This is a genomic window from Pedobacter sp. AW31-3R (assembly GCF_052180285.1).
In the GTDB taxonomy this organism is placed as follows: Bacteria; Bacteroidota; Bacteroidia; order Sphingobacteriales; family Sphingobacteriaceae; genus Pedobacter.
Map to the genome: position 1 here is coordinate 4729061 of NZ_CP197475.1, position 115343 is coordinate 4844403.

Annotated in this window: 99 protein-coding genes and 7 tRNA genes (2 of these 106 running past the window's edge); 42 read left to right on the top strand and 64 right to left on the bottom strand. The window is 40.9% G+C overall.

The window, feature by feature from the left end:
- The 3 genes from ACSBL2_RS19425 to ACSBL2_RS19435 form a co-directional block, all read right to left on the bottom strand.
- Window positions 1-374, bottom strand: the start of a protein-coding gene (locus ACSBL2_RS19425; RefSeq protein WP_442588218.1) for a TolC family protein. 1009 nt of this gene lie to the left of the window's left edge; the window shows 374 of its 1383 coding nt (coding positions 1-374); its start codon is at window positions 372-374; its stop codon lies off the left edge, out of view.
- A gap of 1 nt (window position 375) precedes the next feature.
- Complete coding sequence (locus tag ACSBL2_RS19430) at window positions 376-960, bottom strand: TetR/AcrR family transcriptional regulator (RefSeq protein ID WP_442588219.1); 585 nt, start codon at window positions 958-960, stop codon at window positions 376-378.
- A 230-nt stretch (window positions 961-1190) separates the two neighbouring features.
- Window positions 1191-4511 (bottom strand): carboxypeptidase regulatory-like domain-containing protein, encoded by a 3321-nt coding sequence (locus tag ACSBL2_RS19435; RefSeq protein WP_442588220.1) that lies wholly within the window; start codon window positions 4509-4511, stop codon window positions 1191-1193.
- Between the two features lie 335 nt (window positions 4512-4846).
- On the opposite strand from ACSBL2_RS19435, the gene lpdA reads away from it, so the two are divergent.
- The 6 genes from lpdA (at window position 4847) to ACSBL2_RS19465 (ending at window position 11423) form a co-directional block, all read left to right on the top strand.
- Complete coding sequence (gene lpdA, locus ACSBL2_RS19440; protein ID WP_442588221.1) at window positions 4847-6235, top strand: dihydrolipoyl dehydrogenase; 1389 nt, start codon at window positions 4847-4849, stop codon at window positions 6233-6235.
- 105 nt (window positions 6236-6340) lie between these two features.
- Window positions 6341-7180 carry an MBL fold metallo-hydrolase gene (locus tag ACSBL2_RS19445; protein ID WP_442588222.1) on the top strand — a complete coding sequence of 280 codons (840 nt, stop codon included), beginning with the start codon at window positions 6341-6343 and terminating at the stop codon, window positions 7178-7180.
- A gap of 136 nt (window positions 7181-7316) precedes the next feature.
- Window positions 7317-8120 (top strand): metallophosphoesterase family protein, encoded by an 804-nt coding sequence (locus ACSBL2_RS19450; RefSeq protein ID WP_442588223.1) that lies wholly within the window; start codon window positions 7317-7319, stop codon window positions 8118-8120.
- Window positions 8098-8691 carry a hypothetical protein gene (locus ACSBL2_RS19455; protein ID WP_442588224.1) on the top strand — a complete coding sequence of 198 codons (594 nt, stop codon included), beginning with the start codon at window positions 8098-8100 and terminating at the stop codon, window positions 8689-8691. The genes ACSBL2_RS19450 and ACSBL2_RS19455 overlap by 23 nt, the downstream gene beginning before the upstream one ends.
- A 392-nt stretch (window positions 8692-9083) precedes the next feature.
- The gene (locus tag ACSBL2_RS19460) at window positions 9084-9944 is read left to right on the top strand and encodes a sigma-70 family RNA polymerase sigma factor (RefSeq protein WP_008242129.1); all 861 of its coding nucleotides are present in this window, start codon (window positions 9084-9086) and stop codon (window positions 9942-9944) included.
- A gap of 537 nt (window positions 9945-10481) precedes the next feature.
- On the top strand, window positions 10482-11423 hold the full coding sequence (locus tag ACSBL2_RS19465) for a M20/M25/M40 family metallo-hydrolase (RefSeq protein ID WP_442588225.1): 942 nt from the start codon (window positions 10482-10484) through the stop codon (window positions 11421-11423).
- Window positions 11424-11554: 131 nt separating this feature from the next.
- Here ACSBL2_RS19465 and ACSBL2_RS19470 read toward each other — a convergent pair whose 3' ends face one another.
- Genes ACSBL2_RS19470 through ACSBL2_RS19485 form a run of 4 tightly spaced genes read right to left on the bottom strand, consistent with a single transcriptional unit; the run spans window position 11555 to window position 15046 of the window.
- Complete coding sequence (locus ACSBL2_RS19470) at window positions 11555-13201, bottom strand: S41 family peptidase (RefSeq protein ID WP_442588226.1); 1647 nt, start codon at window positions 13199-13201, stop codon at window positions 11555-11557.
- A gap of 32 nt (window positions 13202-13233) precedes the next feature.
- A complete protein-coding gene (locus ACSBL2_RS19475) occupies window positions 13234-13848 on the bottom strand; it encodes a haloacid dehalogenase (RefSeq protein WP_442588227.1) in 615 nt (204 codons plus the stop codon).
- Window positions 13849-14334: a hypothetical protein gene (locus ACSBL2_RS19480; RefSeq protein ID WP_442588228.1), complete on the bottom strand. Its 486-nt coding sequence runs from the start codon at window positions 14332-14334 to the stop codon at window positions 13849-13851.
- Window positions 14335-14392: 58 nt separating this feature from the next.
- A complete protein-coding gene (locus ACSBL2_RS19485) occupies window positions 14393-15046 on the bottom strand; it encodes an ABC transporter ATP-binding protein (RefSeq protein WP_442588229.1) in 654 nt (217 codons plus the stop codon).
- 94 nt (window positions 15047-15140) lie between these two features.
- Here ACSBL2_RS19485 and sucC point away from each other — a divergent pair, with 94 nt between their 5' ends.
- From sucC to ACSBL2_RS19500, 3 genes are all read left to right on the top strand, one after another.
- Window positions 15141-16331 carry an ADP-forming succinate--CoA ligase subunit beta gene (sucC, locus tag ACSBL2_RS19490; RefSeq protein WP_442588230.1) on the top strand — a complete coding sequence of 397 codons (1191 nt, stop codon included), beginning with the start codon at window positions 15141-15143 and terminating at the stop codon, window positions 16329-16331.
- Window positions 16332-17142: 811 nt separating this feature from the next.
- Complete coding sequence (gene asnS / locus ACSBL2_RS19495) at window positions 17143-18591, top strand: asparagine--tRNA ligase (RefSeq protein ID WP_442588231.1); 1449 nt, start codon at window positions 17143-17145, stop codon at window positions 18589-18591.
- Window positions 18592-18691: 100 nt separating this feature from the next.
- Window positions 18692-19312 carry an L-threonylcarbamoyladenylate synthase gene (locus ACSBL2_RS19500; RefSeq protein WP_442588232.1) on the top strand — a complete coding sequence of 207 codons (621 nt, stop codon included), beginning with the start codon at window positions 18692-18694 and terminating at the stop codon, window positions 19310-19312.
- 102 nt (window positions 19313-19414) lie between these two features.
- Here ACSBL2_RS19500 and trpA read toward each other — a convergent pair whose 3' ends face one another.
- The 6 genes from trpA to recR all read right to left on the bottom strand — a co-directional run bounded on the left by trpA (window position 19415) and on the right by recR (window position 24708).
- Entirely contained in the window at window positions 19415-20185 is a 771-nt protein-coding gene (gene trpA / locus ACSBL2_RS19505; protein ID WP_442588233.1) for a tryptophan synthase subunit alpha, read from the bottom strand.
- A 39-nt stretch (window positions 20186-20224) separates the two neighbouring features.
- Window positions 20225-21406, bottom strand: coding sequence for a tryptophan synthase subunit beta (trpB, locus tag ACSBL2_RS19510; RefSeq protein WP_442588234.1), 1182 nt, complete (start codon window positions 21404-21406; stop codon window positions 20225-20227).
- A 75-nt stretch (window positions 21407-21481) separates the two neighbouring features.
- Entirely contained in the window at window positions 21482-22102 is a 621-nt protein-coding gene (locus ACSBL2_RS19515; protein ID WP_442588235.1) for a phosphoribosylanthranilate isomerase, read from the bottom strand.
- Window positions 22099-23085 (bottom strand): anthranilate phosphoribosyltransferase, encoded by a 987-nt coding sequence (trpD, locus tag ACSBL2_RS19520; protein ID WP_442588236.1) that lies wholly within the window; start codon window positions 23083-23085, stop codon window positions 22099-22101. The genes ACSBL2_RS19515 and trpD overlap by 4 nt, the downstream gene beginning before the upstream one ends.
- Before the next feature lie 184 nt (window positions 23086-23269).
- On the bottom strand, window positions 23270-24085 hold the full coding sequence (locus ACSBL2_RS19525; RefSeq protein WP_442588237.1) for an SDR family oxidoreductase: 816 nt from the start codon (window positions 24083-24085) through the stop codon (window positions 23270-23272).
- Window positions 24086-24090: 5 nt separating this feature from the next.
- A complete protein-coding gene (recR, locus tag ACSBL2_RS19530; RefSeq protein WP_442588238.1) occupies window positions 24091-24708 on the bottom strand; it encodes a recombination mediator RecR in 618 nt (205 codons plus the stop codon).
- Between the two features lie 83 nt (window positions 24709-24791).
- Here recR and ACSBL2_RS19535 point away from each other — a divergent pair, with 83 nt between their 5' ends.
- Window positions 24792-26270 (top strand): sodium:solute symporter, encoded by a 1479-nt coding sequence (locus tag ACSBL2_RS19535; protein WP_442588239.1) that lies wholly within the window; start codon window positions 24792-24794, stop codon window positions 26268-26270.
- Between the two features lie 18 nt (window positions 26271-26288).
- Entirely contained in the window at window positions 26289-26996 is a 708-nt protein-coding gene (locus ACSBL2_RS19540) for a TIGR00730 family Rossman fold protein (protein WP_442588240.1), read from the top strand.
- A gap of 252 nt (window positions 26997-27248) precedes the next feature.
- Here ACSBL2_RS19540 and ACSBL2_RS19545 read toward each other — a convergent pair whose 3' ends face one another.
- Together ACSBL2_RS19545 and ACSBL2_RS19550 are read right to left on the bottom strand one after the other, a co-directional pair.
- A complete protein-coding gene (locus ACSBL2_RS19545) occupies window positions 27249-27842 on the bottom strand; it encodes a DUF502 domain-containing protein (protein ID WP_442588241.1) in 594 nt (197 codons plus the stop codon).
- 30 nt (window positions 27843-27872) lie between these two features.
- Complete coding sequence (locus tag ACSBL2_RS19550; protein ID WP_442588242.1) at window positions 27873-30380, bottom strand: bifunctional UDP-N-acetylmuramoyl-tripeptide:D-alanyl-D-alanine ligase/alanine racemase; 2508 nt, start codon at window positions 30378-30380, stop codon at window positions 27873-27875.
- A gap of 133 nt (window positions 30381-30513) precedes the next feature.
- On the opposite strand from ACSBL2_RS19550, the gene ACSBL2_RS19555 reads away from it, so the two are divergent.
- The 7 genes from ACSBL2_RS19555 (at window position 30514) to ACSBL2_RS19585 (ending at window position 32618) form a co-directional block, all read left to right on the top strand.
- A complete protein-coding gene (locus tag ACSBL2_RS19555) occupies window positions 30514-31002 on the top strand; it encodes a regulatory protein RecX (RefSeq protein WP_442588243.1) in 489 nt (162 codons plus the stop codon).
- 134 nt (window positions 31003-31136) lie between these two features.
- Window positions 31137-31209, top strand: a tRNA-Gly gene (locus tag ACSBL2_RS19560).
- Window positions 31210-31254: 45 nt separating this feature from the next.
- A tRNA-Leu gene (locus tag ACSBL2_RS19565) sits at window positions 31255-31339 on the top strand.
- Window positions 31340-31386: 47 nt separating this feature from the next.
- Window positions 31387-31459 (top strand) — tRNA-Gly (locus ACSBL2_RS19570).
- A gap of 48 nt (window positions 31460-31507) precedes the next feature.
- Window positions 31508-31592, top strand: a tRNA-Leu gene (locus ACSBL2_RS19575).
- 389 nt (window positions 31593-31981) lie between these two features.
- Window positions 31982-32293 carry a nucleotidyltransferase family protein gene (locus ACSBL2_RS19580; RefSeq protein ID WP_442588244.1) on the top strand — a complete coding sequence of 104 codons (312 nt, stop codon included), beginning with the start codon at window positions 31982-31984 and terminating at the stop codon, window positions 32291-32293.
- Complete coding sequence (locus ACSBL2_RS19585) at window positions 32280-32618, top strand: HepT-like ribonuclease domain-containing protein (protein WP_442588245.1); 339 nt, start codon at window positions 32280-32282, stop codon at window positions 32616-32618. Before ACSBL2_RS19580 ends, ACSBL2_RS19585 begins: the two co-directional genes overlap by 14 nt.
- Before the next feature lie 173 nt (window positions 32619-32791).
- Here the strand turns inward: ACSBL2_RS19585 and ACSBL2_RS19590 are convergent, their stop codons facing one another.
- Window positions 32792-33361 (bottom strand): hypothetical protein, encoded by a 570-nt coding sequence (locus tag ACSBL2_RS19590; RefSeq protein WP_442588246.1) that lies wholly within the window; start codon window positions 33359-33361, stop codon window positions 32792-32794.
- A gap of 789 nt (window positions 33362-34150) precedes the next feature.
- Between ACSBL2_RS19590 and ACSBL2_RS19595 the strand changes: the two genes are divergently transcribed.
- Both ACSBL2_RS19595 and ACSBL2_RS19600 read left to right on the top strand, forming a co-directional pair.
- Window positions 34151-35023 (top strand): hypothetical protein, encoded by an 873-nt coding sequence (locus ACSBL2_RS19595; protein ID WP_442588247.1) that lies wholly within the window; start codon window positions 34151-34153, stop codon window positions 35021-35023.
- Between the two features lie 19 nt (window positions 35024-35042).
- Window positions 35043-35498 carry a JAB domain-containing protein gene (locus ACSBL2_RS19600; protein WP_442588248.1) on the top strand — a complete coding sequence of 152 codons (456 nt, stop codon included), beginning with the start codon at window positions 35043-35045 and terminating at the stop codon, window positions 35496-35498.
- 1094 nt (window positions 35499-36592) lie between these two features.
- On the opposite strand, the gene ACSBL2_RS19605 is transcribed toward ACSBL2_RS19600, so the two are convergent.
- The 6 genes from ACSBL2_RS19605 to ACSBL2_RS19630 form a co-directional block, all read right to left on the bottom strand.
- Window positions 36593-37381, bottom strand: a complete 789-nt coding sequence (locus ACSBL2_RS19605) for a glucosamine-6-phosphate deaminase (RefSeq protein WP_442588249.1) — start codon at window positions 37379-37381, stop codon at window positions 36593-36595.
- Between the two features lie 79 nt (window positions 37382-37460).
- Window positions 37461-38645, bottom strand: coding sequence for an N-acetylglucosamine-6-phosphate deacetylase (gene nagA / locus ACSBL2_RS19610; protein ID WP_442588250.1), 1185 nt, complete (start codon window positions 38643-38645; stop codon window positions 37461-37463).
- A 146-nt stretch (window positions 38646-38791) separates the two neighbouring features.
- The gene (locus ACSBL2_RS19615) at window positions 38792-40336 is read right to left on the bottom strand and encodes a family 20 glycosylhydrolase (protein WP_442588251.1); all 1545 of its coding nucleotides are present in this window, start codon (window positions 40334-40336) and stop codon (window positions 38792-38794) included.
- Window positions 40337-40457: 121 nt separating this feature from the next.
- Window positions 40458-41123 carry a carbohydrate-binding family 9-like protein gene (locus ACSBL2_RS19620; RefSeq protein ID WP_442588252.1) on the bottom strand — a complete coding sequence of 222 codons (666 nt, stop codon included), beginning with the start codon at window positions 41121-41123 and terminating at the stop codon, window positions 40458-40460.
- An 8-nt stretch (window positions 41124-41131) separates the two neighbouring features.
- Complete coding sequence (locus tag ACSBL2_RS19625) at window positions 41132-42427, bottom strand: sugar MFS transporter (protein WP_442588253.1); 1296 nt, start codon at window positions 42425-42427, stop codon at window positions 41132-41134.
- 136 nt (window positions 42428-42563) lie between these two features.
- Entirely contained in the window at window positions 42564-43625 is a 1062-nt protein-coding gene (locus ACSBL2_RS19630; protein WP_442588254.1) for a LacI family DNA-binding transcriptional regulator, read from the bottom strand.
- 286 nt (window positions 43626-43911) lie between these two features.
- Between ACSBL2_RS19630 and ACSBL2_RS19635 the strand changes: the two genes are divergently transcribed.
- Complete coding sequence (locus tag ACSBL2_RS19635) at window positions 43912-44415, top strand: hypothetical protein (RefSeq protein WP_442588255.1); 504 nt, start codon at window positions 43912-43914, stop codon at window positions 44413-44415.
- A 125-nt stretch (window positions 44416-44540) separates the two neighbouring features.
- Window positions 44541-45137 (top strand): hypothetical protein, encoded by a 597-nt coding sequence (locus ACSBL2_RS19640; protein ID WP_442588256.1) that lies wholly within the window; start codon window positions 44541-44543, stop codon window positions 45135-45137.
- 144 nt (window positions 45138-45281) lie between these two features.
- Here the strand turns inward: ACSBL2_RS19640 and ACSBL2_RS19645 are convergent, their stop codons facing one another.
- Both ACSBL2_RS19645 and ACSBL2_RS19650 read right to left on the bottom strand, forming a co-directional pair.
- On the bottom strand, window positions 45282-47795 hold the full coding sequence (locus ACSBL2_RS19645) for a response regulator (RefSeq protein WP_442588257.1): 2514 nt from the start codon (window positions 47793-47795) through the stop codon (window positions 45282-45284).
- A gap of 16 nt (window positions 47796-47811) precedes the next feature.
- Window positions 47812-48618 (bottom strand): alpha/beta fold hydrolase, encoded by an 807-nt coding sequence (locus ACSBL2_RS19650; RefSeq protein ID WP_442588258.1) that lies wholly within the window; start codon window positions 48616-48618, stop codon window positions 47812-47814.
- A gap of 343 nt (window positions 48619-48961) precedes the next feature.
- Between ACSBL2_RS19650 and pncB the strand changes: the two genes are divergently transcribed.
- A complete protein-coding gene (pncB, locus tag ACSBL2_RS19655) occupies window positions 48962-50146 on the top strand; it encodes a nicotinate phosphoribosyltransferase (protein WP_442588259.1) in 1185 nt (394 codons plus the stop codon).
- A gap of 61 nt (window positions 50147-50207) precedes the next feature.
- Here the strand turns inward: pncB and ACSBL2_RS19660 are convergent, their stop codons facing one another.
- The 3 genes from ACSBL2_RS19660 to ACSBL2_RS19670 form a co-directional block, all read right to left on the bottom strand.
- Entirely contained in the window at window positions 50208-51224 is a 1017-nt protein-coding gene (locus ACSBL2_RS19660) for a WD40/YVTN/BNR-like repeat-containing protein (protein ID WP_442588260.1), read from the bottom strand.
- Window positions 51224-51655: a DUF2147 domain-containing protein gene (locus ACSBL2_RS19665; RefSeq protein ID WP_442588261.1), complete on the bottom strand. Its 432-nt coding sequence runs from the start codon at window positions 51653-51655 to the stop codon at window positions 51224-51226. Before ACSBL2_RS19665 ends, ACSBL2_RS19660 begins: the two co-directional genes overlap by 1 nt.
- 227 nt (window positions 51656-51882) lie before the next feature.
- Window positions 51883-52905: an LLM class flavin-dependent oxidoreductase gene (locus ACSBL2_RS19670; protein ID WP_442588262.1), complete on the bottom strand. Its 1023-nt coding sequence runs from the start codon at window positions 52903-52905 to the stop codon at window positions 51883-51885.
- A 227-nt stretch (window positions 52906-53132) separates the two neighbouring features.
- Here ACSBL2_RS19670 and ACSBL2_RS19675 point away from each other — a divergent pair, with 227 nt between their 5' ends.
- Complete coding sequence (locus tag ACSBL2_RS19675) at window positions 53133-53690, top strand: hypothetical protein (RefSeq protein ID WP_442588263.1); 558 nt, start codon at window positions 53133-53135, stop codon at window positions 53688-53690.
- A 229-nt stretch (window positions 53691-53919) separates the two neighbouring features.
- Here ACSBL2_RS19675 and ACSBL2_RS19680 read toward each other — a convergent pair.
- The 5 genes from ACSBL2_RS19680 to ACSBL2_RS19700 all read right to left on the bottom strand — a co-directional run bounded on the left by ACSBL2_RS19680 (window position 53920) and on the right by ACSBL2_RS19700 (window position 57471).
- Window positions 53920-54003: transfer RNA gene (locus ACSBL2_RS19680), tRNA-Leu, on the bottom strand.
- A gap of 170 nt (window positions 54004-54173) precedes the next feature.
- On the bottom strand, window positions 54174-55277 hold the full coding sequence (locus tag ACSBL2_RS19685) for a dipeptidase (RefSeq protein ID WP_442588264.1): 1104 nt from the start codon (window positions 55275-55277) through the stop codon (window positions 54174-54176).
- Between the two features lie 9 nt (window positions 55278-55286).
- Complete coding sequence (locus ACSBL2_RS19690; protein ID WP_442588265.1) at window positions 55287-56414, bottom strand: D-TA family PLP-dependent enzyme; 1128 nt, start codon at window positions 56412-56414, stop codon at window positions 55287-55289.
- A complete protein-coding gene (locus ACSBL2_RS19695; protein WP_442588266.1) occupies window positions 56407-56880 on the bottom strand; it encodes a RidA family protein in 474 nt (157 codons plus the stop codon). Before ACSBL2_RS19695 ends, ACSBL2_RS19690 begins: the two co-directional genes overlap by 8 nt.
- A 123-nt stretch (window positions 56881-57003) precedes the next feature.
- A complete protein-coding gene (locus ACSBL2_RS19700; RefSeq protein ID WP_442588267.1) occupies window positions 57004-57471 on the bottom strand; it encodes an Lrp/AsnC family transcriptional regulator in 468 nt (155 codons plus the stop codon).
- Between the two features lie 306 nt (window positions 57472-57777).
- On the opposite strand from ACSBL2_RS19700, the gene serC reads away from it, so the two are divergent.
- Window positions 57778-58893 carry a 3-phosphoserine/phosphohydroxythreonine transaminase gene (gene serC / locus ACSBL2_RS19705; protein ID WP_442588268.1) on the top strand — a complete coding sequence of 372 codons (1116 nt, stop codon included), beginning with the start codon at window positions 57778-57780 and terminating at the stop codon, window positions 58891-58893.
- 1 nt (window position 58894) lies between these two features.
- Window positions 58895-60007, top strand: a complete 1113-nt coding sequence (locus tag ACSBL2_RS19710; RefSeq protein WP_442588269.1) for a DUF1015 family protein — start codon at window positions 58895-58897, stop codon at window positions 60005-60007.
- 118 nt (window positions 60008-60125) lie between these two features.
- Here ACSBL2_RS19710 and ACSBL2_RS19715 read toward each other — a convergent pair whose 3' ends face one another.
- Together ACSBL2_RS19715 and ACSBL2_RS19720 are read right to left on the bottom strand one after the other, a co-directional pair.
- Window positions 60126-61613: a UxaA family hydrolase gene (locus ACSBL2_RS19715; protein ID WP_442588270.1), complete on the bottom strand. Its 1488-nt coding sequence runs from the start codon at window positions 61611-61613 to the stop codon at window positions 60126-60128.
- 17 nt (window positions 61614-61630) lie between these two features.
- Complete coding sequence (locus tag ACSBL2_RS19720; protein ID WP_442588271.1) at window positions 61631-63076, bottom strand: tagaturonate reductase; 1446 nt, start codon at window positions 63074-63076, stop codon at window positions 61631-61633.
- Window positions 63077-63415: 339 nt separating this feature from the next.
- Here ACSBL2_RS19720 and ACSBL2_RS19725 point away from each other — a divergent pair, with 339 nt between their 5' ends.
- Complete coding sequence (locus ACSBL2_RS19725; RefSeq protein WP_442588272.1) at window positions 63416-64453, top strand: AI-2E family transporter; 1038 nt, start codon at window positions 63416-63418, stop codon at window positions 64451-64453.
- 27 nt (window positions 64454-64480) lie between these two features.
- Here the strand turns inward: ACSBL2_RS19725 and ACSBL2_RS19730 are convergent, their stop codons facing one another.
- The 7 genes from ACSBL2_RS19730 to ACSBL2_RS19760 all read right to left on the bottom strand — a co-directional run bounded on the left by ACSBL2_RS19730 (window position 64481) and on the right by ACSBL2_RS19760 (window position 75661).
- Window positions 64481-66292: a cytochrome c peroxidase gene (locus ACSBL2_RS19730; protein ID WP_442588273.1), complete on the bottom strand. Its 1812-nt coding sequence runs from the start codon at window positions 66290-66292 to the stop codon at window positions 64481-64483.
- Window position 66293: 1 nt separating this feature from the next.
- Window positions 66294-67691 carry a purple acid phosphatase family protein gene (locus tag ACSBL2_RS19735; RefSeq protein ID WP_442588274.1) on the bottom strand — a complete coding sequence of 466 codons (1398 nt, stop codon included), beginning with the start codon at window positions 67689-67691 and terminating at the stop codon, window positions 66294-66296.
- 1 nt (window position 67692) lies between these two features.
- Window positions 67693-68790, bottom strand: a complete 1098-nt coding sequence (locus tag ACSBL2_RS19740; protein WP_442588275.1) for a phytase — start codon at window positions 68788-68790, stop codon at window positions 67693-67695.
- A 61-nt stretch (window positions 68791-68851) separates the two neighbouring features.
- Window positions 68852-70114: a right-handed parallel beta-helix repeat-containing protein gene (locus ACSBL2_RS19745; protein WP_442588276.1), complete on the bottom strand. Its 1263-nt coding sequence runs from the start codon at window positions 70112-70114 to the stop codon at window positions 68852-68854.
- A 51-nt stretch (window positions 70115-70165) separates the two neighbouring features.
- A complete protein-coding gene (locus ACSBL2_RS19750; RefSeq protein ID WP_442588277.1) occupies window positions 70166-72934 on the bottom strand; it encodes a TonB-dependent receptor domain-containing protein in 2769 nt (922 codons plus the stop codon).
- A 259-nt stretch (window positions 72935-73193) separates the two neighbouring features.
- Window positions 73194-74789, bottom strand: coding sequence for a tetratricopeptide repeat protein (locus tag ACSBL2_RS19755; protein ID WP_442588278.1), 1596 nt, complete (start codon window positions 74787-74789; stop codon window positions 73194-73196).
- 125 nt (window positions 74790-74914) lie between these two features.
- Window positions 74915-75661 (bottom strand): DUF1349 domain-containing protein, encoded by a 747-nt coding sequence (locus ACSBL2_RS19760; RefSeq protein ID WP_442588279.1) that lies wholly within the window; start codon window positions 75659-75661, stop codon window positions 74915-74917.
- A gap of 110 nt (window positions 75662-75771) precedes the next feature.
- Here ACSBL2_RS19760 and ACSBL2_RS19765 point away from each other — a divergent pair, with 110 nt between their 5' ends.
- The 6 genes from ACSBL2_RS19765 (at window position 75772) to ACSBL2_RS19790 (ending at window position 81627) form a co-directional block, all read left to right on the top strand.
- Window positions 75772-76548: a response regulator transcription factor gene (locus tag ACSBL2_RS19765; protein ID WP_442588280.1), complete on the top strand. Its 777-nt coding sequence runs from the start codon at window positions 75772-75774 to the stop codon at window positions 76546-76548.
- A 236-nt stretch (window positions 76549-76784) separates the two neighbouring features.
- Window positions 76785-77996, top strand: coding sequence for a TolC family protein (locus tag ACSBL2_RS19770; protein ID WP_442588281.1), 1212 nt, complete (start codon window positions 76785-76787; stop codon window positions 77994-77996).
- A gap of 3 nt (window positions 77997-77999) precedes the next feature.
- On the top strand, window positions 78000-79091 hold the full coding sequence (locus ACSBL2_RS19775; RefSeq protein ID WP_442588282.1) for an efflux RND transporter periplasmic adaptor subunit: 1092 nt from the start codon (window positions 78000-78002) through the stop codon (window positions 79089-79091).
- Between the two features lie 4 nt (window positions 79092-79095).
- Complete coding sequence (locus ACSBL2_RS19780) at window positions 79096-80319, top strand: ABC transporter permease (protein WP_442588283.1); 1224 nt, start codon at window positions 79096-79098, stop codon at window positions 80317-80319.
- 28 nt (window positions 80320-80347) lie between these two features.
- Window positions 80348-81076: an ABC transporter ATP-binding protein gene (locus ACSBL2_RS19785; RefSeq protein WP_442588284.1), complete on the top strand. Its 729-nt coding sequence runs from the start codon at window positions 80348-80350 to the stop codon at window positions 81074-81076.
- A gap of 47 nt (window positions 81077-81123) precedes the next feature.
- The gene (locus ACSBL2_RS19790; protein ID WP_442588285.1) at window positions 81124-81627 is read left to right on the top strand and encodes a DinB family protein; all 504 of its coding nucleotides are present in this window, start codon (window positions 81124-81126) and stop codon (window positions 81625-81627) included.
- Here the strand turns inward: ACSBL2_RS19790 and ACSBL2_RS19795 are convergent.
- From ACSBL2_RS19795 to pyrF, 11 genes are all read right to left on the bottom strand, one after another.
- Complete coding sequence (locus tag ACSBL2_RS19795) at window positions 81624-84020, bottom strand: TonB-dependent receptor domain-containing protein (protein ID WP_442588286.1); 2397 nt, start codon at window positions 84018-84020, stop codon at window positions 81624-81626. The genes ACSBL2_RS19790 and ACSBL2_RS19795 overlap by 4 nt on opposite strands.
- Window positions 84021-84121: 101 nt before the next feature.
- A complete protein-coding gene (locus ACSBL2_RS19800) occupies window positions 84122-85141 on the bottom strand; it encodes a helix-turn-helix domain-containing protein (RefSeq protein ID WP_442588287.1) in 1020 nt (339 codons plus the stop codon).
- Between the two features lie 594 nt (window positions 85142-85735).
- Entirely contained in the window at window positions 85736-87271 is a 1536-nt protein-coding gene (locus ACSBL2_RS19805) for an IS1182 family transposase (protein ID WP_442587651.1), read from the bottom strand.
- A gap of 153 nt (window positions 87272-87424) precedes the next feature.
- Complete coding sequence (locus tag ACSBL2_RS19810; RefSeq protein ID WP_442588288.1) at window positions 87425-87979, bottom strand: hypothetical protein; 555 nt, start codon at window positions 87977-87979, stop codon at window positions 87425-87427.
- A 241-nt stretch (window positions 87980-88220) separates the two neighbouring features.
- Window positions 88221-88307 (bottom strand) — tRNA-Leu (locus ACSBL2_RS19815).
- 56 nt (window positions 88308-88363) lie between these two features.
- Entirely contained in the window at window positions 88364-89128 is a 765-nt protein-coding gene (locus ACSBL2_RS19820; RefSeq protein ID WP_442588289.1) for an MBL fold metallo-hydrolase, read from the bottom strand.
- A gap of 36 nt (window positions 89129-89164) precedes the next feature.
- A complete protein-coding gene (locus ACSBL2_RS19825; protein WP_442588290.1) occupies window positions 89165-89815 on the bottom strand; it encodes a LolA family protein in 651 nt (216 codons plus the stop codon).
- A gap of 114 nt (window positions 89816-89929) precedes the next feature.
- Window positions 89930-92554 (bottom strand): DNA translocase FtsK, encoded by a 2625-nt coding sequence (locus ACSBL2_RS19830; RefSeq protein ID WP_442588291.1) that lies wholly within the window; start codon window positions 92552-92554, stop codon window positions 89930-89932.
- A gap of 84 nt (window positions 92555-92638) precedes the next feature.
- Complete coding sequence (locus ACSBL2_RS19835) at window positions 92639-92860, bottom strand: PspC domain-containing protein (protein WP_442588292.1); 222 nt, start codon at window positions 92858-92860, stop codon at window positions 92639-92641.
- 1 nt (window position 92861) lies between these two features.
- The gene (locus tag ACSBL2_RS19840; RefSeq protein WP_442588293.1) at window positions 92862-94172 is read right to left on the bottom strand and encodes a DUF2851 family protein; all 1311 of its coding nucleotides are present in this window, start codon (window positions 94170-94172) and stop codon (window positions 92862-92864) included.
- Window positions 94173-94302: 130 nt separating this feature from the next.
- Window positions 94303-95133 (bottom strand): orotidine-5'-phosphate decarboxylase, encoded by an 831-nt coding sequence (pyrF, locus tag ACSBL2_RS19845; protein ID WP_442588294.1) that lies wholly within the window; start codon window positions 95131-95133, stop codon window positions 94303-94305.
- 270 nt (window positions 95134-95403) lie between these two features.
- Between pyrF and rho the strand changes: the two genes are divergently transcribed.
- Together rho and pssA are read left to right on the top strand one after the other, a co-directional pair.
- The gene (gene rho, locus ACSBL2_RS19850) at window positions 95404-97119 is read left to right on the top strand and encodes a transcription termination factor Rho (protein WP_442588295.1); all 1716 of its coding nucleotides are present in this window, start codon (window positions 95404-95406) and stop codon (window positions 97117-97119) included.
- A 6-nt stretch (window positions 97120-97125) separates the two neighbouring features.
- Window positions 97126-97812 carry a CDP-diacylglycerol--serine O-phosphatidyltransferase gene (gene pssA / locus ACSBL2_RS19855; protein ID WP_442588296.1) on the top strand — a complete coding sequence of 229 codons (687 nt, stop codon included), beginning with the start codon at window positions 97126-97128 and terminating at the stop codon, window positions 97810-97812.
- Window positions 97813-97868: 56 nt separating this feature from the next.
- Here pssA and ACSBL2_RS19860 read toward each other — a convergent pair whose 3' ends face one another.
- The gene (locus ACSBL2_RS19860; RefSeq protein ID WP_442588297.1) at window positions 97869-98246 is read right to left on the bottom strand and encodes an Hpt domain-containing protein; all 378 of its coding nucleotides are present in this window, start codon (window positions 98244-98246) and stop codon (window positions 97869-97871) included.
- Window positions 98247-98267: 21 nt separating this feature from the next.
- A complete protein-coding gene (folK, locus tag ACSBL2_RS19865) occupies window positions 98268-98762 on the bottom strand; it encodes a 2-amino-4-hydroxy-6-hydroxymethyldihydropteridine diphosphokinase (RefSeq protein WP_442588298.1) in 495 nt (164 codons plus the stop codon).
- 53 nt (window positions 98763-98815) lie between these two features.
- On the opposite strand from folK, the gene sppA reads away from it, so the two are divergent.
- Window positions 98816-100585, top strand: coding sequence for a signal peptide peptidase SppA (sppA, locus tag ACSBL2_RS19870; protein WP_442588299.1), 1770 nt, complete (start codon window positions 98816-98818; stop codon window positions 100583-100585).
- Between the two features lie 75 nt (window positions 100586-100660).
- Here the strand turns inward: sppA and ACSBL2_RS19875 are convergent, their stop codons facing one another.
- Window positions 100661-101272 carry a hypothetical protein gene (locus ACSBL2_RS19875; RefSeq protein WP_442588300.1) on the bottom strand — a complete coding sequence of 204 codons (612 nt, stop codon included), beginning with the start codon at window positions 101270-101272 and terminating at the stop codon, window positions 100661-100663.
- A 177-nt stretch (window positions 101273-101449) separates the two neighbouring features.
- On the opposite strand from ACSBL2_RS19875, the gene ACSBL2_RS19880 reads away from it, so the two are divergent.
- Genes ACSBL2_RS19880 through ACSBL2_RS19905 form a run of 6 tightly spaced genes read left to right on the top strand, consistent with a single transcriptional unit; the run spans window position 101450 to window position 106752 of the window.
- A complete protein-coding gene (locus ACSBL2_RS19880; RefSeq protein ID WP_442588301.1) occupies window positions 101450-103135 on the top strand; it encodes a helix-hairpin-helix domain-containing protein in 1686 nt (561 codons plus the stop codon).
- Between the two features lie 47 nt (window positions 103136-103182).
- Window positions 103183-104166, top strand: a complete 984-nt coding sequence (gene rfaE1 / locus ACSBL2_RS19885) for a D-glycero-beta-D-manno-heptose-7-phosphate kinase (protein WP_442588302.1) — start codon at window positions 103183-103185, stop codon at window positions 104164-104166.
- A 4-nt stretch (window positions 104167-104170) separates the two neighbouring features.
- Window positions 104171-104725 (top strand): D-sedoheptulose 7-phosphate isomerase, encoded by a 555-nt coding sequence (locus tag ACSBL2_RS19890; RefSeq protein ID WP_442588303.1) that lies wholly within the window; start codon window positions 104171-104173, stop codon window positions 104723-104725.
- Window positions 104726-104736: 11 nt separating this feature from the next.
- Entirely contained in the window at window positions 104737-105240 is a 504-nt protein-coding gene (gene rfaE2, locus ACSBL2_RS19895) for a D-glycero-beta-D-manno-heptose 1-phosphate adenylyltransferase (RefSeq protein WP_442588304.1), read from the top strand.
- A 54-nt stretch (window positions 105241-105294) separates the two neighbouring features.
- Window positions 105295-106233: a glycosyltransferase family 9 protein gene (locus tag ACSBL2_RS19900; protein ID WP_442588305.1), complete on the top strand. Its 939-nt coding sequence runs from the start codon at window positions 105295-105297 to the stop codon at window positions 106231-106233.
- 15 nt (window positions 106234-106248) lie between these two features.
- Complete coding sequence (locus tag ACSBL2_RS19905) at window positions 106249-106752, top strand: SixA phosphatase family protein (protein ID WP_442588306.1); 504 nt, start codon at window positions 106249-106251, stop codon at window positions 106750-106752.
- 1 nt (window position 106753) lies between these two features.
- Here ACSBL2_RS19905 and ACSBL2_RS19910 read toward each other — a convergent pair whose 3' ends face one another.
- From ACSBL2_RS19910 to ACSBL2_RS19950, 9 genes are all read right to left on the bottom strand, one after another.
- On the bottom strand, window positions 106754-107617 hold the full coding sequence (locus ACSBL2_RS19910) for an AMP nucleosidase (protein ID WP_442588307.1): 864 nt from the start codon (window positions 107615-107617) through the stop codon (window positions 106754-106756).
- A 255-nt stretch (window positions 107618-107872) separates the two neighbouring features.
- Window positions 107873-109114 carry an ATP-dependent Clp protease ATP-binding subunit ClpX gene (gene clpX / locus ACSBL2_RS19915; RefSeq protein WP_442588308.1) on the bottom strand — a complete coding sequence of 414 codons (1242 nt, stop codon included), beginning with the start codon at window positions 109112-109114 and terminating at the stop codon, window positions 107873-107875.
- A 3-nt stretch (window positions 109115-109117) separates the two neighbouring features.
- A complete protein-coding gene (gene clpP / locus ACSBL2_RS19920; protein WP_442588309.1) occupies window positions 109118-109807 on the bottom strand; it encodes an ATP-dependent Clp endopeptidase proteolytic subunit ClpP in 690 nt (229 codons plus the stop codon).
- Window positions 109808-109981: 174 nt separating this feature from the next.
- A complete protein-coding gene (gene tig / locus ACSBL2_RS19925) occupies window positions 109982-111328 on the bottom strand; it encodes a trigger factor (protein WP_442588310.1) in 1347 nt (448 codons plus the stop codon).
- Between the two features lie 231 nt (window positions 111329-111559).
- Window positions 111560-112504 carry a bifunctional helix-turn-helix transcriptional regulator/GNAT family N-acetyltransferase gene (locus tag ACSBL2_RS19930; protein ID WP_442588311.1) on the bottom strand — a complete coding sequence of 315 codons (945 nt, stop codon included), beginning with the start codon at window positions 112502-112504 and terminating at the stop codon, window positions 111560-111562.
- Window positions 112505-113031: 527 nt separating this feature from the next.
- Window positions 113032-113113: transfer RNA gene (locus ACSBL2_RS19935), tRNA-Leu, on the bottom strand.
- A 109-nt stretch (window positions 113114-113222) separates the two neighbouring features.
- Window positions 113223-114020 (bottom strand): ABC transporter substrate-binding protein, encoded by a 798-nt coding sequence (locus ACSBL2_RS19940; RefSeq protein ID WP_442588312.1) that lies wholly within the window; start codon window positions 114018-114020, stop codon window positions 113223-113225.
- Window positions 114021-114125: 105 nt separating this feature from the next.
- Window positions 114126-114809, bottom strand: coding sequence for an ABC transporter ATP-binding protein (locus ACSBL2_RS19945; RefSeq protein ID WP_442588313.1), 684 nt, complete (start codon window positions 114807-114809; stop codon window positions 114126-114128).
- A gap of 55 nt (window positions 114810-114864) precedes the next feature.
- Window positions 114865-115343, bottom strand: partial view of an ABC transporter permease gene (locus tag ACSBL2_RS19950; RefSeq protein WP_442588314.1) — the 3' end only. Its footprint extends 1915 nt past the window's final position; the window shows 479 of its 2394 coding nt (coding positions 1916-2394); the start codon falls outside the window, past its right edge; it ends in the stop codon at window positions 114865-114867.

Here is a 115343-nt window from a genome sequence, read left to right on the forward strand (position 1 = left end):
ACAAAAGATGAGGTATTCTTCGCACCAAAAGTCAGCAATGAACTTACCCCATTCGTAGTCAGTATCTGCGACTGTTGCTTAAGGTTGTGGTTGAATGTTCCGTTACCATTAATCTGTGGTAACCAACCGGATAGTGCTGATTTAATATCGCGTTCCCCGATTTCTTCATCAATCACTGACTGCTGAACACCTGGTTTGTTGGTCAGAGCATAATCAATACACTCCTGAAGTGTCGCATTGCTTAGCGTCTGCTGCTCTCTGACCGTAGTCTGCGCATCAACCTTCCCTGGCAGGAGAATCGGGATGCAGGCGAGCAGCATTAAAATTAAATTGTGTGGTTTCATATATATATTAAGGGTATTGAGTTTATTCATTTTACTGCTTTTTAATTCCGTCCCAAATGATTTTTACTACTTCAATAATATCCTCCTTGGAGAACACAATTCGCTGAGATAGCTGAAAACTTGCAGCAGCAACAAGCGTACCTCTAATTGTCGGTGCAAGCAATCTTGGATCAATATTTTTGAAGTAAGAATTGTCTATTCCGTATTTAAAAAAAGGAATAACCTTTTCAGTGTAGAGCTGACTGTCCTTTTCAGGGAAATCATGGGCGTAGGGCGAGTTAATATACTGTTCAAGAAAAAACATAGCATCCTCATTATCAACGTAAAAGTTGTAATGATTGATCATAAAATTAAAGAAACGTTCATTGTAACTTTTGCGCTCATCGTCTCCCATTAGGACAGCGGCACCAAGTTTGTTCTTCACGTGTATATATAACTCTACAATCAATGCTTCTTTGGACTCGAAATAATGGTAGATTGTTCCGGCAGCCACCCCGGCATGTTTGGCAATCTGGCTCATAGGTGTTCCATGGAAACCATGTTTCCGAACTAATGCGAGGGTACTGTTTAAAACAGCTTCTCTTTTGCCACAAGGATCTTCTAATTGAACGTTCATTCGGTTACAAAGAAACATAAAATTTCTTTTGCAAAATATTGTTTAACCCAATATGACAATTGGGTGATGCAGGTAACAAAATGGAGATAGAGAAAGAAATTCTTTAGGCATAAAAAAGCCCTGTTCCGGAATCAGGAACAGGGCTTAAATCAAATTTAACTAATGTTAAGGTTGTAAGGAAAATGAATAAAAACTATTTTCAGCAGTCCCCATTCAGCATACAGTTGATATTAAAATATATATCTTAATCCTAATTGGATACTATACGTACTTGTAACCGAAACGTTATCCTGGAATGGAGTTTCAACTAATTTACCACCAACTTGAGCTAAATTATAAATTGGTCTGCTGGTGGCAGCATCTACACTTCTAAACTGGAGTGGGTTATTTACTATAGTACTTTGGTATGTACCCCAGTTTTTATTAAGAAGGTTCGCAAAGTTTGTGATATCTGCACTGAACTGCAAAGTTTGTCTACCAGCTTTACCAGTATTAACAAAAAGATCTTGCAAGAACCTAACATCAATCTTATTGAACCATGGTAATAAGGCAGCATTTCTACCAGCAAATTCACCTCTGTGTTTTTTCAAATAAGGAGTATTGTTAATATATTTCTCCAAGGCCTCTTCTTGTTGGGCAACAGTGAATGTAACTGCATTAGCACCTGTACCAGTTGTATATGCAGCAAATTTAGTTTCACCTGGTCTCGGGATATACATTAAATCAGCACTGCTGTTTCCGTCGCCATTTAGATCACCATTCACTACATAACTGTAAAGACCTTGGTTAGCTCCCTCATAGAATACAGAGATCGTTGTAGCCAAATGTTTAAGATATTCTTTACGGTAAGAGATGTTAGCCACCACACGATGAGGGGTTGCATAAGCTGAATTCCCCATTTCTTCGAAATTACTTGTTCCAACGTTAGGATTTGAATTCCATACAGAACTAGCCTGACTTCCTGGATTAGCAGTTACTTCTTTGGCTGCAGAGAAAGTATAGGCTAATGAAGCTGAGAATCCGCTTGCATAAGCTTTAGTCAATTGAGCTGTTAATGAAGTTGCATAACCTCTATCAGAATTTTCTAATACAATTGCAGAAGTGATTGCACTATTCAACCTGTTACTTCCTGTAATACGTGGTCTAGTCAAATTACCTTCGTTGATTGTACTATTTGGTGTCACAAGGTTTGCGTTACGCATCTTAACCGCATTCATGTCTTTAGTAAACAATCCATCGAATGTTGCTGTAAAACCATTTCCTAAGTTTTTGTCAAAACCTAAATTAACACGGAAAACCTTAGGGAATTTGAAATTTTCATCCATAAATACAACGTTCGCTGGAGTAGAGGTACCAGCTGTTGTAGGAAACAAACCTGCGTAAGCATTAGGATCACTGCTCAATTTGATATTAGCCAATTGTGCCTGACCTGCTAAAGTAGAATTATTTATCGCTCCACCGAACTGATACATACCAGTGTTCGTAGGAATGTTAGTTAAGAATACAAAAGGAATTTTACCAGTAAATACGCCTAAACCACCGCGAAGTACTGTCGATTTATCATCAGATGTAAACCTAAATCCGAATCTTGGTGATAACATCACTGCACTTTTCGACCATTTATCAGTACTATATTGTCTTAAAGTCTGGCTATCTTCACCATAGAAATTCAATTTGGAAGTAGCTGGATTATTTAAAGGATTTTCATGATAGATTGGCATATCAGCACGAAGACCAAATGTCATTTTAACATTATCACTAATATTAACTTCATCCTGAATATAAGCTCCGGCTTGTCCTAATTTTAATTCAGCTGAATAAACAGCACTTTTACCAGGAACAAGAGAATAAGTATAAGCATAGTATACTGGTGCTCTATCTTGTAAGAAATCGTCTAATGAATTATAGGCATAGTAACTGTTTGAACCAGCCATAAACATATTTCCTGTTTTCTGATATTCATAAGTTACACCTGCAGTCAATGTATGTTTACCTGCATAATAAGTTAAGTTGTCAGTGAATGCATACACATCATTGATAACATCATTATTATAGGTATATGGATCCATACCCGCAAAAATAAAGTTACCACCTTCACCATTGAAAATGTCTATACTTGGGAAGATAGATCCAGGATAATCACGCGTAGCCTGATTTTTAGTAACAGCCAATAACACCTGGTTAGATAATTTATTACTAAATCTGCTGTTCAATTCAACTGTTCCACTTCTGGTAGTATTTTTAAATCCATAATTTGAATTTTCGAAAGCAAAGGAGTTAGCTGAAAAACGATTGTTTGGAGCGCGGGATAGGGTTGTTTTTCCACCACTAGCATTGGTTACCTGAAAACCACCACCATTTGGAATACTTGAACCATTTAATCCCACATCATCTGTTCCTACGAAATCACTATATTTCACAGTTAACTTATGATTGTTATTGATATTCCAATCTAATTTCGCTAAGATTTTATGATTTTCTGTAGCAAAACTAGGGAAGTTATCATAAGCACCAGTATTGTAGCCGAATCTGTCATTAAGGCTTTTAGAAACAGCTGCTAAATCCTCTACTTTTGTAGAGGAAAGAGTACCAGCTCCTGAACCACCCGTAGGTGCAAACGTTATACCTGGCTTAGTACTTTCCTCTTTCTCTGCATTCACAAAGAAGAATAATTTGTTTTTAATGATCGGCCCACCAAGACTGAAACCATAAGTTTTAGACTCAGATTTAGCAATACCTCCACTAATATCGATATCGCCTACTTTAGATCCTACAAAACTTTGATCCCTATAAAAACCATATGCAGTACCTTTAAAGGTATTTGTACCACTTTTAGTTACAGCACTAATGTTTGCGCCAGTGAAACCTGCCTGTCTAACATCATAAGGAGCAATGCTGATTGCAATCTGATCATAAGAATCTAACGAAATAGGTTGAGCACCACCACCTGGAAGTGGATCGCTATTTAGACCGAAGTTATTGTTTAAGTTAGCTCCATCCACCTGAATGTTATTGTAACGTCCATCGCGACCACCAAAAGTATTGTTGGCACCTGCCTGAGGAGTTAACCTGGTAAAGTCACTGATACTTCTTGAAATAGAAGGTAAAGTGGCTAAGTCAACACTTGAAACGTTTGTACTGGCACCAGTTTTCTGCGTTGTAATTTTATTCTTAACACCTGTTACAGTAACTTCTGACAACGTATTTCCTGATTCGTCAAGTTTGTAATCAACAATATAAGACTCTCCCAATTTCAAAAACGCATTCGAAATTTTTCCAGCTGCATAACCTATATATGAGATTTCTACATTGTATGGTCCACCTACTCTCATATTACCAATGGAGAAGCGACCATCTGAGTTTGTAGTTACAACATAACTAGTTCCGGAAGGAGTGTGTGTAGCTTTAACTGTAGCACCGGGTAGTGCTCCTTTGGCATCCTTTATGATACCGTTCATTGAAGACGTAGTAACCTGAGCATTGGAATAGGATGCAAATCCTACCAGTGCAAAGACAAATACTACAATTCGAAATAGTAGAGATTTCTTCATACTTTCTGATTGATTGTTGTTTTGAATGTTGTAAGTATTAATATAATAGTTAACGGCACAAAAATAGGCATTAATGTTATAACGTTTTAGCATTCAATGTTAAGAAATCATTAAGTAAGTCAGTTATTTTTCCACATTTAACAATTAAAACACAGCCTTAACCTACAGTTTGACAGATATTTATTATCAATAATTTAAAAACATCAATTATTTGATATAAAAGAGGACAAAATTCATTTAGATAAAAGAATGTCAGAAAAATCGAATTACACCTTATAACTAACATTTTTTTTTAATTTTGGGCTTTACTAAGTTAAAATTTCCTGTAACAAGATATGAACTACGATGTAATTATAATCGGTAGCGGTCCCGGTGGATACGTTGCTGCAATCAGAGCTTCACAATTGGGTTTAAAAACTGCAATTGTAGAACGTGAATCTTTAGGTGGAATATGCCTTAACTGGGGTTGTATTCCAACAAAAGCTTTATTAAAAAGTGCACAGGTATTTGAATATATCAATCATGCGGCAGAATACGGTATTAAAACCGCGCCAGCTGAAGCTGATTTTGCTGCTGTTATCAAACGCAGCCGTGGTGTAGCTGAAGGAATGAGCAAAGGTGTTCAGTTCCTGATGAAGAAAAACAAGATTGATGTTATTATGGGCACCGGAAAAGCTAAACCGGGCAACAAAGTTGAAGTTAAATCTGCTGATGGTTCTCAAAAAGAGTTAACGGCTAAAAATATTATCCTGGCAACAGGTGGACGTTCCAAAGAATTGCCAAGCTTAAAACAAGACGGTAAAAAAGTAATCGGCTACAGACAGGCTATGGTCCTTCCTGAACAACCTAAATCAATGGTCATTGTTGGTTCTGGTGCTATAGGTGTAGAATTTGCTTATTTCTATGCTACGATGGGAACAAAAGTTACTGTGGTTGAATTCATGGAAAACATTGTACCGGTTGAAGATGAGGATATCTCTAAACAATTATTGCGCAGTTTCAAGAAAGCTGGGATTGAAGTGATGACTTCTTCAAGCGTAGAATCTGTAGATACCACTGGTACCGGATGTAAAGTACAGGTAAAAACAGCTGCTGGTATGCAAACTATTGAATGCGATATCGTTCTTTCTGCTGCTGGGGTGGTTGCGAACATCGAAAACATCGGACTGGAAGAAACAGGTATCAAAACTGAAAAAGGTAAAGTGGTAGTTGACGGATTTTACAATACCAATGTAAAAGGATACTATGCTATCGGAGATATCGTTGGCGGTCAGGCATTGGCACACGTTGCTTCCGCAGAAGGAATCATCTGTGTAGAGAAAATTGCCGGCCATAACCCAGAACCACTAGACTACAACAACATTCCCGGCTGTACCTACTGTACTCCTGAAATTGCTTCTGTAGGTTATACTGAGAAAGCTGCTAAAGCTGCAGGTTATGAACTGAAAATCGGTAAATTCCCATTCTCAGCATCTGGTAAAGCAAGTGCTGCAGGTGCTAAAGATGGTTTCATCAAAATGATCTATGATGCAAAATATGGTGAACTGTTAGGCGCACACATGATTGGTGCTAACGTAACAGAAATGATTGCTGAAATTGTTGTTGCCCGTAAGTTAGAAACTACTGGCCATGAAATGCTTAAAGCAGTACATCCACACCCTACCATGAGTGAAGCAATTATGGAAGCCACTGCAGATGCATATGGCGAAGTAATCCACTTATAGGCCGGTAAACCTACTGATACATATAAGTATTACATATTTATTAAAAAACCTGCTGTGAACACAGCAGGTTTTTTAATTTTACACCCGATACTAAACCCATTCCTAATGAAGCTACATACGATTGAAACAGGATTTTTTAAACTTGATGGCGGTGCAATGTTCGGCGTAGTCCCAAAATCGATCTGGCAGAAAAGTAATCCGGCCGATGCAAATAATATGTGTACCTGGGCAATGCGTTCTTTACTGATAGAGGACGGTGATCGCCTGATATTGATCGATACAGGAATGGGTGAAAAACAGGATGATAAATTTTTCAGCCATTATTACCTCCATGGTGAGGATACCTTACAAAAGTCACTGGCAGCAAAAGGTTTCAGTGAAGACGATATCACAGATGTATTCCTTACGCACCTGCATTTCGACCACTGCGGTGGAGCCATTGTTCGTAAAAATGGCCAGCTCCAGACAGCGTTTAAAAATGCTGTTTACTGGAGCAATGAACAACATTGGGACTGGGCCGTCAATCCGAATGCAAGGGAAAAAGCATCTTTCCTGAAAGAGAACATCCTCCCAATCCAGGAAAGCGGACAACTGAAATTTATTGAAAGTAAAGAAGGTATTACATTCGCAGACAATTTTAACGTACGTTTCGCTTTCGGGCATACCGATGCCATGATGCTGCCACAGCTTAGGTACAAGGATCAAACCATTATATATGCAGCTGATTTGCTGCCCTCTACAGGTCATATTCCATTGCCCTATGTCATGTCATACGACATGTTCCCATTACAGACATTAAAAGAAAAAGCTGCATTTCTTGAAGAAGCCGCATTAAAAAACTATATCCTTTACCTCGAGCACGATCCTGTAAATGAGTGTTGTACGGTACAACAAACGGAAAAGGGAATCCGGCTGAAAGAAACATTACAACTGACTGACTTATAAAAAAAGTCAGTTATTATAAACTTTTTTATCTTTGTGCTGTTTACCGTGTACGATGTATCCGTTAGAAAAATTGCTTTATGAAGAAGCAATGGGACTATTGAACATTCAATTCCCACATCTCAATAAACAGTAAAATATGATAAAAAAAATTACTTTGTTAGGTTGGTTTGCCATCATCCTTTCCGGTTGTAATGGCATAGAGTACAGCCCGAATCAGAAATTTGATGGAAACACGCCACAAAATGTAAATAATGCTGAAATATTAGCCCTTCCACAAAAACCTGCAGGCTCAGCTATTAAAATTGCGGTGTCTGGCGATACCCAAAGAATGTATAAGGAGTCCCAACTCTTTGTTGACCATATCAATGCAAGGAATGATGTCGATTTCGTGATCCTGAATGGTGACATTTCAGATTTTGGTCTGCTTGCAGAATTTGAAGGCATCTATAAAATATACTCCGGTTTAAAAGTTCCTTTTATTTCAGTTATCGGTAACCACGATCAGGTGGCAAATGGATATGATGTGTACACACGGATGTTTGGTGCCACCAATTATACCTTTACCTATGCAGGCATAAAATTCATATGTCACGATTCCAACAGCAGGGAACATAATTTTGACGGGACCATACCAGATATGGGCTGGCTGAAAAATAACCTGGCTATGGAAGCAGGGATTGACCATATCATTGCATTTTCACATGTCCCCCCTACCGACAGTGATTTTGATCAGAAGTTAAGAACCGATTACGAAGAACTTTTCAACAGCACACCTGGAATGATGGCATCAATTCATTCGCACCAGCATTCTCCTGATGTAATTTACAGACGTGAAGGAACAGGAATACCTTTTATTATTACAAATGCCGTGGTAAACAGAGCATATACACTTATAGACATTACAAATGGGGAACTTCATGCACAAGCTGTTAATTTTTAGCATCATTCTGATGGTGCCAGGTTTTCAGAAAGCCATGGCGCAAAAATCTTTTGCTAAGTTCCTAACTCCTGACTATGCCGAATTACAGCATGCTGGAAGTATAGGCTATATGAGTGCCGGCATAGGGTATAACCTTTCAAAAAAAGAGAGGACTGCTCTTAGTTTTCATTATGGTTACGTTCCGGAAGTAAAAGGTGGAGAATTACACATTGCTGCGGTCAAATTCCAGTATAAGCCTTTTGCGATACGGATCAAAGACAAACTGACTTTTTATCCGGTTAATCCAGGTGTATTTCTCTCCTATACTTTTGGCAAACAATTCGGCTTCTCTTTCGATGATGATCAATACCCAAAAGGATATTATTTCTGGTCGCCCGCACTAAGGGAACACATCAGTCTAAGTTCAGAGCTTAAGATTATGGGTGATAAAACCAGCAGGATAAAATCCATCAGTCTGTATACAGAAGCAAACACTAATGATCTGTATATGATTTCCTGGTTTGAAAACAGGACAACAACTCCAATCCAGGAGATATTTCACCTGGGATTTGGGGTAAGAATGTATTTTTAAAACCAATTCGTACATATACATCTGGTTAGAATCTGAACATGACAGCGAATTACAGCACTTATTGCAGGAAAGTTCCAGGCTGTCAGTAAATAATTCCTGCTTTGTCTATATCAATATCAAAAATGTAATCGTTAAACAATTATTATAAAGCGAACATAACTGGTTTTTTATTATTAATCAACGATTTATCGCTGTTAGTCAACAAAGAATATACCGGATTTAGTAGAGAGGTATCACCCTGTCAAAAGTACTTTGGAATAATTTTTGCTGCTAATACCTTGTATAAATAACTAGTGTAAAGTGTAACGTTTTCAGGAATTTATGTTTATAAATTGCCATAAAATCCTTACTTTTGCACGTTCTAACACATAAACGAGTACCAAAGCACATAAATGAGACAACTCAAAATCACCCAATCCATAACCAATCGCGAGAGTCAATCTCTAGACAAATATCTTCATGAGATTGGTAAAGTAGATCTAATCACCGCAGAAGAAGAAGTCATACTAGCAAGAAAGATACGTGAAGGTGATCAGGCAGCTCTGGAGCGTTTAACGAAAACCAACTTGCGTTTCGTGGTCTCTGTGGCTAAACAATACCAGAATCAGGGATTAACTTTAGGTGATTTGATTAATGAAGGTAATCTTGGTCTGATCAAAGCTGCAAAGCGTTTTGATGAGACAAAAGGTTTTAAATTCATCTCTTATGCTGTATGGTGGATCCGTCAGTCAATTCTGCAGGCAATTGCAGAACAAAGCCGTATTGTACGTCTTCCATTAAACCAGGTAGGTTCATTAAGTAAAATCAGCAAGGCCTTTTCTAAGTTAGAGCAGGAATATGAGCGTGAGCCTTCTCCTGAAGAGCTTGCCGATATTCTGGAAACTACTGTAGATAAGATTTCTGATACCCTCAGCAACTCCGGAAGACACGTTTCTATGGATGCACCTTTTGTACAGGGGGAAGAAAACACTTTGCTGGATGTACTCGAAAACCACGAGCCAAATACTGATAGCAGCTTGATTAACGAATCTCTTTCCGAAGAGATCAAACGTTCATTATCGACTTTAACTGAACGTGAACGTGAAATCATTGTTCTTTTCTTTGGATTAAGCACAAATCATCCGTTATCACTGGAAGAAATAGGTGAAAAATTCAACCTTACACGTGAGAGGGTACGCCAAATCAAAGACAAGGCATTACAACGCCTGCGTCACACTTCACGCAGTAAAATACTAAAATCATATTTAGGGTAGTTCAATAACACTCACCTATTCAAATACAGAAAGATCGGGCCTTACCCGGTCTTTTTTATTTTAGCCACATTTCAACTCCATGGAATGCCGCATATTTTAGAAACCCGGTATAGATTTCAATGCCTCATCAAAACAGGGATAGATTGCATAAAAATGCGATGCTTGACATCCTATTCTTTAGGAAATCATCTTGTAGAGGCTCCTTAGAAAAAATAAAATGCAATCATCGGAAAAACTTTGCATCGGACAGCCCCGGCACAATTTGGCAGGAAGCCTTCAGAGCAAGTATCATTAAGCCCGGTACAACAGGCCAAAGACCGAAAGCTTTACCTTCCATTCTACCTCCTCCTTAATTTGATCAGAAAAACCAGTGATTTGTGCCTGAAGCAATTGCGGCCACCAGATATATTGCGCTTTCGCGCAAACAAAAAATCATTCTTTATGTTTTTTCATATACACTAGGCGTTGTCATTTATTTGTAATATATTAGGACTTACTGAACCCACTAACTCACCTGTTATACCAAAAAAGATGAATATGAAAATATATTTTTTCTTACCCTTACTATTTTCATTAGGCTGTAATGCTGTGAAGACAGCCACCAAACCTTCACAATCCGAACAATTATTAAAAGATATAAAAACCTTGTCATCTGATGCCTATGAAGGTAGAAAAACTGGCACCAAAGGAGCAGAGATGGCAAGAAATTACATTGCCAAAAGATTCAAGGAAATAGGGATTACCTCATTCCCATTGCTCAACAGTTACCAGCAACCTTTCATATTTGAAGGAATTGATGATCCGAAAGTGAATGGAAAAAATATGATCGGTTATATCCCGGGGATCAGTGAAAAAATCATAGTCATTTCAGCACACTATGACCACCTGGGGATCATTAATGGAAAGATTTTCAATGGTGCAGATGATAATGCTTCTGGTGTGGCAGGTCTGTTAAAAATTGCTGCTCACTTCGCCAAAAACAAACCAAATTACACATTAATTTTTGCTGCCTTTGATGCAGAAGAATTTGGAAGAAAAGGCTCTGATTACTTTGTAAAGCACCTTCCTGTAGATATCAAAAGAATAAAACTGAATATCAACCTGGATATGATCAGTCACAATGAAAAAGGAGAACTGTATGCTTCCGGTACTTATAAAAATCCGCAGCTAAAATCCTTCATTGCGACTACAAATCCGGATCTTAAAATATTGTTCGGTCACGATAATCCTAAATTAGGAATAGATGACTGGACAGACCAAAGTGACCAGTCGGCTTTTAATGCTAAACAAATCCCATTTATATATTTTGGTGTGGAAGACCATAAAGACTACCACAAAGAGACTGATAAGTTTGAAAATATCAATCAGGAATTCTTCATCAATGCAGCAAATGCGATACTTGAAATTACAGATAACATTGATAAGGACAGGACTGTAGAAAGGACATTCAGGGAAAAACTCCAGATGAAAAGGAAATAAATACACGACCATTAAGACATTGGCATATTTATACAGGAAAGGCCCAAACTTCATCGTTTGGGCCTTTCCTGTATAAATATCATTGCTTAACAATAAAATATCCCCGATAAAAGAAGAGTCTATTTCCAGGATTATTTGGGAGCGTGTTTAGTGCCAACCATTCCTATAAATTCACTGTTCGGATTAACAGGTTTGATATTTTCTGACCTGACTGATGAAATGGCTACATCCCGGTTCCCAATACTCATCACCCCGCTCCTGCTTGCAGATGTAGTCGTGGTAGCTGAGGAAGGGACTAGAATATCCAAAGCAGCCTTAAGATAGGAATCACGTTCATCACCAAACTCATATCTCGGATCAAGATAAGCAACAGCCGTTGTAGGGGAAATACCCGTGTAATACCTACCCTCATTATTGGAATTAAGCGTTTCGAACATAGACATGTATACCTCATACCGATTCTGCAGGGTAATAGGAAAAAAACCTACAGGCTTTCCGTAAGTAGTTTCTCCAACGACCTTTACATTCAAGTAAGGTTTCAGGTTATTGATCAGCAATTCACTCGCAGAGGCTGTACTTTCTGAAACCAGGAAAACCACAGTGGTAACCGTATTTAAACTCCCCTTCTTGGAAAAAAATGCATTATTATCATCGGCTGTAGTAGAATAATCAAGATCAGCATAGGTGATCATCTTTCCCCCCTGGTATTGTACTTTTCCTGCGGAATTCAAAAGTGGCTGATGACTAAGAATAGTTGCATTTCCACTCTGCATGGTGGAATTATAAATGGTAGAAAACATCTTCTTACCATTTAAACTGCTGGGAACGATCAAATTTGCCAGGTGTTCAGAAGCATAGACATAACCTCCGCCATTATAGCGCAAATCGATAATCAGATCCGTCACTCCCGCAGCATTGAAATTAGAAAACACCGGATCCAGATTGGTATCATTCAAACCGTCAGGATCTGATAGTGCTGAAAACCTGGCATAGGACAGGTAACCGATTTTCTTTCCCGATTTTTCGAAAACTTTAGTGGCATAAACAGGGCTACTTTTATAAGATTTGGATTGAAGGGTAAGATTAAAGGTCACCCCGTCGGCATAGTTCCTTCCTTCGATAGTAACCGAGCCAGCAGATAGATCGTCTATCACCCCATCACTTTCATTATCGTAGCTTGCACCTAATGTCCTTCCATTTATTTTAGTAATGATCCATCCCCTTTTCACACCTGCTTTCTCAGCTGGGGATCCCGGATAAACAGCAGTGACATATAACGTATAGGTACCAGAATTTGTGGTATAAAAAACCGGCCTTATGCCGACATCATTTCCATTTCCTTCCAAATCAACATTGGCCTTATTCTGGTTTATACTTGCTGTTGGATTGGCTTCTGTCAAATCAGAGATATATGAATATTTAGGAAAACCATCATCGTAGTATTCATATGCTGAACCTGTAGCCGGATTAATTTTCAGCTGACTAATGGCATAAAGTTCCGCGTTATAACTATTGATTGGTGAAGACGCATTCAAATAGCCCTGTGGATTAAACACACTGTAAGAAGGGATAGCGTCATTCCAGAAATAAATCTCCTTCGCGTAGAAAAACAAAGAGTCAAGTGTTGACTGCGTCCCTGAAATATTTGTAGACATCCTGGTTGCACCTGTAGTATCTACAGGAGTCGGACTTGTCTCTTCTTTACTTTTTTTACAGGAAATGAGTATTGCACTGAGGAAAATAACAAGAAAAACCTTGTTGATAAGGGTTGTTTTCATATCAAACTATTAGCATATTAAGAACTACGGTCTTAAGTTACCAATAGTTTGTCAATGTCTAAGAAATTTAACATTTCATTAAATCCACGCTTCTGCTCCTTGTTACAATTGTTCACCAAAACCACCTGACTGGGCTCCAGTCCATGTTTTTCAATAATTATCTGCACAGCCTCAGCTGTTGATCCTTCTGCAATCTCAGCTGAAAAATAAACTGTCAGATATTCCCCGACACCATGCCATTCCATCTGCCTGATTTTATTCAACTGCATCACCGGATCACCATCTGCCAGCAGGAAAACCTTTTTACCTGCTGCTGTAATCTCCTGGATAAAACTAAGTACCTTCGCAAACATCAATAACTTCAGCGGTAACCTCGCATTCTGGTGCAGCAATTCGAAATTATCCTTATATTTTTCCGGCAGATTAAACTGTGCGGCTGTTTTAAAAAATATGGCGACATCACCTTCTTTTTCATAAATTTCCCGCATAAAATCAATGATACTTCTACCATCCATCTGCTCAGTATATTCCATAAACTGGGCAAAAAGGTAATATACCTGCAACAAATAATCCTTTTCCGGATAAAGAACATTGTCCAGTTGAAAAATAAATGCTGAATTGTCTTTTATGTAATCTTTGGTATTCATCTATGCAATGGTAAATAGGGAAGTAAAAATTTCATCCTTTACCTCTTTGATATAAAAAACGCCTGTCATTTTTTCCGGATAGGAAGGTATCCAGGGCAAAGTACTGAATATCACCTCTCCATCATTGAATATGACCCAGTCCCTTGGTTGCGGAATCGGCTTGTTAAAATATTCTTCCAGTAAAGGAAGTTCCGGGAGCAATACAGTAATGTTATATTCTTTAAACAATGTGGCTGCCCTGGAGATGGCATGAACTTCAAATTCATATAAGGGCAATAAGGTATCAGCCTGCTGGTCAAGACAGATATTCAGTAGATTATGGGCAATCACCTCATCATTCCTTTCACCCAGGCTCAAAAAAGTATAGGCCGCGGTACCAAATGCGGGCATTTCCCCATAGTCGGCCAGGACAACCTCTGCCTGGGTAAATGCTTTTAGAAGTTTTAATGATTTGGAAGCCTTACCGCCGGTAATTATGATCTTCATTGGAATAAAATATTTGTTTTTTGTTTTTCAGATTGTAACAATGCTGTTCCAGTATTGCCTATAATTCGATCAAACCATCTTTCATGGTGACTATCCTGTCACTGATCTGGGCCAGTTCATTATTGTGGGTAACGATAACAAAAGTCTGCTTAAAGTTATCACGCAATGTGATAAAAAACTGGTGCAATGCTGCTGCATTCTCAGAATCCAGATTTCCGGAGGGTTCATCAGCCAGGATGATCGCAGGACTATTAATTAAAGCCCTGGCCACAGCAATACGTTGCTGCTCTCCACCGGAAAGCTGATTGGGCTTATGCGTGGCACGATCTTTCAGACCTAACATATCCAGCAGTTCCAGTCCGCGGGATTCCGCTTCTTTCCTGCTTTTTTTGGCAATAAAGGCAGGAATACAGATATTTTCTATGGCAGAAAACTCCGGTAATAAGTGGTGGAACTGGAAAACAAAACCAATATTCTGGTTCCTGAATATACTGAGCAGCTCACCGGATAATTTATTCACCCTGGTATGATTGAGCTCTACTGTTCCCTCATCCGGCTGATCAAGGGTACCCAGGATATGAAGCAAAGTACTCTTCCCTGCCCCTGATGCACCGATGATGCTGACAACTTCTCCCTTTTCCACTTCAAAATCGACACCTTTTAAAATGGGCAGTTTCCCGTAAGCTTTTTTTATACCTCTGGCTTTTAGCATAGCGCAAACTTACAAAAAGTTGGGAAGGATAAATAGGAGAATAGTTTTTAAAACCGATCTGAAATTGTAGATTTGGATCAAATTTTTTCAGCAAATGAATATACACGAATATCAAGGTAAGCAAATACTTAAAAGTTTTGGTGTTGCCGTACAAGAAGGCATCGTTGCCGAAACTGTTGAGCAGGCTGTAGAAGCTGCTAAAAAAATGAAAGCAGACTATAACTCTGACTGGGTTGTGATTAAAGCACAAATCCATGCTGGCGGAAGAGGTAAAGGTGGCGGTGTAAAACTGGCTAAAAACCTTGACGAAGTTAAAGAAAGAGCGACAGCTATCCTGGGTATGCAGTTGGTAACGCCTCAGACAGGTCCGGAAGGTAAAAAAGTAAATAAGATTCTTGTTGCACAGGACGTTTATTATCCTGGTGCTTCTGAAACAAAAGAATTTTATGTGAGCGTTTTATTAAACCGTTCCAGCGGCAGGAACATCATTATGTATTCTACAGAAGGTGGTATGGATATTGAAGAAGTTGCAGAACATACGCCTCACTTAATTTTCAAAGAAGAAATCGATCCTAAAGTTGGTCTTCAGGGTTTCCAGGCACGTAAGATTGCCTTTAATTTAGGCTTAAGCGGTGCTGCATTTAAAGAAATGGTGAAATTTGTGACTGCGCTTTATAAAGCCTATGACAATACCGATTCTTCAATGTTCGAGATTAACCCGGTTTTAAAAACTTCAGACGAAAAGATTATCGCAGTGGATGCTAAAGTGGATTTAGATGAAAATGCTTTATACCGCCATCCTGATTATGCAGCAATGCGTGATAAACTGGAAGAAGATCCAACAGATGTTGAAGCAAGTGAATCAAACCTTAACTATGTAAAACTTGACGGAAACGTGGGTTGTATGGTGAATGGTGCTGGTCTTGCCATGGCAACTATGGACATCATTAAAATTGCAGGTGGTGAGCCGGCGAATTTCCTTGATGTGGGTGGAACTGCCAATGCTCAAACTGTAAAAGCTGGTTTTAACATTATTCTAAAAGATCCGAACGTAAAGGCTATCCTGATCAATATTTTCGGTGGTATTGTTCGTTGCGACCGTGTTGCACAAGGTGTAATTGACGCTTATAAAGAAATCGGAAATATCCCGGTTCCAATTATCTGCCGTCTGCAGGGAACAAATGCAGCAGAAGCAAAACAACTGATCGATGATTCAGGTCTTCAGGTTTATTCTGCTATTGCATTGAAAGATGCAGCAGCACTGGTAACTGAAGTTTTAGCTTAATTATTGAATAAGTAGTTTAACTATATTTTAAGAAAAGGGTAATCCGCAATGGTTTACCCTTTTTTTATGACCACAATCTTCTACCCTCCCTGAGCTGCACTTATGATGTGCAAATAACGTTGGCACACCAGCGTTACAAACTGTCTATATATAGCCTATTATCCAGCCATATCCTGCTGAGGTTTAACAGCACAGGCCAATCTCTATCCTGAGCAAAAATTAAATAAATATATGAAAGGTACGCAGGCTCGCTGATCTGTTTAATTCCCAATTGGGCATTCTCATCAGCCGATTCTTGTGTTTTCAACGGAATTAAAAAGTCAAATAAAATAAAAAGGCTCCAATTCTATGAACCGGAGCCTCTTTAAAACCAAATATAAATTAAACGAGCAATACAAACATACGAATATTCATCTTAAAAACAAGATTATTTTAATATTTATTATAAAAAACAATAACCAAACACATAAAAACAAGAATAAAATTAAAATAAAAACCAAAATTTATAAATTAAACAACATTAAAACACAAATAAACACACAAAAACAGAACAAATAACAATCAACACAAACAAAAACCAACTCAAAAACAACAAAACAAAGAACAAATAACAATTAATACAAACAAAAACCAACTTAAAAACAACAAAACCAACAAATAACCACAATAAAACCTAAAATAAACAGACTCAAATCAATTTAAAAGGCACAAATAAAAACAGATCCAGAAATGAGGGGAATAAAACTTCTCCCCTGCCATTCTGTAATTTATTGGCAGAAATCCTTATTTTTGAGCGTTCCACAAAAAGATCATGATTAAAAGAGAAAAAATAAAGAGCCTGCTAGAGACTACAGATTTCAACAGAGAAGTTACCGTAATGGGTTGGGTTAGAACCTTCCGCAATAATCAGTTTATTGCCATCAATGATGGCTCCTGCATGGGAAATATCCAGATCGTTGTTGACTTTGAAAATACAAATGAACAACTGTTGAAACGTATTACCACAGGCGCGGCGATCGCTGTGACGGGTACAATCGTTGAATCTTTAGGTAAAGGACAGCGTGTTGACGTGAAAGCATCTTCTATAGAAATTTTAGGGGACAGTGATCCCGATAAATTCCCGCTGCAACCTAAAAAACACAGCCTGGAGTTTTTACGCGAAATTGCCCACCTGCGTTTCCGTACCAATACTTTCAATGCTGTATTTAAAGTAAGACATGCTTTAGCTTTTGCTATTCATCAATTTTATAACGAAAGAGGTTTTGTGTATATGCACACTCCGGTAATTACGGCTTCAGATGCTGAAGGTGCGGGAGAAATGTTTAAAGTAACCACGCTTGATTTTGACAATACGCCAAGAACTGAGGATGGCAAAGTCGATTTTTCTGAAGACTTCTTTGCACGCGCCACCAACCTTACCGTTTCCGGTCAGCTGGAAGGTGAACTGGCAGCGATGGCATTCGGGCAGATATATACTTTCGGGCCTACATTCAGGGCCGAGAATTCAAACACTACCCGCCACCTCGCAGAGTTTTGGATGATTGAGCCTGAAGTAGCTTTTGCTGACCTGGAAGACAATATGCAACTGGCTGAGGATATGATGAAGTATGTCATTACCTATGCCCTGGAAAACTGCAGGGAAGAGATTGAATTCTTAAACAACCGTCTTTCAGAAGAAGAAAAAAGCAAACCTCAGAACGAGCGCAGCGAACTTTCTCTGATCGATAAATTGAAATTCTGCCTGGATAACGACTTCCAGCGCCTGACCTATACTGAGGCCATTGCTATTTTACGTTCGTCAAAACCGAACCAGAAGAAACAATTCAAATACCTGATCAATGAATGGGGAGCCGACTTACAATCGGAACATGAGCGTTACCTGGTAGAGAAACACTTCAAAAAACCGGTAATCCTGACAGACTATCCTGCAGATATCAAATCGTTCTACATGCGCCAGAATGAACCGGATACTGAAGGTAGAAAAACAGTAGCCGCTATGGATATCCTGTTCCCCGGCATTGGCGAAATGATTGGTGGTTCACAAAGGGAAGAGCGTATGGATAAACTGACCCGACGCATGGAAGAACTGAACATCCCTCAGGAAGAATTGTGGTGGTACCTGGATACGAGAAGATTCGGTTCTGCGCCCCATTCAGGATTTGGACTGGGTTTTGAACGTTTGGTACTGTTCGTTACTGGTATGACCAATATCAGGGACGTGATTGCTTTCCCAAGATTCCCTAAAAACGCAGAGTTTTAACAAATAACTTATAGCTTCATAAGCCCCACTGTATTCATTTACAGCGGGGCTTATTATTTTGGCATACGTTGTGATATTATTTTTTTAGTAAATTTACCATATGCTTATTAAAATATATCCAGAGAACCCGAATGAAAAAGCCATAGATCAGGTGGTGGAGATCCTTAAAAAAGGGGGACTCATCATCTATCCTACTGATACCATATACGGTCTCGGTTGTGACATTACGAATCAGAAGGCAATAGAAAAGATCTGTAAGATCAGGGGGATTAAGCCGGAGAAAGCAAACTTTTCCTTTATCTGCTCAGATTTAAGCCATATTTCTGATTTTGTTAAACCCATTGATACGACAGTTTTCCGTTTACTGAAAAAAGCCTTGCCGGGTCCTTTCACTTTTATATTCAATGCCAGCAACAATGTCCCTAAATTACTCAGCTCCAATAAGAAAACAGTAGGAATCAGGGTTCCTGACAATGATATCGCAAGAGCTATTGTGAAAGCCCTGGGCAACCCTATTCTTTCTACGTCGATTAAAGACGACGATGAGCTGATTGAATACTCTACAGATCCTGAACTGATACATGAGAAATATGAAGATCTTGTAGACCTGGTAATTGATGGTGGCTATGGAGATAATGAAGCCTCTACGGTGGTAGATTGTACTTCGGGCGACTTTGAAATTATCCGTGAAGGTAAAGGAATTCTGGAGAATTACCTTTAAATGAAGCCACTTTGGCTATAAGCTTTCCTTCCATGATGAAATACAAATCACAGAAGCGGAATACCTTTCCCCCTTCTGTGATTTACAATTTAAGGGGTAGGGCTAATTCCTGAAAGTCTTCATAAATGCCTGTACATTTTCCTTCAGGTCTCCACCCGGAAGAGATTTTACAAATGCAGTCCCTATAATCCCTCCATTCGCAAATTTGCATGCCTTATCAAAGGTTTCCTTACTGCTGATCCCGAATCCGATCAGTGTTGGATTATTCAGGTTTAAAGCTGCAATCCTGCTGAAATAAAGTTCCGTCTGATCGGAAACCTGCAGGTTCTGCCCCGTTGTAGCAGAAGAAGACAATAAATAAATAAAGCCATTGCTCAGGCCATCAATTTTATGAATCCGCTCTGTGGAAGTCTGCGGGGTAACCAGAAAAATATTACTCAGCCCATTTTTCAGAAAGGCATCTTTATATAACTCTTCATATTCTACCATGGGCAGGTCGGGAACAATACATCCGTCTACGCCTACAGCAGCACAGGCTTCACAAAACCTTTCTACACCATATTGCAATACCGGATTCACATAGCCCATCAGCAGGACCGGAATGGTCACTTTCTTACGTAATTCTTTCAGCTGTTCAAACAGCAGGTTCAGGTCCATACCGCTATCCAGTGATACCTTACTGCTTGCCTGGATAACCGGTCCGTCTGCAACAGGATCGGAATAAGGAAATCCTATTTCCAGCATATCGGCACCTGCTTTTTCCAGCTCTTCCGCTATGGTGATGGTATCTCCCAGCCCAGGATATCCTGCAGTGTAATAAATGGAAAGTATATTATTTTTTTTCTCTTTGAATAATTGATTAATTCTGTTCATCTGATTTTCTTAATAAAGATTTGTTTCCTGGGGATTGCGTTAAAAACCGAAATACTTCATGTAGGTATCCATATCCTTATCTCCCCTGCCTGAAAGACATACCACAACATTCTCCTTCCCCGTGAAAGTCATTTTTTCCAGTTGTGCAAGGGCATGCGCACTTTCTATGGCAGGAATAATACCTTCCAGCTGTGTACACAGCAATCCCGCACGTAAGGACTCATCATCTGTAATGGACACATAGGTTGCCCGGGTAGTTTTAAACAAGTGTGCATGCTGTGGACCAATACCAGGATAATCCAGTCCTGCAGATACAGAATGCGGTTCCACGACCTGCCCGTCTGCAGTTTGCATCAGAATACTCCGGCTCCCATGCAATACGCCTTCTTTGCCGAGGAAAGTTGTCGCCGCACTGAAGCCACTGCTTACCCCTTTTCCTGCGGCTTCTATGGCCACAAGTTTTACCTTTTCATCATTTATAAAATGATAAAACATCCCCATGGCATTACTGCCGCCACCAACACAGGCCAATACATAATCAGGCTGGTCATTCCCGGTTTGCTCCAGTAATTGCTTTTTGGTCTCTTCAGAAATCACGGACTGAAAAATAGAAACCATATCCGGATAGGGATGTGGTCCAACAACAGAACCAATAATATAATGGGTGTCGACAGGATTGTTTATCCAGTCGCGCATCGCTTCATTTGTCGCATCCTTCAAAGTCTTACTACCGGAAACTGCCGATACCACCTTGGCGCCCAGCATTTTCATCCTTGCTACATTCGGTGCCTGGCGCTGGATATCAATTTCGCCCATATAGATCACGCATTCCAGTCCGCGCAAGGCACAAACTGTAGCTGTAGCTACCCCATGCTGCCCAGCACCCGTCTCCGCGATGATCCTCTTCTTGCCCAATTTTTCTGCCAGCAGGATTTGTCCGATAGTATTGTTGATCTTATGTGCACCGGTATGGTTCAGGTCTTCCCGCTTCAGGAAAATATTGGCATTATATTTCTCCGACAAGCGTTTTGCCAGGTATAGTGGCGACGGGCGCCCTACATAATCCTTTAATAAGGCATGAAATTCTTTTTGAAAATCTGCATCATTAATCACCTGAAGATAATTTTGTCTCAGCTCTTCCACATTGGGATAAAGCATTTCAGGGATGTATGCACCGCCGAAATCTCCATAATAACCTTTTTCATTTACAAAGTAATCCATGTCTTTTATGTTTAATGCTGTTGATCCTCCATGAGGACAGCAGGGTTTTAAATTTGTTGAATTCGTCTATTGAACTTATTGAATTAGCGATTTGAATTTTTTGAGTTCTTCTATATTTTTCATTCCTGGTGCTGTTTCAAACCGGCTGTTTACATCCAGGGCATATAAACGTTTATCATTCAGCTGCAACAATTCCGGCACACTGTCTATACCTATTCCTCCACTTAAAAAATACGGTGTATTGATTGTATATTTTTCCAGCAGTTGCCAGCTGAAGGTTTTTCCTGAACCACCATGGTCTGGCGTTTGCGTATCAAAAAGGAAGTAATCCACCTGATCGGCATAAGGCAATAAGCTGTCAAAATCGAAATCTGCATCAATCCCAAATGCCTTGATCACTTCAGCAGAAGACAATAGCGCTGCGCAATATTCCGGACTCTCCTTGCCATGCAGCTGTACCGCTTTCAGCTGATAGGCATCGATCACTTGTTTCACATCCTCAAGATCCTGATTGACAAATACCCCGGTAGTTTTTATAGGTGCTGGAATATTCCTAACCTCATTGGCATCGAGATAGGCAACGAAACGCTTTGAACCCGGATAGAAGATAAAACCCATATAATCCGGTGCCAGGGCCACTACTTCGGCGATATTGGCAGGAACTTTCATCCCGCATATTTTTAATCCTGCTTTCATTGTACTAAGTTTTGGAAGCTCTTTAATGCATGTCCGCCGAGCAGAGAAGTTTCAGCTTCATAGTAACAATCCGCAAAAGACTGTTCAGGAGAGATGGTTTGAATAGCCAGTGCAGCATTACATAAAACGACATTGTTCTGTGGATAGGTACCGGCTCCCTGTAGTACATTCATAAAGATCTTAGCGGAAGATTCAACGGTATCGCCACCGGCAATTTCATGCACATCAATCTGGTCAAAGCCCAGATCAGAGATTTTAATCAGTGCTTCTCCCTTTTTACTGAAGGTCTTGACATCACAGGTCAGTGAAACCTCATCGAAACCATCAACAGCATGGAGTATCGTATAATTTTTATCCGTTTCCTGGTACAGGTAAGCATACAAACGGGCGAGTTCCAGACTAAACACCCCAACGATCTGGTTTTTCGGCTGTGCCGGATTCACCATGGGGCCCAACATATTGAAAAATGTTTTCACGCCCAGATCCCTTCTGATCGGCGCTACAATTTTCATTGCCGGATTAAACAGGGGCGCATGTATAAAGCAAATACCGGCACGGTCCAGGCTGCGTTTCAATACATCCTGCTCTGAAGTAAACCGGTAACCCAGATGTTCCATCACATTGGAAGAACCACATCCTGAAGAGACGCCATAGTTACCATGTTTGGCGACTTTATAACCCGCACCAGCAACCACAAAAGACGCAAGCGTAGAAATATTGAAGGTATCCTTCCCATCTCCGCCGGTACCACAGAGGTCTATCAGTTCATAATCTGACAGGTCGACCTTCACACAAAGGTCAAGCATGGCATCCCGGAATCCCTGCAACTCTGCCACGGTAATATTACGCATCCCAAAGGCGGTAATAAATGCAGCAATCTGCGAGGTATTGAATTCTCCGGCAGTAATTGACGTCAGAATCCGTTGCGCCTCTTCCCTGCTAAAGGACTTGTTTTCAAATAAGTGGTTAAGAATTTTCTTCATGGCTATAAACAAAAAAAGGTTGCTCTTCAGAGCAACCCACAAATATTTTTATATAAAATAAAACGTACAAAATAGGGTTACACTACGCTGCTGCGTTGTGCCACCACCAATTATTAAGTCCGTTTGTTAGTATCATTGTCACAAATATGGAATTGTTTTTGCAAAGCAGCAAATCTTTTTGCAACTATTTTATCAGGGCATTCTTCTCTTTGGTGAAATGATTAAATACCAGCTTATCGGCCAATGCAGGAAGTAATTTATTCAACCATACCGTCAATTTTCCCTGCCCGGTCATCACCAGGGTACGCTTACGTGCTGAGATCCCATTGATAATATTGACCGATACCTCTTCGGCAGACATCATTTTCCCCTCTTCCATACTGGTTTCACCATGTGACAGACCATCTTTCGACAAGGCCGCCACACGGATATTGGAAGTCGTAAAACCGGGACAGGCCACCATGACATGAACCCCCGTCTTTAACAATTCAGTCCGTAATGCTTCCATAAATCCATTCATCGCAAATTTCGAAGCCGAATATCCGGTCCTTCCCGGTAAACCGCGGTATCCAGCAATAGAAGACACACCTACGATACTGCCTTTGGATTTTATGATTTCCGGTAAGGCATATTTTGTACAATAAACAGTACCCCAAAAGTTTACATCCATCAGGTTCTTCAATACTGACAGATCGAGTTCAGCAAACAGGGCGCGCATGGAAATACCTGCATTATTTAATAAAACATCTACTTTTCCGAAAGTCAATACAGCCTGTTTAATGAGCAGTTCACAATCGCTCTCCTTACTCACATCTGTCTGAACGGCCAGTGCTTTAATGCCATATCTTTTTTCCAGATCGGCCGTAATTTCACACAAAGACACAAATTGCCGCGCACCGAGTACCAGCTGGGCACCGCGTTTTGCAAATTCCTCAGCACAGGCTTTTCCGATGCCGGAGGAAGCACCGGTGATCACGACTACTTTATTCTTAAATTCCATTTTAATTATTTCGTTAAAGCGTTTACATACGGTACTCTGGTCACGATTGAGCGACCAAGGGTAATCTCGTCTGCATATTCCAGTTCACCACCAAAAGCAATACCACGGGCAATGGTCGTAATTGGAATTTGAAAATCTTTTAATCGTTTATAGAGGTAAAACAAAGTGGTATCCCCTTCCATTGTTGCACTTAAGGCAAGGATCACCTCCTTCACAGGTGTGGTAGCCACGCGCTGCACCAGGGAATCGATATACAGATCTGAGGGACCAATACCATCCATAGGCGAAATCAGCCCGCCAAGCACATGGTAAACCCCAAAATACTGGGAGGTATTTTCTACCGCCATCACATCCCTTGTATCTTCCACCACACAAATGATTTCCTTATCGCGCCTGTTTGCCGTACAGATCTCACAGATGGGCTGGTCGGAAATGTTATGACATATGGTACAGTGTTTAATATCCTTCCTTAATCTCATTATAGCATTTCCGAAAGCATCTACTTCTTCCTGCTCTTTATTGAGCAAATGAAGCACCAACCGTAATGCGGTTTTCTGGCCTACGCCCGGTAATTTAGAGAATTCGTTAACAGCATCTTCAAGAAGCCTGGATGAAAAGTTCATCTTACAAATTTATATTTATCTTCTGTTATTTGATTTTTAAAATATGATTTTCTTACATTTAGCTCCTAATCATTTACCAGAATATGACTCCAGCCATCCTTTTATCCTTTCTTTTGGGATATTTTGCACTCTTAGTTGGTGTAGCTTATTTTACCTCCCGCAATTCGTCTGACAATGCTTCATTTTTCATTGCCAACAGGAATTCGAAATGGTATCTGGTAGCCTTTGGGATGATAGGAACCGCCTTATCGGGTGTTACTTTCATCTCTGTACCCGGGGCGGTTGGAAAAAGTGAATTTGGCTATTTCCAGTTCATACTGGGAAATGCCGTCGGGTTTATCATCATTGCGACCATCCTGCTTCCCTTATATTACCGCATGAACCTGATTTCCATTTATACCTATCTGGAAAAAAGACTGGGACCCAGGAGCTATAAATCAGGAGCCGTTATTTTCCTGGTATCCAGGACTATCGGATCAGCCTTCCGGCTTTACCTGGTAGCCATCGTTTTACAGAAGTTCATTTTTGATGCCTGGAATGTGCCTTTCTGGCTCACGATAGTGATCTGCCTGGTGTTGATCTGGCTGTATACCCATAAAGGGGGATTAAAAACGATTATCATTACTGATACCATGCAAACTGTATTTTTGCTCCTTTCGGTAGTTTTGTCCATTATTTTTATTTCTAAATCCCTCAACCTGGATATTGCAGGTACTATTGAGGCCGTAAAGACGAGCAGTTATTCAAAGATATTTTTCTGGGAAGACTTCATGGGCAGCAAATCACATTTCCTCAAGCAGTTTATGGGTGGAATTTTTGTTACGATAGCCATGACAGGGCTGGACCAGGACCTGATGCAGAAGAACCTGAGTATGAAGACCATCCGCGAAGCACAAAAAAACATGTTCACTTTCACCGGAGTATTTGTGGTCATGAACATTTTCTTTTTGAGTGTAGGTGCTTTGTTATACCTGTACGCTGCTAAAAACGGTATTGATGTGACTGCACTAAAAACACCAGACCATCTTTATCCGGAAATCGCCCTGAACCACCTGAATATTATTCCCGGCATTATCTTTATGCTGGGTTTAACGGCTGCCACATTTGCGACCACAGACTCTGCACTGACGGCATTAACAACTTCATTTTGTGTAGATTTTCTACATTTCGATAAAAAAGAAGATCAAAATGCACCCGCTTTGGTACGTCAGAGGCATATGGTACATATCGGTTTTTCTGTCCTTATGGTATTGGTTATCCTGGTATTTAAGATCATTAACGATGATTCTGTCGTTAACTCTATATTTACCGCAGCGGGATATACCTACGGGCCCTTGGTTGGCCTCTTTGCCTTTGGCATGCTCACCAAACGTGGTGTTGCCGATCGGCTGGTACCTTATATCTGCATAATTTCCCCTGTGCTTTGTTATATCATCAACAGCAACAGTGTGCATTGGTTCGGCTATGTGATGAGTTTTGAGCTGATCGTTTTAAATGGGTTGATCACATTTTTATTACTATGGGTAACAGGTAAAACCTCCCTGTCCCAGACTAAATTTTAAATATAAATCAGAGAGAGAATGACAGGTGATGAAAAAATAAGAAAAGCCTTTGAAAATAAAAACTGGCAGGAAATTAAAGTAACAGATTCCTGGTCTATTTTTAAAATCATGGCAGAATTTGTAGATGGATTTGAGAAACTGGCAAAAATAGGGCCTTGTGTATCCATTTTTGGATCGGCAAGGACACCGGAGACCAGTAAATATTACCAGATTGCCGTAGAATGCGGAAAATTATTAACCGACCGTGGTTATGGGGTAATTACCGGCGGTGGGCCGGGGATTATGGAAGCCGGAAATAAAGGTGCACATACCAATGGCGGCAAATCTGTGGGACTGAATATTGATCTTCCTTTCGAGCAGTTCCACAATAAATATATTGACCACAATAAACTGCTGGAGTTTGATTACTTCTTTGTCAGAAAGGTAATGTTCATGAAATACTCCCAGGGATTTGTGGTGTTACCTGGTGGAATGGGCACCATGGATGAACTTTTTGAGGCAATTACACTCATTCAAACCGGTAAAATTGCACGTTTCCCTATCGTGCTGGTCGGCAAAGAGTACTGGGGTGGATTAGTGGAATGGATCAAGACCACCATGCTGGAGAAAGAACACAACATCCATGCAGAAGACATGAATCTGTTCAGACTTGCGGATACTGCTGAAGAAGCAGCCGAACATATTTTCAGGTTCTATGAAAAATATGTCCTGAAACCGAATTTCTAGCCTCCGGGAAAATGTAGCGTACAACAAGAAAGCGGGTGTATCATCAATCATGACCACCCGCTTTCTTGTTGTTTTTACCCCTAGCCTCCTACGGAAGCATTTTCAAATATTCAATACTCAGAGGGCTTAGTTTCGTAAATGATACAACTTCTTGTTTATTGTAGCCGCATCCACTTGATGGGGTATTTTTAATCTCTTAAAAAATCTCAATTTCTATGTGGAGACCGTTTATTCAAATTTGGCTTAAGGTAATTAATTGATATGGCTCACACCGCCAGACACCACCAGTTTCATAGCATCTGCTGCACTCATGTTCAAGATTTTAATACGTTCCTTTTTCACTACACATACCTGTCCCGCAAAGGAATAGGAAAATGGAAAATAGACAACCGCTTCACCGGGAAGACCAATAGAAGCCAGGTCCTGTTGGGTTAAGAAACCTATCTTTTTCATATCCCCTTCCACTTCCACGATGACCGGATGATTGAATTTCTTTTCATCTCCAACAAATGCCTCGGCAAGGTCTTTAATAGAAGAATAAATAAAATTCAGTCCCGGCAGCCTGTTCATCCATCTGTTGAACCAGTTGTACATTGGCTCAGTCACAAAATTGGTTACAAAAATCCCTGCGATCAGGATCAGGGTAATCACCAATGCCAAACCTAAACCGGGAATATTCCTGCTCGCCCCGGTTCTGGGATCAACACCCAGAATATTGTTCACATTCAGCCAGCTGTCTACTGTGGTCACCGCCCATATCACGATATAGATACTTAACGCGACAGGCAGTACAATCAGTAAGCCCTTAATCAGATAATTCAATAATATCCTGCCCAATTTATTCATTCCCCAGTCCTAATTTATTCTTCTGCAAAATTACTCATAAAAATATACCCGTTTGACTCTTTGAGAAATATTAGTCAATATTTCATACGGAATGGTATCTATCTGTGCGGCAAGATCGGCAATCGTCAGCTGATGATTAAAAACAATCACTTCATCACCCGATTTGGCCTCGACACCCGTAATATCCAGCATACACATGTCCATGGCTATAGACCCTACTGTAGGAACCAGCTGCCCATTTACCATCATCTGCCCCACCCCATTACCGAAAGCCCGCCTGTAGCCATCCGCATAGCCAATTTTAACCGTTGCAATGGTTCCTCCACCAGGTAATACTCCCCTGCGTCCATACCCTACTGTCTCCAGAGGGCCAATCTTTTTGATTTGTGTGATCGTTGTTTTCAATACAGCAACCGTATGTAGTCCCCTGCCGGCTTTTATTCCTGAATCGAAACCATATAAACCTATGCCTATTCTTACCATATCAAATTGTGCATAAGGATGCCGTGTAATGGCAGATGTATTTGAAATATGGCGTATAAAATCATATCCAAGCCCATCTTTTAACTGCCCTGAAAGGCTTACAAAACGCTCGATCTGATATTTTGTAAAATCATCATGCACTTCATCTTCACTTGCTGCCAGATGAGAAAATGCAGAAATCACTTTTAGCTGGCCCGAAGTGCCCAGCAAAGCTAACAGATCCGGTAAATCGGGATCTTCAAATCCAAGCCTGTGCATTCCCGTATCTATTTTGATATGCACAGGGTAGTTTGTTACCGAGGGTGGTAAAAAAGCCATAAATTCTTTCAGGATATCCAGGCTGTATATTTCCGGCTCCAGCTGATACTTCAGAATAGCTTCGAAAGCATAGGGTTCCGGACTCATCACCATTATTGGCAGCGTGATCCCCGCTTTCCTTAGCGCTATCCCTTCATCAGCAAATGCGACAGCCAGGTAATCTACCTTATGGTATTGCAGCAGATTAGCAATTTCAAAGCTGCCACTGCCATAGGAAAAGGCTTTTACCATCGCCATTACCTTCACACCAGGTTTTAATTTTGTCTTATAGAATTTAAGGTTGCTGGCCAATGCATTCAGGTCAATCTCTAAAACCGTATCATGTATTTTCTGGGTCAGCAGTTTGCTGATCCGCTCAAAGCCAAACCTGCGTGCCCCCTTGACCAGGATAGTTTCATTGGCAAAATGAATTGCTGGAAGCTGATGGATGAAATCTTCGGTACTTTGGTAAAATACGGCTTCCAGGTCGAATAATTCCGCGAAAGCAGATAAATGCGGACCGATACCTATCAGCCGGTTCACTTTTTTCTGTCTGATCAGCGAAGCGATTTCTGTGTACAGATCCTGGTCATTCTTTCCGGTCTCATATAAATCGGACAGGATCAGTGTACGTCTCTCGTGCTGATTCTGCAACTTCAGGAAATCCAGCGCAATGGCCAATGAAGAAATATCGGCACTATAGGAATCATCAATTACCGAGCATTGGTTAATCCCGTTTTTCAGGGTAAGCCGCATATTTACAGCAGTTAACTTTTCCAGGCGCAGGTCTGCTTCCTCGGCAGAATACCCTAGTGCAAGCAACGTAGCCCAGCAAATAATTCCATTCTCTACAGAAGCCCTGTCACTAAATGGGATGAGACATTCTATTTCTTCCTGTTTGTATAAAGCCCGGATATAGTTTTTACCTTCAATCGGCTCCACAAAAAGAATTTGTAAATCAGCTTTTTGTTTGGTGCTCCAGGAAAACTGTTGTCTTCCCGGCAGATTTTTGGTAGCTATTACACCCGTATAATCAGGTGAATAAATAAACAGACGGGTGTCTTTGAATAACTTCAATTTCTCTGCTAATTTTTCCGCTGGTGATGAAAAACCTTCGGCATGGGCTTCTCCGATATTGGTAAGAATACCAATGGTGGGCCTGATCATGTCTGCAAGGGTCTGCATTTCTTCCATCCTGGAAATTCCTGCTTCAAATATGCCAAGCGTGTGCTCCTCTTCTATCTCCCATAAGGATAAAGGAACGCCGATCTGCGAGTTAAAACTTTTCGGACTCCGCACAATATTAAAATCGGCCGCAAGTAATTGGTACAACCACTCTTTTACCACTGTTTTCCCATTGCTGCCAGTGATCGCAATCAGCTCTTTATTGAACAGGCTGCGGTTATAGGCGGCAAGCTGCTGCAATGCGCCAAGGACATCAGGTACCAGGAGAAAGTTTGCCTCTGCGAATTGTCCGATAAAAGCGGGATCACTGATCACGAAATTCCTGATTCCGTTTTCATACGCATCAGCAATAAAGTCATGTCCGTTCCGCTCCGCTGGAATAGCAAAAAACAGGGAGGATTCCGCATCGATCACATTCCTGCTGTCTATCACCAGATTATTAATGCTGATAGGGTGACCTATACTGGCATTGCTACTGATATTGTTATTTACACCGGTATGATCATGTACATTCCTGAGATCAACATGGAGTATTTCCGCAATCTGCAGGATGGTATAGTTTCTTTCGCTCATTTGTTAAAGATACTTAGCTATGGGCGGCAAAGTTAGTAAAAGATAGTCGAATGGGATCTGATGATATACATTCCGTAAACCTGCAAACAACAATTATTATGTGGATATTTGCGAAAAAAAAAAGAAGGACACATTGGATAGAAAACCATCAAAACCTGTAGTATTGGATAAGAAAGCTGCTTTAGGAAAAGCAGAGAGTTACTGTGCCTATCAGGAACGTTCCCAACAGGAGCTGAGGAACAAACTGTATGACTGGGGCTTATGGAAAGATGATGTTGAGGAGATCATTTCAGATCTGATACAGAACAATTTTCTGAATGAAGAAAGGTTTGCCATGGCTTATGTTTCCGGAAAGTTTAATATCAAGAAATGGGGGAAAATTAAGATCAGACAGGGGCTGAAACTAAAAAATGTGCCTGATAAAATGATCTTAAAAGCACTGAATGCCATAGATTATGATGAATATTTACACACCATCCTCTCTATAGCAGAGAAAAAAATGGCTTCTATAACAGAAAAAGAGCCTTATAAAAGGAAATATAAGCTGGTGACTTATCTGCTGGGCAGGGGCTTTGAAAATAATTTAATTTCAGAGGTACTGAAAGACAATAACTTAAGCTGATACTAGATTTTTTTGTAAAAAATAACTTGACAGTAATATAAAAGTATTTATATTTGCAATCCCAAACGGAAACAAGGTTTACAATTTAAACCGCCTCCTGAAGGGCTTCATCGGATGATGTAGCATTAAACCATGCGAAAGTAGCTCAGTTGGTAGAGCACGACCTTGCCAAGGTCGGGGTCGCGAGTTCGAATCTCGTCTTTCGCTCTAAATTCTTTTTACCGGAGAATTTAATTTAAAAGGTTAACACCTGCTCAGATGGTGGAACTGGTAGACACGCAGGACTTAAAATCCTGTGACCTTAAAAGTCGTGCGGGTTCGATTCCCGCTCTGAGTACTAAAGAATACCCTGTATAAAATATATACAGACATTATTATACCAATGCGAAAGTAGCTCAGTTGGTAGAGCACGACCTTGCCAAGGTCGGGGTCGCGAGTTCGAATCTCGTCTTTCGCTCTAAAGCCTTCTTTTCAGAAGGCTTTTATTTTAAAAGGTTCAACACCTGCTCAGATGGTGGAACTGGTAGACACGCAGGACTTAAAATCCTGTGACCTTAAAAGTCGTGCGGGTTCGATTCCCGCTCTGAGTACAAACAAAATATTTTTTGTTTTCAAAAGGGTTACTTCTCAAGTAGCCCTTTTTTATTACCCTTTCAGTTCAGCATAAATATGAATCAAGTAAGGATCAATGCCAGATGTTGTGGAGCAGTTCTAATTTTTTGTAATTTAGGCATAAGATACTATTCAAACGCTGGGATTCACATCTAGTACGAAAACCAGCGTTTGAATAGTATCTTATGCTGTTTTCGATTTTGACTCTCCTAATTGCTCCCCATTTTTAGATACATTCTAGCTGCAATTGCGACCAATAACATAGTATATATAAATTGAAATCTCAAATGAAGCCTAAGATCCGAGGCTTCATTTGATAATCAGTATTATGGTTTTATTTGTGCTGAAATTTTGATTATCTTTGGGTATGCATACTGCGGTTCAAAATAAGCAATCATTATTATCTCTACTTAAAGCCAATGGTCAAAAGTTAAGGTCTTTTGGTGTTTTAAACCTAAGTCTGTTTGGATCTTTTATTACAGGTAAATTACATGATGATAGTGATGTAGATCTATTGGTAGAATTTGATCCGCAACAAAAGAGTTATGATAATTTTATGGATTTGTCATTCTTCCTTGAGGATCTCCTAGGCAGAAGAGTTGAAGTTGTCACGCCACAATCTCTTAGTAAATATATTGGGCCACATATTTTGAATCAAGCTGAAAATGTTTCCTTCTAATATTGAATTGTTAAAACATATTCTAGAGGAGACCTCTTTCATTCTTGATTCTACAATTGGAAAAAACAAGGAAGATGTAATTAACGACCCTATTCTTTCCAGAGCGTTAATAAGAAGTCTCGAGATTATAGGTGAAGCTAGCAATAAGGTTGATCCTGCTTTCAAATCATTATATCCTCATGTAGAATGGCGGAAAATGTCAGGAACGAGAAATCGCCTGATTCATGATTATTTTGGAATAGACTATGATATTGTTTGGGATATTATTATATCTAAGCTTCCAGATCTAAGGAATGCTATTAGTGAGATAATTTCAGAGTACTAATGTCCAATTCCTGTAAATCGCCGTGGAATCCGCTGTATTGAGCCATCCGCGTCGTTTGATATGATAAAATACTTTGTGTCCAGGGATAGGGAAATCCTAAACTTTTTAATAGCTAATCCACAACATTCGGCATTGATCCAAATTTACATCATTGTATGATCATCTGAAACTCATTACTTATCCGGCGGCTGTTTACCAAGAGCAAACTCTTTCAACTGAAAAAGGAATTCTTTTCCTCTTTTATCTACTTGGATAACGATTTTATCTCTGCCACTTTTTTTCAATAAATCGGTTATTCTAGATGCCTTTATAGTATCCCGAATCTCCTTTGGCAACCGTAATCTAATTTCTTCAGCTGTCACTGGAAAATGTAATACATCACTCTCATTTATAATCTTATCAAGATTACCAGCAATATCATTACTATAATTTCTGTTGATTACCGGTATTCCTCTAACCTTTCTCTTTTCAATAAATTTTTGAGTTTCCTCTGGTAAATACTCAATTAATGGAATTGAAAAAAGTGGGTTTCCTAATTCAAAATACCTCAACCCAAAAACATTGGAAATCTTTTCAGCAGAATTAAGAACTATTCCTGTTTTGCCGGACAGAATATCCTGAATTTTATTTGTGTTTGAATTGATCAAGCGAGATAAGTCTCCCTCCGTTAATCCAAAATGCTCTAAGTACTTTTTTACCTGGAGGCCGAATTCTAGTGAAACGGCTATGCTATTATGTATCAATATAATTATTTAAAAATTAATCTAAGTACAACTTGTTATTTCGAAATAATCCTGTTATATTTGTTTAGTTAAATAAAGCGACACGAATCAAGTAGTTAAAAATCTACTTGTAACGATATCTCTTGCACGAAAAACCGTCAATTTTGCTCGCGAGAAGTCCGTAAGTTCGCCCATGTTCCTGGAATATATTATCTTTACCGATATATCCAGTAGGGCGAGCTTTGCGTAAGACTTTTGGGAGCAACCTCCAAATCTCGCGTAGATCCAGAGGTGGTTTACTTGACGGTTTTCCTCGTCCAAAAGCAGCAGAGTTCGCCCTATTGATTTTCATCAATCAGGTAACATACTGTTTTTGAGAGGATCGTTTCAAACTTATAGGTATGAAAACGAATTTAAACTGTCATCTCCCTAATAGACACAATACACATAATTGTCGTGTCGAATTCTACGCTTTACTTTCACAGCTAACTATTGCTTTCTACCTAAAAAATGTAATTAAGAATCTTCTCAAGCCCCCGGAATAACAAACGTCTAAAGCATTCAAATTTTCTAACTCATCAAATTCAAAAGATAAACGTCTTAAACGTAAGGGAATTCTTGTGTCTCAAAATTAGCAATATTGTTCGATTAATACGAAAGACATTATTGTAATTCAGCGAGCAAACCCAAAATTATTAACCCCATCCGGTGACTAATGTTTCGGGATGGAAACAGGGATTAAAACGATTCAAATTTATGACCTTTTGTTACTTCCTTCAATTGGATTTCCAACAACAAACATAAAGCATTATGGAAAATATAAACAAGCAAAACCTCAGTAGTAAAGATGAAATTTTAAATGAGCTCATGGATAAACTCATTCAAAATTTCTCCCCACAGTGTATCATCTCATTCCATGAAACCCTGGTCACCAGGAATAAAAAAGGGTGTTATGCAAACCTCACAAATACAGCAATCCATTATTTCTTACTGATGATCGTGACCCCTGATGATGAATATCCCTGTCAAGAGGTCTGGAATTTCATCAAAAAGAATTGCCCTGATATGAAGGTTACTATACTCACGCACAGAGAAACAGAGATAAAAGATCCCAATAACATCAACAGGTATTTCTTTGACAACGTATTCAAAAATGGAGTCTTCCTATTCAAAAAGAATGACCTGGAATTACCCCACATCCCGTATCCAGACTTACAGGAAATAAGTCACAACACCATCCTGGTATCGAACTATACCCTTGAAATGGCACAGGCTTTCAGGGATTTTGCAGAACTCAATCTCGGTGAAGACCGGAATTTGATCCTCCCCTTTATGTTCAACAGTGCCATACAATATGCTTGTGCTGCAATGATACACACATTTATGAACTATAAAACCAATATGCTGGATCTGGAATGGCTGATCGGTTTAACCACTTGTTTCTCTGATGAACCTGCTGAATTATTGCACACTTCTTCCCCTCAGGAAAAAGAACTGTTTGACATGCTGCAAAATAAAGAGCAACTCTCTGACAACGAAATCGACAACTATGATGCACACTACCTGTTTGTCAGAGTGATGGCCTTTATTGAAATGGCAGAACTCCTTTGCAGAAAAAAGATCAATGAGCTTCAACAGAATTTCATGCCTGCAGCATTAACATCACCTGAAACCAATTCATAATCATCCAAATTACAATATAATGGTACATAAAAGATTTACAGTAGCTGAGGTAGAATTGAGCTACACTCCAAATTTCAAAGTTTCCAGCAGGCCAAAAATAAACAGCTCCTTTGATGCCTATGAAATATTCATCCAGCAATGGCATTCCGGAAGAATCCAGCTATTGGAAGAGTTTAAAATCCTGCTGATGAGCCGAAGAAACAGGGTATTAGGCATAGTCAATATTTCTAAGGGTGGGATCAGTGGAACAATAGCAGATCCTAAGGTGATTTTTGTGGCCGCATTAAAATCCTGCGCGTCAGCTCTCATCCTATGTCACAACCACACCACAGGAGAACTTAAGCCAAGTGTTGAAGATATCGCGATGACAAGAAAATTGAAAGCCGCAGGAAAATTACTTGATATTGAAATTCTTGATCATTTGATTATTAGTGAAGACCAATATTTCAGTTTTACAGATAAAGGAATATTATAATTGCCAATTCAATGATTTTTCATCCAGGCATTAGGTGGCTGATCCATATTCTTATGAACCCTAATATTCCACACATCAAATTTAACTAAAAATTAACTAAAAAACCCAACAGATGACAGCTGCATTAAAAACACAAAACAGGCTAAATTTTTCTCACTCACTCCCCATGGAAAATGGAGTGTAACCGGATTTAAATTTGCCATAAAACACCTCGTTTCCGGTTATCATTTCAATATATGCGCAAACTACTTGTATAAAGGTTGATCATTTTACGTTATTAGGCTATTTAGAGCTCTGCTGTGCACCTAAAAGCAAGAACCTAACACAAATACTAACCTGACTATTTATCCGCTTAGAAGTCCTTATATTAATTATTTTCTTTCTATACAAAACTAGAAATGTTTACGATTGGGTACATTTACAACTTGATAACGGTTTCGGAAAATGTTCGATACATCCTTGGGCAAACTGCGTGTCAAGTGCGACTTGACTCCGACTTTTGAGCGGCTGAAAAATACTAGTGATTTTTACACGGACTTTTCTCGGAAATAATATACACCTGAGTCGCACGCTGACCGAGGATGTACAGGCCAAATAGTGAACACAAACACTGACAATATGAACACAATTAATTAAAATAAATAATCGTTATTAGATATAAAAATAACCATTAAAACACATAAACATGTCTTAAAATAAATATAAGTACATCAAATCTATACTTGTTCTAGGCTTCGAAATCACTTCCGGTTTTTTAGAAGGCCTTATATTTACTTCCCAAAACTGTAGTAATATCACTGATATTTTTGGATAGGATAAGTGTGGGGAGTAACAAATAGTTATCAATTCTCAAGCTACTTTGGTTATACTTCTACAGAATTTTTAATACCAAAGTCAAAGCTTTCATAAGTCAATTCAAGGGATTAGGAGCAAGATGAGCAGGGATTTTAAATGAAGCGCCCCAGACCTGAAACATTTGACTATCAACGAACCAGACACGATCTTTATCGCTAAATATGTTCAGAATCAAATAATTGGACAAGAAATCAAGATAATCTAAAAATCTTTTTACCCTACCCGTCATTTTTTAATACCTATTGATTACATAAGAACTTCAGTTCAGCATAAATGTGCTCCGCACTATCCGAATCAAGGAAAATGACTGTCCCGGCATGTTTTCTTAAAACTGTAGCCGGAAAATCTTCTGCTACGGGTTTCCTCAGCGTATGGGCTACAGCTTGTGCTTTTCTGCTGCCCGGTACCACACAGTTGATCAGCTTTGCATGCATCAGTACCGGAATAGTGAGGGTCAGTGCATGCGTAGGAACCTGTTCAAGGCGACTAAAACAGCCATCATTCACCTGTTGCTGCCTGCAAGGCAAATCAAGTTCCACCACTTTTACCAACTTTGGATCATTAAAATCTGCTACTGGCGGGTCATTAAAAGCAAGGTGCCCATTTTCGCCAATTCCCAAACAAACGATATCTGCAGGAAAATCTTCAAGAAGAGAAGAATAACGCATGCATTCCGATTCCACATCTTCCGCATTGCCATTCAGGTAATGAACAGACCTGAAATTAAATTTACTAAAGAGCGCTTCCTTCAGAAAATTGCCAAACCGTTGCGGTGCATGTTCATCCAATCCAACATATTCGTCCATATGAAAAGCATTCACACAGTCCCAGCGGATATTTTCATGGGATAAGGCCGCTAAAAATTCATTTTGAGATGGAGCCGCGGCAAATATAATATTCAGTTCCTCCTTTTCTTTCAGCAATAAGGCAATACTTTCTGCCAGACGTTTTGCAGCCGCCTCTCCCAGGAGTTTTCTTGATTCATAAATCCTGACCTCAAGCGGTCCTATATTCTTTTCCAGCACCATTCTGTATCAATTTATATTATCTTTTTATGGTATTCTTCTTTGTAATTTCTCTGGCATACAACTACAGGATCAACTCTTCTCAGTCTTTTGTATAGATCACCTCTCCGGATACCATTGTTTTCAGGATATGTATATCCTTGTCAAAAATTACAATGTCTGCATCCTTGCCCGCAACAATAGATCCCTTTTGTTCATGGATGCCAATAATACTGGCCGGGGTAAGCGAAGCCATTTTAACGGCATCCTCCAGTGTTGCTCCTGCCATATTCACCATATTCCTCACCAGCCTGTCCATTGTGGCTACACTTCCTGCAAAAGCACTCCTGTCCTGAAGTTTCGCCACATCATCTTCCACAATCACCGCTATCCCATCACGCAAACTGCCGAGTATACTCGGGCCGGGAGGTAAACCTGTACCCCGCATGGCATCGGTAACCAAGGCAGTACGGTCGGCCCCTTTTATTTTAAGTACAAGAGAAAGTAAGGGCGCCGGAAGATGTACCCCATCTGCAATGATTTCCACCGTCATGGCATCAAGCAGGTAAGCACTTTCCACTACCCCTGCGTAACGCTTTGCATTGCGCCTTGATACGCCCGACATACAGGAATAAAAATGGGTGGCATGCCTGAAGCCCTGTTCAAATGCCGGCAAGACCTCTTCATAGATAGCATCCGTATGTGCTATGGAGGGCAGTATCCCCCTTTCACAAAGATAACGGCCAAATTCCAGTGCTCCTTTTAGCTCCGGAGCCGCACTCCAGCGCTTGATATGTGCTGAACTGGCAATAATTTCCTGGTATTCTGCAACCACAGGATCTCTGATGAACCTTGGATCCTGTGCCCCCCTTTGCTGCATGGAAAAATAGGGTCCCTCAATATGCAGCCCCACGAAAGTCGCCCCATGTAAATTCCGCGCATGTGCTTTTTCATATACCGCAAGTGTGGTTAAAAGATCCTGCTGTTCACTGCTTAAGGTGGTAGGCATCATTGCTGTTGTCCCGAACCTGGCATGCAACCTGGCAATTTCCAGAAAACCATCAGGATCATTGTCCATAAAATCATGTCCCGCTCCCCCATGAACATGGATATCAATAAATCCGGGGGCAATATAATGACCTGAGGCATCAATCGCTTCTACTCCATCAATGGTGATGTCGGTGGTACTCACCTCTACAATTTTACCAGCTTCAATAACCACACACCCTCCATCAATGATACGATGCGGAGTGATGATTTTACCATTATATATCTTAGTCCTCTTCATTTTCTCTCCTATAATTACTTCCTGTTTTTCCTCCCATCCCCTATGGTGAAATGCATGAAAACGTACTGCTGCAAAATTGATTTCCTGGTCGGTTCAATTCTCCTCCCAAGGCTGAACAGTACCTGAACAAATTTGAATTGATTGGCTTATTTTAATCGCTTAAGCCTGGCCAGCAGCACAGAGATCTTCGCATTACGGAGTTCATTTTCCTGTGCAATTTCTCCAGGATACATCACATGGGAATTGAGCGCAGTAAACTTTTCATCCAGTGCTGCAGTAGACAGTATTTCCAGCTCACTGATCAATGCCTTCAGCTTATCCGCATTCATCTCCGGAGAATTTGCTCTCGCCTCAATGGATTGATAGCTCAGGTATTGCAAACGGATCGCAGCCATCAGGCGATAATGTTCAAATTCCTTTTCATTTTTCTTAGGCCGAATTTCCTGGAGTACCTTCAGTGAATATTTTGTACTGTCTATCATCTGATCAATCGTCAGTGCAGTGCCCACGGGTTTTCCCTGGGTAATTTCGTATGGAACAGCAGAAATTGCCTGCCAGAATTGACGCGTACTGTTTTTATCCAGGCCATATTGCTCCCTGCAGTACTGCGTTATAAAATTATCGCTGTTGAGGGGTTTTGCAGATTTTATACTTTGCTGAAAAGCTGAAATCAGCATATTGAACCCGCTGATCGGATACACGCGCCTGATCGGATACAGCTCTGCAATATCCCTCGTGGTTTCAAAAACAGGGGAATAAAGGCCTGAGGTTGACCAGGAGGTCATGATAATCCCCTTATACCCCAAATCATTGGCCATCGGGACAAAGTCAGTGATATTTTTAAAATGTTTCCCCCATTGGGTGAGGAAAAAGTTATCAGGATGACTTCTGATGGATGGTGCTCCCCAGATCTCAAAACCACTCTGCATGAGCTTCTGGTGATCGCCGAACATGTTAATATCCCATCCATAATTCCAGTCGATAAAAATAGTTTCCTTCGGCAATCCTACCAGCGCTTCCGGATATTTCAGTGCAATATCTGCCCACAGTACCGGCCGCTTTCCCAATCCGACAACGATCTCACAAATCATCTTAATATAGTCTCCATATAACCGGCCGATACCCACTGCCTTGATTTTCTCCTTGGACTCTTCTGAATGTCCCAGCAGATAAGTTTCATCTCCCCCGATATGGATATACGGGGAATGGTGTGTAGAGATCAGGTCACGGTAAAGTGCCGTAAAAAGTTTCCTTGCTTCCTTTTCACGGAGAGGATTAACCTGGGAATAGTCCTTTTGGTCCTCTCTTAAATCTTTGTACTTGGGATGTCTCAGGATATACTCCACATGCCCAAAACTTTGCTGTAAGGGAACAACATCAAGAGATAAGGAGTCGCAATACGCAATAAAGTCCTTCACTTCCGTTCTTGTGTAGGCAAAACGATTTGGAATCATGGGCTCATCCTGAAAAGGATAAGTCCCCTCCCATTCCATGACCAGGGTGTTGATACCACCTTTACTCAGCTGGAGTGCCAGATTTCGTAGTGCATCCATAGGAATGGCCTGTATGCGCAGATCAAGGTGAAATCCCCTGACCTGAAATGGAGGTTTACTGCTATCGACATCTCCGGCCTGTACCCGGATACAAATTATGGTCATCAACACCATCAGAAATACGCTTCTCTTCATCATTATATTTTTTATGAGGTGGGTCTCAAGCAACATTTACAACTACCTATATGCTAATATATTAAAAAAACGGGTACGTACACGAATATTTAAACATTTTTTAATCTACAGGGTTGAAAGCCGGCTAAGCCTCCAGAAAATCAATGCGTCCAAAATATTCAGGAAGATGAAAATCTGGTTGACCGGCGGTGATTTTATTCCAGCATAAGTAATGCGGATTCGGAAGTCCATCCCCGCACTTGTAAAAATTTACCGTAGCGGTCATTCCCGCAAAACTTTTAATCTGATGGAATGCAAATACTTCCTTAGGGATATGGAGAAACATCTCCCAATCAAAACGCTCCCCCCTCCTGTTCATACTTGTTATCGTCCTGATCCTGTTAATCAGTGATTCATCTAAAAGCGTCCTGCCTGTTTTTCTCAGTCCATAACCCAGCTTGCCAATGCCCAGGCAATTAAATTCTATATTATAGTAGGCACCTGCTGAAGCATCAAAAGAGATGAAAAATTCCACACAATTGTCCATATGCACCTCAGTGTTAATGGGTCTGACCAAGGAACTGAAGTAATCATTGGAAACGATAAACTTTAACAGGATACTTTCCCCGGTATGGGCAATCATAAAATCAGCCGTACACAGGGTAGGTATTCCCGGCCAGGACTCATTGTTTAGCGCATGGCAGGGAAAGGCTTTCAATTTTGCCGCGCTGTTTTCTGCTGCAGCTGTATCCTGATCAGGACAATAATATACCTGCAGCAACTTAGGGGAGGAATGATTGGAAACTGACATGGGGAAAATCATGAGGTAAATCCTGTCCAGCGTTCAAGTTTATAACCACTGAAAGCATAAAACAAGAGATAGAGGTAACAGGGTAAAAGAACCAGATAGGCCTGCTGTAAACCGTAAACATCAGCCAGATAACCATATACCAGGGGTAAGACGGCATTTCCGGATAGCCCCATAATGAGAAGTGCAGCTCCGGTCTTGATGAAACGGCCTAATCTGTCCATTGCCAAAGGCCAGATCCCTGCCCAGATCATTGAATTTGCAAATCCCAACAAGACAATAAACCATATCGAGATATCTGCACGGTGCCCGAATAAGACCACGGTTCCGTGCAGGAAGACAATACAAAGTGTGAACAACAGTCCAAGCACCACACAAATCCTTAAAGCCAGCAACTGCGAAAGGTATTTCGGAATAAGGGAGATTCCCAATAAGTAACCCACAATCGTTGCGGTAAGTGTATAGGAAGGGAAAACTTTTGACTCCAGCAGTGAAATATCCATGGTATGCGCATAACCAATAATGGTATCTACGGCAATTACCTGTGAACCTACATGGACAAATATGGCGACTGCACCCAGAATAAGATGTGGAAACTGAAAAATATTGTTTCTGCCTTTGTTGGAGGCAGCCGTAACACTGTCTTCTTCTTCTGTATTGATTTCGGGCAAGGATGAAAAATGCACTAAAAATCCCAGCACCAGCAATATCCCCCCAACACAGGTATAGGGAAATATAACCCGTCTGATCAGTTCATCTAAAACTGGTGCTCTTTCCACTGCATCCATCAGCTTTATCTGGTCAAACAGGGGTTGGTCAGAAGATTTCAGGATAACGGCGGCAAACAGCAGTGGGGCGAGAATTCCGGCAAACTTATTACAGATGCCCATGATACTGAACCTCATCGCGGCACTCTCTTTTGGCCCCAATATAGTCACATATGGATTGGCAGCTGTTTGCAGAATCGCCAGGCCGGCCCCAAGCGTAAACAATCCCGTTAAAAACAGGATATAGCTACGGTGTTCGGCAGCAGGTACAAATATAAAGGCTCCTGCAGCCATCACCCAGAATCCCATCATCATACTTTTCCTGAAGCCGAACCTCTTTAACAGCAAGGAAGCCGGGAAAGAAATGAAGAGATAAGAAATATAAAAGGCAAAGGCCACAAAATAAGACTCCAGGTTATTGAGTTCACAGCAAATCTTGAAATACGGGATCAGCATCGCATTGATCCAGGTCACAAAACCGAATACAAAGAAAAGTACGGCAATAATGTACAGTGATTTGGTATAATTTTTTTTATCCATGCCATTTGGTTTTTCCCGGACAAAAGAAAGACCGGACAATTAACGTTAACGTACACGAATAAACATAATTATTGCTTAACTTCCAAATATTCATCCCTTTATTGTGATCTGACGGGACCATTGGAAAAGACTTATCCTAATTGATATAGAAATCACAGTTTTCTTTTGTGATGATATCAATTGGCATAAAATTATCTTTTTTCACCTCCCTGGAATGCACGATGAAATGGTAAAGTGCCATCACGCCTAAATAAGCCTGCTCTCTGGGCTTCTGACAAATCAGGAAATCGATATCCCCTGTCTTAAGGAAGGACAGGTTTTCCCTGGTGTAGTCAAATCCGATCAGGATGTTGCTGGTATTACCTGATTCTCTTAAATACTTCGCAACGGTTGACACCCTTGAATTGGTCACAAAAATAGCGGAAACGGCATTATTCTCCAGTATACTATCCATGGAACTGCTGACAAATGCATAATCTGTCTGTTTGATATCAATCTTAAGCAAATGATTTGGCAGCTGATGCGTACTGAAATAATTCCTGAATCCTTCTTCTTTCCGCAGGAGATGATGCTGATTATCTATTTCATGAGAGATATTGACGATGAGAATACAGTCTTCCTTTTCAATCAGGTATTTCATGAGGTGTGCAGAGAGATAACCACTCTGGTAAAGATCTGGCCCGAAATAACTCAGATTTTCCTGCTCCTGAATATCCGAGTTGATAAATACATAAGGAATTTTTATTTCCTCCAGTGTCCTAAGAAAATTAAGGGATTCAGCGATAAACACAGGGGCAATCAGAACGCCGGTAATTAAAGACAAATCCAGGAGATCCACTTGTTCCTGAAAAGATTTGATGTCATTAAGATCGTACAGGTAATGCTTCACCTTAATCCCATAAGGAAGAATTTCTTCACTGGCCTGCGCAATTCCCAATAAGGGGGCATCCCAATAATCGGTTTCTTCTGAAACTTTAGGGATGAGCACTGCAAAGATCATTTGTTTTTTGGAAGCCAGTCGACGCGCAAAGATATTGGGCTGGTAATCCAGTTCCTGAATAATGGCGTTGATTTTGTCTCTGGTTTTTTGTGAAACTCCTTTACGGTCATGTATCACCCGGTCTACCGTGCCAATGGATACATTGGCTATTCTGGCAATTTCCTTAACTCCCCTCAGTTCTTTATCTTTTTCAGTCATATCTCTAAAATAAATGATCTAAAGATACTAGAATTTATTCTTTACATCTTCCAGATGGAATGCAATCAGGTACATCATTACAGATGGCTTGCCTCAGGGTAATTTATTACATTGAACCAATTTCTATCCCTAAAATTCTTTTGAACAAGCGATTCCAGCCCATAAAAATGAAGCACATGATCAAACATGAATAAATAACAGATCACCCATAAGATATAATGAAAATTTAAATGATTTATTTTACACTAATGCATAAATACAATATCTTTATAAAAAAACATCATTCATGAAAAAATTCATCTTTATCTGTGCAATTCTATTTATAGCAGGCGTTGGTTGTAAAAAAATGAATATTGATGGTGGTGCACTCTGTGGATGCTCGCCAATTAGCAATGGCCCTGATTTCAAATTGGTTATTAAAAACGAGGCCGGCGAAGACCTGTTAAATGAGAAAACCACCGGAGCGTACACCAAAGATAAAATCACATTTTTCAGAAAAGATGAAAGCGGAAAAAAGGTCCCTATTAATTTTGCCATCAGGCCGTCTTTTTCTTATGGAGACGAAAAATTTGATGACTATCAGTTATATACCAATGATGTCTTTCATTTCCTAAAGAAGGACAATAAGGTAGCTTATTTAAAGCTTGGCGACGGCAAGGAATACGAATTGAGCCTGGAACTCGAAGAAGGCAAATATACAGTTTCAAAGCTGTTTATAGACCAAATAGAAGCTGAAAAGGCAACAGGGAACATCACAAATTACGCACAAATATTTTACCTTACCACATAATTTACCTGAACAACTACAGCTTATTCAGGCAGCACATAAAATAATAAAATTATCCAATAGGTGATTACTATCAATTTTTATTTAACCAAATTTTCTTTGGTTTGCAGAAAATTAATAGATAACCAATGTATACCTGTTCCAATCCAAAAAGTGCCTTTTTGGCCCTTCTCCTTTTGCAATTTGCTTTTTTCACTATCCCTCTTTCCGCACAGGAGCACACACCCCACAAACCGGCTGCCGCCGCACATAAGTTTACACTTGCCATGGGACATGCCCATATTCATGAAGGCATAGAGAACGACGAAAAGAAATGGCTCATGATGGCTGCCTGGTCATTAAATTACGACTATATGTTCAACTCGAAATGGTCCCTTGGGCTCCACAATGATGTGATTTTTGAGGACTTCAGCGTTGAAGAACACCTGGCTGATCAGGATGAAACCATCCTGGAGCGCGAAAAACCACTGGCAACGAAACTTGTAGGATCTTTTAAAACAGGAAAACATGTTTCTATTATGCTGGGAATAGGTGATGAGATCACCAAATCGGAAAACCTGTTCCTATCTACTGCAGGAATTGAATATGGCTGGCATATAGGTGACAGCTGGGAAATAGGTGCAGAGCTTTGCTATGACCTGAAATGGAAATCATACGACACCTGGATCCTCGGCTTTGGCATCAGCAAAATGTTGCCTGCAAAACGCCATAAAAAACACAGTTAGCCGATACATGATTTATCCCTTCTGAAAGGTTTTTGCGATCCCCATGCTTCTTTGATATTTTGGTACAACAGCTACTTGGTGGCTGAATTGTAAGCAAAAATAAAAGATCAGGAGTGCATTCACAAAGAGGCCAAACAGCCTCTTTTATTTTTTCCGGCTCTTTTTTTTCTGAATTATTTTAGCCTTCCAAAAATCAAATTTATGCTTAAAATCAGCCACATTAAATGGTTTGGTAAGGTAATCGTCCATCCCTGCGGCAAAGCAATCATCACGGTCTTTTTCATAAGCCCCGGCCGTCATCGCGATAATAAATGGCCGCTTGTCACCATATGCCGATATAATCTGTCTTGTTGCTTCCAAACCATCCATTTCCGGCATCTGGATATCCATTAAAACAATATCATATAGCTGTCTTTTTAAGGAGGAAAGGACTTCAATTCCATTGGCTGCAATATCGGCATCATAACCAATCCCTTTTAAAGTTTTAATCACAATCTTTTGATTAATGATATTATCTTCAGCAACCAGTACACTCACTTCCTGCTTGTTTAGTTCTGCATATTCTGAAATAACATTCAGGTGGACATGATCCGGTTCCTGACTTTTTGCTGAGTTTAGCGTACCTGCCTGACTATGCGACAGGACATCGATCAGCATATTTTGAAAATGTCCCTGTTTAATAGGTTTGTCGACAACCGCGGAGAATAACTTTTTATTGTGTTTCAGTTCCTGCGCATATTGTCCCGCAGAACTGAATAGTACCAATGGGAGCTGGTGCCCATATTTTTCATGCAGCTGTTCAGCCACCTCAATACCATCCATACCAGGCATCAGCATATCCGTCACCACAAGATCGTAATGGTGATTTGCTACGAATGATAAACCTTCCATACCATTAACAGCAGTATCCGCATGCATTCCCCAGAGTTCACAATGTCCTTTAAGAATTTTCAGATTGGTCAGGTTATCATCAATTAGTAATACGCGTTTACCTACTAACTCCTGCTGGACAACAGCTGATTTGAATTGTTTAATCTGCTTACTGACCTTAAGCTGAACAGTAAACTTAAATGATGTACCTACATTTTCCTCACTTTCTACCCATATCCGTCCCCCCATTTTATCCACCAACCTTGAACATATCGCCAGACCAAGCCCTGTCCCCCCATATTTACGGGTCGTAGAAGCATCAACCTGGGAGAAAGAATTGAACAGTTTATACATTTTATCCTGGGCTATCCCTATTCCGGTATCCTTTACTGAAAACTCAATCTCATAATGATCGTTCTTTCTGGAAACCAAACTGATAGAAGTAAAGATTTCACCTTTCGGCGTGAATTTTATGGCATTCCCTACCAGATTCACCACAATTTGCCTTAGCCGTGTCATATCCCCTATCACCTCCATGGGCACTTCAGGGTCAATCTGATAAAGAAGATCAAGATCATTTTCCGCAGCTTTTACAGAAAGTAAATCATAGGTCTCTTCAATAATATGATGAATAAAGAATGGGTGTTCCTCCAGTTCCAGCTTACCCGATTCAATTTTTGAAAAGTCCAGGATTTCATTGATAATTTCCAGAAGGGAATCTGCACTTACCCTGATCGATTCCACAAAATCGAGTTGCTCACTATCCAGACTTGTATGCCGAAGCAGACTAGTCATTCCAATGACACCGTTCATCGGCGTTCTGATTTCATGGCTCATATTGGCTAAAAATTCAGATTTGGCCTGATTTTGTTCACTCGCCATTCTGCTTTTTTCCTCAAGTTTGGCATTCAGGTCTTTCAGATGCTGATCAAACAGGTATTGTCTCGTAATATCATCAAAAGTCCATAACATTCCACTTACATGTTCAGACACGGTTGGTACACAACAAACATTGAGCACAAAAAGCTTAGGAGCTGTAAATACCCATTGCCAGTTATCAACTTTCTTGTCTTCCGACTGGAAAAGCTCCACTCCTCTTTTAAAAATTTCTTCCTTATTATCGGCCGAATTGCGCAATTGCTGCATCGCTTCAGCCAATACTGCAGGAGCAACATTTCCTCCCTCCAGCATAAACAGCTTAGCTGCATGGTCATTAATCCAGCTGTTGATTCCACTGTCGTCAATAAAAACAATCCCCTGTGGAACAGTTTGTAAAATAGCATTAAAACGAACCTTTAGTTCTTCCAGTGAATAATAGGTGTAAGAAAGTGTTACCTTCTCGGTGATTTTAATCAGACAGGAGTTCGCAAAAAGTTTAAATTCTGCCGAAAAATCAAAGCGATCCTCCCAGATCAGGAAAATATACCCTTCCAGGCCGGACTGTAAAATCGGAAGCACAGCCATGGAGGCCGGTGAATTAAACAGCTCAATCAGCCGGTCATCAAAATTTTCAAACGAAGCATCAAAATATTGTGGTACCTGATGATCCTGCCTGAATACATGAAGTGCTGAAGGATCTATATATTGATCAGTCATCGATTTCTGAGGAATGATCCTGGCGGTGAGGTTATCTTCCTGCTTGATAAACAAGACTTGCGATGCTCCCGACAGGGGTTTTAATTGTTCGAGACTGCGTTGAATCATTCTCTCCCATCCCTCAAACTGATCAGCTACCCCAAGTTCGTTTATAAATTCGAGCGCTCTTTTTGCCCAGTTAATTTCTAACATTGCCGTTCTGAATAATTCAGATAAATGATTGAATAGCTGTGATCACTTCCAACGGCGCACTGATATGGGGAAAATGCCCGCTTGCATTCAGAAATTTTAAAGTACTGTGCTCAATATGCCGATGGAGATAATGGGCGACTTCCTCTGGTACAGCAATATCATCCTTTGCCTGTAAAAGAAGTGTTTCTTTCTTTAACTGATCAACTTCTTTACGGATATCTGACTGGAAAATAACTTTTGCAACGGCCAGGGCAATATCAGGTCTGAGATCAGAAAGGGTACGCGCAAATTCTACGCTCAGTTCCGGCTTATCGGGATTACCCATTGCCAATGCAGAAAATCCACTCACCCAGGCATAATAATTAGTCGTCATCGCTCCATAAAGCCCATCCAGGGCTTCCTGTGTGAACCCTCCCCTATAGCCATCACGCTCCTCGTTCAGATACCTCGGCGATCCCCCGATAAATACCAGCTTTGAAACTCTTTCCGGCATCTTAATCGTTGCTAACAGCGCAATCATAGAGCTTACAGAATGTGCAACAACAATCACATCAGACAAGTCAAGCATTGTAAGAATAGCCTGCAGATCTTCAGCATAGGAGTTCAGGGTACTGTACCTGATTGGACTATACGCATTGGGTTCCGCCTTTCCAGCACCGGCATTATCATACAAAACCAACCGGTAATCATCCAGGAAGGCCAATTTCACTTTATCCCAGGCAGTTTTATCGGTTCCAAATCCATGAGCAAATACAATCGTCTGTTTTGCATTGAGGTTACCTTCAACAGTTACATTATTCTTTTCTAAAGGCGCGATGGTCATACATCCGGATTTAAGGTAAACTAGGATCAAAAAATTATATACGGGAAAACAGAGGTAACAGACCATTCAAAAGCTAATGAAACAAAAACAATTAGCTATAATCCTTTTCAAAATTAGGTTATTAACGCATACAAAACAATCTGATCATTAAAAATTAAGTGTTAAAAATCAAAATACTTAATTGAAACATCAAATATTTTACAGTTTGCTTCTAAAGGAATAACATGGCCTTGTCCCAACCCTTCTGAGTTATCATTCCGCATGAACGGGAAAAACAGGAATATCGTTATTAAATAAAAACAGATGTATTAAAATTCTGTTTTCTTGATACCTTTATCACTTTATGCCAGAAAACCATTCAGTTATCCTGACCTCCATTCTTGACAACGACTTTTATAAGTTCACCATGCAGCAAGGGGTAATCCGCTTGTTTCCAAATGCAAAAGTGCGTTACCAGTTTATTAACCGGGGAAAACATTCCTTTCCGGCAGAATTCCATGTCGCCTTGCGCAGGGCTATAGATGATATGGCTGTATTAAAGCTGAGTGCCGCCGAAAAAAGGTTCCTGAAAAATACCTGCCCTTACCTGGATTCCGTATACCTGGATTTTCTTGAGGGCTATCGCTACCAGCCTTCAGAAGTGAAAATTGAGCAGGATGGAGACCAGATCCAGGTATCCATAGAAGGTCTCTGGTACCGCACCATTTTATGGGAAGTACCCATTATGTCGCTCATCAGTGAACTGTTCTATACCCTTAAAGGGGCAGCACATAGCAGTGATGAAGCGATGACTGAACTTACCCGCAACAAAATCGAGAGTTACCATAAATTAGGTGTTACCATTGCAGAATTTGGTACGCGAAGAAGATTTTCCTATGCCAACCACCGTTTGGTTCTGAATGCCCTCGAAAAGTATGGTAAAGGTACGTTCATTGGAACCAGTAATGTACACCTTGCCATGTTGCACCATACGCGTCCCATCGGCACACACGCACATGAGTGGTTTATGTTTCACGCTGCGAAGTATGGTTTTAAAATGGCGAATGCGATGGGACTGGAACATTGGGTTCAGGTGTACCGGGGCGACCTGGGTATTGCACTTTCCGACACCTATACTACCGATGTTTTCTTCAGGCAGTTTGACAAGATGTTTTCAAAACTTTTTGATGGGGTAAGGCATGATAGTGGTGATCCGCTCCTGTTTACTGACAAAGTGATTGCGCATTACCAAAAGATGGGAATAGATGCCAGATCAAAAACGATCATTTTTTCTGATGCCCTGAATTATGAAAAAGTAGAACGCATTGCGCATTATTGCCACAATAAAATAGGTATTTCTTTTGGTATAGGTACTAACCTTACCAATGATGCAGGTCCTGAGCCCATGAATATGGTGATAAAAATGACCGAGACTCAGCCCCAGCATGAGGACTGGACAGAGGTCATTAAACTCTCCGACGAACAGGGTAAACATACCGGTACGGAGAGAATGATTCATCTTGCCAAGACAATTTTAAAGATTGATTAGGGAGATAGCGGATATAAAAACACATGGCGTGCCTCATGAACTCAATCTGCAGGCAAACTACTTACTTTAATTTCAGGCTATAGATGAGTCCGTTATTACCGGCCAGCAGGATCACATTGCCTTTCTTGGCTTTTTTGATGACGTTAAAACTCTCGTCGGAAATATGGTACCAGTTCTTCCCACCATCCCTGGACACATCAGTACCTGAAGTACCTGTAGCGAAGCAGTTCTTTTCATCGTACCAGAGTACGCCGGAACGGAAGCCATAAACAGGTTTCGCAGGCTTATGCCAGGTTTTACCTCCATCTGTGGTCAGCTGGATATTATTTGAGTTTTCTTTATCTTTTGTATAATCACCACCAACGGCAATCCCGCGGTTATTGTCATAAAAATCGATTGAAAAAACCCCTGCACTATTCTTTCCGTGTAAGATAGGAACCTCATACTTTTGCCAGGCCATTCCAAAATTTTCAGAGAAATAAATATTTGATTTAGATCCTCCTGTAGCGATCCACACATTGCCGATAGCCATCGTCTTGATAGATGTACCGCTTGCTGCGAACGCAGCCTCTCCTTCAGCCATTTCCACATTGGCTTTTGCGGAAATATCCGTCCAGCTGATTCCTCCGTCGTTGGTAATGAGCAGCTGTAATTTGTTATGGATGGGATCACCAAAGATGATCCCATTTTTATCATCCCAGAAATCCATACCATCCAGGAAGATGGCAGAATCCAGATTTTTATATGTTTCCTTCCAACTCTTTCCTCCGTCATTTGTAACGATGACATAAGCCGGTGAACCTGCACTCACAGCAATGGCATTCAACGCATCAAAAGCCTCAATATCCCGGAAATCTGCTTTGGCATATCCTGAAGGCTGCATCCATCTCCAGTTCTTTCCACCATCTGCAGTTCTGCCAATGTAACCATTACTCCCACTCGCCCAGGCCACGCTATCAGACACTACAGAGAGTCCTCTTAAGCTACTTTTAGCACTGCTTGTTAAAGAAGAAAGTTCATAACTTTGAGTAAAGCCATAAAATGGCAGAAAGAGAAAAAGAAAAACGTATAATCTCATTACTTCACTCTCTTCCAGGTTTCAGATCTGCCAATTAGAGAGATACCGATATATCCTCTCATATTTAAATCGCCATTATCTTTTATATTCATATTACAACTGTATGTTTTTCCCGATTTCGGATCATAAATTTTACCATCCGTCCATTTCCCATCTTCATAAACAAAATCCTTCAGCATTTCCATGCCTAAAATCTGTCTGCTCCTTAAGCTGGCATCCGGATTTTTTAAATCCGTTTTAACGTTTCCCTTCTCATCTTTCGGAGTTTTCAACCAGGCAATTTTACCATAGTATTTGTCACCCTTTTTAAAAATGTTCACATGGGCCTCGCCTGTCGCATTTACCCATGATCCTACAATGGCATCCTTATTTTGCGCCAGGCACGTAAAGGACATCGCCGTAACCAGCAATAACAATAATGTATTTTTCATAAATTTATATTTAGTTTATGCTAATCTACACAATGACTCTCCTATTCTAAAGGAATTCATACATTAATGCTGAACTGTCCAAATATGCACTTACTAAACGACACTCTAGCAAATATGTTTTTTTTAGCTGCAATTTAACGAATTTATCATCTATGCCGAATCCCTTCTCGTGCGCAGTCCATTAAAGATTTCCCTGTTGAACCCCCTCTATGTGCTTCGGTACGGAGCTAATTATTCTTCATCAATTCAGCAAAAAGCTGATAAGAATACAATTTAGCTTTCAGGTCGAAAATATTAGAAGTCACCATTAACTCGTCCACCTTCGTCTGTTCCATAAAATCAAGGATTTCGCTTTTAATCTTATCCGGTCCGCCCACAAAAGAGCAGGCCAGCATCTGATTAATGGTATCCTGTTCATATTCAGACAATAAATTTTCTATATCTGCCACCGGCGGTTGCAGTAGTCGTGGCCTGCCTGTGATCACTCCTTTAAACATTTGCAGCAGTGATGTGGCCAGTAAACTGGCTTCCTCATCAGTATCAGCAGCCACCACATTGATACAGGAAATCACGTATGGAGTTTGCAGATATTGGGATGGCTTAAAATTCTGCCTGTAAATATGAATAGCTGTTAAAAACTGGGCTGGAGCAAAGTGACTGGCAAATGCATAAGGCAGGCCCATTTCCGCAGCCAACCGCGCGCTGTCAGTGCTGGATCCCAATATCCAGATTGGAATATCCAGTCCCTCACCAGGAATAGCCCGGACCGGGCTCCCGCTGTTTTCTTCAGAAAAATACATCTGCAGTCGTTTCACTTCATTGGGAAAATTCTGAACAGCACTGAAACGCTCCGCCCTGATCGCATTGGCAGTCACCTGGTCAGTTCCCGGCGCACGGCCAAGTCCAAGATCTATCCTTCCCGGAAATAAAGAAGCCAGCGTTCCAAACTGCTCCGCGATCACCAGTGGAGAGTGGTTAGGCAGCATGATCCCACCAGATCCCACCCTGATTTTATGTGTACCAGCTGCAATATGGCCAATGACTACGGATGTAGCCGAACTGGCCACGCTGATCATATTGTGGTGTTCTGCCAGCCAAAACCTGGTGTAGCCCAATTCTTCAACATGCTGAGCCAGCTTAAGACTGTCACGGAAAGTATCTGCCGGTGTTTTTCCCTCTAATACTGTAGCCAAATCCAGTACGGAATAAGGGATTTCAGCCAGTTGTCTGTTATTATTTTCTGTTGCCATTTAAAATCTTCTGTAAGTATCGATAAGCAGTTTATTGCTGCATTTTCATAAAATTAGAGAATATAATGGTAAAGATTTGTCAAGATTGAAGATTTGACTTTACATACAGATGAAGCATCCCTGAAGCACAGGGTGATGAAAATGATAATTCATATAAAGAAGATAAATAAGAGTAAAATATAATAAATTTACCATTGCAAACACTTCACATGCATTATAAAACATTTATGTATAAGAAAACAAAACAATATTCAGTACCCTGTATTTTATTCAGCATTGCATTTGCAGTTACCATTCTCCTATCTTGTGAAGAAAAAAAGCCAGACCCACGTATAAAAAAAGAAACCAGGGAACTCTTTAAAGCATATATCGCGAAAGAACTTCAAAAGGATTCAATCCTTTTATCAGCAAAACCAGTCAATATGCAATCGGAATTATGCATAGACCAAATCATATTAGATCATCAGGAAATAAACGAGACAACAAATCAAATTCTTGAGAAGATTAATGCAGATACAACAGAGTGGACTAATGAGATTATACCGAATGCAATCCTATTGAGTGAACAAGATCTGATCAGCTTCCAAAATTCAGTCGAAACTAATCAGATAAAAGATGGAAATTTTACGCTATCACATCCTGTTTTTTTTAACGACTTAAAATTAGCCATAGTCAAGGTGAATTTCTTTTGCGGTAAAAGATGTGGACAGAGTGTGACACTGGTTTTTGAGAAAAAAGACAATGCGTGGAGCGTTCTCAAAAGATATTGTATTGCCGTTTCCTAAACAAGGAAAATAATCGTCACCATTATTGGTAATTAAAATCTGTTCACCCTAACAGATTTTAATTATTATGCTCCTTCCATCAATGCTGCAGACTCAAAAGAAATTTAACCAAACACACTTTAACTGCAGCTTATTCAAGGGTTCGAACAGGATTTCTTAGTTTTCTAAACATCTTAAAATAAAAAACCGCCTGACAACAAAAATGTCAGGCGGTTTAATGCACTAGCTGTGCCCGAAGAGAGACTCGAACTCTCAAGGATCTTACTCCAACGGCTTCTGAGACCGCAACGTTTACCAATTTCGCCATCCGGGCATGGAGTTATACGTTTTTTATTTCCGTGGCGACAAATGTAGCATTATTTATTAAATGAAAAATATTTTTTTGCAATAATTAAGGACATAATGTCCCTCCTGCTTTGATCAAGCAGCCTAGTGTTTTATCTTACAAACAATTACACTTTTACAGCCGCCTTAAAAAAAAACTTAATCAGCCCAGGCATTTTGAAGAAAACGCATCCAGTTACCATGCATCATGCGCTGTATGTCCTGTATCTGGTAACCGCGCTTCTCCATCAGGACTGGTATTTTTTTCAAATCGGCAATAGTTTCTACATCATATGGACATTGTTCTCTTCCAAAAGCCCCATCAAGATCTGACCCGATACCGATGTGAAGGGTATTGCCTGCCAGCTGACAAATATGATCCAGGTGGTCGACCATCACTTCCAGGTTACATCCCATTCCCTCCGGGGTCGATTTCCCGCGCTGCCAGTGGGGAACCATCATCCATGCATCAAGCGCCAGACCAATTACAGCACCGCGCTCCACCAGGGCTTTGATCATTTCATCACTAAACTGACGGTTATGATCAACCAATGCCCTGCAGTTATTGTGCGAAGCCCAGACAGGTCCGTTAAAATGATCCAATGCTTCCCAAAAACTATCATCACACAGATGAGTCGCATCTAAAATGATATTCAGGCGTTCCATCTCTCTCAATAAATCATGTCCTTTAGGCCCCATCAATCCCCTCGCATCTGTGCCCTGGGCATAACGCCCCGGGCCATAATGTGCAGGCCCTACCGCACGTAAACCATATGCATGTGCACGTTCCAAATGCTCCAGGGTAATTAATGAATCTGCCCCCTCTAAGCTCAGTATATATCCTATTGGTTTACGTTCATTTTTTTCGCCATCTTCAATGTTCTGGATGTCATCAATAGGGTCTTCCCATAAACTGAGATGGTGCTGAAGGCCATTCAGGTCATTGATCTGTACCAATTCTCCGGCATCCTCCATTGCTTTATACCAGGCCAGCTGACCCTGGGTTTGAGCCCATGCCTGTTCTGCGGAATGCCATCCGGGTAAATGATTACCCGGAGCAACATATCTGGCAATCTGTGTGGCCACAACAAGCCCTACATTTCCTTTCCTGAGTTCAGGTAAGGAAACTACTGCCCTTCCCCTATCGGGTTTATCTGTTAATCCATTTTCCGTGTCATTGATGTCCGACAGAGGCAAACGTAAATCCCGGTTCCATTCCAGGGCATTCATACTCAAATCAAGGTGTGCATCTATTGTAAACATGTCATCAGGCTAAATATTAATTTTTCTATCCCTGGAAATGATCTTCCATTCATTTTTCAACTGCCCATGGACGACATTCATTGCCGTTTCATATAGGGCTACTGTAGGACAAATATGTACAGGCAGGCCGTATAAAACATCTCCGATCCGGAAACTATGTCCCTCAGGCGCTTCCAGCACCAAATGCTCTTCGCTCTGTGCCAGCACGCGCAAGTCCGGAGCATTCAGAAAAAAAACCCTGCGCTGAAGTTCATTTTCAGCAGCCACAGCCTTGTGTCCAAGGTCGACAGTGATTTTAGTTTGCTCTGTCAAAGAAATCACCCTGGTCAAGACCAGAGCAGCGGTTAAGTAATCCTGTTCTATGAAAGCATCCTGATACCCCTTATCCCATAAGGCAAAAGTTCCGGGGCTGCATTCCAGTTCATTTTCCATGGCATAAAACGGATAGGTTGGCGTTCCCCCGGCAACAATTATTGGTGTAATCAGCCCCTTTAAGCAGACCTGATCCCGCAGGAGGTATAATGACTGAAGAATCTGTGCCACTTTTCCCTGTCTCAGCTCAGGAGAGGAATCATGAACATGCCCATCATAGGCATGGAAGCCCATAGCCCTGATTCCTGGTTGCTGGCAAAGCTGCCCATAAAGTGTGAGTGCGGCTTCGCCAGGTCTGATCCCTGTACGGTTCATTCCTACATTCAGGTCAAGAAAAAGACCAATAGTTGTTTCAGCGTTAAGGGCTGCCGTCGCTATAGCCTGCAAAGACACTTCATTATCCACGAGACAGGAAAAGCTGCTGTCAGGGTACCTCCTGATCAGACTGATCAGCCTGTCGATCTTTGGTCCAAGGGGTTGATAAGCCAGGAGGATATCCGGGACATTACACATTCCCAGCATTTCAGCTTCTGCAATGGTAGCACATTTGAACCGGGTTATACCAGCTTCCAGCATCAACAGTGTAACTTCCCTGCATTTATGGGTTTTCACATGGGGACGTAACCTGCTGGTATCTGTTATACTTTTCTTCAGACGGCTGATATTTTCAACAATCCTGTCCTCATAAAAGAGCAATGCCGGAGAATCTATTTTCCCCGCATCGGCTACTTCATACCAGTTTTCCGCATTCATCACCTTATTCATGAAGTTCAAACAAAGCTTCAATTTCGACAGGGATATTATCCGGCAGGGAACCGAATCCCACAGCACTGCGCGTACCTATCCCATTTTCTTCTCCCCATACCTGCGCAAAAAGTTCACTGCATCCGTTAATGACAAAGGGATGTTTTTCAAAATCCGGAGTACAGTTCACCATACCAAGGACTTTGATGACCCGTTTTACACGGTTTAATGACCCGAGATGAGTTTTTATGGTCGAAAGCATCGTTAACCCTACCTGTCTTGCAGCAAGCTTTCCTTCCTCCTGATTGAGTGCTGTACCTATCCGGCCAATGATCAGGCTTTTATCCTCATTCACTGGCCCGTGCCCCGATAAATACAGGTATTTCCCATCAATAAGATAAGGTTTATATACCCCCAGAGGTTGAGGTGCCGGAGGTAGACTTAAACCCAGTTTGCCGAATTGTTCATCTGCATTAAAAATTTCCATGTTATCTATTTTTGAATAATATACGACTATTCGTCAGGACCCACATCAATGATCAACAAATCCGGAGATGAATTTGATTGCACATCCGCCATCAAAAGTCAATTCATTATTCCCCCTACATTGTCATAACCGGTAAGCAGTTTCATGCTTTGCAGCAGATAAAGCCAGGAAACTCTGGATCGTGGCGATATAAGGCAGCTTATCCAGTTTATCACGCAGGAAGGTATTGTAGGAATTCATATCAGGCATCACCACCTTCAGCATAAAATCATAATGACCTGTAAGGTGATAACATTCCATCACTTCCGGACAGCTGATCACGGCGGCCTGAAAGTCTTTCAATACTTCTTCAGAATGACTGGTCAGCTGAATATGCGGAAATGCAATAAATGCCGTACAGATCTTATGCAGATCTACTACCGCTACAGTTTTTTTGATGTAACCCAGTGTTTTCAGCCGGCCTACCCTTTCTGCTATCGGGCTTATTGTCTTTTTTAACTTGTGTGCCAGCTCTTTATAGGTCATTAAACCATCTTCCTGCAATAAATTTAATATGCCCAGATCTGTCTGATCAAGTTTATAGTTATCCATAACATACATCGGTTTGATATAAAATATCATTATTTGGTTTTCCAAATATAGGCCATCTGCCGAACATCAGCGGAGGAAAAAAAGATATCTTTAAATTTATACTTAGTGTACAAAAAACGGTAACAGACCATTTTTTCCGATAGGCAGAAAATTAAATTTTGATAAACCACTACAGTTCCAGCCCAAACCGAACGATAGACCTTCTTCATACGCATTAACAGTTTTTTTTCCTAAAAACCGGTGTACATGAAACAATAAATCATTAAAGACAAGAACTTTACGCCAGACAAACTCTAACCAATAGCAATGCAAGCAACAAAAAAACATAATTTCGGTGCAGGTCCGTGTATTCTGCCGGCAACAGTGATGCAACAGGCAGCAAATGCTGTCATCAACTGGAATGACATGGGATTATCCATCCTGGAAGTATCACACCGCAGTCCGGAATTTGAAAGCGTGGTTTTGAAGACCCAATTATTAATCCGGGAACTACTTCGTGTACCAGATGACTATGAAGTCTTATTTTTACAGGGAGGGGCCAGCACGCAATTTTCAATGGTTCCGATGAACTTTTTACAGCGGGAAACCTATGCAGCCTATCTTGATACCGGTTACTTCGCTCAAAAAGCGATTAAGGAGGCCAAACTTTTTGGAAAAGTGAACATTATTGCTTCTTCAGGCGATAAAGAATACAGCTATATCCCGGATATTACCTCCTCTTATGACGATGCAGCTTATTTACACTGCACTTCAAATAACACCATAGAGGGAACAGAGCTATTCAGCTTCCCGGAAAACCGCGTTCCAATTATCTGCGACATGTCTTCCGACATTTTCTCACGTCCGGTAAACATCAGGGAATTTGACCTGATCTATGCCGGCGCACAAAAAAACCTGGGGCCTGCAGGCATGACCTTAATCATTGCAAAGAATACATTTCTCAGCAGTGCGAAAAACGCAGTGCCTTCCATGTCCGATTACCGTACTTATCGTGACAATATGAGCATGTACAATACCCCTCCGGTATTTCCCATTTATGTAGCCATGCTGAACCTCCTCTGGCTGAAAGAACAAGGTGGAGTGTCGAAAATAGAACAACAGAATATAAAGAAAGCTTTTGTGCTTTATGAAGAAATCGACAGAAATTCTTTATTCTATGGAACGGCAAATGTAGCCCACCGCTCCAGAATGAATATAACCTTTAAAATGTACGATGCTGCCCAGGAAGATGAATTCTTAAGATTTGCTGTTCAGGAAGGAATTGTAGGAATAAAAGGTTACCGTACCGTTGGCGGTTTCAGGGCATCGTTATACAATGCATTGCCTTTGTCAAGTGTAGAGGTGCTGGTCAGCACAATGCAGAATTTCGAAAAAACCAAAATCCATTCCGGTATGTTAGAAAATGAGACTGCACATGTATGATATGACAGACATCAAAGCTTTCCGGGCCATCAAACCCAGAACAGACGGGCGATATCCTGAGGACCTGAAGAAACTCCTGGAACCCGAAACGGATCACAAAGATATACAGCTAAAATCTTACTTAACCTCTTTCAGAAAGATGTTAAAATCGGGATATTTCTATATGGAGGATAAACCTTCGATATATATTTATGAAAATAATAGCCAGTTAGGTATCCAAAGAGGAATCTGGACATTAACGGAGATCAATGATAGCGTGGTCCAAAAGATTATACAACATGAGCAAACCCTCCTGGAACATCAGGATAAAATACAGGCTTACCGTGAACAGGTGGGCCTGGAAGGCGAACCGATCTTACTCACCTATTATCCGGAGCCTGAACTGGATGATTTAATGACAGCTGTGATCAGTGAACAGCAGCCGGAATGTATGTTTCATGAAGACATCATTCATAAATTCTGGCGTATCACAGATGCATCCATCATTAAAAGTTTTGAGCAGGCTTTCCGCAGGATTAAGACTTTATATGTAGCAGACGGACACCACAGACTTTCCGCAGCACAAAGTATGCGCCATGACATGCAGCAATGGATGTCCACACTTTATATTTCAACTGATCAGATCAGGGTAAGGGAGTTCAACAGACTCATTATCCCGGACATAGCGGTGAATGAAAAAGACCTGTTTAACCTGCTCTATCAATATTTCCATATTTCAGCTATTCCAAACAACATTCCCTATTCTCCGGACCATCATCACCGTATCGGCATGTGCATCAATGGAAAATGGTACCAGCTCAACCTAAAAGCAGAATTGGAGGAGATACAACAGGAATCTGATACAGTCATCCTTCAGGAATATATTTTTACGCCTTTTTTTGGGATTAGCGAACCCCGGGGAGACCAGCGGCTGAAGACCTATGATCCGGTTAAAGGATGGCCAGAACTGGTAAGAGAGTCTAGAGAAAATCCCGGCACTATTGCGTTCACATTATATCCGATGTCTATCCAGCAGCTGTTGGCCTATGCTGACCAGCAAAAACATTTACCTCCGAAATCTACCTGGATAGAGCCAAAAGTACCTTATGGCTTATTGATCCATCTGCAGGAATGAGATCCGACAAGTAAAAACAACAGAGAATAAAAAGCCAGAATTGATAGGACCAATTCTGGCTTCACTCCCCCGAAACAGCGTCCTGAATCCGGGAAGGGCATTAAAATATTTAGGCTGATTACAGTGTTACACCCGTTTTGAAGATCGCGATTTCACGGAAACCGGACTTCTCATGATGGGCTTTTTCCCCACTGGCAACACGTATAATTTTATCTACAAATTCCTCCAATGCATCATCAAAAGTTTTATCTTCTGCAAGTGGCCCGGCATTGTAGTCAATCCAGTGTGGCTTCCTGGAAGCCAGGTCAGAATTGGTGGCAATCTTTAAGGTTGGAATAAAACTTCCAAACGGAGTTCCGCGTCCTGTAGTAAACAATACAATATGACATCCGGAAGCACCCAGGGCTGTCGTTGCCACAAGGTCATTCCCCGGAGCGCTCAGCAGGTTTAAGCCCTTATCTTTTGAACGTTCCCCATATTTCAATACATCTACTACATTGGCAATACCACCCTTTTGTGTACATCCCAATGATTTATCTTCCAGTGTGGAGATACCTCCCGCTTTATTTCCCGGAGAAGGATTTTCATAAATAGGTTGCTTTAAATCAATAAAATATTGTTTAAAATCATTGATCAGGTGAACCGTTTTTTCAAATACATTTTCATTGATACAACGGTCCATCAGGATCGTCTCCGCACCAAACATTTCCGGAACCTCAGTCAGTATCGTTGTTCCTCCCTGACTAATCAGGAAATCCGAGAAATAACCTACCAATGGATTCGCCGTGATCCCTGACAACCCATCCGATCCACCACATTTCAATCCTACTTTAAGCTCAGAAACGGGGATAGGCTCTCTTCTATCCTGACGAACCTCAGCATAGATCTCTTTCAGCAATTCAATACCTGCCTCTACTTCATCCCCAACTTTCTGGCTGGAAAGAAACTTGATACGGCTCTTGTCATAGTCGCCAAGACCTGCTTCAAACTCATCAATACGGTTATTTTCACAACCCAGGCCGAGTACCAATACTCCACCAGCATTGGGGTGAAGAGAAATATCCGATAAAATTGCACGGGTATTCTCATGATCATCGCCCAGCTGTGAACAGCCATAGCTATGTTTAAATACTTCAATCCCTTCAATATCTTCAGGATTAACTTCAGCTTTGAACTCCCGTATAATCTGCTCCGCAATCCCATTCACGCAGCCTACCGTTGGCACAATCCAGATTTCATTGCGAATACCTACATCACCATTTTTACGTCGGAAACCATCAAAAGTTAAATTGCGCTGTGGATGGGTCAAGTCGTGCAAAGCCGGATTGTACGTATAGTCATACACTTCGCCCAGCTTGGTCCTTACATTCTGAACATGGACATGTTCACCCGTTTTAATATCAGCTATCGCTTTTCCGATAGGATACCCATATTTTAAGACATCACCGCCTTCAGAGATATCAGTTATGGCTATTTTATGTCCACGCTCCACATCGTTCAACAGTTCAATAGTCTCACCATCTACCTCAATCACCTCAGCTTTGCTGAAGTTCCTTAATGCGATAACAACATTATCACGCTTATGAATTTTAATTATTTCTTTCATATTTTGATGTTTCTTACTTATACTGTCTCTATAGCTTTCTGAACACCATTTGTGGTGATATTGATCAGATGCTTAGTTACAGCTGCTGTTAGGCCCTCCACACTGTTCAGGTCTAACTTCCAGTTTTTCTCATAAGCCAGCACGTCTTTTACAATTTGGCCCAGGGATTCTTCAGTACCATCATAGGTGCTCCAGGCATTACTCAGTAAGGCCATTATTGCAGCATCATCGTTCAATGGAATAGACTCTTCTCCTCTTTTTCCTCTGTAAAAAGCAATCGTTGCGGCCAGTGAAAAAGCAAGCTTCTGTGGAACTTCTCCTTTTCTTTTCACGTATTCAAGGATAGAAGGAAGTACCCTGGTCTCAAACTTCGGAAAGGAATTCAAAGAGATACTTGTCAACAGGTGTTTGATATAAGGGTTTCTAAACCTGTCAATAACCTCAGCAGCAAATTTCTCTAATTCCTCTTTTGAAAGTTCCAGGGTAGGAATAATCTCGTCAAAGATAGCTTCCTTTATAAATTTGCCAACCACAGGGTGTTCTACAGCCTCTCTCACGGTATCAATGCCATACAGGTATGCTACCGGTACAAGTGTGGTATGTGCGCCGTTTAAGATTCTCACCTTACGGGTACGGTACGGTGTTAAATCGTTCACATACAAAACATCAAGGCCAATAGAAGGAAAAGGAAGTTCTTTTTGTAATGCTTCAGGTGCTTCAATTACCCAAAGATGGAAATGCTCACCTTCCACAACCTGTTTATCTTCATAACCCAGCTCTTCTGTGATTTCAGCAATACGTTCACGCGGATATCCCGGAACAATACGGTCAACCAGCGTATTGCTGAAAGTACATGCCGTATCCAGCCAAACGTTAAAATCTTCACCCAGGTTCCATTTTTCTGCCAGCTGAAGAATAATTTTCCTGAGGTTCTCCCCGTTCTTTTCGATCAGCTCACAAGGGATGATATGAACACCTTTTGTGGTATCACCACCAAAAGTCAGGAACCTGTGGTTTAACCAAACCAGTAATTTTGCAGGATAAGAATTCGGAGGCAATGAAGTAGGTCCGTCATTTTCATCAAATGCGATACCTGCCTCTGTGGTATTGGAAATCACATAACGCATCTCAGGAAGCGTTGCGGTCTGCAGGTAAGCCTCAAACTCAGTATATGGGTTGATTCCTCTGCTGATCACATCAATGGTTTCATGGATACTTTCCGGCTGACCATTTTTTAATCCTCTTAAATATAAAGTATACAGTCCGTCCTGCTCATTCAGCAGATCTACCATACCTCTATCAATAGGCTGAATGGCTATCACTGAGCCATTGAAATCTGTTTGTTTGTTTAATTCATGAAACATCCAGTCTGCGAAACAACGCAGAAAGTTACCTTCTCCAAACTGGAGAACTTTTTCAGGACGGTCTGTGTATCCTGAAAACACTTTTTTACTCAATTGCATATTACGATTTATATTTAGTATCATAGTTCACTGTCCAGGAGGTATTCCCGGTTTTACTGATCAATTGAAGTCCATTTTCCAACGGATTCAGTCAAACGATGTCTTAATGTTAAGGCAAGATTACAGACTTTAGCAGAAAATAAAGATGATTTGGCCAACTATATCTATGCAATCGATGTCGGAAAAGCAGCGGAATTGCAGGAAGAAACATAACCGGTCTGCTTTTCGGCTTAATCTATTTACAGAAGGCCACAAATCACAGTCGGATAAAGGCTCCGTATGTTTCCACAAAATTAACACAAACAACACTACTTCATTTTTTGTTAATCATAAAAACATATGGAACCAGATCAACAAACCCATCAGACAAAGCATGACCTCCGTCTTTTCAGCAGGAAAGTCTGGATTACCGTGGGTATCATTGCTACCCTGGTCATCTCTATTTTTATCATCAAAGCAGCATTTAATGTATTGCTGATGATCTTCGCAGGCGCTTTAATTGCTATATTTTTCCACGGACTTGCTGGTGTAATCTGCAGGTATATCAAGATAAAATACAATTGGTGTCTGTTATTTTCCGTGACCATCACCATAGCGACGATCACTTTGATGTTCTGGTTTCTCGGGGCAAAGATCGCTGAGCAGGCCGGGGAAATTTCTAAAGATATGCCCACAGTCATCAATGAAATCAAAGAGAAACTGGGCAATTCAGGAATAGGCCGCCGTATTTTAGATTATGTTTCCGGGACGAACAGTCAGAAATTGATGAACTCCTTTAACCAGGTCTTCCGCACCAGCTTTGGTGTATTTGGTGACGCCTATATCATCGTGTTTATCGGACTGTTTTTTACCGTTAACCCGGGAATGTACAAGAACGGCTTTCTTAAAATGGTGCCGGTAGCAAAAAAGGAAAAAGCTGTTCATATCATCAACAGACTTAGTTTCACCCTGCGGGGATGGCTGAAAGGAATGTTAATTGCCATGGTTTTAATTGCTATCCTGAGCTTTACCGTACTGCGTATTATTGGTCTGCCTATGTCACTGGCCCTGGCTGTCTTTGCCGGGATCATGAATTTCATTCCCAACTTTGGCCCCCTGATTGCTATGATCCCTGCTGTGCTGATTGGTTTCACGATCAATACCAACACGGCACTGATCATTGCCGGATCCTATGTACTGATACAAGCCGTAGAAAGCAATATCATTACGCCTATGATCCAGAATGCCATTATTAAAATCCCGCCGGCACTGATTATCATCAGCCAGGTGTTGTTTGGAACGCTGACCGGCAGTCTTGGAATTATCCTGGCTACGCCCCTGCTCGCGGTGGTCATTGTGATGGTAGACGAGCTTTATGTAAAAAAAATAGAGGGATGAGTACCGTAAATGACCAGCTGTCAGGATTTACAGCTGATCGGTAAGGGAATGCATGAACAAGACAATTTGCTGCACCTCTTCTTTTGACAGATGGAGCGGCTTTGCGGAAAGCGTTTGCTGGGGCACATCCAGATGAAGTCCCACCCCTCCGCCCTGATTGTAAAATTCGACTACTTTTTCAAGGTCTTTGAATACTCCATTGTGCATATATGGCGCCGTTTTTTCGACATTGCGCACCGTAGGGGTTTTGAATGCCCCATCGTAAAAATGAATTGGAAAAAATCCAAATCTTCCTTTGTCTGTATCCTGCTGTAAATGTTCAAAGTCATCATTAGCCGGTGTTCCCAAAATTTCATATTCCGTACGCTTGTAAAACGGGGGAATCAATCCATTGAACAGGGGAGCGAAGTGACAGCTGCCACATTGTCCTTTACCCATGAACAAATTAAACCCCTTTACCTGTTCTCCATTCATTGCTTTTTGATCTCCGGCCATATACCGGTCGAATGCTGAGGTTCTTGGCGCAAGAGAGGAGACGTATGCGGCAAGCGACTCAGACAGATGGGCTATCGTTACAGGTGCAGAGACAGATCCGGGAAAAGCCTCCTGAAATTCCTTCACATACGTGCTGTTATTTTTGAGACTGTCTATCACCACCTGATGTACTCCATTCATTTCCATGGGATTGGCAATAACAGCCAGAATCTGCTCCGGAAGCGTTTTTACACGTCCGTCCCAAAACTGGGCATATTGAAATCCGGCATACAGCAAGGTTGGTGCATTGCGCTGGACAAATGATTGATCGTCAAAAGCAAGACTCGTCTTCAGTCCGTCACTAAAATACTGACTGGGCTGGTGACAGGAGGCACAGTTTCTCTTCATATTTCCCGATAATGCCTTTTCCAGAAACAGCTTTTTTCCAAGGGCAACCTTTAGCTTACTCGTCTGGTTCTCACCTAAAAAGCTTTCTTCTGAAAGGATATCAGGACTAAACATATGTTTAGCATTATAGTTTAAGGCGCTTTTATGATTGATGCCCAGAGCTGTACGGTTGATAAATCCCCCCAATTGTTCCTGCAATGGCAAGGCAAAGCGGGTTAAAAACTCCATCCGGTCAAACCTGTCGAAGTCAGCATTTAATTGGAGGTAGGCCAATGTCGCCTGTAAGGTGGAGGACAACTTATCCTTTTCTTTTGGATAGGCATCCAGATAAGGTTCCAATATTTGTTGAACTGCTGACAACGACTGATAAGATTCAGCAATTCCGGTTTTCAGTTCAGGTGCATCATATCCGGTAATGCTCAGTGTAATCACCTTCACGAGTTCCAAACGGATACTTTCAAGCATTTCCTTGTCCGTTCCTTTGAAGGCGTACAATAATGAATTTAAATCTGCTGCGGAAGAGGAAATAAGATCGGCCTGTTCTATTACTTCTGTCTTATGCGCAACAGGATCTTCATCAAACAATAATGCTTCAATGACCTGAAATCCTGATGGCTCCTGATATTCCATATAAGGCTCATCAACTTCTACTTTTGCCGGCCGGTTATAAACCATCGCTGAGCTTTCAAAGAAATAATCCATGAAGAACTCTATACGTTTATACCCCATGCGGCTCTTTGCCAGTGCCTGCCGGGCCCGGAGCACAGTAATACTATCCTTTCTGTCTAATAAGGAAACTGCATTTGTCAATTCAAGGGAAGACTGCCTGAAACTGGCAGTGCCTTCCTTAAAATTATGGATAGCCTGATCCAATCCTATACTTTCATCGGCTGTTTTCAGTCCAAGAACGATGAAAAAACAGGTGAACCATAAAGCACCATATATCAATAGCTTCACTTTATTTCGAACCATTTTTACCCTGTTCTTTTACCATGGTAAACTGATCCCGGATTTCTCCGTCAGCACAGATCCATTTTAACTCCAAGCGGTTGTCCTGCACATCAAGAACACATGAACCTCCATGGTCGGCATCAGAAAAATACATGGCATCATGCGGATAAGAAAGCTGTTTACCTCCCAATTTCCCGGCAGAGCCACTCAATACATATACTGTTCCCTTGCTGTTTTTCACCGTTTTGGTATAAGGTGCAGAATTTTTACTGCCATCATTTTTTCCGGATGAAGAGCTCAGGTTATGCTTCTTGGGATCGAATGTATTTTCCATTCCATAATGTCCCTGCATCAATCTGCTCCGCTCGTAACCGTGACTATGTCCATTCAGGACCACATCTACTCCGGCACGTTCAATAATGCCGATGAAGTTTTCCCTGATCTTTACCAGTTCTTCTTCTTCATCTGAATTATGGGATCCCATGGTGTAGGGTGGATGGTGCCAGAAAGCAATTACCCAACCTTTATTTTTGTTGGCTGCCAGATCCTTTTTAATCCATTGTACCTGCGGACCAATGGTGTCATAAAGACGGTAAGCTTTATCTTCTTTCCCATAAGAATCCAGCGACAGGAAGTGGATATTTCCGATATCAAAAGAATAGAAAGCCTGGGTATGCGAAGGAACACCTCCGGCCTCTCCTTCTGTAGGCATAGAGAAATTCTGGTAGTAAGCCGTTTCATGGGTTTCCTGTGCATATTTGGAAGTCAGGTCGGTATCATGGTAATCGTGATTCCCCGGTGCGGGATACAATGGATATTTCTTTAACAGGTCATCTTTGTAAATATTAAAGAACTTGCTCTGAAACTCCGAATCCGTACCATCCTGATAAGCATTATCCCCCAGGAGAATCCATGCGGTGAGATCATTATTCCCCAGATGTTTTAACAACTCCGCTTTCACGTGACGCTGATTGATGGAGTTGTCACCGCAATCACCCAAAGCAGCAATTCTGTAATGTCCCGGTTTTCCAGGTTCAGGAAGGGTAACAAAGTAATTATTTTCATCTCCCTGCAGCGTGTCTTTTAAACCGCCGATGGCATAATAGTATTTCGTAGAAGGCTTTAGTCCTGAAAGTTTAACTTTATGCTCAGTGATCAGTTTAAGATCTTCCACAGACTGATCCAGTTTACCTTTAACTGTTCCATATTGTACTTTACTCCGTGCAGAGACATCGGTCCGCCAGCGGATAAGTATTCCAGTACTGCTGGCTACCTGCAAATATGGGCCACGGATCAGACGCACGGGTTCTGTAGCTGCGCCTTTTACTTTTTTTTGCTGGCTTAGTGCCGACTGACTGAACAGCATTGAGGCTGACCACAGCAGCAATAATGATTTTTTTAACATATTATTTTATACTAAGTTCTTTACCGGCAATGTCTTCCCAGCGGTAATAATGGAAGGTTTTATCATCACTCATCACCACAAAAAGTCCATGCTTAAATGTAGCATTTAAAGGGACATTCACCATATCAGACCCATCGCTATGGTTGGCGGCTACTTTAACCACCTTAACCAACTGATGATCAAATGATTTTTTTGATATACTTTGCCTGTTAAAGATATGAAAACGGTTTGAGCCCTGGTCAGATACTAAAATATATCCTTTTTTCGCTGCTGTTTTATAGATGGAAATTCCCTCATGGTCATCACTAAAACCTGTTTTTGCAAACTGGGCAAGCTCTTCGTTCCCCTTCTCAGGATCTGCATAATACTGCCTGACACCGAACTGCTCATCAGAATAGTAGATGTATCCCAGCTCATTGTCCACCGCAATAGATTCTATTTCCTTTTTGCCACTGTAGTTTCCGAATTTCCTGACCAGCTCTGCTTTGACCTGACCAGATCCATCATCCGATAATAAATATTGCCATAAATAGGTACCATCCTTGGGACCGGTTTTGCGGCCGGTGATTGCGTATATCTTTCCTGATTTACTGGTATACAATGATATACCCATTAAATCACGGTATTCTGCTCCGGTCTGCCCTTCAAACACAGGAATTCCGCCATGATCAATAGGTTTCATCTCCGGCAGGGAATAAATTCTTAACTTATGTGTAAAACGTTCTGTGGTTACCGCAATGTCAACAGACTTCCCGTTTAATTTCAGTCCATAGGCTATATCCACATTATTTGGACGTTGCAATCCCCTGACAACCAGCTCCTGCTGTATTTTTCCTTCCAGATTAAATACATATAGTCCACCGTTCGCCGCCTTATCGGTTCCAATAACCAGACTTTTGGAGGCATCAGCTGGATTTACCCATATGGCCGGATCATCGGAATCAAATTGTACTTTCTCCGTCACGATAACAGGTTGAATCACATGCAGCGTATCAAATTGCGCAGACGATTGCAAAGCCGTATTCTGCCTGCTGCTGCAGGCGGCAATTGCCATTGGAAGGGTTAAAAAAAATAAAACTTTAATAGGTTGTTTAAGCATGTGTATCAATTAAAAACATCCCCCAACCTAAGGGCCAGGGAATGTATCCGTGTGTAATCAATTATTTTAAACCAAAAGCTCCGATATAGGAAGAGGGTTCTGGTGCAGTGTAAACAATTCCGTTAACCGTCAGACCTTCAGGGAAATTCCTGTTGAAAGTTTTGGTTCCCATATTTAAAGCCGCGGAACCTTCCTGTAAATGGAAATCCCAGCTCTCATTGTAGGTTGGACTATCTGTGTTGGTTGATACAGGGAAATTCACAAACCTGGGGTCATTTTTTCCGGCCAGGGTGCCGATGATATCATTCGTTCCGGCCACAATATCCTTGCTTGGCTGGAATTGATCAACGCCAAGTTGGGTATAGCCATAATACAATGAGTTTTTAAATACAGACCTGGAATCCTCAGGGAGTTTCGTATCCCTTTTAATTCCGAACCGGGTATTGGCAAAAATATTATTGTAAAGCTCTACATACACGGTAGCTTCTACCCAGACTGAGCCACCTTTTACCGTAGGTCTTCTCCAGCCCGTATTTAGCAAGGTATTATTGAAAGCTACCACATGCGCCTGTGGAATGCGGTCGCCCGAATTGGACAATTTTAGCGCATTTGTATTGGTTGAATAAAACAGGTTGTATGCAATATCGGCAAGACATCCGGATTTGATATTGATCCCCTCACCGCCTGTTGCACCTGTAGTATAGAATTTATTATTGGCAAAGATGATTTTTCCACCTTCCAGGTAAGTACAGTCATCATTAAAAAATCTGAAAGTACTGTTCATCACTACCACCTTACTGTTTACATTTGATGTCCATATCGCAGGTGTATTTTCCCCGCTTTTTGCCTTATACAAACCAAGTTTCACAGAGCTGGATGCTTCAGTAGTTGTTGCCCCCCCATATTCAAGAATCGTATTGTCCAGTAACAATTCTGTATTGGTCTTGGCCGCCAGAATTCCACCCCACATTTTACCAAACCGGTGTGCCTGGTTTCTGTAACTTTCTTCAATAGTGAATTTAACAGGATTTGCTGCAGTTCCCATCGAATACAGATTCCCCTGTAAAATAATCTCTGGCCTGGCCAGGGTGTCCATAATGACTATAACTCCTTCTTCAATGGTTAAAGATTTATTGACCGGGACAATGATATCTCCGGTTACCCTGACTACACTTCCTTTGGTCCAGATGCCATAGACCTCACCGGATACCCCACTGGTATTGGTAGCTGTCGGAGAAGTATCGACATCTATATTTGCTTTTTCACAGCCTGTAAATAATGCAGTGATCAGCACTGCATACGTGAATAATGTTTTTAGTTTCATTTATTTTTTATTTTTCAATTGTCAGATGGAACCTTGGCGTATTAAAATATTTTATAATTTATACCGTAAGCCTATGAGATAAGTCTGTCCGTAAAAATCCTTACGGATAAGTGTTTCATTGCTGTCTGCCTCCTGATTTGGTAATCCGGTATTGGCCGCATTAATTCCTTTAATAAATAGTTTGGTGGGGGTATTGAGCAGGTTCCCTGCTTTAATGAATACGCTGAAACTGTTTTTGAACTTCTTCTCTACGGAAGCATCCATCTGGATAAATCCTTTCTGCCAGATATCATTATCTACGAACTGAGAAATTGTATTTATCCTTTCCCCGGTATACGATCCTGCCAATTGCGCATCCCAGCCTTTTTTAGTGTCCTTGAACAATAAAGAGAGATTTCCGATGTGGGCTGCCTGACCGAATAGTGGTCTTGTCTGGGCTACACTAAGCGGCTCTATATCACCTGTAACTGCATTTCTTACCCTGGTCGTTTTATCAGTAGTGATGCGTGAATGTGTATAGGTATAATTCGCCTTAAAGCCGAATTTGTTAAAGAATTTCATGTAATCTACTTCCAGACCGTAGTTCTTGGCTGTACCGAAGTTACCTGGCATGTAATAGGTATCCTGTGGCCTTGTTGCATCTGCCTGAATGGTATATTCTATAGGATCCTTGATATTTTTGTAAAAAGCACCAACCAATAATTGTTCTCCGCTATTGGGGAAAAGTTCGTACCTCAGATCAATATTATCTGCAATAGCGCGCTTCAAATCCGGATTTCCGCGTTCACGGTACTCCTCTAAAGTTGCCCCACCCGGAATCAGCTCATAAAAGCCCGGTCTGTTGACCGAACGGAAATAAGTCGCCCTTAAATTCTGGTGATCACTCAATCCATATTTTAAATTCAGGCTTGGCAATACATCTGTATAGATCTGACTACCGGAAGGACGCAGCTCTCCGGCAGAGAACAACATGTGATAGCCCTGATTGGTGTGTTCTACCCTCGCACCACCAATCACATCCAGCTGATTGATCTTGAAAGTAAACATTCCATAACCTGCAGTGGTCTTCTCTGATGCATCATAGGTCAGGGCATTGGCGACCGCACCTTTAGGATTCTGAATATCCCATTTAATATCTGCATAATTGGTAAAATCAACTCCGTAAGTTGTATTGAGTACCAGGGGCTCAAAAGTATAATTGTTATAGAAGCTGCTTCTTTGCTTGTCGCGGTACAAACCACCGGCAGTGAAATCTACATTTACGCCTGCAATTGCTGCCGTATAGGTAAGATCTATATATCCCGCCTTATCTTCATCAGTATTGCGCGACCAGCGGTGGGTCAATCCCCCCTTTGATACGGTTGTCCTGGTATCTTCATTAGCTGTACGCAAACCATTCAGGGTAACTGATGCTTCATCGGGCACATCATTCTTTGCAGAAGAATATACGGCCGACCAATTCAGTTTCAGCTTCTGAGGAACCAGTGTATGTTCTCCATGTAAGGTCGTGTTATAGATTTGTTGCTCCGTGAACCGGGCTCTTGTGGAATAACTTAATTGTGCACTTCCCGATTCCGGTTTGTAATCACTTGAAAAGTTAGTCGTTACCTGGTCACGTGTCTGGATATTGGTCAGATTTACATAAGAATTAACCAATGACAGTTTATGGTACTCGTTAAACTTGTAATCTACCTTGGCATGTACACCATAGCGTTTTTGCTGCTCGCTATATTGCCTGTAAGCCATGGAAGTAATCTTTGACACTTTATCCGTACCATCAATGGTAGAATTGAAAAAGGTACTATTTGTACCGCGATACGTATTCTGTATACTACCAGCAACGATTACCCCCAATTTATTATTTAAAAAGCGCTGACCAACAGAGATCCCGCCAACCAAATTTGGTGCAGCCTGTTTCGCTTTGAAATCTACAGTTCCGGTAGAAAAATCTGAAGGTTTGGCACTGTAATCTCTTCCATTAAGTTCGTATGGGGATTTGGAGTTCACTGCATTTGCATCAAAGCCCAGGTATTTACGGTCAAAAAACATCTGGCTATACCCTGTGGCAAGGTTTGCATTCACCACGAGTTTTGAAGGCGCGTCCTTCATGACCATATTTACGACCCCACCCACGGCATCCCCTTCCATATTTGGCGTGAGTGATTTATAAATCTCCAGTCTTTCCAGCAATTCTGTAGGAAAGATATCCAATGGTACATACCTGAATTTATTGTCAGGGCTAGGAATTTTAATACCGTTCACCAGTGTATAGTTATAACGTTTGTCCATTCCCCTTAGAATGGCATACTGACCATCGCCATTGCTGTTTCTTTCTATGGAAACCCCTGAGACCCGCTGGATCACATTGGCCACGGTTAAATCGGGTGAAACCTCCATGGCATGCCCGGAAACAACATTCATCACCTGTAATGACTTCTGCTCAATTTTTCTAGCTGTATGCTCCGCAGCTCCATCACGCTTAGCGGCAATAATGACCTCACCCAAATCGTTTCCAGTGTCATCACTCAGATAGATTTTCAGAGAGGGGTTGTTTTCATTGAGAATAACAATTTGTTTGGTAAAGGTTTTGTAACTCACGTAAGACACGGTCAATGTGAATTTCCCGGCAGTAACCTTCTTGAACTCGAAAGAGCCATCCAATCCTGTCAATGTAGTCCTGTTTGTGTGATCCATCTGAACAGAGGCACCTACCAAAGGTTCTCCTGTCTTCTGATCATACACATGCCCTTTGATGTTACTTGCCTTGGCAATGGTAACACTCAAAAATAAGCAGAGAATCGTTTTTAAAATTAGGTTCATTATGTAATTATTTTGATTGCAGGTGATGTTTTTGAATCACCGCATCAAAAGTGCAAACTGGAATTTCTGATGTAGAAAAGTTGGCGTATACAAAATGTGAACACCGTTACAGCCAGTGTATACACAACGCATACAGCGTATACAAACAAAACACAATCAACTGATTATCTATTAATTACACAATACACAACCGCCATTATCATTCAGTTAGCGTAACATTAAGGAATTGTTAAGCTCAAGAAACAATAGCGTTTACCGCTCAGATCGTTTGTATGAAAGCGCTCAGGTTATCTCCCTGATCAATATTCAGTTTCTTCCTGAGCCTGTAACGTGCAACTCTTAAACTGTCCTGGGATATCCCAAATATGACAGCCATATCTTTAGAGCTCATATTCATCTTTAGTAAGGCAATTAACCGCATATCATTCACAGTAAGATCGGCGCAGTGGTTTTTTAAATTATCAAAAAATGACTGGTGAAGCCCTTCAAACATGGTGGTGAAATCTTTCCATTGCTGATCCTGATTGATATTCTGACCTATTTGTTTCACCAGCTGCTGCAGTTGTCTTTTCTGGTCCCGCTTTTCCTCCTTAATCATCTCTTCCATTTTATCACGGATACTTTCCAGAAACTGATTGTGCTGAATTACCTGTAAGGTATGTGTGGTCAGTTCTTTGCTTTTAAGTTCCAGCTGTGCCTGCTGTGCAAGATTAAGCTGCTCATTTTTTTCAGCAATGGCCTTGCTTTCCCTCAGCTTTAACCGCTGCCTTGATATGGTCAGTAAGCCCATGACGATCAATAGTGCGATCACTACCACTACAGCAGTGCCTATAATAAAATTGATTTTCCGCCCGTTCTCCAATCGCGCAATCTCATCATTCTTTTTATCGGTGTCATAAATAATCTTTAGGAAAGACATTTGCCTGTTATTCTGATCCGAATAAATGTTCAGGGAATGTTTCCGGCTAAGTTCTAAATAGTAGAAGGCACTGTCCTGAATTCCCAAAAGATTATAAGCCTTTGCAATATCCCTGTAGGCTGAAGCTTCCTGATATTCATTTTTTGTATCGAGCGACATTTTTAATGCTTGCTGAGAATACAGTAAGCCGTCTTTATATTTTCCTGTTTTGCGCAGAATGTCACCAATATTATTAATCACCTCTATGCTCGAAACCTGATTGTTTACTTTCTTATACAAGATGAGCGACTTGTCAAAGTAATATCTTGCAGAATCGTAACGTTCCAGATCTTCAAAAATGCTTCCAAGATTCTCATAGATCTTTGCCATTCCCCGTTTATGATCGATATGGCTATATTCTTTCAATGCCCTTTGCTGATAGTAAAAAGCACTGTCATACCGTTGCTCTTTTTCATACAAATGACCAATATTTCCATAGGTTTCGCCCAATCCGGCTCTGTCCTTAATGTCACTATATAGGCGCATAGCCTGATCATATTGCTTCCTTGAGGTCACTTTGTCCAGGTTCTGGTAATAGACAGTCCCAACGTCATTGAAGTTATTCGCCAGCAGCCCCTTGTCTTTTAACTGGGTAAATAACTTATGGGCCTGGTGATAATAATCCAGGGATTGGGCAAGGTGTCCCTGCGCATAACAGATTTCTCCCATTTGCTGCAAGCAGATACCTGTAGTCCGGTTATCCTGCTTCAGCACTGATTCATGGTGCAGTTTTTTAAGCAGAAGAAATGCAGAATCCGGATAACGCTTACTGAGTTCTATGATGTCATCTATTGTTGGATCAGGGGCATCTGCTGCATACACCCCGTTAATGAGGAGTGAAAAAGTCAGTATCACAGAAAGTATACTGACTTTTAATATTCTATAAACAGAAATCATTGTAAAAAACTATTTTGCCAACACCGGGATTAGTTCAGCAAGCACAAAGAACGGCTTCCAATGTTAACAAAACGTTAATCACCGTGTTATTTACAGAATAAATACATGATTAACTTAACAGTTATTTAATCTCCCATTCTGAAATCCTTTACACTGCTTTGTGTTAAGCTCAGTTCTTCAAAATCAGAAAAGCTTCCTTTATCTACCGGACACTGATTACTGATGCCCATCCATATTTTTGAAGGGTAATTATTTTTATACAAACGTACCATATGCCATGTTTTTTTATTCAGGGAATAATAACTCGCCACAGTCCGTGTGTCTGAGGAGATCTTCATGTACACTGCCGGACTCGTTACCACATCATGGTTGTTATCATCTGATGTCCCCACTGTACGAACAGTTACGATCCGGTGCTGACCACGTTCATCCTGTTCGAAACAATGCTTTTGCCAGAAATTGTCATTCACATAAATGTACAGCACTCCCGCATTGTATTGTCCTTCCTTTGTGAATTCAGGCTTTACTTTAGCCATTAGGGTAAAAGGTTTGGTATTGTCTACTGCTGAAAGCAAAATTGGTGCGGTATTATTGGAAAGCTGCTCATTCGGGTCACAAAAAAAATCCTTTTTTTCTCCTGCCCGAAATCTTATCTTTCCCCCTTCCGACAGCGCTATTGAGGTATCTGCCCCATTGATAGCTTTTGTAAAATGGATACCCGGCAGTTTCACGTCACAGGGGATGCCGCTTACGCGTGCAGAATCCGATGTGGTCTCAACTGCAGCAGTAGTCTGTTCTGCAGGTTTATTCCCACAGCCTGCCATAACAAGGATTCCCATTAGTGTACCGGCAATAAAAAAAAATTTTCTCATAAAAATTAGTGTTTAGTAGATAAAGAATGAAATTACTCTATTTTTGAGCGATAAAGCTAGTACCGGACAAAAGACTATGCAATACTCATAATTAACCATTTATTCTGCGTATGATCATCACCAGGTCTCTTAATGAGCAACTCAGTGCCACCTTACTTGAACAGCCCTTCGGTGCTGAAGATACGATGGAGATCCTGCTTAATCAATACAGACAGTATGTACAAAATTATGTAAGTATAGACAACAATGTTTCCGTGTTATCCGATTTCAAGACAAACCGCAGTTATATTTATGCAGGCAGCTTCGGAAAATTCTTCGGTCTTCCATCAAACCCTATGGAAATTGATTCTGCTTTCGAAGAACTCATTTTTAATAAGATCCATCCCGATGATTTAGTAGAACGTCATGTACTTGAATTGCGCTACTTTCAATTCCAGAAAAGTCAGCCGCAAAAAGAACGACCGAAATACAGCACCCACAGCCGTATCAGGGCCTGTAATGCAGTTGGAAAATACCAATATATCAACCATCGTACACTTTATCCGGAAAGCCTGTCCGATGGCAGCATCTGGCTCGCTTTGTGCATCTATATGCCCTCCACCGATCAGCATCCGCAACAGGGTATTGACGGAAAAATAATGAACAATGAGACTGGCGAAGTGGTCACAGTGGACCAGTACCAGTATTTTGATCAGCATTTGCTGACAGACCGGGAGCGGGAAGTACTTGGAATGGTAGCCCGGGGGATGCTCAGTAAACAGATTGCTGACCAGTTAAATATTGCGATTAGTACTGTACACCGTCACAGACAGAACATCATCAGGAAAATGCAGGTCATTAATGCTACCGAAGCCGTTAAAACTGGAATTGTGATGGGAATTATATAGTGTAATTTAAGAATTAATGAGCAATAAAAAAGATGGCAAAAAGGAAGGAACATCTGTATTTTTGCAGGATAAATTTGACGAACCCATTAAATGATCTACAATCAAAAATTTAACATGTCATGTCGGTAAGTATTCGAAAAAATACCTGCATCATCCTATTGGTTTTGTTATGCATGCTATTTTGCCAATTTGTTCATGCACAGGAACAAAAAAGTTTTAATACCCTACAGGAAGTTTTGGATATCGCAAAGCAATACAACCACACTTTCGAAAATATAGAGATACAAAAGAAACTGTCCGACCTCAGCCAAAAAACGGCCTTGGGAAATGCACTGAATCCCCGTATTCCTGCTTCAGTTCAGACGCTGAACAACCTTCAGCAACAAGTGATCTTTTTACCCGGGGAAGTTTTCGGACAACCCGGAACATTGAAGAAAATAACGACAGGCCAGCAGTATTCTTCCGTTTTCAATATACAACCGCAGTTTGATGTACTCAACCTGGCAAACTTCTCACAGGTCAAATCTGCAAAAATAAATAAGGAACTCACTGCTGTTAAAAGTAAAATCGAGGAACGGCAGCTCTATGACCAGATCAATGCAATCTATTTCAACATCATTTCTTTTCATGGACAGACAGAGATCTTAAAGCAAAATATTGCAATTGCTGACAGCATCGTGCAGATTACGCAAAACCGCTTTAATGAGGGTGTTGGACGCAAACAGGACCTCAATGAGGCACAGGTCAATCTGATCACCCTTCATGATCAACTAGAGCAACTGCATTTCAACACCAGAATACAGGAGGAGAGCCTTGCATTATTCTTTGAAAACAGTTTTATTCCGGTGCTAACCGAAAATGTCGGGGTATTTGAAAATACAGCTCATTCTTCGCCGGTAAACAATATGCTGGAGGTACAGGATGCAAGGCTACAATTGAGTATGGCTGAGCAAGAACTCAGGATTGCCCGATTACAGCATTTGCCTTCTTTATCTTTTGTGTCGTCGTTCAGCTGGCAAAACCTAAGCAATACCGGATTTTTCCACTCTGCTTCCAGCTGGATAGATTACAGTTACGTGGGCCTGAAATTAAGCATGGACCTACCTACCACGGTCTCCAAACTATCTGCCATCCGCAATAAGCAATTCCAGCGTAGTCTTTTAAAAAACACCTATGAACACAGTATTAGGGAAGCAGAGACAAAAAACGGGCAGCTGTCACTTGACTATGAAAAGGCCTTGAGTCAGTTACTAAATCTTAAAAAAATAGCCCAGCTAAAAGAAGATACTTATTTAAAGAATTTCCAGCAATACGAGGAAAATATATTGAGCCTGGACAGGTTGCTGATTGCACATAACGATCTGCTCAACGCCAGACTTAACGTGGTAACCGCATTGGCTGCTATTGGATTCAATAAAAGCAGGATTGATATCAATAACAAATATTAACAGATGAACCGTAGTCTACTCACCACCGCAATCATAAGCCTCTTAATGATCTCCTGTCAACAGGAAAAAGGGACGAAACCTATTGTACAGGATATCAAAGAACTGGTGTTTGCTTCCGGAACTCTGGAATGGAAAAATAATTACAGCCTCATGGCCCAAACTGAGGGGGTACTATCAGCAGTCAATTTTGAGATCGGAAAGACAATCGATAAGGGAGCTATCCTGGGAAAAATTGACAATGCCACGAACATCGTCAATACTGAAACTGCCCGGGAACAACTCGCCATCAGTGCACAAAATCTGACAGCCAACTCCCCTGCCCTGCTGCAATTGCAACAGAATATAGGTTATGCCAATTTAAAATACAGGCAGGACAAATTGCAGGCAGAGCGTTACGAGCGCTTATACCGTAGCCAAAGTGTCGCGAAGGCAGAATATGAGAATTATCAGCTCAGCGCTGAAAATTCGCTCAGTAACCTGAATGCGCTAAAAAAACAATATGCACAATTGCAACAGCAGGCGAAGCAAAATTACATCAACACTACAGGTCAGCTAAAAAATAGCAGGATTACCCAGCAGTACAACAGCCTTACCGCGCCCATGCCTGGCACTGTTATCGGGAAGTTAAAGAAAAACGGTGATTTCGTAAAAAAAGGTGATGTCATTGCTACCATTGGGGATGCCCAGCGGATTGAAATTATACTGAATGTGGATGAGAGCAGTATCGGAAAGATTAAGGTCGGACAGAAAGTTTTTGTAAAACTGAATACCGATCATTCAAGGATCTACAAGGCGGCTATCTCAGAAATACAGGCAGCATTTGATGACAAAACCCAGTCGTTCATCTGTAAAGCTATTTTCAGCGAGCCGGTGAATAATGGATTTTATGGTACCCAGCTGGAAGCAAATATATTCATTGGAGAAAAGAAAAATGCCTTGCTCATCCCAAGGATTTTAATGGATTATGGCAACAGGGTGAATGTGAAGGGTAAGGATGAATATGTCGTTATCGAAACTGGCATCATCTCCTCGGAGTATGTGGAAGTTTTGAAGGGAATCACGAAGGATGATATGGTTTTACCCTTGAAAAACTGAAAAGATGAACATTAACGTAGACATTGCGAATACTTACATTTTTTCGGGAAAGAAGCAGACTTTAATAGCAGCTCTTGGTGTGTTGTTAGGGATGTCAATTTATATTTTCATGAATTGTCTTGTCCTGGCACTGGATAGAAGCGTGACTACAAATGTATTCAAAAACACCGCTCACATCAGGGTTTATCATGAAGAAACGATCAGCAAAGAACTGGTGCAAGACTCCGCAGCACGGTTTATTATTGTCAATCCAAAAGTTGTTCCCCAGAGCAACACGATTATTGATCCCAATATGGTATCGGAAACCATTCTCAGGCAGAAAGAGGTCACTGTAGTCACCCCTCAGGTAAATGTACCGGTGTTTTATAATAATGGGAAATCGCAGATATCCGGTATTGCTGTAGGCATTAAACCCAGCGAAGCCAATATCATGTACAATATTAAATCTACGATGGTCGCGGGTGACTTTGAAGCTTTGAATACAAATCCGAGAGGTATAGTGATCGGTGTACGTGTCGCTGAAAGAATGAATCTGAGTGTCGGCGACAACCTCAACCTGACTTCTGCAAAGGGGGTAAACAGGACTTACAAGGTCGTTGGTTTTTTTAAGACCAATATCGCTGCCCTGGATAAAACAAAGTCGTATATCAATCTTGTCTCTGCGCAACAATTACAAAAGGAGGGCGCTTCCTATATAACAGACATTAATGTGAACATCACAGATCCTGAGGATGCCAAAAGAGTCGGAAAAGTGATTACACAGCTTACCGGATATAAGGCTGAAAGCTGGCAGGAGGCAAATGCATCTATCGTAGCGGCGAACAAAATGCGTTTTATCGTCATCAGTCTGGTTTCCTCCCTTATCCTGCTGGTAGCAGGTTTTGGTATATATAACATTCTGAATATGACCGTAAGCCAAAAAATAAACGACATTGCGATATTGAAGGCGATAGGTTTCAGAGGGAAAGACGTGGTCAAGATCTTTGTCACGCAGGCCATCACCATCGGAGCGATTGGGGTAACAGGAGGCGTGGTTATCGCCCTTATCTTAGTCACCATTTTAAAAAACACCTATGTGGGAGGTGACATTGGGTACTTCCCTATTGATTACGAAGGCAGGAAATTCATTCAGGGAATTGTTCTGGGTTTACTCATTACTTTTTTTGCCGGTTACCTGCCAGCCAGGAAAGCTGCAAAAGTAGATCCTGTAGCTATATTCAGAAAATAAGGCGTGATTTAATGTAATTGGAATATTTATGAAGGATGAAATACCTATCAATGGCACTGCCCCCAAAGCAACGGAAAGTGGCATCATTTTAAGGACTACAGGGATCAATAAATACTTTTATGATCCTGTAGAATTTCAGGTGCTCAGGAATGTGACTTTTGAAGTAAGGAAAAGTGAACTTTTAACCCTGGTCGGAAAATCGGGCAGTGGAAAATCTACCTTACTCTATATCCTGTCAACAATGGATACTGACTACAAGGGAGAATTGTATATCGATGAACAACTGATGACCAATCAAACAATAGATCAGCTGGCCGCCATAAGAAATGAAAAGATCGGATTTGTATTTCAGTTCCATTATTTACTCGCGGAATTTACCTGCCTGAAGAACGTGATGATTCCTGCACTGAGGTTAGGGAGATTATCTGAAAAAGAGATCGAGGCAAAAGCTTACCAGAAGCTTGAAATGCTGGGCCTTGCGGATCAAGCGCTTAAACCTGCCAGTAAACTGTCTGGAGGACAACAACAACGTGTTGCCATAGCAAGGGCGATGATCAATGACCCTTTAATTATTATGGGAGATGAACCGACAGGGAATCTGGACAGTAAGAATACAGAAATCGTGTTTGATATCTTCAGGGACCTATCCCATAATTATAATCAGACCATCATTGCAGTAACACATGATGAAGATTTTGCCAGGAAAAGTGACCGGATAGTGGAAATGAAAGATGGAGAAATTATAAACCACAGGTAACCTTTTTCCGTTACTATTATTTTAACTCTATTCTGAACTATTTTGATATGATACTACAGCAATTGACACAAGAATTCGAGCATGAAGTAAACAGCACCCGTAAATTACTCCATGCTGTCCCGGAAAAAGACCTGGGTTATAAACCATCAGAAATTTCCTGGACCATGGGCGAACTTGCCCAGCATATTGCCACGATCTACTACTGGTATGTGGGCACACTTACTAAAGATGTATACGACATTGCTTCCGACCAGCTTGAGCGCGGGGATCCCAATGATATTCAGGCTACCCTGACGCTTTTTGAAAGTAACGTAGAAAAAGCCAGAATAGCATTGAGCTCGCTTACTGAACAGAAATTGCAGGACAATTGGACGATGAAAGCAGGTGAAAAGGTAGTGCTTGGCCCTATGCCAAGGGGTATAATATCCCGTGGATTCCTTTTTAACCATATCTATCACCACCGTGGCGAATTAATCGTTTATTTACGTGCTACCGGAAATAAGGTTCCTGGTTTGTATGGCCCGACTTATGAAGAGGGTATAAAAAGCTAATTTCCTGTCCTCGCTCTCTCCTCTTGATTCCCGGTCTGTCTGTTTTTAACGTTAACTTTCTTACTTCCGAACCTGTAGTTTAAGGATAATTGCACTAACCTGGTATCAAAATAATAGTCAGAGCTTCTGTGTACTCCGGCGACGGTTGAGTTAAACCTATATCGGTCTGATTTAAAAATATCACTAGCTTTTAAGTTTATCCTCAAGTTGTTATTAAGCAAAAGGTATTGAATAGCCAATGATGTGGAAGTGAATGCTTTTATCTTATCAATTCCATACGCCCCCAGGAAATAATATTCAAAACCTAGATTTACCAATACTGTTTTGGCTTTATTTAAATTGAAATCATTGTTACTTGTAATGAATGAAGTAAAACCGTCTACAGCTCTTGCTGATAGATCTATAGTTTGGGAACTGGTATAGTTTATATTAAACAGGTTATTGCTACTCCACCATTTAAATTGATCAAAAGTAAAAGACTCTGAGAATCCGTACCTTTTAAGATTAAATATATTTTGATAGATCAGGCGAATATTATTCGTATTTACATCTGGCAAACCTATTTGGTTAAACACATCGTTTTCTATACTGTAATATAATTTACTTTCTAGTTTTTTATAGGAATAGATGAATTCAAAATTGTCTACAAAATATGGCCTCAGTACCTGATTGCCTTCAACAGTTAAAAAAGGTGTGATGTAGGTAACATTTGGATTTAATTCTGAGAAATTAGGCCGTGCTACCCTTCTACCGTAACTCAACCTGTAAGTTGAATTTCCATTAGGAGCATAAGATAAATTAACAGAAGGAAATAGTTTTGTATAATTGGTATTCAAAGAATGGTTCAAATTCTCATTATAAGATTTCGTTTGCGTAGCTTCCATCCTCAGCCCAACCTGCGCTTCCAAATTATTTTTAAACCTCTTACTTCCAGAGAAATATAGCGCTTGAACATATTCGTTATAGTCAAATTTATGGGCCGTTTGTGGCATATTAGTGATGGGACTGTTCACCAACCCACTATTAAAGGCAGCGATATTGTTGGCTGTATTAGAAACAGAGATCTTTCCTCCAAAATTCCAATTGGCTAATTTTGAAGGTATTTCCATATCAACTTTACCTGAATAGTTATTGGTGCGTTGCGAGTTATCATTAATCCCTTTAAAATACTGGACGACACCTGAATTATTCATTACCGATTTACCTTCATAAGGTCTGGTATCATTATTTGAATATTTAAAATAATCCAAATTCAATATTATTTTCCTTCCAAGGGAATCAAGTTTAAATTCATTAAAAAGGTTTATCGAATTGAAATCAGGTTTCTGACGGGCAGTAGTAAAAGACGATATGTCATTAAAAGCTACATCGGTATGGTAATCGGAAACCAATGACCTTGTATTTCTATTGGAATTCGTTTTGTTAAAGTTAGCTATGTACTGAAAGCCCAGGGTCCAATTGGGAGCCGGTAAATATTGCATGCCCAAAATGCCATTGATTCGTTTATAATCCCTATTGAATCTTTGTTTCGTATTCCACAATTCACTAGGAAAAGCGTTGTAGTCCTGATAAGTAAATGTCTCGCCACCTTCCCTGTAATTCAATGAAGAAGAAAGACTTAACTTATTTTTACTATACATAAAGTTACTCGTCATTGCCCCTTCACCTTCGTCGTACCTACGTAAATAACTGTTACCTAAAGAAAGACTCCAGGAATCTGTCTGTGCCTTCTTCAATCTAATATTAATTAATCCACTTCCTCCGGCAGCATCATATTTAGCAGGCGGTGTGGTAATCACTTCAATATTTTTGATATTATCCGCCGGGATTGATCTGAGGAAATTTGCCAGATCTCCTTCACCTAGTTCCAGCATCTTGTCATCTACCAAAACCCTTATCGATTGTTTACCGACGATGGTTACAGCCTCATTTCGCACCAGTACTCCCGGCGTAATTTTCAATGCTTCTAAAGCATCACCACCAACCGCGCTGATCGTATTTTCAATGTTAAAAACCAGTCTGTCTACTTTTCTTTCTACCAACTCTTTCTTTTTAGAAATCACCACGGTTCCTAAGGTCTTTGTCGCATCTACCATTATGGTTCCAGCATTAAAAGCTGAATCCAATGTGAGGTCTTTAGTGAATAAAACCTGCTTGAATTGACGAATTTCTAATTTATAAATACCCTTTTGATATTCCATCGTAAATTCACCTTTCTCATTTGTAAGGCGATTTACCAAAGGAATAGACTGCGCTGAAAAAAGGATAACTTCAGCATATTCAAGTGGATTATTTTCAAGAGTAACAACTTGACCAGAAATTTTGATTTGAGCGATTAATGCATTGCATAGCATAAATACAATAATCACGATTAATAAAAACACTTTTCTCATTTTAAAATTTATTTTTTAATAATGAGGGCAAATATCCAGTGTAGGGATACTTAAAAGGTTCTCAAATCATAAAGTAGAAGTTCGATTTTATAATGTCGGACTCATTTTGATTGCAGTTTCTGATATTCGGCAGGGGTTAATCCTGTAACTTTTTTAAAGGCCGTAAAGAAGGTTGATTTTGAATTAAAGCCACTATCATAGCCCAAACTTTCAATGGTATAGTTTTTCTCAGTTTCCAATAGTTTTTTTGCTTTCTCAACCCTGTATTCTTTGATCAGATTGGAAAACGATTTCCCTAGTACTTCGTTTACGTATTGAGACAAGATATGCTTTGTTAGCTTCAGTTCTTTTGATGCTTCTTCGAGGCTGAAATTCGGATTAAGAAACAACTCTTTTTCTATGATTATTGATAGCTTTTGGTCAATTGAGTCCAGTGTTTCCTTGTCTATTTCTTTGTTCTTGTATTTCTCCTTTTCTATACTTATAGCAGTCTCAGTGCTATTTCTAAAAATCAAAAGCAAGACAGTTAAATACAAAACAAAAGTAAATGATAAGGCCCCTACGATATAGGAAGTATAAGCCGCAGTAGTATAGGCCAGCCATGTAGCGGCTACTCCAAGGTAGATGCTAAGGAACCAAAAATCCATTCTTTTTAAACTTTCTTTCTCTTTAAGTTTTTGAATAATTGGACGGAGGTAGGTTAATGACAAGACAATATAAATGAACCATTGAAAATAAATGGCTTTTAAAATCCAGCTCGACCACAGGACAATATGTTCATCGTAAGGATAAAAATATCCTAATATCGTAATTGCGCCCAAATAAGGGACTACATGTTTTATCCAATTTTGTTTTCCCCCCGCTGTGTACGATTTCAGGTATAAAAAAAGAAAGGGCCCAATGAGAATGCAAGCAGAAAGCCCAATCTGAATAAAGATGTTAGCTAAGTCTGGATTAAAAAAGAAAAATACTGATTTAGCAATTCTGACACTTAAAACCAATAAGAGCAATGATAAGAAGTAGTTTGTAAAATCTTTCTTTTTAGCATTGATAGCAAAGTATAACGAAAGCAAGAAGCCATTAAAAGCTCCTAAAGCACTAAAGAAGAAGAGAAAGGTCATTTAGTTTGATAATTTATTTTTTAGATGATCAATTTGAAATGCCTGGTAAAAGGACGATTACATTTATAGCTATAATTTGCCTGAACGAATGTAACGATTAATAAGAAATTATTTTACAGAAAGCATTTTTGATTTTTACCTCAAACATGCAGCAAAATCAGCTCATTTTTTGGTTACCCAAAATAGTTGAACTTGTATAAAGGATTTGTGCAGATGCGAATGAATACTGCGCTTGAAGCCATAATGAGAGGCTCAGATAATATATAGTGTTTTTTCTTACAGAGAATTGACGTTCTGTCAATGCCTAAATTATGGAATACCCCAATAAGCGTTTTTGAGTTCGAAGCCGGGTAATGATCAAGAATACAAAGCGGTTTCCTCTTAAAAGGAATAGTTGGAAGAAGCGGACAGCTGTATTGATCCTCGCCCTGATTGATTCATAGCCCTCTCTCTTTCAATAAAAAAGAGGCTGTATCAAATTAGATGATGCAGCCTTTTTTTATGATGGGTAAGTTTTGTACCATCTCTGGACACCAACGCGTTCATTTGCATTTTAGTCATCTGATTTTGAAAAAGGTCAATGAAACAGCTCTTTTAGGCTGCTTTTTTTCTGATATTTTGTGCAATTGCGAGTAAGCCCCATTCGATGGCCACTTTTTCCTTTCCACGGAGCCTAAAGCGGCGGAACCCGTGGTTCTGTTTGATATTTCCGAAGACAGGTTCTACATCATAACATCGTTTCTTTCGCCGCTGTATTCCTTCTTCGCTGTTCAGCTTTTCGAATGCGTTTTGCTTAAGCCTGTTCAGGTTTTCATTGATTTCAATGATGCGGTTCTCTTTTGATTTATGGCAAACTGCTCTCATAGGACAGTTTTCACAATTCCTTGCCTGGTATCTTTTAAGGGTTTGCTTAAAGCCTGTTGTCGTCTTTTTTGTGTAAGACCCGATTGACAGCATTTGCTGGCCCATTGGGCAGATATAACAATCCTGCTGCTGGTTATAAAAAAGTTTGTCTGCCCCAAAAGGAGATTTGCTGTTGTACTTACCCTTCTGCTGTTTATCGAACATGCCATATTTCACAAAAGCCTCAACTTTCTGATCTTCCAGCAGTTGGTAGTTTTCCTCAGAACCATAGCCTGCATCTGCTGTAAGTTTCTTTGGTGCTTTTCCAAAGCTGCTTACGTGTTGTTCCAGGTGGATCTTCAGGGTAGTCGTGTCGGTTGGGTTGGGATGTATCGTGTAATTGACGATAAACTGGTTAGAGGTAGATATCTGTACATTATAGCCGGGCTTCAGCTGTCCGTTTTTCATGTGGTCTTCTTTCATCCGCATGAAAGTAGCATCTGTATCTGTCTTACTATAACTGTTTCTCTCGCCCAAAATAGCCTCCTGAGCTTCATATCTGGCTATATTCTGCGGATAATTTTTAGTTACATACTTTAGCTTATCCTTCACTTTCTTGTCTATATCTTTCTGCCCGGCAAGCTTTTCATTCAGCTGCTCTACAGCTTGCTTTACCTTCTCACTATCAATCTGTTTAAAATCAGGCGGCTCAGGCATCTTGTCTTCATCACTGGCCACCTGTTGCGCATATTCCCAAATGTGGGTCAGCTGCTTTTTCATTTTTTCCTTATTGGTCTGAATGGATTTCTTCCAGACAAAAGTGTACTTGTTGGCACTGGCTTCGATCTTAGTCCCGTCGGTATTGATTTCCTCAATACTTAATAAGCCTTCAGCGGCAAGTAGTTTTACCACATCCTCAAATACACTGCGAAGGGCATGTTTCAGGCGTACACCCCGGAAACGGTTGATGGTATTGTGATCTGGGTAGCTCATGGAGCTCAGCCACATAAAGTAGATGCTTTCACGGCAAGCGGCAGCCAGCTTACGGCTCGAATAGATATTGGTGAGATAACCATAAACCAGAACTTTAAGCAAAAGTTGGGGATGATAGCTGGAACTGCCTTTAATGTGGTAGGCTTTTAGAAGAGGTTCTATACTAATCTTATTAATCACCTCATTTACAACTCTAACAGGATGGGAATCAGGAATTAATTCATCAAGAGTGGGCGGAATGGCAAGAATCTGCTGTTGGTTATAGGGCTTAAATACGGGTTCTCTGATTGCCATATCTAGTGTGTTTTAATACATTAAATATATGAAAATCAAATAATTGTGTCAATAGTGCTGCGAAAAAATGTTATAAAAAATAAGCAGAGACAGAAGCTATAAATAAAAAAAGAGGCTGATCATGATTTATGATACAGCCTCTTTTTATGATGATTATTTATAGACCACACCGTTGATCTTCAATCTTGTCCAGTTGCCTGGAAAACCCTGCCCCTTGATATACCTCACCTGGTAAGGATGTCCCTTTAGGTTGGTGTGATAGATTGCATCAAAGGAAAAGACCACTTCTTTATCTGATTTCTGTACAACGGTAACCTCATTGTCAGTATCGTTACCTTTACCTGTGGTAAAAAAGGTATCGCCTACCTTTGCATTGAAGTCTGCTTGCACACTGGTATATTCAGGATTACGGGGATCACTGATAATCAGCCTTCCGTTCTCATCGATACGCATATAGGAAATAGATATCCCATCGCCGCCAACGACGGAATAAAATTTGTAGTAAAGCGCTCCGCTAATCATTATGCTATCCTGAATCTCAGTATAGTTGTACTTGTTGAGATACCATGAATTTCCAACCTGCATGGGAAGGAAAGAATCTCCTGAAGGTAACTCGGAAATCATGTTTTTGTCCTTCTTACAGGAATAGACACTCAAGATAAGTAATAGAGCAAATAGAAATCTGGCAATTGGATAAGTCTTTTTCATATCAGAGAATTAATTCTTTTTAAACAAAAACGTATGCGGAAGAGAGAACGCTACACCTCAAAATATCTAATTCATTTATTTTTAAAGACACGAGGTTGGCCAGTGAGCTTGTGATTTAGATCAACCAAATCTCCGCTCATATTAAAAGAATTGGCTATGCAATAGAATCGGCCAGTATATACCAAGAAAAAAGGGCTGCTTTTGAATGAGCAACCCTTTAAAAAATCAGAATTAAATCTGGTGGTACCCGAGAGCAGATTCGAACTGCCACGCCGTTGCCAGCACCAGCCCCTCAAGCTGGCGCGTCTACCAATTTCGCCACCCGGGTAATTATTCTGCAAATATATACTTATTCAGCACAGTAAAAAGGGTTATTTTAAAATTCTACACGATAAAACTCAAACCATCGTAGGCCAGCCTGACATTTTCGGGCAATAATGCCTCAATATCAGCATGTTTACCTAAATTATGGCTCATATGGGTAAAATATGTCATTTCGGCACCAATATCTGCTGCAAAAGCAAGCGCTTCATTCAACGTAAAATGTGAAATATGGTCTCCTATCTGTAAGGCATTAATCACGAGCACTTTTGTACCCCTGATTTTCTCCGTAGAATGCTCAGGAATAGTCTTCGCATCGGTGATATACGTAAAATCACCAATCCTATACCCCAGAATAGGTAGCTTGTAATGCATTACATCCAAGGGAATAAACCTGGTCTCCCCAATAGAAAAAGAATGCTCACCGCTAATGGTATGCATCGCTATTTCAGGTATCCCCGGGTAATGCACCCCACTGAAAATATAAGCAAATTCTCTTTTCAGTCCTTCCTGAACCCTTTCTGTAGCATATACGGCGATATCCTTTTGTAAAAGATAATTGAAAGGCCTGATATCATCCAGCCCTGCAATATGGTCCTTATGCTCATGTGTAAATACAATCGCATCCAGGTTTTTCACCTTCGCCCTTAGCATCTGGTAACGGAAATCAGGGCCACTGTCTATAACAATCACCTTATCCGCCGTTTCCAGCAGCACAGAAGTGCGCAAACGCTTATCATGGGGATCATCCGAAGTGCATACCTCGCAGCTACATCCAATAACCGGCACGCCCTGTGATGTCCCTGTACCCAGAAATGTAACTTTCAAAATGAGGTTGTTAAAGTCATATGTCCAAATATAAGATTATCTTAAATCTACCACCTCAACTCCCGGATATTTTTTTGCATCAAATGTAAATATCGTTTCAGGAACCTTAACATTTGCAGTAAATGTTTTTACATTATAGGTATACCTGTTGCCATTTTTATCGAAGATCAGCACATTGGCAATTTGTTTTGCTGCCTTATCAATGCTCAGCCTGATTTTAAAATACGACTTTTTCGTATCCATTGGTGATAAATCGATCATCTGATAAGTCTTATTCCCTACTTTCTTTTCACCAGTGTACAAGTTTTTAAATCCTTTTTCATAGATGGTAAAGATCTTCGCAGGGTTTAGCGCATCTCCGCTATTGTCCACATCAGACAGCTGTACCTCTTTATCTTTCTTCAGGTAGGTCCACTGACTTTTTCCGTCACTGATCAGCTCCTGTTCCGTCATGGCCACCTTATATTTATTTGTACTCGCCTTCACATATAAAGTGCCCTGTTGGCTTTCTTTGCTGTTTGCCTGTTTATTATCCAATAAAAAGGTAAAATCTGATTTCACGATATCATAGGAACGGTATTTCTTACTCACCTCTGCCAGGATCGCCTGGGCACGTTCATCACTCTGTGCATAGGTTGCAAAACTGATCCCGGATACAGCCAGCAACAACATGATTATCTTTTTCATCTGTATATCTTTTGTTTTTTAAGCTATTGAAGCGATCATGATTGAATAGATCCCGACATCATGCCGCAAACCATGAGGTCTTCATCTTCCTTTGTGTGTATAATTAATGTTCAATTACTTCTTGAGCTCATCCAAGAACTGTTCCAAAGCATAATCGTCAAGGATCAACACTTCCCTTGCCTTGCTGCCTTCAAAAGGACCGACAACCCCTGCAGCCTCCAGCTGATCAATGATCCTACCTGCCCGGTTATACCCCAATTTAAGCTTCCGCTGAATCAGTGAAGTAGAGCCTTGCTGATGCATAACAATCAGACGGGCAGCATCTTCAAACATGACATCTCTTTCTGACGGATCAAAATCTGCTTTTGCCGATTCCGCCGCTTCATCCAAATATTCCGGCAATTGATAAGCTTCAGCATAACCACGCTGATTTCCTATAAATTCTGAAATACGGTCTACTTCCGGTGTATCTACAAAGGCACACTGTAGCCTGATCAGGTCGTTTCCTGTCGATAACAGCATATCTCCCCTACCAATCAGCTGATCTGCACCACCGCTGTCAAGGATTGTCCGCGAGTCAATTTTAGACAGTACACGGAAAGCCAGACGGGCAGGAAAGTTTGCCTTAATGGTACCTGTGATGATATTTACCGATGGTCTTTGCGTAGCCAGCACCAGGTGAATACCTACCGCCCTGGCCAGCTGGGCCAAACGTGCAATTGGTGTTTCCACTTCCTTACCTGCTGTCATCATTAAATCGGCAAACTCATCTACGACCAATACGATATAGGGCAGAAAACGGTGAGAATTGTTCGGATTTAATTTACGTTTGATAAACTTATCATTGTACTCCCTCAAATTCCTTACCATCGCATCTTTTAACAGATCATAACGCTGATCCATCTCTATACACAGGGAATTAAGGGTATTGATGACCTTCTTCGTATCGGTGATAATTGCATCTGCCTCTCCCGGAAGTTTGGCAAGGAAATGCCTCTCAATTTTATTGAAAAGCGTAAGCTCCACTTTCTTCGGGTCAACCAATACAAATTTAAGCTGCGAAGGATGTTTCTTGTATAACAATGAGACCAGAATCGCATTGATACCAACCGACTTTCCCTGTCCCGTTGCTCCGGCGACCAGTAAATGGGGCATTTTTGACAAATCTGCGATATATACCTCATTGGAAATCGTTTTTCCAAGGGCTATAGGCAAATCAAATTCTGTCTTCTGGAATTTTTCTGTGGCCAGGATACTTCGCATAGATACCATTTCAGGATGCATATTCGGCACCTCAATACCAATGGTACCTTTTCCAGGCATCGGTGCAATGATACGGATGCCAAGTGCAGCAAGACTCAGGGCAATATCATCCTCCAGGTTTTTGATCTTGGAAATCCTGATCCCGGGTGCAGGTATAATTTCATACAGGGTAACCGTCGGACCGATAGTCGCTTTGATCTTATCAATTTCAATATTGTAATGGTTGAGTGTTTCAACAATTTTGTTTTTGTTGGCTTCCAGCTCATCCGCATTTACAGAAATTTTATTGGATCCATAATTCTCCAGTAATTCCAGATGGGGATGTTTATAGCTCGACAGGTCCAAAGTAGGGTCATAGTTCCCAAACTGCTCCACCAGCTCTTCAGATTTCTTCTCTTCTTCTGTTTTCTCAATCGTTAGTTCCGGTTCCGGTTTAACATCTTCATAAATAATTTCTTCGATGGGTGCTACTACCGGTGAAAGAATGATAGGTGCATTCATGACATTATCCAGCTTCGGCTTCAGGGGGATAACCTCTTCTTCCTCCACCATCTTTTCTTCAAAGCGGTTAGGGGTTAAAACGATATTCTGTTCCTTTTTGCGTTGCTGCCCAAGTTTATCATTGAGGGTAAATTCGACTTCTGACGGTGTATCTGTCCGAACATTTTCATGATCAGGCGTAGCCTTTTGAGGGGTATGCTGAACATTACGTGTCACGGACTCAGGTTCCGGTCCTTCCAGCTCATCATCTTCCAGTACCAGCCCAATAATTTCCTTCTTCCTGCGCTCAGGAAGTTTAAAATCAATATTGTAGGCTATGATCAGGATCGACAATCCCAGGAAAGCAAGCAATCCACCCACTCCGGTCACACCAATCTGTGCAACAAGCAGTTTATTCGACCAGTAACCGATTTCTCCCTCCAGGTAATGCGGGGATTCCAAAAAGAAGGAATGCAGAAACCCGAAAGTAAGGGATAGAAAAAGAAGGAAAAACAGCCCGTAGCCTAAAGTTTTTTCCAGTCCGAATATTTTCACTTTGAACAATAAACGGTATCCAATGACAAAAAAGACAAAAACAAACAGGAAGGAGGCTACACCGAACCATTCATAAATGAACTGGTGAGACAACAATGCACCGAATTTACCGAGCCAGTTCTGAACCACATCAGGAATATTGTGCTGCTGCAGTTCCTCAACAGTCTTAAAAAGATTCCCCCATCCCCCATTGGCATCAATGACGTAACTGTAATCGTCTTGCCAGGTAAAGAGATAGGAAGTAAAAGCCACCAGGAAATAAACCGCAAGGATAGTAAAAAACAATCCCGTAATCTTTATCACCCTCCCATCCTGAAAATTCAGTGAAGGCATACGCTCAAATCTTTCTTTTGGTTCTTTTGATGATACCTTTGAAGCGGGTTTCCCCCCGTATTCGTTTTTGAATGAATTAGATTTAAATTGGTTTCCCCTTACCGACATTTTAATTATGCTGTTGTTAGGCAACAAATATAAAGTTTATAGTTGTATGTGTTGCCTTATTGTGTTTTACAAAAGACTGATTTGCTATAAGTCCCAGATACGTATCCTGATCCGTTTGATATAGTGACGTATATCCAGGACTATTCCTGCCATCACATAGAATACAATTGGAAAACCTACTGCCAGAAATGAAGAGTAGATAAAGAATAGCCTGATTTTGGAGGTAGAGATATCTAATCGCTCTGCAATGTAAGTGCAAACGCCAAAACTTCGTTTTTCGAAGAAGGTTATGATATTCTGGTACATATTATTGAATTAAAATTTTACTACCAATGATACAATTTAAGCATTTTTTCTGATTACAATAGCTTTTATTTAAATGTATTACGGATTGGGAGTGAAATGCGCATTTTACATCCATTCCCTTACTGCTGTACATGGCAGTAAGTGCATTTCTTTCTGCCGGGATCTCCTTCAGCAAGGTTAATGCACGGTCCTTTAAACCAGGTTTGTCTGTACTTTTCCCAAAGCTGTACAATGAAATGCATACGGTATTGATGATGAGGCTGTCTACAGACTGATGCCCGAAACGGCTTTTCATTTTTTTTACTTCCTTATCAAAATGGAAATGTGTATCCCAGTATTTGTTTATTTCCGGTGGCGTAAATAACGCCCTTAATTCCTTCAGTTCCCTCACTTCTATAATCAACGATAAAAAATGGTGTTTATGCAAAAGTAATGCCGCTAATTGTGCGATTCTTCTCGTAGGGAAGTTATTGGGACGTATCCTTAAAAATTTCCATAGCGACAGATCCATAGGTTTCAGATGGTATTTTTTCCTTAAAAACCCATATTCAGCTTTCAGTTGCTGTGGATATGCATCATTAAATGCTCCTTCAAGAAAGCCTGCCTGGCCAAATAACAAAGCCTCTATCTGTAAAGCATTATCCCGGTGTTTGACCAGAATGGTACTTGGAAGGGAATTCGCCAATATCTCAAAAGGGACAGTGTTAATTTTAAACCCAAAATTCCGCAGCAAAAGATAATAAAATGTCTCATTCCAGTTATTGTGGTTGCGTGCCGATTTGTCCATGACCTCGGCGGATTTCTCCTCCAGACGCTCCTGAAGCATTTTCACCAGCATGTCTTCTTTAACGGCAGACGTTATGTATTTCATTTGCGGGGAACAGGGAAATACATTCCTGGCATTGATCAGATTCAGATACAGGCTGTACATCATTTCAGGCAACAAGCCTTTTAATACCAGTGTAGGGATCCTGCTGCCATCACTGCGGTAGACTGGACAGTCATCGGTATATACTGCATGCAGGATAACCGTATCGTATGCTTTATCAAGGTGGTGACCATGCAACCCCCAGTCGGACGACCTGATATGTATTTCTACATTCCCCAACCAGGTAATTCCCTCAATCCTAAGACGGGCCAGCATAAAGTCTGGGCCTGCGTTGGTATTTAATTCCCCCTGATGAAGGATACGCAACTCTTCTCCCTCTGTGCAATAGAGATCAGTGCTGGTCAACAGCCTATACTTCCATATATAGTGTAAAAATTCCTCATTCAAATGCATCATCTGATCCTCTTCAACTAAATGAGCCAATCTAACCATGATCTACCCACAAATAAAAAAGAATCTGAAAAAAAGAGGTCCTAAAAAAAGCTGTTCCATCACATGAAACAGCTTTGATTTATTTAAATTCACCTTCAGTGAGGAAGGTTTCTTGTGTACTTTAAATTAAATTGGCTTTCTCCAGTATTTCCTGCATTTCTACCTGCAATTTCAATGCTTCTTCTCTCGCTTTTTCAGCGAAATCTTCTCCATCACCTGCATATATGATGCTTCTGGCTGCATTGATCAGCAATCCACAGGTATCATTTAATCCGTATTCACATACCGCAGACAAACTTCCCCCCTGTGCACCTACACCTGGGACAAGCAGGAAATGATCAGGAGCCAGTTTCCTGATATTCGCAAATTCCTCTGGTTTTGTAGCACCAACCACATACATCATCTGTTCACTGCCAGCCCAGGTTGAAGAGGTTCTGATCACTTCCTCATACAGCTTTCCGCCATTGACATCCTGCAACTGGAAGTCATTGTGTCCGGCATTAGAGGTTAAGGCCAGTAAGATCACCCATTTATCCGCAAAATTCAAGAAAGGACTCACTGAATCCTTCCCCATGTAAGGAGCTACCGTAATGGAATCGAAGCTCATGCCCGATTGCTCTTCATTAAAAAATGCATTGGCATACATGGCCGAAGTATTTCCGATATCCCCTCTTTTTGCATCGGCAATGGTAAAAATATCTTTGGGAATATATTTCCAGGTTTTCAGCAGACTTTCCCATCCTTTTAATCCGCGTGATTCATAAAATGCCGTATTGGGTTTATAAGCAACACAGATATCCTTTGTCGCTTCAATAATCTGCCTGTTAAACTCAAATATAGGATCTTCATGCGACAGCAAGTGTTTTGGGACATTTTCCAGCACCGGGTCAAGTCCTACGCACAAAAATGATTTTTTTAATTTTATCTGTTCAAAAAGTTGCTTCTTATTCATTCTAGCTTATATAGTGCGCAAATATGCCAAAATTTAAAGAAGTTTTAAAGTCTCATTTGCTAACCATATAAAGTAATATATTCATAACATTTTAAATTTCTCTTGGAGATTAATTTTAAAATACATACAATTGCAACATAATTCTCTGAAGTTTATCTGATCATCCCAGAAAATCCCAAACAATTTGTCCTTTTTTTATTTACAATATTGCATTTTTTGCTTTGATCGGCTGATAAATACTTTTATAAAAAATTTCTCTACACCCACATAATGTTTAACAAAACAGAATTAAATGAAAAACTCACGGCAGAACTGCGTGAGTTAGCAAAATCTCAAGGTATCCTAAATGCTGATGATTTGCGCAAAGCGGAACTGGTTGAGGTCATTCGCCAGATTAGCGAACAACAAGCTCAGGCCGAAGAGCCTGTTGCTGAGGAAAAAGTTCCGGCAAACGACGCTGTAAAACCAGCAGCGGTAAAAGTTGCCAAAACTAAAGCAGCCAAAGCTGCCCCTGCAGAAAAACCACTCAGAAAGAGAGTCCGTATCAACAAAGACGAAACTGAAGCTCCTGCAGGCAATACTACCGGCAATTTTAACAGGGCTTCTTTATTTGAATCAGAGCCAAGCCAGGAAGTAGTAGCAGCACCTTCACAGGAAAATACAACTCCTGCTGTAACTGAAGAGTCCTCTGCTGAAACAGCTCCTGTTGCTGCTAAAAAAGAAAACGCCAACGTTGTTGCTCAACCGAATACCTTAAACGGTGAGCAAAGAAAGGCCAAGCCTGTCAGGGAAGATAACCGCCCTAAAGGTAATAATGGCAATAGTAACAATAACGGCAAACAGAACGAAAACAGCTACTCCAATCTGGATTTCGACAACACCATTACCAATGAAGGTGTGCTGGAAATTATGCCCGACGGATATGGATTCCTGAGATCTGCAGATTATAATTATCTTTCTTCACCGGATGATATTTATGTATCTCAGTCACAGATCAAGTTATTCGGACTGAAAACAGGAGATACCGTAAAAGGCAGTATCCGTCCGCCAAAAGAAGGAGAGAAATATTTCCCTTTGGTACGTGTAGAAACCATCAATGGCAGATTGCCTGCTGATGTGCGTGACAGGGTGCCTTTTGATTACCTGACACCATTGTTCCCTACTGAACGCTTAAACCTGTTCACAGAAACAAACAACTATTCTACCCGTATTATCGACCTGTTTACCCCAATTGGTAAAGGTCAGCGCGGTCTGATTGTAGCACAACCAAAAACAGGTAAAACCAATTTATTGAAAGAGGTTGCCAATGCCATCGCAAAAAATCACCCTGAAGTTTACCTGATCATTTTACTGATCGATGAACGTCCTGAGGAGGTGACTGATATGGCAAGAAGCGTACGCGCAGAAGTGATTGCTTCCACATTTGATGAACCTGCAGAACGTCACGTTAAAATTGCCAATATCGTACTCGAAAAAGCTAAACGCCTGGTAGAATGTGGCCATGATGTGGTGATTCTTTTGGATTCCATAACACGTCTTGCCCGTGCCTACAATACAACAGCCCCTGCGTCAGGAAAGATCTTATCAGGTGGTGTGGATGCAAATGCACTGCACAAACCGAAACGTTTCTTCGGTGCTGCCCGTAACATAGAAAAAGGCGGATCATTAACCATCCTTGCTACGGCATTAACGGAGACAGGTTCTAAAATGGATGAGGTGATCTTCGAAGAGTTTAAAGGAACCGGTAATATGGAACTTCAGCTGGATCGTAAATTATCTAACAAACGTATCTTCCCAGCTATTGATATCACGGCTTCAAGTACCAGAAGAGATGATTTGCTGCATGACAGAGATACCCTGCAAAGGGTATGGATTCTCCGTAACCACCTGGCAGATATGAATGCCCAGGAAGCCATGGAGTTTGTTCAGTCACAAATAAGGAACACCAAAACAAATGAGGAGTTCTTAATTTCAATGAACAGTTAATCTATAATGAAGAGACACATTCCTAATGCATTAACCTGTGCCAACCTCTTTTCGGGATGTGTAGGTGTGGTTTTTGCATTTAAAGGTGATTTGAATGTAGCAGCCTATGCTGTATTGCTGTCGGGAGTGTTCGACTTCTTTGATGGTTTTGTTGCACGGCTGCTGCATGTAAAGTCGCCCATAGGTAAAGAATTGGATTCTTTAGCAGATATGGTCAGCTTCGGCGTTTTGCCTGGGGTAGTGATGTTCCAGCTATTGACGCTGAGCAATATTTCTTCGCCATACCTGCCCTATTTCGGCTTCCTTATCACCATATTTTCGGCATTACGACTCGCAAAATTCAATATTGACACGAGGCAAACAGAAGATTTCATCGGTCTGAATACACCGATGAATACACTTTTTATTGTATCCCTGCCATTTATACAGAAGGATTATCCGGGATTATTCAATTCATCCATCCTGCTTATGGCAGTAACACTCGTGATGAGCTTTTTACTGGTGAGTGAAATCAGGATATTCTCCCTGAAATTCGGTTCACTGGACTGGGCGGAAAATAAGATAAAGTTTATTTTCCTGATCATCTCAGCCATATTGATCGCATTGCTGAAATTTACCGCCATACCATTTATACTGGTTATTTATATTCTCGCCTCACTGGTACATTTCAACGGCAAAAAGCCGGCTGAATAATCGCTGGGCATTTAGAAAAAATCAATCCCAAAAGACAGACTTTAAGCATAGATTGCTTAAAGTCTTTTTTCAAGCTCAGCTTTAGCCTCGTCCAGTTGCCTGTATAGGATAACAGAGAAATCCGTTAATTCTTTAAATGCATTCGGGATATTCGATACCGCTTTTGATTCTCTTGCATCATTCTCTATATTCTGCAATAATGCACGCGCATCCTCACGGCCTACATAAGAAAGTGTAGGTTTGATCTTATGTGCAAATCCCGCAGCCTTCTCCCAATCGGCCGCCTGAATAGCCTGCTCAAGGTCAGCAATGTACAAAGGGGTTTGCTGTTTAAACATATCAATCATTTCAATCATGAATTCTACGCTATCACCAGACATGTCTCTCAGGTAAGAGAGATCCAGTGGACTGTTATTTTTTTCTAAATCGATCATAACACAAAACTAATAAAATTCTCAAGTTTTCGATACTGTTAAATCATCATTAAGCTGTTCCAATAATTCGAGTATCGACTTTTTCAATACGGGGTGTATGACAGCAGGGGCTATCTCTGCCAGAGGTGCCAGCACAAATCTCCGGTTTTGCATTTGCGGATGGGGCACCTGTAGCTGAACACCTTCATTAACCACCTGATTACCAAATAAAAGTATATCTATATCAATCAATCGCGCTCCCCATCGCTCCCCCCTCACTCTTCCAAGCTCTTCTTCAATTCCCAGACAGGTATCCAGCACTTGCATAGGTGTTAAAATTGTTTCTATACCAACCGCAATATTTAAAAAGGAAGGCTGGTCTTCTTTCCCCCAAGCCGCTGTTTCATAAAAGGAGGACTGAATACAGCATTTCCCTATTTGCTCCCCAATCCTGAGGATAGCGGCATTCAGTATAGCCTTTCTGTCCCCTAAATTGTTGCCAAGTAACAAATACACCGTATTAGTGTCCAATTCCATATAAACGCTGATCTTATTAATTATATTTACAAAATTATATATTAAACATCCATATGAGAGAATTTTTTAAATATGTTTTTGCCACAGTACTGGGGATATTCATTTCTACATTCCTTATTTTTATTGTGTTTGCATTTATTATTGTTGCTGCCGTAAGTGCAGTCGGAGACAGTAAAAGTGAAGATGTTGATGATAACTCTGTTTTATACCTCAACCTGGACCAGGCGATTAAAGAACGTACCATCGCACAACCGTTTGAAAAGGTACCTGTTTTAGGGTCTGGTGATAGCAAAAGCATAGGCTTTTATGATCTCATCAAAGCGCTGAAAAAGGCGAAGTATGATGATCATATCAAATGTGTATATATCAATGTGAGTTCTCCCAATGCGGGAAAAGCGACTTTGAAAGAAGTCAGGGATGCATTGGTCGATTTCAAAAAGAGTAGAAAGAAAATACTGGCCTACAGTGAAGTGTATACACAAGATGCCTATTACCTGGCTTCAGTGGCCAATAAAGTATACCTCAACCCGCAAGGAGCGCTTGAGTTTAAAGGTTTCAGCTCACAGCTGACTTTCTTTAAAGGAGCAATGGAGAAAATTGGCGTGGAAGCACAGATCATCAGGGTTGGTAATTATAAAAGTGCTGTGGAACCTTTTATCAATGATAAAATGAGCGACTATAACCGCAAGCAGGTTACGGCCTATGTAACGGGTTTGTATGATACTTTCCTGGCTGGTATTGCCGAATCAAGAAATATTTCCAGGGACAGCCTGTTCGTGTATGCCAACCAGTACCGGATCCGTCAGCCACAGGATGCAGTAACCTATAAAATGGTGGATGGACTAAAGTATAAGGATGAGGTTCTCGATGAATTGAAATCATGGACAGGAAAAACCAAGAAGGAAAGCCTGTCTACCGTGACCATCAATGATTATGCGGCCAGTCTTGATACAGAGAGCAGCAGTGCCAAAAATAAGATTGCTGTAATTTACGCAAACGGTGACATTACCGGTGGAGAAGGAACAGATGAATCGATCGGTTCAGAACGGATCTCCAGGGCCATCAGAAAAGCCAGGATGGACGATAAAGTTAAAGCTATTGTCTTACGTGTAAATTCCGGCGGTGGAAGTGCCCTGGCTTCAGATGTGATATGGAGAGAGATCATCCTGAGCAAAAAAGTAAAACCTGTGATTGCTTCTTTCGGTGATGTTGCAGCTTCAGGTGGTTATTATATTGGTTGCGCTGCCGATTCTATTTTTGTTCAACCGAATACCATCACCGGATCCATTGGTGTATTCGGGATTATTCCGAATTTCCAGAACCTGATGACGAACAAACTGGGCATTACTTTCGATGGCGTAAAAACCGGAGAATATGCAGATATCATGAGTGTCAACCGTCCCCTTACTGAAGGAGAACGATTAATTATCCAGACGGATGTGAACCATGTGTATGATACTTTTATTGGCCGCGTGGCTGATGGACGTAAAAAAAGTAAGGCTGATATCGATTCTATCGGTGGCGGACATGTATGGATTGGCACAGATGCCGTAAGAATCGGGCTGGCCGATAAACTGGGCAGCTTCAATGACGCTATCGTGGCTGCAGGGAAAAAAGCAAAAGTAAGCGACTATAAAATTGTGGAATATCCCGAAAAACTAAGCCCGTTTAAAGCATTAATGAGTGATGCTACGGACAATATCAGGGTATACTTCGCGAAAAAAGAGTTTGGCGAAAACTTCCTGCTGTATAATCAGCTGAAAAATGCGATTACCAATTCCGGTGTTCAGGCACGGATGCCATTTGAAATTAAAACACAATAGAAAAAAACCAGAGTAGGATAGCTGTACATGTTTTACCGAAAAAAGCCCTTAAAGGGCTTTTTTCGGTAAAACAACTTATTTTCTTAAAGACCTCCATCCAGGATACATACTCAGATAGGTAGCCTCAACCGACCTCCCTTTCTCATGTACAATAATACGGCTGACGAGATCCTGCTCAATGTCAAATGCAATACCCCCTGCCATATCATCAAAAACCTTTAAGGTATCATTGGTCTTTTCATGCACAAATACACCGGATAACTTAACTGCCGGCCATGCATCAATCAACTGCGTTTGCGTCATTCCGGTATGAATATGGTCTGCAGTGAGGTAAGCGGAAGATCCTGTCGCAATCTGCTTCGCTGCTTTAACGACCATATTGCTGTCACGATAGGAAGAAAATATGCTGATCGAATCCTTTTTCCAGATGGCCAGCGCACTGCCCATTGCCGCGTCCCCGTCATCAGCATTTCCCAGCAAGGCAAATATATCTTTCATATCCTGTCCTAAAAACAGGGCTCCGACCTGCTTACCAGGAACGATCAGCCTATTATTGGGAACCTCCTTCACTTCCTCAGTCATCACCGTGTTTTCAATCACTGCCTCATCTATATTTTTTTTAGGAGCAGTGTTACAGGCTACTGCTAAACTTAACAGAAGCATGCCAGCATAATTTATTGTCTTCATGGGTATATATGTTTAAAGGTTTTGAAGCTGACTTGCAATAACCGCTTCATTCATAGATTTTTGTTATCCTCTCTTATAGTTGGCCCTCGTTTTATTCTTCTATAAATCTGATGTTAAAAAACTATGCCAAAATCATAATTCAGGAAAAACGCATCTTTTTATTTATTTTAGCGGCAAATGGAAAACAAGACCATCGCACGTAGCCTGCGCCTCCTTTCTCAATTGATGGAGCTGCACAATGAAAATCCCTTTAAAATAAAATCTGTAGCGAATGCAGCTTTTAAAGTAGACAAATTGCCCTATGCCATCAGTAGCAAGACTATTGAAGAAATCGAGAAAATCGATGGACTGGGCAAAAGTATGTCGGCCAAGGTATGGGAACTGTTGCAGACAGGTACCCTAATGGAATTGCAGAACATCCTGTCCGCTACGCCTGAAGGGATTGTGGAGATGCTGGGCATCAAAGGTATTGGCCCGAAGAAAATTGTCGTGATCTGGAAAGATCTTGGCATTGAAAATATCGGGGAACTCTATTATGCCTGTAATGAAAACAGGCTGATTGAAGCTAAAGGTTTCGGCCTTAAAACCCAGGAGGAAATTAAAAAGGTGATTGAATTTAAGATGGCCGCAGAAGGAAAATTCCTGTATGCCCAGGCTGAAGGACTCGCCAATACCCTCCATGCAGAGTTATTGCTATGGCTCAGCAATACTGAAACTGATCCCCTTCTCCAGATTGCCGGTGATTACCGCCGCTATTGCGAAATTATTGAAGAACTGGATTTTATTGCCGGAGCCGATGACCTAACCAAGATAACCGATAGCATCAAAGATTTTACTCCCCTTGAGTTTGTGCAGCAAACGGAAAACCTGTTTATCGCACAAAGCCCATTTGGCTTAAAAATACAACTCCACCTTTTTCCGAAAGCTGATTTTTATCTGCAGTTATTCAAACTTACCGGAAATGTAAAACATGTGGAGGAAGTCCTTTCCTTGGCTGGAAATGGCCCTTTCACTGATGAGCAGGAATTATACAGTAAAGCAGGATTAGCCTATGTGAGCCCGGAACTCCGGGAAGGACTGAATGAGGTGGAGCTGGCGAAAAATAACCAGTTGCCCGTACTGATTACCCATGAGGACTTAAAAGGCAGCCTGCACAACCACTCTACCTGGAGTGACGGTGTACATACAGTGGAACAAATGGCTGTGTATTGCAAAGAAGAACTGGGACTGGAATACCTGGGCATGTGCGACCACTCGAAATCTGCCTTTTATGCCAACGGATTAAATGAGCAGCGTATCTATGCACAGCACAAAGAAATAGATGCCCTCAATGAGAAGCTTGCCCCTTTTAAAATATTCAAAGGAATAGAAAGTGATATCCTCCATGATGGTTCGCTCGATTACAGCGACGACATCCTGAAAACCTTCGATTTTGTTGTGGCTTCTGTACACAGTAACCTAAGGATGGACGAAGAAAAAGCTACCGCAAGACTGATCAAAGCGATTGAAAATCCATATACTACAATCCTTGGCCACCCTACCGGTCGCCTCCTGCTGAGCAGAAAAGGTTATCCGATAGATTATGCCAAAGTAATTGATGCCTGCGCGGCAAACAAGGTCGTTATAGAAATCAATGCAAATCCACTACGCCTTGACCTGGACTGGAGATGGCACCGTTATGCACTGGAGAAAGGTGTGTTGTTGTCCATCAATCCGGATGCCCACCGCATGGAAGGCTTCAGGGATATGCACTACGGCGTTTATGTAGGCAGAAAAGGTGGCCTTGAGCAAAAACAATGTCTGAATGCATTTACACTGACCGAAATTACCAGCTATTTTAACGCAGTAAAACCGGGTCTTTAAATTATTGTCATTCCATTATACCTATATTTGCGAATTAATACGCCAGCATGCTTGCAGAAAATTTATTAAATGCCCACCAAACCCAGCCTCAGCCGAATATCCTTGTGATAGGCGACCTGATGCTGGACCATTATATTTTCGGTACTGCGACCAGGCTTTCACCGGAAGCACCGGTACCCATCGTAAACGTTAAAAAAGAAAATAAAATAGTTGGTGGAGCGGCCAATGTAGCAAGTAACCTGATCGACCTTGGTGCCAAAGTCTATCTTGCCGGAATTACCGGAAATGATGCCTTCGGAGAAGAGATCAAATCTATCCTGCAGACTAAAAATATTGATACCCATCTTATTCTGAAAGATGATTCACGGACGACTACCGTAAAAACAAGAGTAATTGCTGCCAATCACCAGATCGTCAGAATAGACCAAGAGGATATACATGATATCTCTGTTGCCCTGGAAGATGTTTTCTTTCAGGCACTGTATCCATGCATCACTTCAAGTGATATCGTGATCCTGTCCGATTACAATAAGGGACTACTCACAAAAAGCCTTTCTTTAAGGATTATCGATAGTTGTAACCAATTGCAGAAAAAAGTTATCGTAGATCCCAAGGGACTTGATTACAGCAAATATGAGGGGGCATTTATCATTAAGCCCAACCGCAAAGAACTAGCTGAAGCAGCAAAGACAGAAAAAATTGCTACCGAGCAAGACCTGGTGAATGCTGCGGCAGTTATCTTCAGCCATACTAAAGCAACCTGGTTAATCGTTACCCTCTCTGAAGGGGGAATAGCGATCATTACCCCTGAAAATTGTAAAGTCATTCCTGTCGTAGCTACAGAAGTTTATGACGTTACCGGCGCAGGAGATACCGTCATTGCCACAATTTCCTATTGTGTGGCATTAGGTTTTTCCATTGAAGAAGCCTGTATCCTTTCAAACTATGCGGCTTCAATTGTAATTAAACATATTGGAAGTGCCACCACAACCGTTGAGGAAATTGTAGGGGCCATCCACCAAAAGAACTAATCCAATGGTATCAGAAGAACTTTACCACCATAAACACGTCATCGACCAGGTGATCTCTACCCTTATACCCGACATCGAAACCGGTTGTAAAATGGTTACGGAGGTCCTCCTTGCCGGTGGGAAAATATTAATTGCGGGCAACGGTGGCAGTGCCGCAGATGCACAGCACATCGCTGCTGAATTAACCGGCAGATACGTAAAGGACAGAAAAGCACTTCCGGCTATCGCACTAACGGTCGATACTTCGGCTATCACCGCCATTAGCAATGATTATGGCTTTGAACGTGTATTTGCAAGACAACTGTCTGCCTTAGCAAGGCCAGATGATCTCTTTATTGCTATCTCTACGAGCGGCAATAGTCCGAATATCATCAGGGCATTAGACACCGCAAGGGAATTGGGCTGCAAAACCCTGGGCTTATCCGGCCGCGATGGTGGAGAAATGAACCACCTCTGTGACCTGAATATTATTATTAATGATGAAGCTACAGCCCGAATCCAGGAAATGCATATCCTGATCGGACATATTTTCTGTAAATCAGTTGACCTGATCTTTTAATACCTGTTTACATGAATATTGAAGAAATCTTATCAAAAAAAACTGTCGGTCTGGACACATTAACCGAAAATGTGAAAGGCTGGAAATCAGAGGGCAAAAAAGTGGTCTTTACCAATGGCTGCTTTGATTTGCTGCACGCCGGACATATTACTTACCTGTCTGAAGCAGCAAGTCTTGGTGATGTCCTTGTGATCGGACTGAACAGTGATGATTCTGTAAAAAGGCTTAAAGGTGAGGAGCGACCAATTAACAATGAAACTACCCGCTCTGCGCTGCTCGCCTCCATGTTTTTCATCGATGCGGTAGTCCTGTTTCCTGAAGATACCCCCTTGGAACTGATTAAAACAGTACTGCCGGATATACTGGTCAAGGGTGGCGACTATGAAATAGAAAACATTGTAGGTGCAAAGGAGACTTTGGCCAATGGAGGTGAAGTAAAAGTACTTACTTTTTTACCCGGATATTCTTCTACAGCGGTCATTGAAAAGATAAAAACCCTTAAACAGGGTTGTTAACACGTGGGGCAATTGAAAAGACCTAAGAAAATATTGGTAATCAGATTCAGCTCAATGGGTGATATTATTTATACCACACCGGTTGTACGCTGCCTGAAACAACAAATCCCGGATTGTGAAGTCCATTTCCTGACAAAGGACCAGTTCAAATACATCTATCAGCAAAATCCGTATCTGACAAAGCTGCATATCCTGAAACCAAAACTGGCGGATACCATCGCAGCTATTAAAGCAGAAAAGTTTGACCTGATTATTGACCTGCACAATAACCTGCGTACCTCCATCATTAAACTGGCTACCGGGATTCCCGCATCCACCTACAAAAAAGACAGGATCAACAAATGGCTTGCGCTGAAATTCAAGTGGTCGAAATTGTTTTCCAAAGATCACCTGGTGGACAGGTACCTGGAGACGGTGAAATTTTTGGGGGTAAAGAATGACAATCGGCCTATAGATTATGATGTGGCCAAATCTTACCAGCTGGAAGAGTTTTTACCCGCAACCCATCAGGGAAAATACATTGCATTCATTATTGGGGCTACACATTTTACCAAGAGAATGCCCAATGAGAAGATCATTGAGATCTGTAAGCACATCAAACTGCCGGTCGTATTAATGGGCGGAAATGATGTAAAAAGCAATGCTGAAGAAATCAGCGCCGCTGTGGGGGAAAATGTATACTCTACCTGTGGACTGACGAACCTGGACCAGTCTGTTTTTATTGTTTCCAAAGCCCATAAAGTTATTGGATTTGATACGGGATTAACCCATATCGCAGAAGCTTTTAATATACCTATTGCTTCAGTCTGGGGAGGCACGACTCCTGATCTTCTGGGGGTATTTCCCTACAAGGTTAAAGACGCACTGGTAGTGGGTATAGACCTGTCCTGCCGGCCATGCTCCAAATTCGGACTGGAGAAATGTCCCCTGGGTCATTTTAACTGTATGACAAACATTCCTGAAGAGATAATTGTTGATTTCTCCAACAGCTAAGCTAACAACAATAAGATGGGTAAACGTATTATACTGGTAAGGCATGGTAAATCTGACTGGGCAGATCACAACATGACAGATTTTGAGCGTCCACTAAATCACCGTGGACATAAAAATTCATTGGAAATGGCGGAACGTGCGAATAACAAAGGCATCATTCCGGAGTTGATTGTGAGTAGTCCGGCCAAGAGGGCCATCACCACTGCACAACACTTTTCGGAAGTCTGGAATATGCCTGAAGACCATATCCAGCTGGAGCCCACCATATACGAGGCGAATCCTACGGCTTTGCTCCATGTCCTGAATGGACTGGATAACAAGCACGATACGATAGCCCTTTTTGGCCATAATCCTGGATTAACCGACTTTAGTAATTTTCTTGCCGATGCGCATATATACAATATCCCTACGGCAGGAACGGTCATCATAGATTTCCCGTTTGAAGACTGGGCTTTGGTAAGTCACCATACCGGAAGCCTGGCCTCATTTGATTTTCCAAAGAACGGGGATAGCCAATAAGCTAAAAATGCAGGTGTTTCACTGTAAGTCCGTTATTGATCAGTTGTTTTAAAGAATCAATACCAATCCTTAAATGTGTTTCTACATAATTCGTAGTGACATTGCTATCGCTTTCTGCAGTCTTAACACCTTCAGGGATCATTGGCTGGTCCGATACCAGTAACAGTGCCCCCGTTGGGATCTTATTGGCAAAGCCCGTAGTAAAGATCGTTGCAGTTTCCATATCCACTGCCATCGCTCTTAAAGTTTTCAGGTATTTCTTAAACTCTTTGTCGTGCTCCCAGACCCTGCGGTTAGTGGTGTAACAGGTGCCTGTCCAGTAATCACGGGAATGGTCACGTATAGTTGTTGAAATTGCTTTCTGCAAGGCGAATGCAGGTAGTGCAGGAACTTCTGCAGGCAGGTAATCATTGGATGTTCCTTCTCCCCTGATGGCGGCGATAGGCAAGATCAGGTCCCCCAGCTGGTTCTTCTTTTTCAGTCCCCCGCATTTCCCCAGGAACAATACGGCTTTCGGCATAATTGCACTTAACAAGTCCATCATCGTTGCTGCAAGCGGGCTCCCCATACCAAAGTTAATGATGGTAATTCCATTTGCCGTCACACTTTGCATAGGTTTATCCAGCCCCATGATCGGTGCATTGTCATGCCACTCAGAAAACATCTGTACATACTTACTGAAATTGGTCAGCAAAATATATTGTCCGAACTCTTCAAGCGGACGGCCTGTATAGCGCGGCAGCCAGTTTTTAACGATATCTGCTTTTGTTTTCAAGCCAGATTTTACCGGCGTCTCCACTTCTTTCACCTTTTTTGCCTTGTTTACCATCTCTTCGTCTTTTTTTACTTCTTTTTCTTCATTCATATATATTCAATTATTGTTTAAATTCTCCCTTTCCCCGTTTTTGTCAGGGGAACATTCAGCACCTTACACATCTGCCAGGCATTTTAACCAGAGGAAATTGCTGGGATCAGCAAGGGCGGTTCAGCACTCAGATTACCTGATCAATGTTCAGGTACTTAAAATGCAGACTACTGCTGCATCTTTTAACCTGCGTCAGGTGACGACTCTAAAATAACAAGATAAAAAAAAATCCCCGTTAAACGGGGATTAAATTTTCTAAGCAGCTTTTAGCTTTTTAAAATCGGCTTTTTCAAATTTCTCCACCGCATAATCGAGTGTGATCACCAGCTCCTTGATCTCCTTATCGGATGGGATATCGAACATGGCATCAAGCATGATTGCTTCGCAGATGGACCTTAATCCCCTTGCGCCCAACTTATACTCCATTGCCTTATCTACGATAAAATCCAGTACCTCATCTTCAAAAACCAGTTTCACGCCTTCATAATCAAACAACTTCACATACTGACGGAATAAAGAATTCTTTGGTTCCGTTAAGATATTGCGCAGTGCATTTTTATCAAGCGGGTTAAGGTGTGTCAATACAGGCACACGGCCAATCAGCTCAGGAATCAAACCAAAAGATTTCAAATCCTGCGGGGTAATATATTTGTAAAGGTTATTCAGGTCCAGTTCCAGGTCATCCTTTTTCACCTTATATCCTACGGCCTGTGTACGCAACCTGTTGGCAATTTTACGTTCAATGCCGTCAAATGCCCCACCGCAGATAAACAGGATATTATTGGTATTTACAGGAATCATTTTCTGGTCCGGATGTTTACGGCCACCCTGAGGCGGAACGTTGACCACTGTACCTTCAAGGATCTTCAGCAAGGCCTGTTGTACGCCTTCTCCGGATACATCTCTGGTGATGGAAGGATTGTCACTCTTACGTGCTACTTTATCCACCTCATCGATATAAACAATTCCTCGTTCTGCAGAAGCCACATCATAATCAGCGGCCTGTAACAGACGTGTCAGGATGCTTTCCACATCTTCCCCAACGTATCCTGCTTCTGTCAGCACAGTAGCATCACAGATACAAAAAGGTACGTGAAGGATCTTGGCAATAGTTTTTGCCAGTAAAGTTTTCCCTGTTCCTGTTTCACCCACCAGCATAATGTTTGATTTTTCAATCTCTACCTCATCTGCCTGGTCAACTTTTTGGCCCAGTCTTTTATAGTGGTTATATACCGCTACAGAAAGCACCTTTTTGGCATCATCCTGACCAATAACATATTGGTCAATATGTGCTTTGATCTCCATTGGCTTTAACAATGTCAGTGAAGCATCAAGGGGTTTTGCCTGTTTGCTACCGAATTCCTGAAGCACCAGCTGATGCGCCTGAGTGACACATTTATCACAAATGAACGCATCAAGCCCTTCAATAAGCATGAGTGTATCCTGCTTACTTGAACCGCAAAAAGAGCAACGGGATTCTTTGGTTTGTTTAGCCATTATCTATTTTTTATTCGTCCCTAACACTTCATCAATCATACCAAAACTTTTGGCTTCATCGGCTTTCATCCAGTAATCACGGTCTGAAGCTTTTTCCACCCATTCGTAAGATTGTCCGGAGTGTTGAGAAATGATATCATATAATTCTTTTTTCAATTTAAGCATTTCTCTTAAATTGATCTCCATATCTGAAGCCACACCTTGTGCACCACCGGAAGGCTGGTGGATCATCACACGTGAATGTGGCAGGGCAGCACGTTTACCACTTGCACCTGCAACCAGTAACACAGCACCCATAGAAGCAGCCATACCCGTACAGATCGTAGCTACATCAGGAGTAATATATTGCATTGTATCGTAAATACCAAGACCTGCATAAACTGAACCACCAGGTGAGTTGATATAAATCTGTATATCCCTGTTGTTATCAGTTGACTGAAGGAATAATAACTGCGCCTGTATAATATTTGCATTACCATCGTGGATGGCATCACCCAAAAAGATAATCCTGTCCATCATTAAACGGGAGAAAACATCCATTTGGGCAACGTTTAACTGACGCTCTTCAATAATATAGGGAGTCATGCTTTTTGGATTATTATTTGTTTGTCCAATAAAGCGGTCTACGTTTAAACCATTAATACGATGGTGTTTAACTGCGTATTTTCTAAATTCGTCTTTATCTATATTCATGAGTACTAATTTTTGTTATTTTAATTCCTTGGTTACCAAAGTAACCAAACTAAGTTGACATTTTATTTGGATATTGTAAAATTTAAACCGCTGTCTATAAATAAGGCGGCTTTAATAAAGCCGCCTTATCAAAAATAATGAATATAGTTATTGAACGCACTGTTCAAAAAAAGCTTATTTCATTTCAATGAACTTATTGTAGGCTAAATCCTGTTGGTCAAGTGTGGCAACCGACTGGATATATTCAAACACTTTAATCGCTTTTACTTCTTCAAAGATGCGGTTACCATTGTCTTTCTCCTGTAAGAAAGTAGTGGTGTATTGTGCCAGCTGGTCTTCCGGCATTGGTGCAGGACTGTACATTCTGAACTGTGCATCCAAACGTTGTTTAGCTGTTTCGAAAACATCCTGGTATTTGATCTCGATCTGGTTGTCTTTAATGATTTTGTTTTCGATTAAAGTCCATTTCAGGTTTTTAGCGAAATCATCATAACCTTCATTCAGTTCAGCATCAGTTAATTTTTCGTTTGTAGCTTTTAACCACTTGCGCAGAAACTCATCAGGAAGTTCAATGTTTATTCCTTCAGTAAGCTGGGTATACATATCATTCTGCAATTTGCGGTCCGCATCCTGCTTGAACATCCCTTCAATTTCTTCTGTGATTTTTGCGGTAAAGCCAGCTTCATCTGTAACTACACCCTCACCAAATATTTTATCAAAGAACTCTTGGTTCAAATCTGATTCTTCCAGACGGTTTACATTTTTAACGGTCACCTGGAATTTAGATTTTAAATCTTTTGCTTCTTCTTCACCAATGTTCAACAATTTAGCAATAACGGCTTCATTGTTCTCAAAAGCTTTCTGAACATCCAATTCAAATACATCATCCTTTTTAACCCCTGTTAATGATTTCAGAATTTCTTCATCTTTCACTAAATCAAGGCGGATAGAACCTGTACTTACAATTCCTCCTTCAAAAACTGAACCATCAGGTGAAAGTTGTGCTAATTCGGCATAAAGAACATCATCACCTGCCGAAACTTCAGGATTTGTCATTTTGCCATAGCTGCGACGGATGTTTTTGATACGTGCGGCTAAAGTTTCTTCGTCAGCTTTAAGGTTATATTGAATGAATTTGTCTTTTGCACCGATGTTCACATCAACTTCCGGGGCAAGACCTAATTCATAATCAAATTCAAATTCATCTGTACCATCCCATTTGAAATCTTTGGCATCATTCAGCATGGGTAAAGGCTGACCAAGGATTTCCACTTTATTATCTGTGAGGTATTTATTCAGCGACTCGCTCAACAGGTTGTTGATTTCCTCTACTAATATAGCTTTACCGTGCGTTCTTTTGATATGTGAAGCAGGTACCATCCCTTTACGGAAACCTGGAACAGTAGATTTTTTAGCTTGTTCTTTTATAGTTTTGTCGACCTTTCCAGTATAATCTTCAGGCGAAATTTTAATTTTTACAACCGCGTTTAAGTCGTTAATTTTTTCCTGTGTAATATTCATCTTTCTGAATCAATTTGTTAAAATGTCTTTGAAAAGGTATATCCTTTTCCTGCTGCCCTCATCAAGAGAGGTGCCAAAAGTATTAATTTTATTGAAATTGACATAGTTAAATGTCAAAATGTGCGGGTATTCATGAATTACCTGACACAATAGGCAGGTTCTATTTTGATACGTCAGTTAACAATGGCATTACATCAATTTAAAATGCAGGCATAAAATGATCCTGATCACTTAGAGCTTTAATTCCATCTGGATGTTGGCACGCTCATAAGGTGAAGGCGGGCCGGTAATCTTTTTAAAGCCCAATTTGTTATACAGGTTGATGGCCGGTTTCAGCATCGTATTGCTTTCCAGATAGAGCCTGTTGGCCCCCATTTCTTTCGCCTTTTCAATTACTGCATTTCCAAGAAGCCCCCCAATTCCCTTTCCTTTTGCTTTAGGTGACACCGCCATCTTTGCCAGTTCAAACGTATGGTTGTCCATTTTAATTAAGGCGCAGGTTCCTAAGGGTTCAGCATTATACATGGCAATAAAAATAAAGCCACCTTTGTCCAGGATATATTCCTGAGGGTGATCCAACGATTTGTGATCTGAATCTTCCATCTTAAACCAGGTAGTAATCCATTCTTCATTCAATTGCTTAAATACTGTTTTATGCTCAGGCCGATAACTGATAATTTCAACGGCAGTGCTTTCCCGCAACTTTTTTTGATCCTCTACCCTTTTAAATAAACTTTTCTGTTCAAGCAGGTATTCCCATTCTTCAATAGCTTTCCAAAGGTTATACTGAGATTCACTTATGGCCTGTTCAATTGCAGCGTTCACATCTGCATATTGCGCCTGTATTCGCTCATTGATCACTTTAGCCTTTTCTGTAAGCCCAACACAGGTTTTACGTCCGTCATTAAGATCAGGCCTTTCTTCAGCAAAGCCCTGACTGATCATTTCCTTAACAATCGTGCTAACTGAAGGATGGGAATGCCCTATTTCCTGCGCAATCTGAGTAATTGATTTATCCTGCCCCTCTGCCAGGGAATAAAATACAGGAAACCATTTTGGTTGTAAGGTGATATCATAAAGAGAATATACCTCACTTGCCTGGTCGGTGAGTGACTCACTTAATCTCCTTAACCTGCTTCCTAAAGCCATTTTACCCACTTTATTATAAAACTCCATGTACAAATATAATTACGTAATCAATTACACAAATATATACGGATTTAGGTTTACAGGTAGTAGGAATTACTTTTATGACTTTTGGATGAGTTATTTTGTAGGGCAGCATGCACGTAAAAAGGATAAGGTACAGTGTATACCTATACAACACCCAGCGTATAATTATAATAAGATAAGACAACTTGTATAAGTCATTTAGGAAAATCAATTTTAGCTGTATAACTATTTTACAATTAATTATAAACATTGTATAGCTATAATAGGATAAGACATGATTCGGAACGTAGCCGTACACTACTCGGGCAAAGTCCCAGTACAGTCCCACTTGAGTCCCACTTGAGTCCCACTTGAGTCCCAGTTTTCCTACGATCTTACTGGGAAGCAGCTGGCAGGAAAGTGGGGGTATACTGGCAAGCTACCCGAACACGTTCCGATCAGTTGTCGAGTAACCTAGAGACCACCTAGGTGGCCAGATCTAAAAAAATTTGGGTAAAAAAAAAGCAGTCGGTGAAGACTGCTTTTACAAGTGCGGATGAAGGGACTCGAACCCCCACGCCGTGAAGCGCCAGATCCTAAGTCTGGTGCGGCTACCAATTACGCCACATCCGCAGCTATTGTTGTTGTTTGGGATTGCAAATATAGGGATTGTTATTAGTTTTCAAAAACCCGAAGCATTTATTTTCAGCTAAAAGCTCTAAACCATTCATTCTAAGCTATTTTATTTTAATTCTTTTTGCAACTGGAAGAGATATTGTACTGCTTTAACCAATCTACTTCCATACCAGGAGAACATTTCTCCATCCACAAGCATCACTTTTGCCTTTGGAATTGCCATTTTTAATTCCTCTACATGTTTTTCACGAAACGGATAAGGTTCTGAAGAAAGTAAAATAAGTTCAGGATTCAAGACTTTCAGTTCCTCCAGGTCCATCTCCGGATAACGGCTTTCTACAATGCTATTGGTTAATCCGTTTTTAACCAGGATATCATTGATAAAAGTATCTCTTCCGGCCAGCATATACGGATTCTTCCAGATCAGGTAAGCGACTTTTTTATCTATGCCCTGCTCCAGAGCCAGTGTTTGCAGATCCGTAAAACCGGCTTTAATCAGAAAATTCAGGTAAGCCGCTTCAGGTTCACGGTCAACCAGTTCGCCAATCTGGGTAATGGTATCCATGGCAGCTTCAAGCGTATCCACCTCACTCATCCAAACCGGAAATTCAGCCGCTAACAATTCTATATCTTCCCTGGTATTCTCCTCCCTGTTACCAATAATCAAATCAGGCTGCAGGCTTCTGATCAGTTCAATATTCAGCTTCTTCGTCCCACCTACCTTTGTTTTTTTCTGAAACTGTGCCGCTGGATGGATACAAAACTTTGTAATCCCCACAACTTGTTCATTTAAACCAAGCTCAAACAGCAGCTCTGTCTGGGATGGCACCAAAGACACAATTCTTTTTGGGGGATAATTAAGGCTAACCACTCGGGCCAGCTGATCGGTAAACTGACGTATCATCCTGTAAAGATAATTGATCACATGCAGCCTGAATAACACCTGCAGCTATTTAAATCGAACAAACACTTAAACAGCTGCATTTCAAACTATTGATCATCTTTATCCTTAAAGCACAACCTGCAGGTCCTCTTTGATTACACCATCCAGCAGGTGCAATACCCTTTTGCCATAAGCCGCATTCACTTCAGAATGTGTAACCTGTATGATGGTAATATGCTCTTCTTCATTCAGCTTTTTGAATAAATCCATGATTTGCAGTGCCTGTGCCGACTGTAAGTTCCCCGTTGGCTCATCGGCAAGAATAATGGATGGTTGTGCCACCAATGCGCGTGCAATACCCACCAGCTGCTGTTGTCCACCGGAAAGCTGATTTGGAAAAAGGTCCTTTTTCGCCACCATATTGAAACGGTCCAATACATCGGCCACGCGGCTTTTACGCTCTGCTCCTGCTATCTTTTTATACAATAAGGGTGCTTCAATATTCTCTGCCACGGTCATTTCGTCTATCAGATGATAAGCTTGGAAGACAAAGCCGATGTGGTTACGGTAAAGTTCTATACGCTTGCGCTCATTCAGGGATGTCACATTCTCCCCCATAAATTCATAAGTACCATATGTAGGTTCCTCGAGCATCCCTAATATGTTCAGCAAAGTTGATTTCCCGGCACCTGAAGGCCCCATAATGGAAACAAATTCACCCTGATTGATGGTCGCACTCACATGTCTGAGGATATAACTTTTAAGCCCCTTGTTGGCGTAGTATTTTTCTATATTCTGTAGTTTTATCATTTTATATTTTTATTAATAGTTCTTATGTTCCACCATATCATTCCTAAACGGACAACTATTCGTATTTCAAAGCATCAATAGGGTTGGTCCGCGCCGCCCTGTAAGAACGCAGACTCACGGTAACCAAAGTGGTTACCATAGAAATAAACATCGCAACAACAAATGGCCAGATACTGAGTTCTATCCTGTAAGCAAACCCATTCAACCAACCCCTGACAAAAAAGTAAGCCAAAGGCCAGGCGACTACATTGGCAAAAAACACCATCAGCAGAAAGGAACCATTTAACATTTTCACCAGTTCAAAGTTACTTGCCCCCAGTACTTTCCTAATCGCTACCTCCCTGGTACGCTGAGAGGCGACAAAAGATATCAATCCGAATAAACCAATAAACGAAATAAAGATAATCACTCCGGAAAACACACGGAACAAAATACCCATTACCCGTTCGGTATCATAGTATTCATTCAGGTCATCGTTTATAAAATTGCTACTGTATACATCATCCGGGAAACTGACATCCCATAACTTCTTTA

Bases quoted from the DNA above. Each gene is read 5' to 3' on its own strand.
- ACSBL2_RS19860 (WP_442588297.1), bottom strand. From the start codon at position 98,246: ATGATCGATTTAGAAAAAAATAACAGTCCACTGGATCTCTCTTACCTG.
- ACSBL2_RS19690 (WP_442588265.1), bottom strand. From the start codon at position 56,414: ATGAATAAGGTGATGAATGCGGAAAACTGGTATGAAGTAGCCGATGCG.
- trpA (WP_442588233.1), bottom strand. From the start codon at position 20,185: ATGAACAGAATTAATCAATTATTCAAAGAGAAAAAAAATAATATACTT.
- rfaE1 (WP_442588302.1), top strand. From the start codon at position 103,183: ATGCTTGCAGAAAATTTATTAAATGCCCACCAAACCCAGCCTCAGCCG.
- ACSBL2_RS19455 (WP_442588224.1), top strand. From the start codon at position 8,098: ATGCACAAGCTGTTAATTTTTAGCATCATTCTGATGGTGCCAGGTTTT.
- ACSBL2_RS19780 (WP_442588283.1), top strand. From the start codon at position 79,096: ATGAACATTAACGTAGACATTGCGAATACTTACATTTTTTCGGGAAAG.
- ACSBL2_RS19540 (WP_442588240.1), top strand. From the start codon at position 26,289: ATGACAGGTGATGAAAAAATAAGAAAAGCCTTTGAAAATAAAAACTGG.
- rho (WP_442588295.1), top strand. From the start codon at position 95,404: ATGTTTAACAAAACAGAATTAAATGAAAAACTCACGGCAGAACTGCGT.
- ACSBL2_RS19470 (WP_442588226.1), bottom strand. From the start codon at position 13,201: ATGAAAACAACCCTTATCAACAAGGTTTTTCTTGTTATTTTCCTCAGT.
- ACSBL2_RS19765 (WP_442588280.1), top strand. From the start codon at position 75,772: ATGATCATCACCAGGTCTCTTAATGAGCAACTCAGTGCCACCTTACTT.
- ACSBL2_RS19585 (WP_442588245.1), top strand. From the start codon at position 32,280: ATGTTTCCTTCTAATATTGAATTGTTAAAACATATTCTAGAGGAGACC.
- ACSBL2_RS19620 (WP_442588252.1), bottom strand. From the start codon at position 41,123: ATGTCAGTTTCCAATCATTCCTCCCCTAAGTTGCTGCAGGTATATTAT.
- ACSBL2_RS19785 (WP_442588284.1), top strand. From the start codon at position 80,348: ATGAAGGATGAAATACCTATCAATGGCACTGCCCCCAAAGCAACGGAA.
- ACSBL2_RS19480 (WP_442588228.1), bottom strand. From the start codon at position 14,334: ATGAAGATCATAATTACCGGCGGTAAGGCTTCCAAATCATTAAAACTT.
- ACSBL2_RS19605 (WP_442588249.1), bottom strand. From the start codon at position 37,381: ATGGTGCTGGAAAAGAATATAGGACCGCTTGAGGTCAGGATTTATGAA.
- recR (WP_442588238.1), bottom strand. From the start codon at position 24,708: ATGAACTTTTCATCCAGGCTTCTTGAAGATGCTGTTAACGAATTCTCT.
- ACSBL2_RS19445 (WP_442588222.1), top strand. From the start codon at position 6,341: ATGAAGCTACATACGATTGAAACAGGATTTTTTAAACTTGATGGCGGT.
- pssA (WP_442588296.1), top strand. From the start codon at position 97,126: ATGAAGAGACACATTCCTAATGCATTAACCTGTGCCAACCTCTTTTCG.
- ACSBL2_RS19500 (WP_442588232.1), top strand. From the start codon at position 18,692: ATGCTTATTAAAATATATCCAGAGAACCCGAATGAAAAAGCCATAGAT.
- ACSBL2_RS19550 (WP_442588242.1), bottom strand. From the start codon at position 30,380: ATGAGCGAAAGAAACTATACCATCCTGCAGATTGCGGAAATACTCCAT.
- ACSBL2_RS19710 (WP_442588269.1), top strand. From the start codon at position 58,895: ATGACAGACATCAAAGCTTTCCGGGCCATCAAACCCAGAACAGACGGG.
- ACSBL2_RS19890 (WP_442588303.1), top strand. From the start codon at position 104,171: ATGGTATCAGAAGAACTTTACCACCATAAACACGTCATCGACCAGGTG.
- ACSBL2_RS19880 (WP_442588301.1), top strand. From the start codon at position 101,450: ATGGAAAACAAGACCATCGCACGTAGCCTGCGCCTCCTTTCTCAATTG.
- ACSBL2_RS19825 (WP_442588290.1), bottom strand. From the start codon at position 89,815: ATGAAAAAGATAATCATGTTGTTGCTGGCTGTATCCGGGATCAGTTTT.
- ACSBL2_RS19740 (WP_442588275.1), bottom strand. From the start codon at position 68,790: ATGCTTAAACAACCTATTAAAGTTTTATTTTTTTTAACCCTTCCAATG.
- sppA (WP_442588299.1), top strand. From the start codon at position 98,816: ATGAGAGAATTTTTTAAATATGTTTTTGCCACAGTACTGGGGATATTC.
- rfaE2 (WP_442588304.1), top strand. From the start codon at position 104,737: ATGAATATTGAAGAAATCTTATCAAAAAAAACTGTCGGTCTGGACACA.
- ACSBL2_RS19630 (WP_442588254.1), bottom strand. From the start codon at position 43,625: ATGACTGAAAAAGATAAAGAACTGAGGGGAGTTAAGGAAATTGCCAGA.
- ACSBL2_RS19650 (WP_442588258.1), bottom strand. From the start codon at position 48,618: ATGACCATCGCGCCTTTAGAAAAGAATAATGTAACTGTTGAAGGTAAC.
- folK (WP_442588298.1), bottom strand. From the start codon at position 98,762: ATGGAATTGGACACTAATACGGTGTATTTGTTACTTGGCAACAATTTA.
- ACSBL2_RS19670 (WP_442588262.1), bottom strand. From the start codon at position 52,905: ATGGCAACAGAAAATAATAACAGACAACTGGCTGAAATCCCTTATTCC.
- ACSBL2_RS19775 (WP_442588282.1), top strand. From the start codon at position 78,000: ATGAACCGTAGTCTACTCACCACCGCAATCATAAGCCTCTTAATGATC.
- ACSBL2_RS19830 (WP_442588291.1), bottom strand. From the start codon at position 92,554: ATGTCGGTAAGGGGAAACCAATTTAAATCTAATTCATTCAAAAACGAA.
- ACSBL2_RS19615 (WP_442588251.1), bottom strand. From the start codon at position 40,336: ATGATGAAGAGAAGCGTATTTCTGATGGTGTTGATGACCATAATTTGT.
- ACSBL2_RS19900 (WP_442588305.1), top strand. From the start codon at position 105,295: ATGGGTGATATTATTTATACCACACCGGTTGTACGCTGCCTGAAACAA.
- trpD (WP_442588236.1), bottom strand. From the start codon at position 23,085: ATGAAGAAAATTCTTAACCACTTATTTGAAAACAAGTCCTTTAGCAGG.
- ACSBL2_RS19435 (WP_442588220.1), bottom strand. From the start codon at position 4,511: ATGAAGAAATCTCTACTATTTCGAATTGTAGTATTTGTCTTTGCACTG.
- ACSBL2_RS19720 (WP_442588271.1), bottom strand. From the start codon at position 63,076: ATGCAATTGAGTAAAAAAGTGTTTTCAGGATACACAGACCGTCCTGAA.
- pyrF (WP_442588294.1), bottom strand. From the start codon at position 95,133: ATGAATAAGAAGCAACTTTTTGAACAGATAAAATTAAAAAAATCATTT.
- ACSBL2_RS19735 (WP_442588274.1), bottom strand. From the start codon at position 67,691: ATGTTAAAAAAATCATTATTGCTGCTGTGGTCAGCCTCAATGCTGTTC.
- ACSBL2_RS19800 (WP_442588287.1), bottom strand. From the start codon at position 85,141: ATGACCTTTCTCTTCTTCTTTAGTGCTTTAGGAGCTTTTAATGGCTTC.
- ACSBL2_RS19475 (WP_442588227.1), bottom strand. From the start codon at position 13,848: ATGAATACCAAAGATTACATAAAAGACAATTCAGCATTTATTTTTCAA.
- ACSBL2_RS19485 (WP_442588229.1), bottom strand. From the start codon at position 15,046: ATGCTAAAAGCCAGAGGTATAAAAAAAGCTTACGGGAAACTGCCCATT.
- clpP (WP_442588309.1), bottom strand. From the start codon at position 109,807: ATGAATATAGATAAAGACGAATTTAGAAAATACGCAGTTAAACACCAT.
- asnS (WP_442588231.1), top strand. From the start codon at position 17,143: ATGATTAAAAGAGAAAAAATAAAGAGCCTGCTAGAGACTACAGATTTC.
- ACSBL2_RS19525 (WP_442588237.1), bottom strand. From the start codon at position 24,085: ATGGAATTTAAGAATAAAGTAGTCGTGATCACCGGTGCTTCCTCCGGC.
- pncB (WP_442588259.1), top strand. From the start codon at position 48,962: ATGCCAGAAAACCATTCAGTTATCCTGACCTCCATTCTTGACAACGAC.
- ACSBL2_RS19875 (WP_442588300.1), bottom strand. From the start codon at position 101,272: ATGAAGACAATAAATTATGCTGGCATGCTTCTGTTAAGTTTAGCAGTA.
- ACSBL2_RS19750 (WP_442588277.1), bottom strand. From the start codon at position 72,934: ATGAACCTAATTTTAAAAACGATTCTCTGCTTATTTTTGAGTGTTACC.
- ACSBL2_RS19625 (WP_442588253.1), bottom strand. From the start codon at position 42,427: ATGGATAAAAAAAATTATACCAAATCACTGTACATTATTGCCGTACTT.
- ACSBL2_RS19790 (WP_442588285.1), top strand. From the start codon at position 81,124: ATGATACTACAGCAATTGACACAAGAATTCGAGCATGAAGTAAACAGC.
- ACSBL2_RS19725 (WP_442588272.1), top strand. From the start codon at position 63,416: ATGGAACCAGATCAACAAACCCATCAGACAAAGCATGACCTCCGTCTT.
- ACSBL2_RS19940 (WP_442588312.1), bottom strand. From the start codon at position 114,020: ATGATACGTCAGTTTACCGATCAGCTGGCCCGAGTGGTTAGCCTTAAT.
- ACSBL2_RS19905 (WP_442588306.1), top strand. From the start codon at position 106,249: ATGGGTAAACGTATTATACTGGTAAGGCATGGTAAATCTGACTGGGCA.
- serC (WP_442588268.1), top strand. From the start codon at position 57,778: ATGCAAGCAACAAAAAAACATAATTTCGGTGCAGGTCCGTGTATTCTG.
- tig (WP_442588310.1), bottom strand. From the start codon at position 111,328: ATGAATATTACACAGGAAAAAATTAACGACTTAAACGCGGTTGTAAAA.
- ACSBL2_RS19595 (WP_442588247.1), top strand. From the start codon at position 34,151: ATGGAAAATATAAACAAGCAAAACCTCAGTAGTAAAGATGAAATTTTA.
- ACSBL2_RS19760 (WP_442588279.1), bottom strand. From the start codon at position 75,661: ATGAGAAAATTTTTTTTTATTGCCGGTACACTAATGGGAATCCTTGTT.
- ACSBL2_RS19600 (WP_442588248.1), top strand. From the start codon at position 35,043: ATGGTACATAAAAGATTTACAGTAGCTGAGGTAGAATTGAGCTACACT.
- ACSBL2_RS19665 (WP_442588261.1), bottom strand. From the start codon at position 51,655: ATGAAAAATACATTATTGTTATTGCTGGTTACGGCGATGTCCTTTACG.
- ACSBL2_RS19580 (WP_442588244.1), top strand. From the start codon at position 31,982: ATGCATACTGCGGTTCAAAATAAGCAATCATTATTATCTCTACTTAAA.
- ACSBL2_RS19460 (WP_008242129.1), top strand. From the start codon at position 9,084: ATGAGACAACTCAAAATCACCCAATCCATAACCAATCGCGAGAGTCAA.
- ACSBL2_RS19660 (WP_442588260.1), bottom strand. From the start codon at position 51,224: ATGAGATTATACGTTTTTCTTTTTCTCTTTCTGCCATTTTATGGCTTT.
- ACSBL2_RS19700 (WP_442588267.1), bottom strand. From the start codon at position 57,471: ATGGATAACTATAAACTTGATCAGACAGATCTGGGCATATTAAATTTA.
- ACSBL2_RS19810 (WP_442588288.1), bottom strand. From the start codon at position 87,979: ATGAAAAAGACTTATCCAATTGCCAGATTTCTATTTGCTCTATTACTT.
- trpB (WP_442588234.1), bottom strand. From the start codon at position 21,406: ATGGATTACTTTGTAAATGAAAAAGGTTATTATGGAGATTTCGGCGGT.
- ACSBL2_RS19835 (WP_442588292.1), bottom strand. From the start codon at position 92,860: ATGTACCAGAATATCATAACCTTCTTCGAAAAACGAAGTTTTGGCGTT.
- ACSBL2_RS19945 (WP_442588313.1), bottom strand. From the start codon at position 114,809: ATGATAAAACTACAGAATATAGAAAAATACTACGCCAACAAGGGGCTT.
- ACSBL2_RS19930 (WP_442588311.1), bottom strand. From the start codon at position 112,504: ATGGAGTTTTATAATAAAGTGGGTAAAATGGCTTTAGGAAGCAGGTTA.
- clpX (WP_442588308.1), bottom strand. From the start codon at position 109,114: ATGGCTAAACAAACCAAAGAATCCCGTTGCTCTTTTTGCGGTTCAAGT.
- lpdA (WP_442588221.1), top strand. From the start codon at position 4,847: ATGAACTACGATGTAATTATAATCGGTAGCGGTCCCGGTGGATACGTT.
- ACSBL2_RS19635 (WP_442588255.1), top strand. From the start codon at position 43,912: ATGAAAAAATTCATCTTTATCTGTGCAATTCTATTTATAGCAGGCGTT.
- ACSBL2_RS19745 (WP_442588276.1), bottom strand. From the start codon at position 70,114: ATGAAACTAAAAACATTATTCACGTATGCAGTGCTGATCACTGCATTA.
- ACSBL2_RS19515 (WP_442588235.1), bottom strand. From the start codon at position 22,102: ATGAAAGCAGGATTAAAAATATGCGGGATGAAAGTTCCTGCCAATATC.
- ACSBL2_RS19675 (WP_442588263.1), top strand. From the start codon at position 53,133: ATGTATAAGAAAACAAAACAATATTCAGTACCCTGTATTTTATTCAGC.
- ACSBL2_RS19685 (WP_442588264.1), bottom strand. From the start codon at position 55,277: ATGTTTACAATAGATGCACACCTTGATTTGAGTATGAATGCCCTGGAA.
- ACSBL2_RS19715 (WP_442588270.1), bottom strand. From the start codon at position 61,613: ATGAAAGAAATAATTAAAATTCATAAGCGTGATAATGTTGTTATCGCA.
- nagA (WP_442588250.1), bottom strand. From the start codon at position 38,645: ATGAAGAGGACTAAGATATATAATGGTAAAATCATCACTCCGCATCGT.
- ACSBL2_RS19465 (WP_442588225.1), top strand. From the start codon at position 10,482: ATGAAAATATATTTTTTCTTACCCTTACTATTTTCATTAGGCTGTAAT.
- ACSBL2_RS19640 (WP_442588256.1), top strand. From the start codon at position 44,541: ATGTATACCTGTTCCAATCCAAAAAGTGCCTTTTTGGCCCTTCTCCTT.
- ACSBL2_RS19545 (WP_442588241.1), bottom strand. From the start codon at position 27,842: ATGAATAAATTGGGCAGGATATTATTGAATTATCTGATTAAGGGCTTA.
- ACSBL2_RS19805 (WP_442587651.1), bottom strand. From the start codon at position 87,271: ATGGCAATCAGAGAACCCGTATTTAAGCCCTATAACCAACAGCAGATT.
- sucC (WP_442588230.1), top strand. From the start codon at position 15,141: ATGAATATACACGAATATCAAGGTAAGCAAATACTTAAAAGTTTTGGT.
- ACSBL2_RS19535 (WP_442588239.1), top strand. From the start codon at position 24,792: ATGACTCCAGCCATCCTTTTATCCTTTCTTTTGGGATATTTTGCACTC.
- ACSBL2_RS19755 (WP_442588278.1), bottom strand. From the start codon at position 74,789: ATGATTTCTGTTTATAGAATATTAAAAGTCAGTATACTTTCTGTGATA.
- ACSBL2_RS19450 (WP_442588223.1), top strand. From the start codon at position 7,317: ATGATAAAAAAAATTACTTTGTTAGGTTGGTTTGCCATCATCCTTTCC.
- ACSBL2_RS19695 (WP_442588266.1), bottom strand. From the start codon at position 56,880: ATGGAAATTTTTAATGCAGATGAACAATTCGGCAAACTGGGTTTAAGT.
- ACSBL2_RS19645 (WP_442588257.1), bottom strand. From the start codon at position 47,795: ATGTTAGAAATTAACTGGGCAAAAAGAGCGCTCGAATTTATAAACGAA.
- ACSBL2_RS19910 (WP_442588307.1), bottom strand. From the start codon at position 107,617: ATGAATGAAGAAAAAGAAGTAAAAAAAGACGAAGAGATGGTAAACAAG.
- ACSBL2_RS19795 (WP_442588286.1), bottom strand. From the start codon at position 84,020: ATGAGAAAAGTGTTTTTATTAATCGTGATTATTGTATTTATGCTATGC.
- ACSBL2_RS19430 (WP_442588219.1), bottom strand. From the start codon at position 960: ATGAACGTTCAATTAGAAGATCCTTGTGGCAAAAGAGAAGCTGTTTTA.